This window comes from Corallococcus silvisoli, from assembly GCF_009909145.1.
In the GTDB taxonomy this organism is placed as follows: Bacteria; Myxococcota; Myxococcia; order Myxococcales; family Myxococcaceae; genus Corallococcus; species Corallococcus silvisoli.
In genome coordinates, this window is the sequence record NZ_JAAAPJ010000011.1 from 228,331 (window position 1) to 339,880 (window position 111,550).

Annotated in this window: 112 protein-coding genes, 2 tRNA genes and 1 pseudogene (2 of these 115 running past the window's edge); 63 read left to right on the plus strand and 52 right to left on the minus strand. The window is 70.3% G+C overall.

Annotated features, from left to right (window positions below; translation table 11 throughout):
• From GTY96_RS22855 to GTY96_RS22990, 28 genes are all read left to right on the plus strand, one after another.
• Window positions 1-888: the 3' portion of a DNA cytosine methyltransferase gene (locus GTY96_RS22855; protein ID WP_161665775.1), read on the plus strand. 24 nt of this gene lie to the left of the window's left edge; the window shows 888 of its 912 coding nt (coding positions 25-912); its start codon lies off the left edge, out of view; it ends in the stop codon at window positions 886-888.
• Complete coding sequence (locus GTY96_RS22860) at window positions 885-2,003, plus strand: DNA-methyltransferase (protein WP_161665776.1); 1,119 nt, start codon at window positions 885-887, stop codon at window positions 2,001-2,003. The genes GTY96_RS22855 and GTY96_RS22860 overlap by 4 nt, the downstream gene beginning before the upstream one ends.
• A gap of 5 nt (window positions 2,004-2,008) precedes the next feature.
• Window positions 2,009-2,953 carry a hypothetical protein gene (locus tag GTY96_RS22865; protein WP_161665777.1) on the plus strand — a complete coding sequence of 315 codons (945 nt, stop codon included), beginning with the start codon at window positions 2,009-2,011 and terminating at the stop codon, window positions 2,951-2,953.
• 8 nt (window positions 2,954-2,961) lie between these two features.
• Window positions 2,962-4,296, plus strand: coding sequence for a replicative DNA helicase (locus GTY96_RS22870; RefSeq protein ID WP_161665778.1), 1,335 nt, complete (start codon window positions 2,962-2,964; stop codon window positions 4,294-4,296).
• A complete protein-coding gene (locus tag GTY96_RS22875; RefSeq protein ID WP_161665779.1) occupies window positions 4,293-4,574 on the plus strand; it encodes a hypothetical protein in 282 nt (93 codons plus the stop codon). Before GTY96_RS22870 ends, GTY96_RS22875 begins: the two co-directional genes overlap by 4 nt.
• A complete protein-coding gene (locus GTY96_RS22880) occupies window positions 4,571-5,035 on the plus strand; it encodes a hypothetical protein (RefSeq protein WP_161665780.1) in 465 nt (154 codons plus the stop codon). Before GTY96_RS22875 ends, GTY96_RS22880 begins: the two co-directional genes overlap by 4 nt.
• A complete protein-coding gene (locus GTY96_RS22885) occupies window positions 5,035-5,403 on the plus strand; it encodes a hypothetical protein (protein ID WP_161665781.1) in 369 nt (122 codons plus the stop codon). Before GTY96_RS22880 ends, GTY96_RS22885 begins: the two co-directional genes overlap by 1 nt.
• A gap of 1 nt (window position 5,404) precedes the next feature.
• Window positions 5,405-5,929 carry a VRR-NUC domain-containing protein gene (locus tag GTY96_RS22890; protein WP_161665782.1) on the plus strand — a complete coding sequence of 175 codons (525 nt, stop codon included), beginning with the start codon at window positions 5,405-5,407 and terminating at the stop codon, window positions 5,927-5,929.
• On the plus strand, window positions 5,926-6,327 hold the full coding sequence (locus GTY96_RS22895) for a hypothetical protein (protein WP_161665783.1): 402 nt from the start codon (window positions 5,926-5,928) through the stop codon (window positions 6,325-6,327). The genes GTY96_RS22890 and GTY96_RS22895 overlap by 4 nt, the downstream gene beginning before the upstream one ends.
• Before the next feature lie 79 nt (window positions 6,328-6,406).
• Window positions 6,407-6,991: a hypothetical protein gene (locus tag GTY96_RS22900; RefSeq protein WP_161665784.1), complete on the plus strand. Its 585-nt coding sequence runs from the start codon at window positions 6,407-6,409 to the stop codon at window positions 6,989-6,991.
• 152 nt (window positions 6,992-7,143) lie between these two features.
• On the plus strand, window positions 7,144-7,308 hold the full coding sequence (locus GTY96_RS37260; protein ID WP_201756305.1) for a hypothetical protein: 165 nt from the start codon (window positions 7,144-7,146) through the stop codon (window positions 7,306-7,308).
• Between the two features lie 163 nt (window positions 7,309-7,471).
• On the plus strand, window positions 7,472-7,711 hold the full coding sequence (locus tag GTY96_RS22910) for a hypothetical protein (RefSeq protein WP_201756306.1): 240 nt from the start codon (window positions 7,472-7,474) through the stop codon (window positions 7,709-7,711).
• Window positions 7,708-8,112: a hypothetical protein gene (locus GTY96_RS22915; protein WP_161665787.1), complete on the plus strand. Its 405-nt coding sequence runs from the start codon at window positions 7,708-7,710 to the stop codon at window positions 8,110-8,112. Before GTY96_RS22910 ends, GTY96_RS22915 begins: the two co-directional genes overlap by 4 nt.
• Window positions 8,109-9,563 carry a phage terminase large subunit gene (locus tag GTY96_RS22920; protein WP_161665788.1) on the plus strand — a complete coding sequence of 485 codons (1,455 nt, stop codon included), beginning with the start codon at window positions 8,109-8,111 and terminating at the stop codon, window positions 9,561-9,563. Before GTY96_RS22915 ends, GTY96_RS22920 begins: the two co-directional genes overlap by 4 nt.
• Window positions 9,563-11,548: a hypothetical protein gene (locus GTY96_RS22925; RefSeq protein ID WP_161665789.1), complete on the plus strand. Its 1,986-nt coding sequence runs from the start codon at window positions 9,563-9,565 to the stop codon at window positions 11,546-11,548. Before GTY96_RS22920 ends, GTY96_RS22925 begins: the two co-directional genes overlap by 1 nt.
• On the plus strand, window positions 11,545-11,883 hold the full coding sequence (locus GTY96_RS22930) for a hypothetical protein (protein WP_161665790.1): 339 nt from the start codon (window positions 11,545-11,547) through the stop codon (window positions 11,881-11,883). The genes GTY96_RS22925 and GTY96_RS22930 overlap by 4 nt, the downstream gene beginning before the upstream one ends.
• Window positions 11,880-13,007: a hypothetical protein gene (locus GTY96_RS22935; protein WP_161665791.1), complete on the plus strand. Its 1,128-nt coding sequence runs from the start codon at window positions 11,880-11,882 to the stop codon at window positions 13,005-13,007. Before GTY96_RS22930 ends, GTY96_RS22935 begins: the two co-directional genes overlap by 4 nt.
• A 148-nt stretch (window positions 13,008-13,155) precedes the next feature.
• A complete protein-coding gene (locus GTY96_RS22940) occupies window positions 13,156-14,121 on the plus strand; it encodes a phage major capsid protein (RefSeq protein ID WP_161665792.1) in 966 nt (321 codons plus the stop codon).
• Between the two features lie 67 nt (window positions 14,122-14,188).
• Window positions 14,189-14,671: a hypothetical protein gene (locus GTY96_RS22945; RefSeq protein WP_161665793.1), complete on the plus strand. Its 483-nt coding sequence runs from the start codon at window positions 14,189-14,191 to the stop codon at window positions 14,669-14,671.
• Window positions 14,672-14,750: 79 nt separating this feature from the next.
• On the plus strand, window positions 14,751-15,347 hold the full coding sequence (locus GTY96_RS22950) for a hypothetical protein (protein ID WP_161665794.1): 597 nt from the start codon (window positions 14,751-14,753) through the stop codon (window positions 15,345-15,347).
• Between the two features lie 7 nt (window positions 15,348-15,354).
• Complete coding sequence (locus GTY96_RS22955) at window positions 15,355-15,591, plus strand: hypothetical protein (protein ID WP_161665795.1); 237 nt, start codon at window positions 15,355-15,357, stop codon at window positions 15,589-15,591.
• Window positions 15,592-15,594: 3 nt separating this feature from the next.
• Window positions 15,595-16,323, plus strand: coding sequence for a phage adaptor protein (locus GTY96_RS22960; RefSeq protein WP_161665796.1), 729 nt, complete (start codon window positions 15,595-15,597; stop codon window positions 16,321-16,323).
• A gap of 50 nt (window positions 16,324-16,373) precedes the next feature.
• A complete protein-coding gene (locus tag GTY96_RS22965) occupies window positions 16,374-17,939 on the plus strand; it encodes a hypothetical protein (protein WP_201756307.1) in 1,566 nt (521 codons plus the stop codon).
• On the plus strand, window positions 17,936-18,358 hold the full coding sequence (locus GTY96_RS22970) for a hypothetical protein (protein WP_161665798.1): 423 nt from the start codon (window positions 17,936-17,938) through the stop codon (window positions 18,356-18,358). The genes GTY96_RS22965 and GTY96_RS22970 overlap by 4 nt, the downstream gene beginning before the upstream one ends.
• Window positions 18,358-19,422 carry a tail fiber domain-containing protein gene (locus GTY96_RS22975; protein WP_161665799.1) on the plus strand — a complete coding sequence of 355 codons (1,065 nt, stop codon included), beginning with the start codon at window positions 18,358-18,360 and terminating at the stop codon, window positions 19,420-19,422. The genes GTY96_RS22970 and GTY96_RS22975 overlap by 1 nt, the downstream gene beginning before the upstream one ends.
• The gene (locus GTY96_RS22980; RefSeq protein ID WP_161665800.1) at window positions 19,419-19,796 is read left to right on the plus strand and encodes a hypothetical protein; all 378 of its coding nucleotides are present in this window, start codon (window positions 19,419-19,421) and stop codon (window positions 19,794-19,796) included. Before GTY96_RS22975 ends, GTY96_RS22980 begins: the two co-directional genes overlap by 4 nt.
• Before the next feature lie 7 nt (window positions 19,797-19,803).
• A complete protein-coding gene (locus tag GTY96_RS22985) occupies window positions 19,804-21,231 on the plus strand; it encodes a hypothetical protein (protein WP_161665801.1) in 1,428 nt (475 codons plus the stop codon).
• Window position 21,232: 1 nt separating this feature from the next.
• On the plus strand, window positions 21,233-23,470 hold the full coding sequence (locus GTY96_RS22990; protein ID WP_161665802.1) for a hypothetical protein: 2,238 nt from the start codon (window positions 21,233-21,235) through the stop codon (window positions 23,468-23,470).
• Between the two features lies 1 nt (window position 23,471).
• Here the strand turns inward: GTY96_RS22990 and GTY96_RS22995 are convergent, their stop codons facing one another.
• Window positions 23,472-24,272 carry a DUF3251 domain-containing protein gene (locus GTY96_RS22995; protein ID WP_161665803.1) on the minus strand — a complete coding sequence of 267 codons (801 nt, stop codon included), beginning with the start codon at window positions 24,270-24,272 and terminating at the stop codon, window positions 23,472-23,474.
• A 269-nt stretch (window positions 24,273-24,541) separates the two neighbouring features.
• On the opposite strand from GTY96_RS22995, the gene GTY96_RS23000 reads away from it, so the two are divergent.
• The gene (locus GTY96_RS23000; protein ID WP_161665804.1) at window positions 24,542-25,471 is read left to right on the plus strand and encodes a P63C domain-containing protein; all 930 of its coding nucleotides are present in this window, start codon (window positions 24,542-24,544) and stop codon (window positions 25,469-25,471) included.
• Between the two features lie 130 nt (window positions 25,472-25,601).
• Here GTY96_RS23000 and GTY96_RS23005 read toward each other — a convergent pair whose 3' ends face one another.
• Window positions 25,602-26,510 (minus strand): hypothetical protein, encoded by a 909-nt coding sequence (locus GTY96_RS23005; protein ID WP_161665805.1) that lies wholly within the window; start codon window positions 26,508-26,510, stop codon window positions 25,602-25,604.
• Between the two features lie 26 nt (window positions 26,511-26,536).
• Window positions 26,537-26,803: a hypothetical protein gene (locus GTY96_RS23010; RefSeq protein WP_161665806.1), complete on the minus strand. Its 267-nt coding sequence runs from the start codon at window positions 26,801-26,803 to the stop codon at window positions 26,537-26,539.
• 126 nt (window positions 26,804-26,929) lie between these two features.
• Here GTY96_RS23010 and GTY96_RS23015 point away from each other — a divergent pair, with 126 nt between their 5' ends.
• From GTY96_RS23015 to GTY96_RS23055, 9 genes are all read left to right on the plus strand, one after another.
• Window positions 26,930-27,184, plus strand: a complete 255-nt coding sequence (locus GTY96_RS23015; protein WP_161665807.1) for a hypothetical protein — start codon at window positions 26,930-26,932, stop codon at window positions 27,182-27,184.
• Between the two features lie 85 nt (window positions 27,185-27,269).
• Entirely contained in the window at window positions 27,270-27,674 is a 405-nt protein-coding gene (locus GTY96_RS23020; RefSeq protein ID WP_161665808.1) for a hypothetical protein, read from the plus strand.
• A 118-nt stretch (window positions 27,675-27,792) separates the two neighbouring features.
• Window positions 27,793-28,155 (plus strand): hypothetical protein, encoded by a 363-nt coding sequence (locus GTY96_RS23025; protein ID WP_161665809.1) that lies wholly within the window; start codon window positions 27,793-27,795, stop codon window positions 28,153-28,155.
• Window positions 28,156-28,270: 115 nt separating this feature from the next.
• The gene (locus GTY96_RS23030) at window positions 28,271-29,419 is read left to right on the plus strand and encodes a hypothetical protein (protein WP_161665810.1); all 1,149 of its coding nucleotides are present in this window, start codon (window positions 28,271-28,273) and stop codon (window positions 29,417-29,419) included.
• Between the two features lie 8 nt (window positions 29,420-29,427).
• Window positions 29,428-29,874 (plus strand): hypothetical protein, encoded by a 447-nt coding sequence (locus tag GTY96_RS23035; RefSeq protein WP_161665811.1) that lies wholly within the window; start codon window positions 29,428-29,430, stop codon window positions 29,872-29,874.
• A gap of 22 nt (window positions 29,875-29,896) precedes the next feature.
• Window positions 29,897-30,352, plus strand: a complete 456-nt coding sequence (locus GTY96_RS23040; RefSeq protein WP_201756308.1) for a hypothetical protein — start codon at window positions 29,897-29,899, stop codon at window positions 30,350-30,352.
• Window positions 30,352-30,849, plus strand: coding sequence for a hypothetical protein (locus GTY96_RS23045; protein WP_161665812.1), 498 nt, complete (start codon window positions 30,352-30,354; stop codon window positions 30,847-30,849). Before GTY96_RS23040 ends, GTY96_RS23045 begins: the two co-directional genes overlap by 1 nt.
• Window positions 30,846-31,202 (plus strand): hypothetical protein, encoded by a 357-nt coding sequence (locus GTY96_RS23050; RefSeq protein ID WP_161665813.1) that lies wholly within the window; start codon window positions 30,846-30,848, stop codon window positions 31,200-31,202. The genes GTY96_RS23045 and GTY96_RS23050 overlap by 4 nt, the downstream gene beginning before the upstream one ends.
• Window positions 31,199-31,687: a C40 family peptidase gene (locus GTY96_RS23055; RefSeq protein WP_161665814.1), complete on the plus strand. Its 489-nt coding sequence runs from the start codon at window positions 31,199-31,201 to the stop codon at window positions 31,685-31,687. Before GTY96_RS23050 ends, GTY96_RS23055 begins: the two co-directional genes overlap by 4 nt.
• Here the strand turns inward: GTY96_RS23055 and GTY96_RS23060 are convergent.
• The 7 genes from GTY96_RS23060 to GTY96_RS23090 all read right to left on the minus strand — a co-directional run bounded on the left by GTY96_RS23060 (window position 31,677) and on the right by GTY96_RS23090 (window position 38,399).
• Complete coding sequence (locus GTY96_RS23060; RefSeq protein WP_161665815.1) at window positions 31,677-32,081, minus strand: hypothetical protein; 405 nt, start codon at window positions 32,079-32,081, stop codon at window positions 31,677-31,679. The genes GTY96_RS23055 and GTY96_RS23060 overlap by 11 nt on opposite strands.
• A 39-nt stretch (window positions 32,082-32,120) precedes the next feature.
• Window positions 32,121-32,951 carry a KilA-N domain-containing protein gene (locus GTY96_RS23065; RefSeq protein ID WP_161665816.1) on the minus strand — a complete coding sequence of 277 codons (831 nt, stop codon included), beginning with the start codon at window positions 32,949-32,951 and terminating at the stop codon, window positions 32,121-32,123.
• Window positions 32,952-33,027: 76 nt separating this feature from the next.
• Window positions 33,028-33,747, minus strand: a complete 720-nt coding sequence (locus GTY96_RS23070; protein ID WP_161665817.1) for a hypothetical protein — start codon at window positions 33,745-33,747, stop codon at window positions 33,028-33,030.
• Between the two features lie 90 nt (window positions 33,748-33,837).
• The gene (locus GTY96_RS23075) at window positions 33,838-34,269 is read right to left on the minus strand and encodes a hypothetical protein (protein WP_161665818.1); all 432 of its coding nucleotides are present in this window, start codon (window positions 34,267-34,269) and stop codon (window positions 33,838-33,840) included.
• Between the two features lie 221 nt (window positions 34,270-34,490).
• Window positions 34,491-35,852 carry a hypothetical protein gene (locus GTY96_RS23080; protein WP_161665819.1) on the minus strand — a complete coding sequence of 454 codons (1,362 nt, stop codon included), beginning with the start codon at window positions 35,850-35,852 and terminating at the stop codon, window positions 34,491-34,493.
• Window positions 35,853-35,951: 99 nt separating this feature from the next.
• Window positions 35,952-36,539, minus strand: coding sequence for a hypothetical protein (locus GTY96_RS23085; RefSeq protein WP_161665820.1), 588 nt, complete (start codon window positions 36,537-36,539; stop codon window positions 35,952-35,954).
• A 117-nt stretch (window positions 36,540-36,656) separates the two neighbouring features.
• Window positions 36,657-38,399 carry an amidohydrolase family protein gene (locus GTY96_RS23090; protein ID WP_161665821.1) on the minus strand — a complete coding sequence of 581 codons (1,743 nt, stop codon included), beginning with the start codon at window positions 38,397-38,399 and terminating at the stop codon, window positions 36,657-36,659.
• Window positions 38,400-38,423: 24 nt separating this feature from the next.
• Between GTY96_RS23090 and GTY96_RS23095 the strand changes: the two genes are divergently transcribed.
• Window positions 38,424-38,888: a hypothetical protein gene (locus GTY96_RS23095; RefSeq protein WP_161665822.1), complete on the plus strand. Its 465-nt coding sequence runs from the start codon at window positions 38,424-38,426 to the stop codon at window positions 38,886-38,888.
• Here GTY96_RS23095 and GTY96_RS23100 read toward each other — a convergent pair.
• From GTY96_RS23100 to GTY96_RS23130, 7 genes are all read right to left on the minus strand, one after another.
• Window positions 38,863-39,183 (minus strand): DUF6948 domain-containing protein, encoded by a 321-nt coding sequence (locus GTY96_RS23100; protein ID WP_161665823.1) that lies wholly within the window; start codon window positions 39,181-39,183, stop codon window positions 38,863-38,865. The two genes, GTY96_RS23095 and GTY96_RS23100, sit on opposite strands and share 26 nt — an antisense overlap.
• Window positions 39,184-39,483: 300 nt before the next feature.
• Complete coding sequence (locus GTY96_RS23105) at window positions 39,484-39,888, minus strand: hypothetical protein (RefSeq protein WP_161665824.1); 405 nt, start codon at window positions 39,886-39,888, stop codon at window positions 39,484-39,486.
• Window positions 39,889-39,890: 2 nt separating this feature from the next.
• Entirely contained in the window at window positions 39,891-40,367 is a 477-nt protein-coding gene (locus GTY96_RS23110) for a hypothetical protein (protein WP_161665825.1), read from the minus strand.
• Between the two features lie 67 nt (window positions 40,368-40,434).
• Window positions 40,435-41,349: a hypothetical protein gene (locus GTY96_RS23115; RefSeq protein ID WP_161665826.1), complete on the minus strand. Its 915-nt coding sequence runs from the start codon at window positions 41,347-41,349 to the stop codon at window positions 40,435-40,437.
• A 56-nt stretch (window positions 41,350-41,405) separates the two neighbouring features.
• On the minus strand, window positions 41,406-41,744 hold the full coding sequence (locus GTY96_RS23120; RefSeq protein ID WP_161665827.1) for a hypothetical protein: 339 nt from the start codon (window positions 41,742-41,744) through the stop codon (window positions 41,406-41,408).
• Window positions 41,741-41,938: a hypothetical protein gene (locus tag GTY96_RS23125; protein WP_161665828.1), complete on the minus strand. Its 198-nt coding sequence runs from the start codon at window positions 41,936-41,938 to the stop codon at window positions 41,741-41,743. The genes GTY96_RS23120 and GTY96_RS23125 overlap by 4 nt, the downstream gene beginning before the upstream one ends.
• A gap of 52 nt (window positions 41,939-41,990) precedes the next feature.
• The gene (locus GTY96_RS23130) at window positions 41,991-42,206 is read right to left on the minus strand and encodes a hypothetical protein (protein WP_161665829.1); all 216 of its coding nucleotides are present in this window, start codon (window positions 42,204-42,206) and stop codon (window positions 41,991-41,993) included.
• A gap of 224 nt (window positions 42,207-42,430) precedes the next feature.
• Here GTY96_RS23130 and GTY96_RS23135 point away from each other — a divergent pair, with 224 nt between their 5' ends.
• From GTY96_RS23135 to GTY96_RS23145, 3 genes are all read left to right on the plus strand, one after another.
• On the plus strand, window positions 42,431-42,781 hold the full coding sequence (locus tag GTY96_RS23135; RefSeq protein ID WP_161665830.1) for a hypothetical protein: 351 nt from the start codon (window positions 42,431-42,433) through the stop codon (window positions 42,779-42,781).
• 173 nt (window positions 42,782-42,954) lie between these two features.
• Window positions 42,955-43,527 (plus strand): sce7726 family protein, encoded by a 573-nt coding sequence (locus tag GTY96_RS23140; RefSeq protein WP_161665831.1) that lies wholly within the window; start codon window positions 42,955-42,957, stop codon window positions 43,525-43,527.
• Window positions 43,528-44,366: 839 nt separating this feature from the next.
• Entirely contained in the window at window positions 44,367-44,693 is a 327-nt protein-coding gene (locus GTY96_RS23145) for a MerR family transcriptional regulator (RefSeq protein WP_201756309.1), read from the plus strand.
• Window positions 44,694-45,944: 1,251 nt separating this feature from the next.
• On the opposite strand, the gene GTY96_RS23150 is transcribed toward GTY96_RS23145, so the two are convergent.
• The 4 genes from GTY96_RS23150 to GTY96_RS23160 form a co-directional block, all read right to left on the minus strand.
• Window positions 45,945-46,021, minus strand: a tRNA-Asp gene (locus GTY96_RS23150).
• Between the two features lie 11 nt (window positions 46,022-46,032).
• Window positions 46,033-46,104, minus strand: a tRNA-Val gene (locus GTY96_RS23155).
• A gap of 136 nt (window positions 46,105-46,240) precedes the next feature.
• Window positions 46,241-46,372, minus strand: a complete 132-nt coding sequence (locus tag GTY96_RS38335) for a hypothetical protein (RefSeq protein ID WP_255442781.1) — start codon at window positions 46,370-46,372, stop codon at window positions 46,241-46,243.
• A gap of 114 nt (window positions 46,373-46,486) precedes the next feature.
• Complete coding sequence (locus tag GTY96_RS23160; protein ID WP_161665832.1) at window positions 46,487-47,023, minus strand: Spy/CpxP family protein refolding chaperone; 537 nt, start codon at window positions 47,021-47,023, stop codon at window positions 46,487-46,489.
• Between the two features lie 339 nt (window positions 47,024-47,362).
• Here GTY96_RS23160 and GTY96_RS23165 point away from each other — a divergent pair, with 339 nt between their 5' ends.
• The 3 genes from GTY96_RS23165 (at window position 47,363) to GTY96_RS23175 (ending at window position 50,227) form a co-directional block, all read left to right on the plus strand.
• Window positions 47,363-48,919: an ArnT family glycosyltransferase gene (locus tag GTY96_RS23165; protein ID WP_161665833.1), complete on the plus strand. Its 1,557-nt coding sequence runs from the start codon at window positions 47,363-47,365 to the stop codon at window positions 48,917-48,919.
• A gap of 174 nt (window positions 48,920-49,093) precedes the next feature.
• The gene (locus GTY96_RS23170) at window positions 49,094-49,582 is read left to right on the plus strand and encodes an NUDIX hydrolase (protein ID WP_143906743.1); all 489 of its coding nucleotides are present in this window, start codon (window positions 49,094-49,096) and stop codon (window positions 49,580-49,582) included.
• 111 nt (window positions 49,583-49,693) lie between these two features.
• Window positions 49,694-50,227 carry a DUF2780 domain-containing protein gene (locus GTY96_RS23175; protein ID WP_328700973.1) on the plus strand — a complete coding sequence of 178 codons (534 nt, stop codon included), beginning with the start codon at window positions 49,694-49,696 and terminating at the stop codon, window positions 50,225-50,227.
• 32 nt (window positions 50,228-50,259) lie between these two features.
• On the opposite strand, the gene GTY96_RS23180 is transcribed toward GTY96_RS23175, so the two are convergent.
• Window positions 50,260-51,405, minus strand: a complete 1,146-nt coding sequence (locus GTY96_RS23180; RefSeq protein ID WP_143906738.1) for an acyl-CoA dehydrogenase family protein — start codon at window positions 51,403-51,405, stop codon at window positions 50,260-50,262.
• A 130-nt stretch (window positions 51,406-51,535) separates the two neighbouring features.
• Window positions 51,536-52,366: a hypothetical protein gene (locus GTY96_RS23185; RefSeq protein ID WP_143906735.1), complete on the minus strand. Its 831-nt coding sequence runs from the start codon at window positions 52,364-52,366 to the stop codon at window positions 51,536-51,538.
• Window positions 52,367-52,717: 351 nt separating this feature from the next.
• Here GTY96_RS23185 and GTY96_RS23190 point away from each other — a divergent pair, with 351 nt between their 5' ends.
• Entirely contained in the window at window positions 52,718-54,847 is a 2,130-nt protein-coding gene (locus tag GTY96_RS23190) for an ATP-binding domain-containing protein (protein WP_161665835.1), read from the plus strand.
• On the opposite strand, the gene GTY96_RS23195 is transcribed toward GTY96_RS23190, so the two are convergent.
• Window positions 54,838-55,521, minus strand: a complete 684-nt coding sequence (locus GTY96_RS23195; protein ID WP_161665836.1) for a hypothetical protein — start codon at window positions 55,519-55,521, stop codon at window positions 54,838-54,840. The two genes, GTY96_RS23190 and GTY96_RS23195, sit on opposite strands and share 10 nt — an antisense overlap.
• 279 nt (window positions 55,522-55,800) lie before the next feature.
• Between GTY96_RS23195 and GTY96_RS23200 the strand changes: the two genes are divergently transcribed.
• Window positions 55,801-57,105 carry a pectin acetylesterase-family hydrolase gene (locus tag GTY96_RS23200; protein WP_143906730.1) on the plus strand — a complete coding sequence of 435 codons (1,305 nt, stop codon included), beginning with the start codon at window positions 55,801-55,803 and terminating at the stop codon, window positions 57,103-57,105.
• A 98-nt stretch (window positions 57,106-57,203) separates the two neighbouring features.
• Here GTY96_RS23200 and GTY96_RS23205 read toward each other — a convergent pair whose 3' ends face one another.
• From GTY96_RS23205 to GTY96_RS23225, 5 genes are all read right to left on the minus strand, one after another.
• Entirely contained in the window at window positions 57,204-58,589 is a 1,386-nt protein-coding gene (locus GTY96_RS23205; protein ID WP_143906728.1) for a DUF1552 domain-containing protein, read from the minus strand.
• Between the two features lie 11 nt (window positions 58,590-58,600).
• Window positions 58,601-60,220 carry a DUF1592 domain-containing protein gene (locus GTY96_RS23210; protein WP_143906726.1) on the minus strand — a complete coding sequence of 540 codons (1,620 nt, stop codon included), beginning with the start codon at window positions 60,218-60,220 and terminating at the stop codon, window positions 58,601-58,603.
• Window positions 60,221-60,420: 200 nt separating this feature from the next.
• Window positions 60,421-60,831: an SET domain-containing protein-lysine N-methyltransferase gene (locus tag GTY96_RS23215; protein ID WP_143906724.1), complete on the minus strand. Its 411-nt coding sequence runs from the start codon at window positions 60,829-60,831 to the stop codon at window positions 60,421-60,423.
• Window positions 60,832-60,947: 116 nt separating this feature from the next.
• A complete protein-coding gene (locus GTY96_RS23220; protein ID WP_143906722.1) occupies window positions 60,948-61,985 on the minus strand; it encodes a lysylphosphatidylglycerol synthase transmembrane domain-containing protein in 1,038 nt (345 codons plus the stop codon).
• 139 nt (window positions 61,986-62,124) lie between these two features.
• Window positions 62,125-63,507: a right-handed parallel beta-helix repeat-containing protein gene (locus GTY96_RS23225; protein ID WP_201756310.1), complete on the minus strand. Its 1,383-nt coding sequence runs from the start codon at window positions 63,505-63,507 to the stop codon at window positions 62,125-62,127.
• Window positions 63,508-63,546: 39 nt separating this feature from the next.
• On the opposite strand from GTY96_RS23225, the gene GTY96_RS23230 reads away from it, so the two are divergent.
• Both GTY96_RS23230 and GTY96_RS23235 read left to right on the plus strand, forming a co-directional pair.
• Window positions 63,547-63,915: a Spx/MgsR family RNA polymerase-binding regulatory protein gene (locus GTY96_RS23230; RefSeq protein WP_161665837.1), complete on the plus strand. Its 369-nt coding sequence runs from the start codon at window positions 63,547-63,549 to the stop codon at window positions 63,913-63,915.
• 121 nt (window positions 63,916-64,036) lie between these two features.
• Entirely contained in the window at window positions 64,037-64,900 is an 864-nt protein-coding gene (locus GTY96_RS23235; RefSeq protein WP_143906718.1) for a GspE/PulE/PilB domain-containing protein, read from the plus strand.
• 16 nt (window positions 64,901-64,916) lie between these two features.
• On the opposite strand, the gene GTY96_RS23240 is transcribed toward GTY96_RS23235, so the two are convergent.
• Both GTY96_RS23240 and GTY96_RS23245 read right to left on the minus strand, forming a co-directional pair.
• On the minus strand, window positions 64,917-65,768 hold the full coding sequence (locus GTY96_RS23240) for an SGNH/GDSL hydrolase family protein (protein WP_161665838.1): 852 nt from the start codon (window positions 65,766-65,768) through the stop codon (window positions 64,917-64,919).
• Window positions 65,769-65,866: 98 nt separating this feature from the next.
• A complete protein-coding gene (locus GTY96_RS23245) occupies window positions 65,867-66,655 on the minus strand; it encodes an alpha/beta fold hydrolase (RefSeq protein ID WP_161665839.1) in 789 nt (262 codons plus the stop codon).
• Window positions 66,656-66,895: 240 nt separating this feature from the next.
• Here GTY96_RS23245 and GTY96_RS23250 point away from each other — a divergent pair, with 240 nt between their 5' ends.
• On the plus strand, window positions 66,896-67,261 hold the full coding sequence (locus tag GTY96_RS23250; protein WP_143906712.1) for a hypothetical protein: 366 nt from the start codon (window positions 66,896-66,898) through the stop codon (window positions 67,259-67,261).
• Between the two features lie 33 nt (window positions 67,262-67,294).
• Here the strand turns inward: GTY96_RS23250 and GTY96_RS23255 are convergent, their stop codons facing one another.
• Both GTY96_RS23255 and GTY96_RS23260 read right to left on the minus strand, forming a co-directional pair.
• Window positions 67,295-71,176 (minus strand): AAA family ATPase, encoded by a 3,882-nt coding sequence (locus GTY96_RS23255; RefSeq protein ID WP_201756311.1) that lies wholly within the window; start codon window positions 71,174-71,176, stop codon window positions 67,295-67,297.
• 219 nt (window positions 71,177-71,395) lie between these two features.
• A complete protein-coding gene (locus GTY96_RS23260; protein WP_143906710.1) occupies window positions 71,396-72,538 on the minus strand; it encodes a hypothetical protein in 1,143 nt (380 codons plus the stop codon).
• Window positions 72,539-72,877: 339 nt separating this feature from the next.
• Between GTY96_RS23260 and GTY96_RS23265 the strand changes: the two genes are divergently transcribed.
• The 6 genes from GTY96_RS23265 to GTY96_RS23290 all read left to right on the plus strand — a co-directional run bounded on the left by GTY96_RS23265 (window position 72,878) and on the right by GTY96_RS23290 (window position 84,541).
• Entirely contained in the window at window positions 72,878-74,902 is a 2,025-nt protein-coding gene (locus tag GTY96_RS23265; RefSeq protein WP_143906708.1) for a YgiQ family radical SAM protein, read from the plus strand.
• A gap of 92 nt (window positions 74,903-74,994) precedes the next feature.
• Window positions 74,995-75,492, plus strand: a complete 498-nt coding sequence (locus GTY96_RS23270; RefSeq protein WP_161665840.1) for a hypothetical protein — start codon at window positions 74,995-74,997, stop codon at window positions 75,490-75,492.
• 212 nt (window positions 75,493-75,704) lie between these two features.
• Window positions 75,705-76,694: a ChaN family lipoprotein gene (locus GTY96_RS23275; RefSeq protein WP_161665841.1), complete on the plus strand. Its 990-nt coding sequence runs from the start codon at window positions 75,705-75,707 to the stop codon at window positions 76,692-76,694.
• Window positions 76,695-76,775: 81 nt separating this feature from the next.
• Entirely contained in the window at window positions 76,776-81,890 is a 5,115-nt protein-coding gene (locus GTY96_RS23280) for a hypothetical protein (RefSeq protein WP_235685785.1), read from the plus strand.
• Window positions 81,891-82,156: 266 nt separating this feature from the next.
• Window positions 82,157-83,323: a hypothetical protein gene (locus GTY96_RS23285; protein ID WP_143906701.1), complete on the plus strand. Its 1,167-nt coding sequence runs from the start codon at window positions 82,157-82,159 to the stop codon at window positions 83,321-83,323.
• Between the two features lie 120 nt (window positions 83,324-83,443).
• On the plus strand, window positions 83,444-84,541 hold the full coding sequence (locus GTY96_RS23290) for an ADYC domain-containing protein (RefSeq protein ID WP_161665843.1): 1,098 nt from the start codon (window positions 83,444-83,446) through the stop codon (window positions 84,539-84,541).
• A 2-nt stretch (window positions 84,542-84,543) separates the two neighbouring features.
• Here GTY96_RS23290 and GTY96_RS23295 read toward each other — a convergent pair whose 3' ends face one another.
• Window positions 84,544-85,482 (minus strand): sigma-70 family RNA polymerase sigma factor, encoded by a 939-nt coding sequence (locus tag GTY96_RS23295; protein ID WP_143906697.1) that lies wholly within the window; start codon window positions 85,480-85,482, stop codon window positions 84,544-84,546.
• Window positions 85,483-85,590: 108 nt separating this feature from the next.
• Here GTY96_RS23295 and GTY96_RS23300 point away from each other — a divergent pair, with 108 nt between their 5' ends.
• Window positions 85,591-89,505, plus strand: coding sequence for an nSTAND1 domain-containing NTPase (locus tag GTY96_RS23300; protein WP_161665844.1), 3,915 nt, complete (start codon window positions 85,591-85,593; stop codon window positions 89,503-89,505).
• Window positions 89,506-89,517: 12 nt separating this feature from the next.
• Here GTY96_RS23300 and GTY96_RS23305 read toward each other — a convergent pair whose 3' ends face one another.
• Together GTY96_RS23305 and GTY96_RS23310 are read right to left on the minus strand one after the other, a co-directional pair.
• The gene (locus GTY96_RS23305) at window positions 89,518-90,036 is read right to left on the minus strand and encodes a GNAT family N-acetyltransferase (RefSeq protein ID WP_161665845.1); all 519 of its coding nucleotides are present in this window, start codon (window positions 90,034-90,036) and stop codon (window positions 89,518-89,520) included.
• A gap of 77 nt (window positions 90,037-90,113) precedes the next feature.
• Window positions 90,114-91,163, minus strand: coding sequence for a hypothetical protein (locus GTY96_RS23310; protein ID WP_161665846.1), 1,050 nt, complete (start codon window positions 91,161-91,163; stop codon window positions 90,114-90,116).
• A gap of 154 nt (window positions 91,164-91,317) precedes the next feature.
• Between GTY96_RS23310 and GTY96_RS23315 the strand changes: the two genes are divergently transcribed.
• Window positions 91,318-91,617 carry a hypothetical protein gene (locus tag GTY96_RS23315; protein ID WP_143906689.1) on the plus strand — a complete coding sequence of 100 codons (300 nt, stop codon included), beginning with the start codon at window positions 91,318-91,320 and terminating at the stop codon, window positions 91,615-91,617.
• Between the two features lie 9 nt (window positions 91,618-91,626).
• On the opposite strand, the gene GTY96_RS23320 is transcribed toward GTY96_RS23315, so the two are convergent.
• Window positions 91,627-93,120, minus strand: coding sequence for a putative metal-binding motif-containing protein (locus GTY96_RS23320; RefSeq protein ID WP_161665847.1), 1,494 nt, complete (start codon window positions 93,118-93,120; stop codon window positions 91,627-91,629).
• 459 nt (window positions 93,121-93,579) lie between these two features.
• On the opposite strand from GTY96_RS23320, the gene GTY96_RS23325 reads away from it, so the two are divergent.
• Window positions 93,580-94,347: a helix-turn-helix transcriptional regulator gene (locus GTY96_RS23325; RefSeq protein ID WP_161665848.1), complete on the plus strand. Its 768-nt coding sequence runs from the start codon at window positions 93,580-93,582 to the stop codon at window positions 94,345-94,347.
• 56 nt (window positions 94,348-94,403) lie between these two features.
• On the opposite strand, the gene GTY96_RS23330 is transcribed toward GTY96_RS23325, so the two are convergent.
• Entirely contained in the window at window positions 94,404-95,930 is a 1,527-nt protein-coding gene (locus GTY96_RS23330; protein WP_143906683.1) for a phospholipase D-like domain-containing protein, read from the minus strand.
• Between the two features lie 316 nt (window positions 95,931-96,246).
• Window positions 96,247-96,573 carry a DUF4328 domain-containing protein gene (locus GTY96_RS37785; RefSeq protein WP_161665849.1) on the minus strand — a complete coding sequence of 109 codons (327 nt, stop codon included), beginning with the start codon at window positions 96,571-96,573 and terminating at the stop codon, window positions 96,247-96,249.
• A 524-nt stretch (window positions 96,574-97,097) separates the two neighbouring features.
• Here GTY96_RS37785 and GTY96_RS23340 point away from each other — a divergent pair.
• Window positions 97,098-98,006: a hypothetical protein gene (locus GTY96_RS23340; RefSeq protein WP_161665850.1), complete on the plus strand. Its 909-nt coding sequence runs from the start codon at window positions 97,098-97,100 to the stop codon at window positions 98,004-98,006.
• 162 nt (window positions 98,007-98,168) lie between these two features.
• Here the strand turns inward: GTY96_RS23340 and GTY96_RS23345 are convergent.
• Window positions 98,169-98,597 (minus strand): annotated as a pseudogene (locus GTY96_RS23345) (LysR substrate-binding domain-containing protein); the annotation flags it as partial.
• A 32-nt stretch (window positions 98,598-98,629) separates the two neighbouring features.
• On the opposite strand from GTY96_RS23345, the gene GTY96_RS23350 reads away from it, so the two are divergent.
• Window positions 98,630-98,941 carry a hypothetical protein gene (locus tag GTY96_RS23350; protein WP_161665851.1) on the plus strand — a complete coding sequence of 104 codons (312 nt, stop codon included), beginning with the start codon at window positions 98,630-98,632 and terminating at the stop codon, window positions 98,939-98,941.
• A 459-nt stretch (window positions 98,942-99,400) separates the two neighbouring features.
• On the opposite strand, the gene GTY96_RS23355 is transcribed toward GTY96_RS23350, so the two are convergent.
• Window positions 99,401-99,640 (minus strand): hypothetical protein, encoded by a 240-nt coding sequence (locus tag GTY96_RS23355; RefSeq protein WP_143906674.1) that lies wholly within the window; start codon window positions 99,638-99,640, stop codon window positions 99,401-99,403.
• Window positions 99,641-99,804: 164 nt separating this feature from the next.
• On the minus strand, window positions 99,805-100,725 hold the full coding sequence (locus GTY96_RS23360) for an RluA family pseudouridine synthase (RefSeq protein WP_161665852.1): 921 nt from the start codon (window positions 100,723-100,725) through the stop codon (window positions 99,805-99,807).
• Between the two features lie 115 nt (window positions 100,726-100,840).
• Here GTY96_RS23360 and GTY96_RS23365 point away from each other — a divergent pair, with 115 nt between their 5' ends.
• Entirely contained in the window at window positions 100,841-102,076 is a 1,236-nt protein-coding gene (locus tag GTY96_RS23365; protein ID WP_161665853.1) for an MFS transporter, read from the plus strand.
• Between the two features lie 3 nt (window positions 102,077-102,079).
• On the opposite strand, the gene GTY96_RS23370 is transcribed toward GTY96_RS23365, so the two are convergent.
• From GTY96_RS23370 to GTY96_RS23415, 10 genes are all read right to left on the minus strand, one after another.
• The gene (locus GTY96_RS23370) at window positions 102,080-103,156 is read right to left on the minus strand and encodes a M20/M25/M40 family metallo-hydrolase (protein WP_161665854.1); all 1,077 of its coding nucleotides are present in this window, start codon (window positions 103,154-103,156) and stop codon (window positions 102,080-102,082) included.
• Window positions 103,143-104,009 carry a [LysW]-aminoadipate kinase gene (locus GTY96_RS23375; RefSeq protein WP_143906666.1) on the minus strand — a complete coding sequence of 289 codons (867 nt, stop codon included), beginning with the start codon at window positions 104,007-104,009 and terminating at the stop codon, window positions 103,143-103,145. The genes GTY96_RS23370 and GTY96_RS23375 overlap by 14 nt, the downstream gene beginning before the upstream one ends.
• On the minus strand, window positions 104,006-104,782 hold the full coding sequence (locus GTY96_RS23380) for an SDR family NAD(P)-dependent oxidoreductase (RefSeq protein WP_143906664.1): 777 nt from the start codon (window positions 104,780-104,782) through the stop codon (window positions 104,006-104,008). The genes GTY96_RS23375 and GTY96_RS23380 overlap by 4 nt, the downstream gene beginning before the upstream one ends.
• Window positions 104,783-104,903: 121 nt before the next feature.
• Entirely contained in the window at window positions 104,904-105,899 is a 996-nt protein-coding gene (locus GTY96_RS23385) for a sulfotransferase (protein WP_161665855.1), read from the minus strand.
• Window positions 105,899-106,768: a family 3 encapsulin nanocompartment shell protein gene (locus GTY96_RS23390; protein ID WP_143906660.1), complete on the minus strand. Its 870-nt coding sequence runs from the start codon at window positions 106,766-106,768 to the stop codon at window positions 105,899-105,901. Before GTY96_RS23390 ends, GTY96_RS23385 begins: the two co-directional genes overlap by 1 nt.
• 29 nt (window positions 106,769-106,797) lie before the next feature.
• Window positions 106,798-107,841, minus strand: a complete 1,044-nt coding sequence (argC, locus tag GTY96_RS23395) for an N-acetyl-gamma-glutamyl-phosphate reductase (RefSeq protein WP_161665856.1) — start codon at window positions 107,839-107,841, stop codon at window positions 106,798-106,800.
• Window positions 107,838-108,692 carry a RimK family alpha-L-glutamate ligase gene (locus tag GTY96_RS23400; RefSeq protein WP_161665857.1) on the minus strand — a complete coding sequence of 285 codons (855 nt, stop codon included), beginning with the start codon at window positions 108,690-108,692 and terminating at the stop codon, window positions 107,838-107,840. Before GTY96_RS23400 ends, argC begins: the two co-directional genes overlap by 4 nt.
• 8 nt (window positions 108,693-108,700) lie before the next feature.
• A complete protein-coding gene (gene lysW / locus GTY96_RS23405; protein WP_143906654.1) occupies window positions 108,701-108,898 on the minus strand; it encodes a lysine biosynthesis protein LysW in 198 nt (65 codons plus the stop codon).
• Between the two features lies 1 nt (window position 108,899).
• Entirely contained in the window at window positions 108,900-109,943 is a 1,044-nt protein-coding gene (locus GTY96_RS23410; protein WP_143906652.1) for a transketolase family protein, read from the minus strand.
• Window positions 109,940-110,887, minus strand: a complete 948-nt coding sequence (locus tag GTY96_RS23415; protein ID WP_161665858.1) for a 1-deoxy-D-xylulose-5-phosphate synthase N-terminal domain-containing protein — start codon at window positions 110,885-110,887, stop codon at window positions 109,940-109,942. The genes GTY96_RS23410 and GTY96_RS23415 overlap by 4 nt, the downstream gene beginning before the upstream one ends.
• 199 nt (window positions 110,888-111,086) lie before the next feature.
• Between GTY96_RS23415 and GTY96_RS23420 the strand changes: the two genes are divergently transcribed.
• A protein-coding gene (locus GTY96_RS23420; protein WP_161665859.1) for an AMP-binding protein crosses the window boundary here: on the plus strand, window positions 111,087-111,550 show its 5' end (the start). The gene runs 1,204 nt beyond the window's last position; the window shows 464 of its 1,668 coding nt (coding positions 1-464); it begins with the start codon at window positions 111,087-111,089; its stop codon lies beyond the right edge, outside the window.

The following is a 111,550-nucleotide window of genomic DNA, read 5'->3' on the forward strand; positions in this document are numbered from 1 at the left end:
GGTGCCGGCGGCTGGACAACTGGCGCCACCCAGGCGGGCGTCCAGGTGGTGGCAGCCGTCAACCACTGGCCGCGTGCCGTGGAGACGCACGCCCTCAACCACCCGGCGGTGATGCACCGCTGCCAGGACGTCGCGTTGATGGACCCGCGTGACCTGCCAGCGCACGAACTCCTCATCGCCAGCCCCGCCTGCACCGGTCACACCCGGGCACGTGGGAAGGAGAGGCCTCACCACGACGCTTCCCGTGCCACCGCGTGGGCTGTCGTCGACGTCGCCGAGGTGACGCGCCCGCGCCTCATCCTGGTTGAGAACGTCCCCGAGTTCCTCAGGTGGCGACTCTTCGTCGCCTGGGAGCGGGCGCTCACGCTGCTGGGCTACCACCTCAGCACCCAGGTCCTGGACGCCGCGGACTTCGGTGTCCCTCAGCACCGGCGCCGCCTCTTCATCGTCGGTGCCTTGGGCCGCCGCGCACCACGCCTCACCTCGCCCGGGCTCCAGCACCTACCCGCGCGGGAGATCATCGACTGGAGCGCCGGGGCCTGGTTCCCGGTGGCGTCGCGAGTCGAGGCGACGCGCAACCGCGTGGCGCGCGCCCGCCGCGATGGCCACGGGGAGCGCTTCGTCATGCCGTACTACGGCTCCGGCAGCGGCGAGACGGGACGCAGCCTGGACCGGCCGCTGGGCACCATCCCCGCGGCGGACGTCTGGGCCGTCGTCGACGGCGACCGGATGCGGATGCTCACCACAACGGAGCTCCAGCGCGGCATGGGCTTCCCGGCCAGCTACCGCATCCTCGGCACGCGCGCCGACGTCACGAAGCAGCTCGGCAACGCCGTTCCGCCCCCGCTCGCGTGCGGTGTCGCGCGACAGGCCCTGGAGGCCGCATGAGTTGCCCGCGCCCGATTGACGCTGTTCTCGCCCGCGCCGCGCGCTGGACGGTGGAGCACGGGCTCCTGCAGGACGTGCTTCCGACGCTGCCGGCGGAGTCCGTGGATGCCGTCGTGACGGATCCACCCTACGAGCTCGGTTTCATGGGCAAGGGCTGGGACCGCTCGGGCATCGCGTTCGACCCGGCCACCTGGGCGGCAGTGCTCCGCGTGCTCAAGCCCGGCGGCCATCTGCTCGCCTTCGGCGGCTCGAGGACCTTCCATCGCGTCGCGTGTGCCATTGAGGCCACGGGCCTCGAGGTCCGCGACACGCTCTCGTGGCTGTACGGCACGGGGTTCCCCAAGTCGCTTAACGTGGGCGAGGGGCGCGGCACCGCGCTCAAGCCCGCGTGGGAGCCCATCATCCTCGCGCGCAAGCCGCTGGTCGGCACGGTCGCGGCCAACGTCGAGGCGCACGGCACCGGCGCCCTGAACATCGACGCGTGCCGCATCGCCTACGCCGGAGCGGACGACATGGACAACGCCCGGGTTCCACAGCCGGCGTTCAATTCATCCTCCGGCCTCGTCTACAACATGCAGACCGGGACCGGACGCAACGGCGAGATGTTCGACCCGGGAAAGGGCCGCTGGCCCGCGAACGTCGTGCTCGACGAGGAGGCCGCCGCGGCGCTCGACGCGAGCGACAACCACTCACCCGGCGCCGGGCCCTCCCGCTTTTTCTACACCGCTAAGGCCAGCCGGGCCGAGCGCGATGCCGGGTGCGAGTCGCTACCCGCTCGCACGGGCGCGGAGGCCACCGACAGCGAGGAGGGCCAGGCCCGGCTGAACAGCCCGCGGACCGGGGCTGGACGCACCGGCGGCGCGCGGAACATCCACCCCACCGTCAAGCCTGTGGCCCTCATGCGGTGGCTGGTGCGGCTGGTGACACCTCCAGGCGGCGTGGTGCTGGACCCGTTCGCGGGCAGCGGCAGCACCGGGGTCGCAGCGCTCCGTGAGGGTCGACGCTTCGTGGGCGTCGAGCAGTCCGGCGAGTACGTGGAGATCGCCCGGTGTCGGCTCGCCCACGGCGCCCCGGATGACGCGCAGGGTGATCTCTTCGCCGGGGGCGCGCCATGACGTGCATGCCCTGGTTCAAGGTCCACAGCGGCTGGACGACGCACGAGAAGGTCCTCACCCTCTGCGCCCTCCTGCGCGATGACCGCGCCGACGTCTACGTCGCCCGTCTTTGGGACTACTGCGCGGTGAAGCGCGGGGACGGCAAGTTCACCGGCCCGGCTGCAGCGGGGATGCTTGAGCGGGCTGTGCGTTTCCAGGGCGAGGCAGGAGCGCTGGCCGACGCGATGGTGTCATCGGGCCTGCTGGAGAGGCACGACGACGGCACCCTGGAGGTGCACGACTGGGCAGCCGAGCAGTCCGCCCTGGCTGCGAAGTTTGAGCGGGACCGTGCGCGTCCCCACTCCAGCCGTCGTCCCGCGCGGGGTTTTGAAGATTCCCGCACGGGGTCCGCACGGGGTCCGCACGGGGTCCGCACGGTTCCCGCTCAAACCCCGCCAGGGGAGAGTAGAGAGAAGAGAGTAGAGAAGAAGCAGTCTCCTACGGAGACTGCGGACCGCGCTGGCGCGCAGCCCGCCCTGGCTTCGGTGGAGCCGACTCTCCTCGGCCTTGAGTTGCCTCCCGCGGAACCGAAGCCCCCGCGTCCAGACAGCCCAGCGGCGGCATGGGCGAAGCGCGCGGCCGAGGCGCGGCGGGCCGTCATCCCTGCGACGGCCGTCCAGGAGACTAAGTTCAACCGGAGCCAGTGGGCGCGCCTGGGTGAGGCGCTGAAGACGCACGGCACCCTCACCCTGGACGCCGCCCTCACCCTCTACCTCGCCGCCGACGGGTACCCGCGAGAGCAGGACTACGCGCTCGGACTCTTCATCGCCCAGGTGGACGAGTGGGTGACGAAGGCCCACGGCGCCGCAGCCCGGGCCCGCGCTGGCCCCGGGAGCGACAAGCCCCGCCTGGACCCTCGCCCCGTCACCCACTCCATGCCGGCAGTCGCCGGCGACAAGCCACGCCTGTGAGCCCCGCCATGCTGCGCAACCATGAAGCCGAGAGAGCTGTCATTGGGTGTGTCCTCGTCGGACGCGCCAGCCTTGACGACTGCGGCCACCTGCCCGTCGACGAGTTCGATCATCCAATGCATCGCGATGTCTGGGAGGCAGTACTTCGCGTCCATGCTGCCCGGAAGCCCATCGACGGACTGGCCGTCGCCGAGGAATTGAAGGCTGCTGGGAAACTCGCGGCCATCGGCACCGGCATCATGGACCTGGAGGAGTCCTGCCCCATCCTCGCGCATGCCGCGTCCTACGCGGAGTTGGTGCGCCAGGCGGCAATGCGCCGACGCCTGGACGCACTCCTCACGGAGGCCGCCCGCTCAAACCGCAGTGGCAAGGCGCCGGCGGAGGTGGCGCTGGAGGCATCCGCGAAGCTGGCGCAGCTCAGCTCCGCGGTGCGCGAGCGCCGCCGCACCTTCCGCGATGCGATGGAAGTCTTGCTGGAGCGATTCCACGAAGTGCGCTCTGGCGGCTATGAGCATTACCTGCCAACCGGCATCGACGTCTGGGACGAGCTGCTGGGCGGACTGGAGCGCGGGAAGCTGGAAATCCTCTGTGCCTATCCGTCTGTCGGCAAGGGTGCGGTCGCCGGTCGGATCCTCCTGAACCTCGCTCAGGGCGGCCGGAAGTGCAGCCTCTTCTCGCTGGAGGATCCGGAAATCTGGCTCCCGAAGCGCCACCTGGCCGCGAAGAGCGGAGTCCCTGTCCGCCGCCTCATGGAGGCCCAGCGCCTGCCAGAGCACTACGAGCGGAACATCGAGGACGTTGTCATGCAGTCCCTGGAGTGGGGCGACAACCTCCTCATCGACGACCGGAGCGGGCTCACTGCGGACCAGATTGGCGTGGCCGCGCGACAAGATGTCGTGCAGCACGGCGCCCAGGCAATCGTCGTCGACAACGCGTCGGAGATCGACGTCTCGGGGAGCGACGACAGGCACGACGTCCGGACGGCCCACGCAGTGCGCGTCCTGCGCAATGTGGCGAAGGACCTGAACGTGCCAGTGCTGCTGCTGATGCACCTGAAGAAGTTGGGCAACACCACGAAGGAGCCTCGCTACATCCGGCCCAACACTGAGTTGCTGAAGAACTCCGGCGCCTTCGCCGAGGCAGCCCGGAAAATCGTTGCGCTCTGGCTCGATGAAGACGACCGGGACTCCATCATCGGCACGGTGCTCAAGCAGACGGAGGGCGAGAAGGACATCGACTTCGCGATGCCGTTCCGCGCCTCGGCCGGGCTCGTCGAGTCGGTGGGCGGAAGGAAGCGCGCCGGCGACACGGGCTACTCGCAGGACAACCGAGGTGCCGCATGACGTGCCCGAAGCACAAGCAGTGCCCCAACCTGCCGCGCCTCATGGACGCGTACAAGGCCCGCGGAGAGTTGCGCGCGCAGTTGGAGGCAAGCGAGGCGGAGGTGCGGCGCCTGCGTCTGCGCCTCGCGGGCGTGGGCATCCACGAGGCCGAGTCGCCGTACACGCCGCCGCCCGCGCACGTGCCGTGCGGCGTGCCCACTGCGGAGGGCCCGTGCCCGGAGCCCGCGCCGCTGGGTGGCACCTGCGCTGCCCACCTGGCCGACGAGGTGATGCCGTGACGGTGCTCCTCGCCTGCGGCAGCAGCGGCCTGCACCTGGGCCACCTGCCCGTGCTCCGCGAGTACATGCGGCGCTTCGTCACGCGGCCTGGGACGTTGCTCGTCCACGGCGCGGGAGACGCGCGCAAGACGGACGAGCCCGAGGCCATCGGCGCGGACCGGCTGTGGGAGGTGGCAGCCGCCGTCGAGTGGCCGTGGTTCGACGTGCATGCCGTCGAGCGCTTCCCTGCGGATTGGAAACGCGACGGCCACCGCGCGGGCCCGCTGCGCAACGAGGTGGTGCGCGACGCCGTGCGCGCACTCGCCGCTCAGGGCCACCTCGTCGGCTGGGTGGCGGCGCATACGGACCGGAGCCTGGGCAAGGGCACCCGGCACATGACGGAGCTCTGCCGGGCCGAGGGCTGGCCGGGCCGGGCGTTGATTCTCGCCCCTGACGGGCGACTGCTTGAGGAGGTGCGGTGATGGCGCTGTGCAAGGACGAGAGGACGCTGACGTGCCACTGCGGCAGGGTGTTCCGGACGAGGCACTCACGCGCGCGCTGGTGCAGCGTGGCGTGCACCCATGCTGCGAAGCGCCTGGGCTTGTCGAAGCCGTACGATTTGGATGATCCGGGCGTCCGGTACGACGTGCCGCTGGATGGGCTCGACATCCACGCCCGCGAGGCCCGGCGCGAGGAGCGCATCGCGCGACTCATCTCCGACGGGGTGCCACTCCTGGCCCTCTGCGAGCGCTTCGACTGCGGAGAGAGTTTCGTGCGCGGCATCGCCCAGCGGCAGGGGCTGCCCATCGTCCCCGGCTACACCGGCGCCCCGCCGGTCATGGGGGTGTGACGTGCGCCACGCCTGCCGTCGCGATGCCAACGAGAAGCCCATCGTCCAGGCGCTACGGTTCGCCGGGTGGACGGTGGAGCGCGTCAACGCCACAGGCTTCCCCGACCTGGTCTGCGTCCGCCGCGGGCAGGTGCTGCTGCTCGAGGTGAAGGCCGTGAAGGGCGGCCGCATGAAGCCAGCCCAGGTGGATCTCCACGCCCGGCTCCGCGCGGCTGGCCTGGCAGTCGCCATCGTCACCACGCCCGAGGAGGCCCTCGCGGCGACCCGCGGCGAGGTGGTGCGTACTGCCCTCGATGTCCGCGCGGAGAAGCGCCCTGGCAGTCGCCGCCTCGCCGCCGAGGCCTCTGGCGCTGCCCAGGACGAGCCGGGGACACCGGAGTCCACCCCCGAGTCGTCCCGTGCAATGGCGCCCCCTTCCCGGCCGCCACGCGCGATTCCTGTTGGGGCGCCACGAGCCGCCGCGAAGTCGAAGGACTGGAAGGGCCTCGCGAAGCCCGCCAGCTACCCAGCACAGGAGGAGCCATGACGTGCAGCAAGGAGGGCAAGGTGTGTCATTGCGGCAACCTGGTGCCGGACACCCGTGGAAGACGAGGGGGGCCGCCGAAGTGGTGCAGTCGCCGGTGTGCCGTGGCCGCGTCCAACCTCGGACTCGCGGGGCGGCGCGTGCCGAATGGGCAGGGGCGCATGCCAGACGTGGCCCTGGCGGAGCGCGGGTACTGCCGCCCGGAGGGCATGACTCGCGAGGAGGCCCGGGTGCGCCGCTACCACATCGCCGCGGGCATGCTGCGCGAGGGCCACAACGCCTCCGAGGTGATGGAGCGTTTCGCCGAGTCCGGCATCTCCATCGATGACGTGTGCCGTGTCCACGGCGTGCGCCTCCCGCCCACGGCAGGCCACCTGCCCGCCGGCATCCCTTCCTGGTGACACCATGGCCTGTGCGAAACCACGCCCCCCGCTCACCCCAGCGCAACGGCAGCTGTGCTCGAAGTGGTACCCGCTCGCGGTGAAACTGACGCTGCGGCAGATGGCGCGCACCCGGCGTCTGGAGCACCGTCACGACGAGGCTGAGGGCCTGGCAGCCGAAGCGCTGCTGAAGGCCGCACACGCCTGGCAGCCCTCCCGCTCCCGCTTCCCCTGGTTCCTCCGGTACTACGTGCGAATGGAGGTCCGCACCTTCCGGCACCATGGCGCCCGCGTCGTCCATGTGTCGGAGCGGGAGTACTACCGCAACGGCCGAGTGAAGGACGGCCTGGGCGAGGCAGTCCCTCTCGATGAGGGTCTCGCGGCCGTCATGCCGGGCCCAGCGCAGGATGTGGACGGGCTACTCGACAGCGCACGACTGCTGCGCCGAGTCCGCGGTGAGGTGTCGAGGCGGCTGCTCGCCGCCCGTCCGGCAACGGCCGCGCGCAGACGCATCGTCGCGGAGTCCGTAGGCCTCTGGGTGGAGCGCACCCTGGAGGGCGCCCCCCTGGAGTCATTGGCCTCGCGCATGGGCGTGTCCCGCCAGGCCGTGGACCAGCGCATCGCCCGCGTCCAAGTCGCCTTCGAGTCCTGGGCCGCCGAAGTCCGCGGGGAGGTGGCGCCATGACGTGCCCGGCGCCGGAGACTAGGTGCAGCGTGGAAGACTGCCAGGACCCGGCACAGCGCTCGGGGCTGTGCTGGGGGCACCTCCGTCAGCGGACGCGCGGGAAGGTGTTAGGTGACAAGCGCGCTTGGGGCCAGGGCCCGCGGCGCGTGCTGATGGAGGCCATCTTCGACCTCGTCGACGTCGACGCCATGGACGAGGAGAAGTGGGAGCGCGCCTGGCTGCGCGTCCGTGTCGCGGCCCGGAGGTACATCCTGGCTGACAAGCCCACCGACCCGAGGGGCCGGAAGGGGGAGCGTACAAAGTCCACACCTCGCTGAATCCTGTGGCGGTTGAAACTCACAGGGCAGGGGCAAGGTGTCTGAACCCAGGAAGCACCGCGCCACAGGAAGGAAGCCACCGGGCGGAGCACGCCCCGGTGCCGGCCGTCCGAAGGGCAGTCGCAACGCGCTCCCCTACGGCGCCGTCCAGGCCGTTGAGGCGGTGAGCCTGCGAGTGCCCGAGGGCGCCTCTCCGGCCGCAAAGGCGCTGGCGGACAGGGCCTTCGCACGCGTCGTGGACGTGCTGGAGGAGCGCGTGGGCTTCCAGCAGGCCGGCCACGTGTTGAAGGCGGCCACCATCATCCGTGAGGAGGTGTGCGGCCCCGTCGCGCAGAAGGTGCAGCACTCCGGCCCGGACGGGCAGGCGCTGAGCATCAACATCGACCTGGGGGCGGGGACGTGAGGCCCTGGGAGCGCATCGCCCGCGCGGCGTTGAAGTCCCGGCACTACTACCGGCGGCTGGCGGACAGCCTCATGAACGGCGACTTCGACTGTCCTGGCTGTGGGTGCCTCACGAACAACGGCATCTGCACGGGCTGTCGGTACGACACGAGCCCGATGGCGCTGCTGAAGAAGCGCGTCGCCGAGTTGGAAGTTGCGGCGACGCAACGCCCAGGGTTGCTGCTGCGCGCCGACGCATCTGGTCGAGTGAACGTCCAGGTCCGGTCGAAGAGCCTCGTGGTCCAGTCCGGGGAGCGGATCGCGGTGCGCCTCCGTCTCGCCTTCCGCTTCTTGCTCACTGGCCGAATGGAGCTTGCGAACGCCGTCAGCACGTTCCCCGACGTCACGCCGGAGGCGAAGTGAACTCCGTCGCCTACCGCGCCCCGCCGACGCTCGCGCGCTTCATGCGCAGCAACGCTTTCGTGCGCTGCTGCGTGGGCCCCGTTGGCAGCGGGAAGTCCTCCGCCGCCTGCGTGGAGGTAGTGCGCCGCGCGGCGGAGCAGGCGGCAGGCCCGGACGGCGTGCGTCGTACGCGCTTCGCCGTCATCCGCAACACGTACCGGGAACTCAAGGACACGACACGCAAGACGTTCGAGCAGTGGGTGCTGCCGGCCGTCGGGAAGTGGCACGAGCAGGACTTCACCTTCACCGTCGACATACCCCTGCGCGACGGGACGCGCATGCACTGCGAGGTGCTCTTCCGCGCCCTGGACAGGCCGGAGCACGTCAAGAAGCTCCTCTCCCTGGAGTTGACGGGCGCCTACGTCAACGAGGCCCGGCAGGTGCCGAAGGCCATCCTCGACGTGCTGTGCAGCCGCGTGGGCCGCTACCCAAGCAAGGCCCAGGGCGGTGCCACCTGGTTCGGCGTATGGATGGACACCAACCCGTGGCACACCGCGCACTGGGGCTACAAGCTCTTCAGCAAGGCGCTGCCGGAGGGCTACGAGCTCTTCGAGCAGCCCGGAGGACGCGCGCCCGACGCGGAGAACCTGGAGAACCTGCCGCCCGGCTACTACGAGCGGCAGGTGGCGGGGAAAGACGCCGAGTGGGTGGCGGAGTACATCGACAGCAAGTACCCCAGCCACGACAAGGGCAGCATCTACGGCGATCTCCTGGCCGCGGTGGAGAAGCGCGGCGGCCTCCTCGACTTCCCCGTGGCGACGGACGGCATCTTCACCACGTGGGACTTGGGCCGCGCGGACAGCACCAGCATCTGGTTCTGGCGCCTGCGTGACGGCGGCGGTGTCGACGTCGTCGACCACTACCGCAACAACGGCGAGCCCCTCTCGCACTACTTCGGCGTCCTGGATGGGCGCGCGGCCTCCCGGGGCTACCGCTACCGGAAGCATGTCCTGCCCCACGACGCCCGCGCGAAGACGCTCGTCACGCGCGCCTCTGTGCTGGAGCAGGTGGCCGCGAAGTACGGCCCCGGCGCCGTCACCATCGGCCCGGCGCTGAGTCTGGAGGACGGCATCGCCGCCGCCCGCGCGCTCCTGGAGCGGGACGTGCGCTTCCACGCGCGCTGCGACACCCCTCCCCTGCCGGGCCTGGAGAGCGGCCTGGAGGCGCTGCGCAGCTACCGCTACCAGTACAACGAGTCGCTCCAGACGTACTCGCGGGAGCCGCTGCACGACTGGGCCAGCCATGACGCGGACTCATTCAGGTACCTCGCGGCCTTCGTTCGCGTGGCCGAGGCGCTGACGGCGGCCTCAAGCGAGGCGAAGCGCCCGGCACCGCCCCCGACGGAGCCCGCAACCTTCGTCATGCCGGAGCCTTGGGACATCGCGCCTTCGGGCGGAGGGAGTCGCATCTGATGGCCGAGACGACGCAGCCGGCGGACTACGCCAACACGCCACAGGGCTGGGCGCAGCGCTGGCAGGTGGAGTTGGCAGCCTCGCGCGAGGAGTTGTCGAAGTGGCACGAGCAAGGACGCCGCATCGTCCGCCGCTTCCGTGACGAGCGCGACGCGGACCAGGACGGCGAGACGCGCTGGAACCTTTTCACGGCCAACGTGCAGACGCAGTTGGCGACGCTGTACGGGCAGACACCGAAGGTGAGTGTCAGCCGCCGCTTCGCGGACTCCAACGACGACGTGGCCCGCGTCGCGGCGGAGATGCTGGAGCGCATCCTCAACAGCGACATCGAGCGGGACTCGGACACCTTCGCCCAGGCGCTGGAGTACGCCCTCCTGGACAGACTCCTCCCCGGCTTCGGACTGGCGCGCGTGCGGTACGTGGCGGAGTTCGAGACGGTTCCGGGCACGCCTCCCATGTTGGATCCGGTGACGGGCGCAGTGATGGCGCCCGAGGTGATGCCCATCGACCGCAAGGTGTACGAGTGCGTCGAGACGGACTACTGCCACTGGCAGGACGTCCTCTGGAGCACCTCGCGCGTCTGGCATGAGGTGCGCTGGCTGGCCTTCCGCGCGCAGATGCACCAGCGCGCCTTCGACGGCCGATTCAAGGCGGCGGACGGGAAGAGCCTCTGGGCCGCCATGCCCAAGGTGACCCGCGCGAAGGACGACGACGCGCAGAAGGCCCAGCCGTGGGACCGAGTCGAGGTGTGGGAAATCTGGGACAAGGAATCGCGCCAGGTGTTCTGGTTCGTCGAGGGCTACGCGTCCATCCTCGACATGAAGGAGGACCCATACGGGCTAGAGAGCTTCTTTCCTTGCCCCAGGCCCATGCTGGCCAACATGACGACGGACAAGGTGGTGCCCCGTCCGGACTTCGTCATCGCCAAGGACCTCTACAACCAAATCGACAACCTCACCACGCGCATCAAGTTGCTGGAGGACGCCATCCGCGTGGCAGGCGTCTATGACAAGGGGGCTGGAGGTGACGTCGGGCGGCTCATCAACGGCGCCACGTCCAACACGCTCATCCCTGTCGAGAACTGGGCGGCCTTCGCGGAAAAGGGCGGCATTCGAGGCGTCATCGACTGGCTACCTCTGGAGCAGGTGGTTGGTGCCATCACCACGCTGAGCGGGCGTGTCCGCGACGTGCAGGACCAACTGTTCCAGGTGACGGGCATGGCCGACATCATGCGAGGCGCCAGCGACCCGCGCGAGACGGCGTCCGCCCAAGGCATCAAGGCGCGCTTCGGCAGCGTCCGCCTCCAGCGGCTCCAGGACGAGGTGGCGCGCTTCGCCTCGGACGTCCAGCGCCTCAAGGCTGAAATCATCAGCAAGCTCTACGACGTGGACACCATCCTCACGCAGGCCAACGCCCAGTACACCTTCGACGCGGAGAAGGCGCCCCAGGCCGCGCAACTCCTCCAGGAGCGCCTGGCGGTGTACCGCATCGAAGTCAAGCCGGAGGCCGTGTCCCTCCAGGACTACGCGGCGTTGAAGTCGGAGCGCATGGAAGTGCTGTCCGGCATCGCCAGCTTCATTCAGGCGATGGGGCCGCTGGTGCAGCAGTTGCCCGGGAGCGCCCCCTTCATGCTGCAGATGCTCCAGTGGAGCGTGTCGGGCCTCCGCGGGGCGTCTGCCATCGAGGGTGTGTTGGACAGGGCTGTCACGGCAGCGGAGCAGGCGCAGAAGCAGGCCCAGACGCAGCCGCAGAAGCCACCACCGCCGGATCCGAAGTTGCTGGCGCAGCAACTCAAGGGGCAGCAGGAGTTGGCCAAGGTGCAGGCGGACCTACAGGCCGACCTCATGAGGACGCAGGCCGAGGTGCAGGCCAACGATGCGAAGGAGCGGCAGCAGGCCGAGTGGAACACGAAGGAGGCCGCGAACAAGGCGGCCATCGCCCAGGCAAGCCGCGTCGTCGCGGTGCCGGAAGGAGGGCTGTCGTGAGGCGCCGCTTCGTCTACCGCAGCAACCCGGACACGGGGCAGGTGGAGTCCTTCGAGGTGGGCGCCGACTACCAGTCCGTCGAGGCCCGCACGCCGCTCTTCACGGACCGCTTCATGGAGGGCCACTGCGCGCAGGACGGCACGGACATCAGCAGCCGTGCGAAGCGTCGCGACTACATGCGCGCGCATGACCTCGCGGACACCAGCGACTTCACGGGCGTCTGGGAGCGCGCGGCGCAGGAGCGCGCCCGCTTCTACGGCAGCAACGCGCAGCACGACACCCAGGCACGGCGTGAGGCGATTGTCCGCGCCATGGAAGGCAGGAGAGCACGATGAGCGATGAGAGCATCCGCGACTCACTGAGCAGCGCATTCGACAAGGCGAGCGGGGGCACCAGCGCCACTCCAACTCCGGCGGCACCCGCCGCGCAGCCGACGACGCCCACGCCCCAGGCGAACGCCCAGACCGCCACTGTCACTGCGGCGACGAGCGCCCCGGTCGCCGCCACGGCCACGGTCCCCGTGCCCGCGGGCACGCAGCAGGAGGGTGCGGCTGCGGCCCCTGCGCTGTCGGAGGGCGCCCAGGAGGGCGCGGCCACCGCCGCCAAGCCCGCCAGCCAGGAGTCTGGGGCGAAGCCTGCGGTGCCGCCCGTCAAGGCGCCCCAGTCCTGGCGGCCCGATGCGCGCGAGAAGTGGGCGGCGCTGCCCCCTGAGGTGCAGCAGGAGGTGTCGCGGCGCGAGCGGGAGATGGCGGTCACCATCCAGCAGACGGCCCAGCATCGAAAGGTGGCGGAGGGCTTCCAGCAGGTGGTGCAGCCGTACGCAGGGATGATTCAGGCCGAGGGCGGCGACCCCTTCAAGGCCGTTGGCAGCCTCCTCCAGACGGCGGCGGCGCTGCGCACGGCCCCCCCAGCGCACCGGGCGCAACTCGTCGCCAACATCGTCAAGACGTACGGCGTCCCACTGGAGGACCTGGATGCGGCACTCGCCGGGCAGGCACCGGCCCAGGGACAGCCACAGGCCTCGCAACACCTCGATCCGGAGGCCATCGCCCGGCAGGTCCAGGAGCGCGTGTTGCACAGCGTCCAGCAGCAGCGCCAGTCCGCGATGAGCGCGCGCGCGAAGCAGGAGGCGGATGTCTTCCTGGGCTCTGGCGAGGCAGAGTTCATCGACGACGTGCGCAACGACATCGCCGACATCTTGGAACTCAATGCCAGACGCGGCGTTGAAGTCTCGCTGAAGGACGCGTATAAACGTGCGTGCGAGATGCACCCCGAAGTTTCCAAGGTGCTCAAGCAGCGGGAGCAGGCCCAGCAGGCGAACGCCGCTCAGGCGTCCACGCAGCGAGCCCGTACCGCAGCCTCCTCCGTCGTGACGACTCCGGCCGGCCCCCCAGGCCCCAAGGACGACTCGCTGCGCGGCATGATTGAAACGGCCTGGGCGTCCACGTCCGGCCGGTAGTGGCAGTCGCAGCGCCCGAAGTCAGCGAGAGCCCATGCGGCCCACTCGCTTCATGCAGGCCCCTATTCGCTGCGGGGCGTGAGCGAACGGCGTCGCCGTCCACGCGCAGAAGCCAGCGAGCAAGGACACCACACGAAGCGAGGCCCGCGTGGCCACCCCCAATCTCTCGGAAATCATCACCACGACGCTGACGGCGCGGAGCGGGAAAATCGCCGACAACGTCACGAAGAACAACGCGCTGCTCACCTGGCTGAAGAAGCGTGGCAACCAGCGCACCGTCAGCGGTGGCCGCTCCATCGTTGAGGAGCTCTCCTTCGCCGAGAACGGCAACGGCGGCTGGTACTCCGGCTACGACGTGCTGCCGATGGCGCCGCAGGACGTCCTCTCCGCGGCGGAGTACTCCTTCAAGCAGTACGCCGTGCCCGTCGTCATCAGCGGCCTGGAGCAACTGCAGAATTCTGGCAAGGAGGCCATCATCGACCTGATGGAGGCCCGCCTGAAGGTGGCCGAGTCGACGATGGCCAACGCCATCTCCCAGGGGCTCTACTCGGATGGTACGGGCGCCGGTGGCAAGCAACTCACCGGCCTGGATGCGGCGGTGCCGGTGTCGCCCAACACGGGCGTGTACGGCGGCATCGACCGCGCCGTCTGGGCCTTCTGGCGGCCGCAGGTGCTGGACATGCCCGCGCTGGCGACGAAGGACACCATCCAGCCCGCCATGAACACGCTGTGGGCGAGCCTCGTGCGTGGCGCCGACAAGCCCGACCTCATCACCGCAGGTTCGGGCGCCTGGTCGACGTACATGGCCAGCCTCCAGCCGTTCCAGCGCTTCACGGACTCGTCGGAGGCGTCCCTCGGATTCCCCTCCATCAAGTTCATGACGGTGGACGTCGTCCTGGATGGCGGAATGGGCGGGTTCGCCTCGTCGAACCACATGTACTTCCTGAACACGACGTACCTGCACTACCGGCCGCACAAGGACCGCAACATGGTGCCGCTGGATCCGGGCCGTCGCACGTCCTTCAACCAGGACGCCTCGGCCCAGATTCTGGCGTGGGCCGGCAACCTCACGTGCTCCGGCGCCCAGTTCCAGGGGCGCCTCATCGCCGAGTAGTCGGCGAGCAGTGAAGTAGGCGACGCGCCCCGCGCGTCGCCTTCACGACCGACAGAGGACACCTCTCATGGCCTACCAGAGCACCGAAAACCGCATCATCCCGCAGGGCATCTACGACACGTCCACGGTGCAGAACGCGCCGCTGGGCACCCTCATCACCGCGCAGGACGCGCTCCTCGGCGAGGGCGAGTTCGTCTACCTCAAGGGCGTCGCCAGCACGGCCGCCGGAGACCTCGTCATCTACGACCAGCGTGCCGGAACCACGACGCGCACCGTCGCCGGCAGCCGCGGCCCCTGCGCCGTCGCCATGTCCGCCAACGTGGCCAACCAGTACGGCTGGTACCAGGTGAGTGGCGCCGCCGCGGTGAAGTCGGCGGCCGCCGTTGCTGCCGCGAGCGTCTACGTCACGGCGACGGCTGGCACCGTCGACGACGCCGTGGTGGCGACCGACAAGGTGGACGGCGCCCGCTACAAGACGGCGGACGGCACCCCCGCCGCAGGTCTCGCCATCCTCCAGTTGGCGCGCCCCTCCCTCAACGGCAACGGCTGAGCAGCACCGGGTGGCGGCCGGTTCTCTGGGTGGCCGGCCGCCGCCCGTTTTCACCCAGCACGCCCGGAGGAGATGGCACATGGACTTCAGCACCGAGAGCTTCACGCAGGCGGCAGAGGTGATGCATTCGCAGGGGCGCGGCCCCCAGGGTGCGGAGAAGCTCTTCGTCACGTTCAACATGGAGGCGGAGCCGGACGAGGAGGCCTCGCGTGAGGAAGGCCGGCCCATCTCCTGCGACGTCGAGTACATCCGCATCATCGTCCCCGGGGACAACAAGAACGTGGTGCACCGGCGCGCCAACCCCCAGGACAGGCAGCGCTTCGCCGCGCAGTACGCCGCCTACAAGGCGGGCGAGTCCGAAGCCCTCGTGGGGACGCGGCTGAAGGACTGGCCGGTCATCACCAGGGCCCAGGTGGAAAACCTCGCCTACTTCAAGGTCTACACGGTGGAAGCCCTTGCCGCGCTCAGCGACGAGTCCATCACCCGCATTGGCCCGGTGCGCACCCTCGTTGAGAGGGCTCAGTCCTTCGTCGCCCAGGCCAAGGCCGTCGCGCCGCTGGAGCAGATGCGCGAGGCGCTGAAGGCCAAGGACAACGAGCTCGAGGTCCTCAAGCGCCAGTTGAAGGACCAGGCCGAGGCCATTTCCCGGCTGGAGAAGTCCTCCAGCAAGAAGTGAGGACGCCATGCGCGTGAGCTTCAAACAGCACGAGGAGAAGGACTTCGTCGACGTCCACACCGGACGCGACGGTAAGGACGTCGTCAGCCGCGTGGCGACGGCGGAGGACATGGTGCGCTGGCCGGAGGAGTACGCCGTGTACCTGGGGCAGCCCGCGGCCGACGTGACTGAGGCGGCTTCCACGTACACCGCGCCATCGGTTGAGACGCCGGCGCCCACCACGAAGTCTAAGAAGAAGGGGTAGAGCTTGGCCTGGGACACCGCCGCCAACATCCTCAACGACGCCGCCGTGGAGCTCGGGCTCTACGCCACCGACCAGACGGACCCGTTCGACTCCACCGACGCGGCCGTCGCGCAACTGTGCCGCCTGTTGAAGAGCGTCGGCCAGGACCTGGTGCGCGACTACCAGTGGAGCCACCTGCAGAAGGAGTACACGTTCGCCACCGTGCCCGGGACTGGGGACTACGCCCTGCCGCCGGATTACGCGCGCCTCATCGACCAAACGCCCTGGAATCGCTCCGGCGTCATGCCGCTGGTGGGCCCCCTCAACGCGCAGGGCTGGCAGGTGCTGCGCGCCGTCACCAGCACCGGCGCCGTCGGGCTGTGGTTCCGCGTCGTCGGCAACAGGCTGAGCCTTCTCCCGGTGCCGGGAACCGCGCAGCACCTCGCGTACGAGTACATCTCCGCGCACTGGGTGCAGCCCACCGGGCAGACAGCGCCGACGGCGGAGACGCCGACGGACGGCGACGACGTCCTCTGCTTCGACCGCCGGCTCCTCGTCTGCGCGCTGAAGTTGTCCTGGAAGAAGGCGAAGGGCTTCGACGCGAGTGCGGCGCAGGACGACTTCGAGCGCGCCCTGTCGCGCGCCCAGGGCGGTGACGGTGCCGCGCCGGTGCTGAGCCTCAACGGGTGCCGCCTGGGACCGGAGCGACTCCTCAACGGCGTCAACGTGCCGGACACGGGGTTTGGCACGTGATGCCCCGGCGCCGGAGGCCGCCTGCGCCGCAGACGGTGCAGGCCTTCAACTTGCCCGCGCCCATGGGCGGCCTCAACAGCATCTCCGCCGGAAGCGCCATGCCGCCGACGGACTGCATGCGCCTCTACAACATGGTGCCCGCGGAGCAGGGACTGCGGACGCGCCTGGGAAGCCGCGAGTGGTGCACTGGGCTGACGGGCGCCGGGGACAACCTCGTGCGCAGCGTCCACGCCTTCACGGGTAGCGCGAAGAATGGCGCCACCAACCGCCTCTTCGCGATGACATCCACCGGCATCTGGGACGTGACGTCGTCCAGCGCGGCCCCGGCCCAGGTGTTGGCCTTCGACACGTCAACGGGGGACGCCGGCTATGGCTACTCCACCGTCATGGAGACGGCCGCAGGGCACTTCCTCCTCTACTGCGACGAGGCGAACGGGTACCACGTCTATGCCGAGTCGAGCGGCACGTGGACAGCCGTCACCCAGGGCACTGGCGCGCAGCAGGTGAGCGGCGTCAACCCCGCCAACCTCGTGCACGTGATTCTCTTCAAAAATCGCGTCTGGCTCGTCGAGCGCGACTCCGGCAACGCGTGGTACCTCGCCGCCGGCAGCGTCTACGGCAGCGCCACCAACTTCAGCCTGGGGCGCCAGTTTCGCTCGGGCGGCCCGCTGGTGGGCCTCTACAGTTGGACGTACGACGGCGGCGCCGGCATCGACGACTCGCTCATCGCCGTCAGCAATGGCGGAGACGTCGTCATCTACCAGGGCACCGACCCGGCCACGGACTTCGCGCTCCGCGGCGTCTGGCCGGTGGGCCCGCCTCCTGCGGGCCGCGACCTGGTGGTGAGCGTCGGCGGGGACCCGTGGTTGCTGACGCGCTTCGGGCTGCAACCCATCTCCCAGTTGGTGGTGGGGGCGAACAGCGAGATTGCACGCAGCCAACTGCCGACGGCGAAGGTGTCGAGCCTCTTCAACGTCCTGATGCAGACGCGGGCTTCCAGGAAGGGCTGGGCCCTCCGGGTGCACCCGGAGGACGCGACGCTGCTGGTGATGGTGCCCACCAACGATGGCCAGGCCACCGAGCAACTTGCGATGGCCCTCGCCCCGCGGAGTTGGAGCAGCTACCGCGACCTGCCCATCTACTCGTCGGCCGTCCTCGCCGGAAAGCTCTACTACGGCACCGTCGACGGCAAGGTGGGCGTCAACGACGGCTACGTGGACGGACTCACCCTGGCGGACCCAAGCAGCTACACCCCGGTGCAGTGGGCGCTGCTGACGTCCTTCCAGTCGTTGGGCACACCCCGGCAGAAGCAGGTGCAGTTGGTGCGCCCTACCTTCCTGGCCGACGGCGCGACGCCCGCCTACAACGCCCAGGCGCGCTACCGCTACGACTTCACCGAGCTCGCCCCTGTCACCCAGGGGGCTTCGTCCGGCAGCACCTGGGACTCCGCCACGTGGGACTCCGCAGCATGGGGCGGCGACTACCAGGCCACGCAGGCCGTCAACGGCACCACCGGCGTCGGCGTCGAAGTCGCCATCGCCATGCGCGGCACCGCCATCACCCGCACGGTGCTGGTGGGCGTGGACGTCCTCTACACGGAAGGAGGGCTGCTGTGAGGTACTCCGTCCGCGCCGCGCCGCCTGAGCACTTCGTATGGCTGGAGGGCCGGACGGGATGCGTCCTCACGCGGGGCGCGCGCGCCATCGAGGCGGTGGACGCGGCGGGCAGCATCCGCGGCATGGTGGCCTACGACAACTGGACGGAGTCCGCCGTGTCCGCGCACATGGCCGTGGAGTCCGCCTCGGTGTGGCGCACGCTTCTGCGGCCTGCCTTCGAGTACCCCTTCGTCCAGGCCGGGAAGCAACTGCTGCTCGGCTTCATCATCGCGTCCAACAAGCAGAGCATGGCCTTTGTGCAGCGCGTGGGCTTCCGTGAGGCACACCGGATTCAGGACGGGTGGGCGGCGGGCGTCGACCTCGTCATTTGGCAAATGCGGCGGCAGGACTGCCGCTGGCTGGGGAAGGAGACTGCGTAATGGGCAAGTCGGCACCGAAACCGCGCGACTACGGCGAATCCGCGGCGGCGGAGAGCGAGGCGTCAAAGTGGGCGGCGGCATACCAGAACCGGGCGAACCGTCCGGACATCACGACGCCCTACGCGTCGCAGCACTGGGTGCAGGACCCGAAGACGGGCCAGTCGTACATGACGACCGGCTTCAACGGCAGCATGGGCGACACCTCCAACGCGCTCATGAAGCAAGCGGCGACGAACATGTCGCAGCCCTTCGACTGGGGGCAGTTCGGCGCCGTGCCTCAACTGGGAGCCTTCGGAAACGGAGACGCCGCACGACAGCAGGCCATCGACTCCGCGTACTCGCAGGCCACGTCTCGCCTCGACCCGATGTGGCAGCAGCGTGAGGACGCCACGCGCACGCGGCTCCTCAACCAGGGACTCACCGAAGGCAGCGAGGCCTACAACCAGCAGATGGCGGCGCTGGGACAGGAGCGCAACGACGCGTACTCGGGCGCGATGAACATGGCCATCGGCCAGGGCACCGCCGCGGGCAACTCCGTCTTTCAGAACAACCTCACGGCTGCCCAGGCGCGGTACGGCTCCGACACGATGGCACGGCAGACAGCCATCGCCGATGCCCTCCGCGCGCGCGGCATGCCCATGGAGGAAATGGCCTCCTTGCAGAACTTCCTCAGCATGCCGGGATACAGCAGCGCCGCTGGCTACCAGTCGCCTCAAATGCTCAACGCCGCCATCGCCTACGACAATGCCAAGCTGGGGGGTTGGCAGAGCGGAGCAAAGGCGAGTGCCGACCTATGGAGCACCATCATGCAGGCGGGTGGAACCGCCGCCAGCATCGGCATGATGATGTCGGACGAGCGTGCAAAGACGAACGTCGAGCGCCTCGACGAGGAAGTACTTCCGGGTGTCCCCTTCGCCACCTTCGAGTACGTGGGCGAGCCCGGCATCCGCTACCGCGGCGTCATTGCCCAGGACGTTGCGCGCGAGCGCCCTGACCTCGTCGCGGAGGGCCCCGACGGGCTGCTCCGCGTCCACGCCTCTCTTGCCCCGGAGCGCCTGCCGTGAACAACAGTCCGATGTCGAACGACCCCTACGCCTTCCTCGCCTCGCTCACCCCGGAGGAGCAGCAGCAACTCATGGGCATGGGCACCCTCGACGATCGCGCCGCCATGCTGGAGCAGCAGATGGCCCAGGCGGAGGCCCTGCGGAGCGGCGACAACCGCGAGCACTACTCCGCAGCGGCTGGAGCGCTGAGCGGCCTCAGCAATGCGGCGAACAACGTCTACGGCACGTACATGCAGAAGCAGGCGCTGGAGCAGCAGCGGCAACTCCTCAACCAGAAGGACCAGGGGCGCAACCTGTACGCCGACATTCTGCGGCGCCAGCAGCAGCAGGGCAGCGCCATGGACGTCATCCCGTCCAACCCCTTCGCCCTGTGAGGCACACGTGGATGACCTCTCCGCCCTCTTCGCCAGCCCCTTCCCCAACCGCCAGGAGGAAGCCCTGGCCCTCGCACAGGCGCTCCGCGCCCAGCGCCAGGGCGGCGCCACGCCACCGCCGCTGGTGAGCCTGGAGGACGACGGCCCGGCGCGCACCGCCGCGCTCGCAGCTGCGCTGCGCAGCAGCGGCGCCTCCGTGCCCCCCGGCCCGGGTGCCCCCAGCGACAACCTGGACGGCCAGCGCGCCCTTGCGGCCGCGCTGCGCGGTAGGGGACAGGGGCGGCAGAGCATGGACGCATACCGCCTCTTCGCGCCCGATGCGGAAGCCCCACCACAGGTCGACGCCTACGCATCCTCCGTCAACAACCAGCGCGGCGCTGGCATGCTCGGACTCCTCACCGGAGACAGTGTGCTGTCGCGCGTCGGCGAGGCGCAACTGCGAGGCGCAGGTCAGCACGAGTCCATGTTGGCCGAGGCCGGGCAGCAGAACACCGGCAACGTCCTCAAGAAGGCCCTCGCGGACGCGAAGGCCAAGCAGGATGAGAAGGAAGCAAAGTTCGCTCGGGAGAAGTTCGCGGAGGCGCGTCGGCACAATCTCGCGATGGAGGCGAGGCCCGTGCCCTCGATGCTCGTCGCCGGCCCCGGAGGGCAATACTTCGCCGTGAACACCACGAGCGGAGGGCCTGCGACTCCGATTACAGACGCCACTGGGGCACCCATCATCAAGCCCGAGACGGCGAAGCAACTTTCGGCCGAGGAGAAGAACGCACTCCAGGCCCTGTCCACTGAAGTGCAATCCATCGCCTCGCTGGGGAGCCGATTCAAGGACGAATATGCCGGGGACGGACCGCTGGGTAACGCGCGCACCGCAGCTGCCAGTGTTGCGGGGGCGTGGGCTCCGGAGAAGGAGCAGGAGATTGCATCCTTCTGGGCGGATTACGCGAGCCTGATTGACCTGCCCCAGCGCAACAAGGTCTTCGGAGCCTCGCTGTCTGAGGGAGAGAAGGCGGCGTGGGAGTCGGCGAAGAACATCAAGCGCAGCTCCGACCCGGAGCGCATCCGCAGCAAGTTCGCCGAGCTCACGGACATCGCGAACAAAAAGCTGGCGGCTCGCCGCGAAGCGCTCCTCGCCGAAGGGTACAAGCCAGAAGCCGTCAACGCCCTGACATCGCTGGGCGGCCCATCCAGGACGACGCCCGGTGCGTCGATGACACCGGACGGTGCTGGATCCTTCACGCTGGATTCTGCTAACGGACAGGCCCCAGCGGCGACGACTTCCGGGAGCACCATCCCAATCCTCGCCCCCTCGTCTTTGAAGCCCGGTGAGAAAGCTGTCGATGTCATGAAGGAGGGCGAACGCCGGAGGATCCAGATGCAGCCGGGCGTCTACCGCACGGTCGTGAAGCGCAACGGGAAGCTCAAGGTGGAGGACTGAGATGGCCGAGCGCGAACTGTCTGCTGAGGAGGCTCAGGCCCTTGCCTCAATGGAGGCGAATGCTGGAACAGTCGAACGCGAATTGACGCCCGAAGAACTGGCAGCCATCTATGCGATGACTGTGCCCCAGATTGGCGCCGGCGAGACCTTCATCAACCGCGCCGTGAATGCGCTGCCCGTGGGCAAGCCCACCGTGGATGCCATCGTCGCCGCGGAACTCCAGGCGTCGCGAGGGCTGGGACGGATGCTGCCGAACGCCCTGGCCCGGCGGCTGCCTGGCGTCATCGCTGAGCCTGGGGCCAAGCTCACGGACCAGGCGAAAGCCGAGTTGGAGGCGATGGGCACTCCCGCTGAGGATGATACCGCGCCGGGGCTCCTGGACACGTACCGGGACGTGCGCGACACGCGTGCGGCGCGGACAGAACTCGGCAGCGAGCAGAACCCATGGACGGGGCGCGCGGGGACGGGGGCGGGCCTGCTCCTCTCGGCCGGCCTGCCATTGCCCGCGTTCAAGGCGGGGGGCGAGGCGGCAACTGGGCTCACGGGCGCCGTCGCCGCTGCGGCCCGTCCGACGGTCTTGAAGCGCGCGCTGGCCAGCGCCGCCACCGGCGTGGGCTATGGCGCCCTGGGAGGGCTCACGGATGGTTCGGCGGACCTCACGCGCGGCGATTTCAAGGGGGCCGGGCGGGACGCCCTCATCGGTGGTGCGTTCGGTGGCGTCCTCGGCGGCGCGCTGCCGGCAATCACGACGCCCGGCAACCTCAAACGTGCGATGGCGGCAGGAGCCCTCACCGGTGCTGGCGTCGGAACCGTTGCCGGCCTGGCAGGCTCGGAGAAGCCGAAGGATGCCGGAAGCGTTGTGATGAACGCAGGAAAGGGAATGCTCGCCGGTCTCGCCCTGCCGCTCGCTCTCGGGCTCGGCAAGCGCATCTACCGCGGCGTCGTCCAGCCCACGGACGCGGCGAAGTACCTGCGTGAGAAGGGGGTGAAGCTGACGACGGGGCAGATGAACCCTGAAAGCAAGCTCGCCCAGATGGAGGAGATTTCCTCATCGGCGGGCGGATTCGGTCCGGTGGTGAAGAGCCAGCGCGAGGAGTCTTTGCGGAACTGGCAGGACGCTGTGCTCAACGAGTCCCGGCCGCCAGGTGCGCCACCGCTTGACCCGACGAAGCCCGTCGACGCGCGCCTTGCGACGTCGTATCGGGGCTTCGACGAAGCCTATGCGCCCGCCAAGGGCATCATGATGGATGCGAAGACGCCAGGAGGGCGACTCCTCATCAACCCTCCCGACGCTCCGCCACCTAGTGCTCCGGCGAGTGGGGCATCGCCAGCGGCAGCTCCGCCACCGGCGTCAAAGCTTCCGCTCGCGCGCGATGCAAGGGGGCGTTTTCTGCCACGAGAACAGCAGCCCGGCGCCACAACAAGTCCGCCTGGTCAGCCTGCGGCACCTCAGAAGCCACCACCTCCCCCGACAGCCTTCGAGTCCGCGGTGAATGACCCCTCTGTTCTCGCGACGGATGCGGACCGCATCGGAGTGAAGAGGTTCCTCGACAACCAACTCACCACCCTGCGTAACCGCGTGACTGAAGGCAAGGTCGATAGCTCGGTACTCCTCGAACTACGTCACAACATCCGTGCGAAGGTGGCGTCGGAGGCGAAGGACCAGAACTTCAAGGCCGCAGCGCTTCTGGAGAACGCCGAGAGCGAACTCACGGACATCATCGAGTCCTCGCTACCGCCGGACGCGACGCGGGCTCTTCGCGCAGCCGATGTGCAGTTTTCCAAGTACAAGCCCGTCGAGGCGGCCATCGCCGCGTCCGGAGACTCAGTCAACAAGTTCACGCCGCAACACCTCTCCAGGGCCATTCAGTCGGAGACGGAGAAGGGCGCATACGCCCGTGGTGCCGGTGGCGAGATGCGCAAGATGGCGGCGACCGGCAAGGAGGTGCTAGAGGCGCGAGTCCAGAAGACTGGCGTTCAACGCCTCGGGGAGGTGCCCATCCTCGGAGCGTGGGGCACCGCCCCCTTCTCCGCTCTGGCGAACACCTCGTGGGTACAGCCGTTTCTCCTGGGCGAGAGGCTGCCGCAGCGTGCCGGGCAGACCGTTGAGGAGGCCCTGGCGCGTTTCATTAAGCGCAACCCCACCGAGGCCGAGGTGGGCGCCATCATGTCGTCCGCCGACGAAGAGAAGATGCAGCGGCAGCGGGCGATGGCGGAGGCGCTCCGACGCAGTCAGTGACCTACCGCCCGGCCATTGAAACTACCGATGCATCCATCGTGAATTCGATGAACCCGACATCCTGGCTTGTCGCTGGCGCCACGGTGATGGAAAAAGTCGTCCACGAGCCAGGCCGCAAGTCGACGAGGAGTTGTTCCTCCTTGGTGCTGAGCGAAGCCCTCCAAGTGTAGTGGGCCGCCTCTTCTGCCGCAGCGGCTTGAGCCGCCGCCGTTTCATCGGAGGCAGAGTACTCGCGCCCACCCTGGCCAACCACGCCGAGATACCTGAGTTCGCGCACTTCGCGGACAGACATTTGTTTTGGCCCAAGCGTGCTGGAAAATCGTCTCCCCCATTTGAGCTTGATCTTCGGCCGACTGTAGGTTGCGAATTGAAGATTGCCGACCCGGAGAGTTAGCCGCTGCCCGTCCGCATAGGGTTTGACGTCCTCAAGCATGACGAGAAATCTGCCGCTCGGAGTCGTCACGGGTGCGTACCCCGACTGCCCAGGCGCAAAAGTCGCGCTTGTTGACTGAAGGCTCGTAAGCGCCTGGGCTTCTGCTGCCACGCGAGCAGATTCTCTCTCGGACTCTATCATGCGTTCAGAGAGCACTTTCACCTGGGCCTGGAGTGCGACAATGCGTTGGTCCTCTGCTGGGGCCGCGTCGGCTTTGGCGCCCGGGCCGTACTCCTTCCAGACTTGGCGGCCTCCAAGGACGGTGAGGGTGATGATGCCGCCGACAATCAGGAACGCCACGATGCACCCGATGGCGTCATCGCCAGCGGACGAGCGCGGCGCAGGGTCTGCCTTCACTTGATCTTCCACGCCCCCAGCCTCCCGCGCCCCGCCCGGCCCCGTCAACGGGCGCCCCCTCTCGGGACAGGGCGAAGCGTACGGAGTCCACGCATTTTCTCCTCTGGCGCGGGGTGGTCGTCTGCACCATGTCCACACCCCGGGAGACGGTGGGCCATCGGCACCACGAGAGCCGTTCCCACCATTTCGTCGCCACTGGCCCACCCTCGGGCCGGCAGGCGCCGCCTCCCCGCCGGTGTTCGTGGCACCGGCGGGCGAGGTGTCTTTCCTGGAGGTCGTCGATGGCGAAGTGCAAACCGGTTGCGTCGCAGGTCCTCAAGGCGGAGTACGACGCAGTCCTCAACATCGGGGGCGTCGAGTTGCCGTGCTACGTCCTCAACAACGGAGTCCGTGCCCTCTCTCAGGCCGGAGTTCTCAATGCGCTGGGAATGTCGTTTGGCGGCGGCCCGTCGAGCGGACCGGACCGACTGGCCCGTTTCGTGGCCTCTGAGAGGCTAAAGCCTTATGTTTCCGATGGGTTAACCGACCGGAGCACTTCACCCCTACTGTTCCACCCGAAGGGTGGTGGTCCTGTCGTCCGGGGCTACGAGGCGACGGTGCTGGCCGACCTGTGCGACGCCATCATGCGTGCCGACATCGAGGGCGTGCTCCAAAAGCAGCAAGCCCACATCGCGATGCAGGCCCGCGTGGTGGCGCTCGGCTTCATGAAGGTGGGCATCGTCGCCGTCGTGGACGAAGCCACGGGCTACCAACAGCAGCGCGCGCCCGACGCCCTTCAGGCATTGTTGGGGCGGCTCCTGCGCGAGACGCCAGGCCCCCGCGTGAAGCGCTTCACCACTGCCTTCTACAACGAACTCTACCGACTCACCGGCTTGCCGAAGCGTGGAGGCAACCACCCGCGCTACTTCGCCGCGCTGACACGGGACCTCATCTACCGCCGCATGGGCGCGCCCGGGCTGGTGCCGGCGCTGGAGGAGCGCAACCCCTCCGACGCGAACGGCAACCGCCAGGCGCGCCACCACCAGTTCCTGAGCGACGACTTCGGCGTTGAGGTTCTCATCGGGCACCTCCACGCGCTGCTCGCGCTCATGAAGTTGGCGAAGTCATTGAAGCAACTCCGTCACCTTGCGAACCAGGCGCTGCCGCGTCTGGGTGACACCCTGTCGCTGCCGCTCAGCGACGACCTGCTGGACGAGCGCGACCGAGCATGACCCGCGGTGGTCACAACGGATGTGACCCTTCGGACCACTCCTCAGGAATGAGGAGTGGTCCGACCCTCGGTATTGCCGAGGGTCAAGGGGCAAGACCGAATAGACCCTTCCAAGGGCGGCTGCAGCGCCGTCAGGGCTGGCGGTGGATGCTGGGGCTCGCGGGCGCCATCCCGCGCGGAGGAAGTTCCCAGAGGGACTGCCCCGGGGGCGCGGGCACCGCCATGTAGCAGCCGCCCTTGTACTCCGCCGTCTTCGGCGGGCAGGGCGCGTCGTCCTTCAGTTGGATCCAACAGCCGCCGTTGACCTCGCGCTCCGGCTTCGAGCACGGGGGCACCTTCTGGCCATCCAGCGGCCGGTCCGGGACGGAGAGGCGCCGCTCAACCGTCAGGGGCCGCGAGGAGGACCCACCTGAGAGGGTGTTGGTCATGACGCCGTCGTCTACGGTCGCCGGCACGTACACCACCGTCGGCTCGGACGGAGGAGGCTCCGGGGGCGCGCCGGAGTGGACGGCGAGGACCACGGCGGTGGCCGCCACGGCGCCAGCGGCCACCATGCGCAGCCACGGACGCGGCCGGGCGACGGGCAGTGCGGCAGGGAGGACGGAGGGCGCGGCGATGGGCTCCGGCACCGCTTTGGGCGGCTGCCGCGGGGCGACCGGGACGCGTCCCGTCAGCAGGTGCGCCATCCGCTGGGGTGCCCGCAGCGCCGACTGGAAGATGTCCATCACGTCCTCGCTCGTGTCGGCCAACTCGTCCTCAACGGTGCCTGGGGAGGCGCCCGTCTCAACGGAGAGGAGCTCGCAGGCGATGAACGAGGGACGGACGGAGGTCGTCACGAGGTACTGGAGCGCCACATCCGGCGCCAAGTCGAACCGGGCGCCCGTGGGCGTCACCACGTAGGCCGGGTTGCCCGTCTCCTCGTTGCGAGCCTCGTACACCCGCCCCAGCCCCTCGCCGACGCGCAGCCGCCGCCCGAAGCGGTACGGCCCCACTCCGCCCTCGTGTCGCTCCATCAACGGCTGCTCGCGTCGCGTATTCATCCGGCCCCTCATGGTTGCCTGCCAGCCTAGCGCCCAGCCGCAACGGCCGGGGTGGGGAGCGCGTCCAGGGCGTCCGAGAGGAGCGCCTCGACTTGGAGGAGGGTGGCGGTGTGGTAGGCGCGCGGCAGGAGGGTGACGCGGCCTCGCTCCGGGGCCGAATCGCCCAGGGAGGCGACGGCATTCCGTGCCTCCTGGACGCGCTCCCTCAGCACGCGCAGCGCGCACGCCCGGCAGGTGGTGGTGCCGCAGTCGCCCTTCTCGCAGTCCCGCTTCGCCGTCCGCTTCGTGGCCATGGTGCCCCCTGACTCAATGGACCACGTTGTAGCCACAAAGTGGCGACACGTCAAGGCGATGCGAATCGAAGTTGTCATGGCATGCCATGACGCATAGCCTCGCCTCGACGCCAATCTGGGGGATGTATGCCGCTCTTCGAGGATGATGACGTGGAGGAGGTGTCTGCGGTCTCCATCCGGCTGCCGGTCAGCCTATGGGGCCGGATAGACGCCATTGCAGCACGCGAAACCGCACAGCGGAGGGCGTCCGGGAAGAGGCCCGCTGTCATCTCGCGCAACGCCGTTGTCGCCCGCTTCCTGGAACTCTCCTGCGACGACTACGAGAAGCGCGAGGGGCAGGAGGAGGACGCCGTGGGCGCCCGGGAGAAGAAGAAGCGGTAGGGGCGGCAATGGCTTGTGGCGAGCGATGCCGGGCCGTCGTACGGTCCTCGCGCCTGCCAATGTCAGCGCATGCAAGGGGGTTCCTGTGCCAACCGACATGAGTAAGGAAGCGCTTTCGTTCCTCGAAGAGTTCTCCGAGGAAAACCGCCCGAATTATGCGGCCCGCCGCGAAGCCGCAAAGCAGCTCTTCACGGAGATGTTGGCCCTGAATGGCCAGGGGAGCCACGGCATCAGGTTTGTGGAGTCGGGCGACGGCATCTACACCGCTCACGTCCCATGGCAACGAAGTGCTCGGACCGATGCGAGCATCAGCCTGGCGAATGATGGAAAGGCGTTTCTCCTCGCAATCAACGGCGGCGAGAAGAGAATTGAGTTGCCGTTCTCGGTCAATGCCAAGACGTTCCTTGGACTCGAGGTTGTCAGGCCCGACGGGAAGAAGGAACGTGAATCGGCCCTGACCTCTATCGTCAAGGCACTCGTGGACCGCTGAGCGGTTAGGCCGTGACGAGCAGGGCTCTCGTAAGAGGTCTGCTCGTCCGCCGCACCGTCCATCGCCTCACGTGGAGCACGTGGGGTAGCTATTGAGCCTTGCTGCTGAAAGGAGACCCTTGCAGAAAGAACAGATTGAACAGTTGACTGAAGAGACGGACCGCCGCGATCAACTCTTCATCGCCGTCGAGGAGCGACTCGCAGAAGTCGAAAAAGAAATCCCCAGGCTGCTTGCTGAGGCGCGAAGCATCCGCACGAACAAGGAGATGTGGGAGAACTTTCGTCTCAGTTCTGAAAAATGGGGCGAACTGGAGGGTCTCAGCGTCCGCCTCGACGCGCTCATCAAGGAACACGCCGTTCTTGAAGGCATTAAGGACAGGCGAGACGTCCGGCGCTGGCGGTGGATTCAACTTCTCGTCGGCGGCAGCGCTGCGGGGGCTGTGGCCGCAATCGTCCAAAGGCTCATAGCGTTCTTCTCCTGAACGTCTGCACCATGTCCACGGGGGCCCTGACGCTTCGGGGATGCACACGTCCCCCGTTTCGCCCGGTTCGCAGGGAGAGCGTACGAAGTCCACACCCGGCGGGAATCTGCCGGGCATGCGCGCTCGAATCGCTCCCCTCGTCGCGGTCGCCGTCGGCGCCGCCCTCGGACTCACCCTCTCCCTGACGCCGTCGGCGGACGCGTCCCGGAACTCCTCCGGCACGTACGCGCTGCCCACCGGCAACCCGGTGGTGCCGGGCACCACCATCAGCAGCACGTGGGCCAACAGCACCCTGGGGGACATTTCCTCGGAGTTGACTGACAGCCTCTCGCGCAGCGGCAAGGGCGCGATGCAGGCGCCTCTCAAGCTGGCGACGGGCACCGTCGCGGCCCCGGCGCTGTCGTGGGACGCGGACCCGGACACCGGCCTGTACCGGCCCAGCGCGGGCACCGTGGCCATGTCGGCGGACGCGACGCAGGTGCAGACATGGACGGCGGCGGGCACCAACTTCAAACGCCCGGCCAACTTCGACGTGGGACTCGTGGCGGACGGAGGCGTCACCGCCAGCAGCCTCACCGTCTCCGGTGCCACGCAGCTCGCCACGCTCAATGTCAGCGGGACGGCGACGGTGGCGGGTCAGGGCATGTTCACCGGCGGCGCGGCGGCCGTGACGCTCAAGCCGGGGACGCTCAACCACACGTACATGGAGTTCTACTCCAACAGCGCACTGCCCGCGGTGCGCTCGGGGTACTTCGGCTACCCGGGTGCCTTCAGCAACAGCATGGTGCTGGCTAACGAGGCCGCGCCCAACGGCCAAATCACCCTCGTTCCATCGAGTGGAGAGGTCGTCCTTAGCGGTACGAAGTTCTCCATCACCGGCGCGACTCCGGCATCTGGCACGGGGTTCTACAACGCTGTCACCCCCAAGAACATCGTCAAGGCGTGGGCCACCATCACGACGACGGGAGGCGGCTCGACGGCAACGACGGTGCTGGATGGGTTCAACGTGTTCAGCGCCAGCGTCAGCACCACGCAACTCACCGTCAACATGACGGCGAACATGGCCAACAACAACTACGCCATCCTCGTGACGCCCTTCGCGAGCACCATTTCATGCGGCGCCGTCTTCAACGGCGCAAACTCGTTCTCGGTGTCGTGCCGCGACATCAGCGGCAGCACGCTGCCCTTCCCTTTCTACAACTTCCAGACGAGCGGCTCGATCCGGATGCACATCGCCGTCCTGGGTGCGCAGCCCAACCCGTAGGAGACGCCGTGACGACTCCGTCCGCGCCGCCGCCTGCGCCATCTCCGGAGCGCCCTACCGGCCTTGAGGGCTGGCTGGGCCACGCCCGCACCATCGCGGCCATCGCCGGCATCATCGCCGCCGGGCTGGGCGCGTACTACGGGGCCGTCGGGCGCCTGGAGCGCGTGGCCGACAGGGCCGAGCTCGCCGTGGCCTCCGCGCAGGCTGCAGTGCGCCTGGCCACCGAGTCGCGCGAGGCCGGGGAGACGCAACTCCGCGAGTACCGCACCGCGGCCGACGCCCGCATCGAGGGCGTCAAGGCGTCCATCGCCGCGACGGACAGGCGTGTGGACCTGCTTGAGGAGCGGCTCCGCGCGATGAGCAGCACCATCGACAGGATGGACCGGCGGCAGGAGGTGCTGCTCGACCGGCTCAACGCTCCGCGCACCCGCGCGGTGCGTGACTACCAGCAGTAGCCCAACCCTCTCGGAGCCCCGCATGCTGAAGCCCCTCATCCCCGCCAACCTCGTCTGGCTCGCGCTCGCCCTGGGCGCGGCCCTCTTCGCCGGGAGCGAGTTCGCCCCCGCCCCCTACAACCTGCTGTGCGCCGGCCTGGGCAGTGTCGCGCTGTACCTCGCCGGCAAGGGCTGGCGCATGCCCGCGTGGGCCGTCGGCAAGCCGCTCCTGCCGACGACGCTGGTGCCGCTGGCCCTCGGGCTGGTGCAGGCCCTCAACGCCCTCGGCGGCGCCCTCCCCGCCTCCGTCCAGCCCTTCGTCGCGCCGCTGACGGGCCTGCTGGCGCTGCTGGCTGGTGTCGTCGAGCCAGAGCCTGTGAAGGCCGTGGCCGCGCCACCCGCGGACGCCGCCGGCAACACGCTGGTGCCCGAGGCGGGCCCGGTGGTGCAGGTGGCGGCCACGTGCAGCGTCGCCCAGGCCGCGCGAGGGGAGTGCTGATGCGCCCGGCCCTCGTCGTCCTGGCGCTCCTCCTCGCCACGTCGGCGAGGGCGACGCCCACGGACGCCCCGGTGGCCACCTCGGCCCAGGCGTCCTCTCCCGTCGGCTGCCCCGAGGAAGGCCGTGCGCAGGCCGCTGCGGCCCCTCCGGACTACCACTCCGGCCCTGACGCCCGGTGCGTCGCCGGAGGGCTGGTGACGCTGTACGGGCCCGACGGGCAGCCCTACGGCCAGATGACGCGCGTGGGCCCCGGCTGGTACCTCACAGCGGAGGGCTACCGCCTGGCGGACGCCGCCTTCCGGCGCGCCCAGGAGCAGCGCGACGCGGCCCGGGCCGAGCTCGCCGCACGCGGCCCTCCCCTGCCCGGCGTGCCGGTGCGGGAGGTGCCCACGGCGATGTCCGCGCGCTGGTCCACGCCCGTCCTCGTGGGGCTGGCCGTCGTCACGTTCGCGGCCGGCGGATTCGTGGGCTGCCGGGCTGCCGGGGGCTGCCGATGAAGTTGCGCACGTGGCACTTGGAGGCGGCCGCGGTGTACGCGGTCCTCATCGCCGTCAACCTCTTCACCCGCGCGGACACGTTGGAGTGGTTGGGCGCGCTCGCGGTGGCCCTCGGCTTCCATCATGCCTCCGTCTCGTCTCGCATGGCAGAGGCCGAAGCGGCCCGTCCCATCCCCTCCGTCGACTGCTTCCGGATGGCGGCTCTCTACTTCGTCGGCAAGGAGGTGGCGTGGTTCACCTACTTCGCCGTGAAAGGCTCATACTCCGCCCTCGTCGGCTGCGCCGTCTTCGCCGTGCATCCCCTGTGGCGCCGCTGGTACCGCGCCCGCTACCCGAAAACGGTGACGACATGAGCGCCCCGTCGCAGCGCGCCGCCTTCTTGGCGCTGGTCCTGGAGCAGATGGGCGCCCCCTACCGCTGGGGAGCCAAGGGGCTCAAGCCGAGCGCGTCCGCCCTCCGTCTCTTCGACTGCAGCGGCCTCGTCACCTGGTGTCTCCAGGAAGTGGGCGGCCCGGACTGGCGGGCCACGCACAACACCGACCGCCTCTGGGACGTCTGCACGCCAGTGGCAATCGAGGCGGAGCTGCTCCCGGGCGATCTGGTGCTGTACGGGCGCCCCGGGACGAAGACGGCGGATGGCCGCCCGGTGACGCGCGAGGATCCCAACCACGTCATGGTGTATGTCGGCGCGGGCGTGGTGGTGGGCGCATCCGGGGGCGGCAGCACCACGCTCACCCTGGCGGATGCCGCCGCGGCTGGCGCGCGGGTGAAGACGTTCCCGCGCATCGCCTACCGGGGCGACGTCCTGGGCTTCCGCCGGCTGCCTTTCAGCTCGTGATGAGATCGTCGCCTCGATGCCGCCTGATGAGGGCCTTGAGGTCCTCCAGCGTTTCGGCCTTCCAGAGAATCTGGCGGCCGGCGATGCCCTGGGCGGAGAAGGGCGTCTCGGTCGCGTACGCGCGCCCCTTCTCGGAGAGCGAGTAGCGCCAGTCTCCAGGATCCACCTTGTTCTGCTTCGCGAGCAGCGGGAACCCCGCCGACTCGTCCAGGTGGACGATGGCGATGCCGGTGTTGTTGTAGATGGTCTCCATCGTCTCCCGGTACGCGAGTCGCGCGTTCGCGCCCTTCGACGCTGCCAGGGCTTCGCCGAGGGACAAGAGGGCGTGGAGGATGTTGAGGTCGGTGTGGCGGAGCGGTTCAGTGGGCTGGGCGGTAGCGTTCGTGGCGGTCATCGTCGTGTCTCGAGTGAAGGTTTGGGTTGAGGCGGCGGTCTACGCATCGAGCAGTGCGAGTTGCTCGGGTTGGCGGGTGGAGAGGTGCGCGAAGCGGTGGTGGAAGAAAGCCATCCCAGCGCGCGTCACCATCGTCTGGCCGACGTCGCGCTCGACTCCCTTCGCCCCTTTGGCGAGGCGCGCCCGGTTCACCAGGTAGCCCTTGGTGACGAACTCGGCGTGAGGCAGGAGGCGGTTCTTCTTCTTCTTCTTCCGGTTCAACCCCGGGCGCCGGTAGCAGAACCCCTCGGACTCCAGCGCGGCGTAGAAGGTGTTGGGCGGGATGCACAGGGCCGTCGCAGCGTCGAGTAGGCACCTGTCACGCCCCTCCGAGTCCAGGTACCGCCGGGCGAGGTCGACATCTGGCTTCTGGGCGACGAGCTGCGCCTGCTGGGCTTCCACCTGCTCCGCCAGGTCGGCCGCGAGGCGCAGGGCCTCCGGCAGTGTCTTCGGCACCGCGAAGGCGGGGGCCACCGGCGCGAGCGAGCTACCGCGCTGATGGGTCTTGAAGACCTGGATGACCTTCACCCGGAATTCCGCCGACACCCACATGGCGTAGTCGTAGACAAGGTCCTCGCAGACGTAGGTCCCCTGGTTGGGGCCGCCCCTGATGGACTCGACCGGACCGTTCCTCAGATCTGAGGAACGGGTGAGTGCTGCCACCATCTCCCTCGTGGCGTCGAGACGGAGGAAGTTCGACGGCTGGTGTCGCAGCTCCGCGCCGGCCGCGCGGTGCAAGTCGTTGAGGCTGTACCTGCCGTGGGCGTCCTGCGTGATGACGACACCGGCGACCTGGATGCTGCTGGGCTGACAGGACATGACGATCTCCATCTGGCGCGCGTGAACACCTCTGCCGTGCGCCGCGGTCAGAGGCATTGGAGAAGAAGCGTCGGCGCGGGTCCTCCGACTACAGCGGCAGCAGGTCGGCTTGGAGCGCGACGCCCGCGGTGATGCGGGTGCCCGTGAGTCCCGGCACCGGTGCGCCCCCGGCGGGCACGTGCGTCAGCGTCAGGCCGGCCGTCACCCTCTGCACGGTGACGGAGGCGCCCAGGGACATGCCCAGCCAGGTGCCGCTGACCTCCCCGGTGCGGCGGCGCAGCACCGGGCCCGCCTCCACCGTGCCCAGCACCAACTGCGCGGGCGTGTGCACCTGCCACCAGTGCAGGGCCACGCCCGCGTCCGCGCGCAGCGACGTCCAGGAGGTGCCACTCGCGGAGTCGAGGGACGCGCCCGCGGCGAGGTAGCCGCCCACCGTCAGCGGCAGTGCGCCGCGCGCGCCCAGTCGGTGGAGGCGCGCTGCCGCGCTCAGGCCCAGGCGCCCACCGGGGCGCAGCAGCAGCCCACCGGCCGCGTCGGGGCCGTCCCCGGTGACGCTGGGGGCGACGTGGGCCAGCGCCTGGAGGGAGACGTGCTCGCTCCACCGCGAGTACCCCACGCTCAGTGCCAGGGGGCGCGGGTTGCCCCCGGGCGCGGCCGGGTTGAGGAGCCCCTGCGCGGTGGCCGTGGCGACGATGGAGCTCCACGCCGGGTAGCCCGCGGAGTCGGAGGGCGCCACGTCCTCCTGGGCGCGGGCGGAGTTGGACAGGAGGAGGGACAACAGCAGGACGGCGGAGGGGAGCTTCGACACGGGGGACCTCGGGGGCGGGCGCGCGGGTAGAGCCCTGCCGTCCGGCGCCCAGGCCGGCAGGTGGTGAGAGGGATGGATGGGGTGCGGGGGCTACTTGCCGTCGCGGGCGAGCAGCAGCCAGCGCAGGTGCCGGACGGTGGCGCGCGCGTGGTCGTAGAGGAGCACCAGGTGCTCGACGACGTAGAGCTCGCGGTCGGGGACGAAGGTCGCGGCGCGCCGCTCCTCCAGCGCCTGCCGAAGGTACACGGCGAGGTCCAGTGCCTCCTGGTAGGCATCCACCAGCGCGTCGCGCCCGTTGTGAGGCTGGAGGGGCACTCCGTATCGCGCGCGGCCCTGCGTGTCACGGGCGCGCGCGTCCTTCTGCACCAGCCGCCAGATGGCTGGCATGGACCAAGGCGTGAGCGGGATTCCACGGGCGCCGCCGCGCGCCTCGTCGCGCTCCAGGTCCTGCACCACGAGGTCCCAGACGGCGGGCTTGTCGTTGGCCACCGGGGGCGGCTGGGGCTCGAGGTGGTCAGCCACGGGACACCTCCGGCTTTCGAGCGAGGACGCACGGCGGGATGACCCCGGCCCTGAATCCCTTCCACTTCGATTCGCCAGCAGCACGGAACACGTCCAGCGACCTAGTTGAGCGGTCGCGGGTCCGCTCCATTCCACAGTTCAGGCACTTCCGGATGGGCTGCTTCTGGCCCTCGACGTCACCCTCAACGGCGTACGCTCGGTGCTGCCACATGTGCCCGTTGCTACCCACGGGACTCCTCCTCCCCGGGCAGCGAGAGATCGCGGATGCGCATGGCGAGGGCCCGTGCGAAGTGGGCCACCGGAGAGGGTGCCGTCTCCAGGAGACGCGCTGCCCGCGCGCGCATGTCCTCCGCCCCGAGGCGGGCCCCATCGAGCACACCAGCGGCGAGGACGCGCCGGGCCAGCTCGCCGTCCACCAGGTCCTGCACCTCCGGCACCGGCAGCTCCGGGTACGCGGCCCGAAGGACGGAAACCGCAGCGCCCTGCTCCGGCGTGGTGACGTGCAGCGCAGGCCAGAGGCGCTCCAGGGCACGCTTGACGAGGATGGACACCGCGCACGACTCGCCCACCTCATCCGCCAGCGCGGTGGCGATGGCCTCTATGTCGCCATGCGAGTGCATCACTCCCATCGCGTTGACGCACGCGGAGTTGCCCTCCGCATCCCGCCAGCGCCAGACGGGGTTGCCGTAGGCGCGGGTCCACCCATTGAGCCGCATGCCGGAGTCCAGGAGCGCGCCCGTCATCCGGCTCAACGCGCGCTTCTCCTTCTGCTGCTCCTTGAGCGGCGGTACCGCGGGGCGCACGTCCAGGGCGCTCAGCATCTGGAGCGGCGGCGTGGCGGGCGTGCAGGCGCAGTCCGCCGCCGGGAAGTCGCATCGCGAGCACATGCGGATGGCACCAGCCATCGTCACCGGGGCGGAGCACTTCTCGCAGCGGGGGCGCTCCGGCACGGGCGTCGTCGTGGCGGGCGGGTCGGTGAGGGCGAGCCAGAACGCGAGCGGCCGGGTGATGACAACTTCCTTGTCGTCGTCGTCAGGCTGGAACAGCCAGGTTCGCGCCTCCTGGGCGAGTCCCGCGACCTGCGCGCGGAGCGCGTCGCACTCGGACTCGGCGCGGGTGGTGATGCGCTCCCCATCGGCGCCGCACGGCTCGTCATCGAGGTGGCAGGCCAACTCCTGGAAGGCGTGCTCGGAGATGTCGTGGCGGTCGCCCAGCAACGTGAGCGTGGCGCGGGCGCTGCGCAGGAGGTCCAAGGCGTCGTCGCGCTCTTCCTTCAACTCCGCGACCCGGGCCTGAAGCCCAGGGACGAGCGCTGCCGCGTCCATCGCCGCGCTCGTCGCATGCGTCTGCACGCGCAATTGCTCCTGGAGAGCATCAGCCCTCTCGCCCCCTTCCTGGACATCGCGCTCCAACTCCGTCACGCGGGAGCTTCGCGCGGACAGCTTCGCCTCCAGCTCCGCCACCTGGGAAGCGCCGCGAGCGAGCTCTTCGAGCGCAGTCCATGCCGCCTTGCGACGGCGCTCGCCGGAGCACTGGTTGATGGCCTCGCCCACGGCATTTCTCAAATCGTTCGTGTCGCTCATCACGTCACCTCGTGCTACGAGAGGGCGCGCCGCCGTGACGGCGCGCGGGGAGAGGGCGGGCGGCCTGTGCTGCGCCGCCCGCGGCACGACATCGGTGGCCTACGGGATAGGGAGCGGCTGCAACTCCCCAGCGGCGACGGCGAGCGCGATGGCGACGGCCACTGCCATGTCCTTCGGAGTGACGTTGGGCCAGCGGTACTTCGCGGCGCGTGAGGCGTAGGTCTCCGTCAGCGTCTTTGCCTGGGGAGTCCCCTCGGTCACGCGGATGGTCCAAAGCCGCACCAACTCGGCGCCCTTGTTCGGGCCCCCGGGCGGCGGCCGGCACCAGTACTCCTCGCGCGCGCGGAAGTGCGCGAGAGCGTCTGGAAACGCCTTGAGGTCGTCGGTGGGCACGCCGGGGATGTCACCCAGCATCAGCGTCTGCACGAAGGCCGTGCTCAACTGCGCCATTGCACACTCCACCTCGGCTTCGGTGAGTGGGACGCCAGGCTTCAGGTCGACTCGCTTTCCGAACGCTGCCACGAGGTTGTTGAGCAGGCGTCGCGCATGGTTGTAGGTGATGCCCGAAAACGGCTGACGCAGGCCCGGAATCTCCGTGCCGACGTTGAGCGGTGAGAAGGGGGTGGCGAAGGCGGGGAGCGACCAGCACAGCAGGACGACAAGCAACGACTGCAGCGTCTTCTTCATGGGGTGGAACCTTTGGGGAAGGAGGGGCCGCGCGCCTGGAGCACTCCCAGGCGCGCGAAGAGAGAGGCGGGCCGCCATGACTGCGCGGCCCGCGACAGCCGTTGCTGCGAGGGGGGACTACGGCGCGGTGTAGACGTCCTGCCCGCGGATCACCGTGCGCAGCACCGTGGCGGCACGCACCGTGGCGGCATCAGCGCCGATGACCTTGCGATCCACCTCGACCCACGACGCCGGGTAGCCCGGCACCAGCATGCCGCCCACTTCGCGGCGGGCCTGAGCGGACTCGCGGGTGGCCGCGATGACGCCCTGCTCGGCAGTCAGACGCTCCGACGGATCCCAGTGCTCCATGACCTGGGCAATCCACGCGAAGGGGCTGTCCACGCCCGGCGCAATGGGACCGAAGCCGTCGCGCCCGAAAGCCAGCCGCACCCCACGGGCCATTACCGACGCGTAGGGGGACGCGCGTCCCGCCTCGGTGGCCGTCAGGTACTCGTCGATCACGGGCTTGAGTTGGATGTGTCCCGGGTTCTGCACGAGCGGCCATCCGAGTTGGGCCAACCCGTCCACGGTCTCCGGATCCGCCATGTCCCAGTGCTCCATGGTGCCGCACTGGCCCTGCATGTGCTCCTCTTTCGCGACGTCCAGCGCGAACTGGGCCGCCGCGCTGCCGTAGGCGTGGATGATGCTGCACGCGTTCGGCGTGCTCTTGACCCGCCGGTACGCCGCCGCCATCTCCGCGTGGGAGAGGTTGCTGTGTCCGAGGTACCCAGGCGTGTAGATGGAGGGGCACTGCTCATCCGAGTTGAGGTATCCGCGCTTGGACCAGCCGATGCAGGCCTTGAGGCCGCCATCCGCGAAGCTCTTGATCCAGAGCTTGCCGCTGGCGGCGCGCAGTCCCTCGGGGCAGACATCCGTCGGGGACAGCGGGAGGCACGCCACCGTCAAGTTGACGGGATGGCTGACGAGCGCCTTCACCGCGGCGGCGCGCGTCGGGCTGTACTCGAAGGGGATGTCCAGCGCGGACACGATGCCCACCGAGGCGGCCACGTCGAGCCAATGCGTGTACTGGGCCGCGAAATAAGAGTCAGGGTGCCGAGTTGCCATCGCCGCGAAGACGAGCGCCTGGGCCCCCACTTCGTGCACGAAACCGTCCAGGCTCCCGTCTGCCGCGCGTCCATACAGACCGCTGTAGGGGTCCGCGTCCCAGATGCTGATGCCAGCGGCATTGAGTGCCGCATTGTTCGCGAACTGGCCATGCCCCTCGAAGGCGTCAAACCCGGTGACGGGGTTGTTCGGCGACGCCAGCGACAACTCCACCCGGATGTTGCGGCCGTGGCTACTCAGATAGAACTTGCGCCCGAAGAGGAACACGGACCACGCGCCGGCGGGGCGCTGCTGGGCGCAGATCGAGGCGAACGTCCGCACCTCGTCGAAGGTGGGGTCCATGTTGAGCACCGGGATGCCGTCAGCCCCGATGACCACCTGCCCGTCCTCGTCGAAGGTGGGCACGAAGCACAACTCGGTGGCCGCCTCGAAGGGGAAGAGCATGTGCTCGTGCGCATCCACGAAGCCGGGCAGCACCTGCTTGCCGTGCAGATTCTCAACCTTCGTGCTCGGGCCGCGGAAGTTGAGGACGGAGGCGTTGGTTCCAACCCAGATGATGGAGCCGTTCTTCGCAGCCACCGCCTGAGCGTGCGGCGCCGTGGGGTTGGACGTGTAGACGTCCGCGTTGAGGATGATGCGATCCGCATACGTGCGCGGGATGCCACCCAGAGTGGACTGCTCGGGCTGACTGGCGAACGTCGGGGTTGCCGCGAGGCATGCGAATGCCAGCGCGGCGATACGCGAGAGGAAAGACATACGACTCCAGTGAGTTGTGTGGGTTTGCTGCGTGCTGCTGCGCTGGCGGGCGACCTCGAGTCGCCACTGCCGGGCCCACGCCCACGTCAGCGTCCTCTACCTGCTCGGTACATCACCCCGGCGAGCTCCGGGCACTGCGTTCGCTGCTACTCCCCGTCCCCGTACCCGTACCCGGACCCGGACCCGTCCCCGTCCCCGTCCCCGTCCCCGTACCCGTCCCCGTACCCGTCCCCGTACCCGTACCCGTACCCGGACCCGTCCCCGTACCCGGACCCGTACCCGGACCCGGACCCGGACCCGGACCCGGACCCGGACCCGTACCCGTCCCCGTACCCGGACCCGTCCCCGTACCCGGACCCGTACCCGGACCCGGACCCGTACCCGTCCCCGTACCCGTACCCGTACCCGTACCCGGACCCGGACCCGTCCCCGTACCCGGACCCGTACCCACGCGTGCCGCCGCTCACTTGCGCGACTCCCACGCCGTGATGGCCTCGGCGGTGCAGTCGGCCACCAGCACGACGCCCGGGACCTCGACGCGCCCGGGCAACTTCGGCCCGACCCGGCTGTCGCCCTTCGGCCCCACGGCGGCGAGGCCCACCTCACCGCCGGAGTCCTTGCCGTAGTAGAGCGCCTGGCGGGCTCCCTCCAGCACCGCGTGCCCGTCCTTGCGGTCGTAGTCGATGAGCGTCCCCTGGAGCACGCGCGCCCAGTTGCTGCCCACGGGCTTGGAGATGACCACCACCTGCTTCGCCTTCGCCGCCGTCTTCTTCGTCGTCGCCATGACTGCCTCCTGCTGCTGGGTGAGTACTGCGTAGAGAGCTCGGAGTGGGCTGGAGGGGGTGTGCCCGTCCACTCCGAGCGGGCGCGCGACAACCGCGCCGCGAAAGGCCCGACGGCACCATGCCGTCGGGGTGCAACCTCGTGCGCTGTCGCACCGTGCCCTCAGAGCCGAGAGAGTCGGAACGCACGCTGCTGCGTAAAGGCCCGGTGGCCCAATGCCACCGGGGTGCGTCACCTGCGTGTTGGTGGCCGTGCCAGCGCACGTCCCCGGGTGCTCCCGGCACGCAGGCTCCGCGACAGTTCAGGCCGCCTCAGCGGCGACGACAGCAGCCAGGCTCGCGGCGTGCGGCTGGTAGTCCGTCTCACCGTTGGGTTCGTCATCGCGCGCCGGGCGCACCGCCACACACCGGCTGCTGTGGCCGCCCTCCCACCGGAGCTTCGCCACGCGTCGTCCGTGCGCACTCGCAGGAGTACCGACCCAGTAGAACTCGCCGTAGCCGCTCACGGTGATGCACCACAGGTTGCGCGTGGTGTCCTTGGCCACAGCGGCGTACCGGTCGGCAATGCGCTGCTGCGTCTTCGCCACCTGCGTGCCTGAGTGCTTGCAGGCACGCACCTTCACTCGCGCCTCACGGACCCAGCGCTCCAGCATTTCGCGCCCGTCACGCTCCATCGACTCATAGACGCCCTGCTGCGTCTGCTTCATGGCTACCCCTCCGTGTTCCGCCAGTAGATGCCCTCAGTGACGGGGACCCCCGCCACCTTCGACTGCCGCTCAAGCTCCGCCCGAAACGCCGCCTCCACCTTCGCCATCTCCTCGTCCGACTCGACGCGCAGGTAGCCCTCCCACAACTTCAGCACCTGCCGCGTGGTGAGACCGAGCACCACCGCCGCGCCCCCGAACTCCAACCGCGAAGCGTCCAGCACATCGCGGAACTCCAACACCAGCCGAGCCACGCTCGACTCGGCGAGCACCAGGCGCGGCTTCACAGGAGCGGCACGGACAGGGACCCCGGCCTCCAACTTCGCCAGGAGGTTCGGCCAGTGCTGCGCCATGAAGTCCCGCCGCACCACCAACCGCGTGGGGTACACCGTGCCGTGCGGCGAGTTCTCCGGCTCGTCGCACTCGCTGAAGACAGCCACCGGCAACCACATGTCCCGCTCGTCAGGCGTCCGGAAGAGCATGGCCTTGCCGCTCCGCGCACGACGTTTTCCGAAGGCCCAGAGCGTGATTGTGGCCGGACAGGACACGTCAGCCTCCCGCCCCGGGCTCTGGCGGCGTGGCCAGGCGGCGCTCCACCTCCGCCTGCAACTGCTCCAGGTTCGCCCTCATGACCGGCGCCCACTTCGCCTTCGGCTGCTCCGCGAGTTTCGCGTTGGCGAGGTCGAGGGTGGCGCCCAACTCCGCGTCCGTGAGTCCGTTGGCCGCCTTGCCCTTGTGGGGGCCGAAGGCAACGAGCACTGCGACGGCCTCGGGCTTTGCGAACGTGTGGACCTGGGCCGGGCGCGACTCGCGGGGCGACTCAGCAACAGGTGCTCGAAGTTCGCCCTGAACATCCATCACCGGCAGAGTGGATGCCGGCAACGCCGGCTGTTCATGCTCGACGGGTTGGGACTCGACAACGCGCGGTTCGCGCTTCGACTTCGTGGGGGGCTCCGTAGGCGCCGCGGCTTCCAACTCGTCCGGGTCGTACGTGCCGGCGAGCAAGTCTGGGTAGACGGCGCGGGCGAGCGCTGCGGAGCACCGGGCGCGGAGCATGGCGTCCGGGTACTTCCTCCAGTTGTCCCGTCCCCCGAGGCCCGCCGCCGTGGCTTGCTCCATCGTCCAGGAGAGCGACACCTCCGCCCCGCCAACACGCCTCGTCTTGTACGTGGCTCGCTTAGGGGTGGACTCCGCCAGGGTGAAGTACTCGCACACCTCACGCCGAGCGATACACAGGCCCACCATGAGGTCGGCCGCCATCACCGGCTTGCCGTCCATGACATGGATGCTGCGCAGTGCCTGCATCGGCCCCAGCCCGAACTCGCGGCCGGTGAGCAGCACCACGAGCACGTCTCCCGGCTTTCCGTGGAGCGCGCGCGGGATGAGGGAGCTTCTCGCGAGTTGCTCCGCCGCCCGCATCGCTCCACCCATCACCTCGGGCTCGAACATCGCCAAATCCGACATGGTCACGACTCCAAAGGTTTGACGTTGCATTCCTACGTATCAGGCCGGTCTGACTCTCAGGCCGCAACCAGCGCGCGCTTCCTCGCCCACCACAACTCGCACTCGACGGAGGAGCGTAGGAGCACCTCTTCCAGGTCCAGCGCCGCGAGCCGCGTCCGCGCCGCCGTGTACGCCACCTGCTGCTCGCGCCAACTCCGGTCCGTCTGCGCACTGCCGTCCGGCGCCAACCGCTCAATGGCGTCCTCCGCGGCGCGCATGCTCTCTGACTCCATGGCCTGCGCCCGCTCGATGCGCTCCATCTCATGGCGCAGGTACGGGACGTCGGCCTCGGGGCGGCAGTGGCCCGCGCGCAGGTGCGCCTCCAGCGCGGCGAGCACGACGTGGAGCGGCTTCATTGTGAAGCCTCCAGGAGGTTGGCCTTCGCGCGCTTCACCGCCGCCTCGACGCGCATGATGGCGGCATCCGCCTTGAGGTAGGCCGCTCCACGGCACGTGCACCACGGAGAGGCAGCTTGCTTGAGCTTGAGGGCAGCGCGGCGCTCCAACTCCGTCGCCTCTGACAGCAACTCGCTGGGGTTGATGGTGGACATGGCGGCCTCCAGGAGGCGGGGCCCGTCTTGGCGCCCCGCCGGAGTGGCTCGGTTAGTGGTCGGAGCTCCGCGGCCTGGAGACGAACTCCATCCGGACGATGCCGCCGAACTTGCCCACCGCATCCTTCGCCTGCTGCTCGCTCGGGAAGCGATAGGGATTGGCGGTGTTGAAGCCGAGGAAGAACTCGTCGCTGCGCTCGTCGTACTGCACGACCTGCGCGCTGTTGGGCCCGGCGCCCTCCACGATGAAGCACGTGAAATTCAGCATGGTCATTACCCCCTGTGCTGCGTGTCTGCCCTGCGGTGCTGCCCTGCTGGCGTCTCCGGTGGCGACCACCGAACTCCCGCTCCGCTACCGCCTCGCCCGACCGCCTCAACGAGACCGACAGTACGGCATCTGTTTGCTGTTTGCAAGCTGCAAACAGCAGTTTGCAAACACGAAGTATGCAAACTACATTTGGACCCACCACCAGCTGCCTTGAAGGAGGCGATGTGCGACAGTCCGAAGCCATGACCCTGACCCCCAAGCCCCCCGCCCGGAAGAAGACGGGCACCTACGCGTTCCGGCCTCCGCAGGACCAGGACGCCTGGCTCTCCGCGAAGTTGGAGTCCGGTTGGGGCCAGACGGAACTCCTCACGGAGGTGATGGCCCTGCACCTCCGATTGGAGGCCTCTCTCGACAGCCACGCCGAGGCGATCTCGGCCTTCCGCCAGCGCGAGGGACTGCTCCCGCGCTACGAGGGCGACACGGCTGGCCTCCACGAGGCACTGGCCCGACTGATGGTGCGCGGACTGGAGGCCGAGGGCGTCGCGGCAAAGGCCGCCAAGAAGAGCGGCCGGTAATGAGCGCGCCGCGCTCAACGAGGGCAGCTCGGCACCGCCCGCGCCCGCGGAGCCTCATCCGCGGGGATGCGCCGTGCTGCGTCCAGGCGGAGTCGGTTGCGTGTGACTGCGGCACCGCCTGGGCCTGCGAGCACCACGGAGAGACACACCGGCCCCACCCGGAGGGCTGACACATGGCCTGCACCGCCCGGGACCGCGACATCCGCCCAACGCTGCGCCAGGAGGTGGCACAGCGGTCCCCAGGAGCCCGCGTCCTCGACGAACTCGGGCTCGCCCATGGCATCTGCCGCGTGGACGTGGCGTCCGTCACCGCGGACTGCCTCCATGGCTATGAGCTCAAGGCAGACCGGGACACGCTCACCCGGCTGCCGGCGCAGGTGGTGCGGTACAGCGCCGTCCTGGACCGCTGCACCCTCGTCGTCGGGGACGCGCACTTCCAGGAGGCACTGCAGGTGGTGCCATCCTGGTGGGGCATCCTCCGCGCGAGCGTTGACCTCTTCGGCATCCGCTTCGAGCAGGTCCGCAACGGGCAGGCCAATCCCGCGCCAGACGCACTCGCCACCTCCCGGCTCCTGTGGCGCGGAGAAGCGCTGTCCATGCTCGAAGAGTTGGGCGCGGCGACTGGGGTCCGCTCGCAACCGCGCAACGAGGTCTACCGGCGGCTCATCAGCGTGTTGCCGGAGGAGCAACTTCGCGCACGCGTCCGCCAGGTGCTGCTGACGCGCAGTGCGTGGCGAGGGTCTTGACAGCCGCGCAGAACCGGCGCACCTTGCCTTTCGTTGTTCGCAGTACTCGCTGGGGCTTCGGCCCAGGTAAGCAGCGAGCATCCACCTCAGCCGGCACGCCCGGCACCATTCAGAGCCACAGCCCGCGAGGCATACCCGTGCGACGGGGTGCAGCCCGGGAGGCGGCTCCGGCACCGCGCCCGGCGTCTTACCTCGTCGGGCGAGGGTGCCGTCTTTCCGAGGTGGCGCCATGTCAGCACAGCATCCACAGACGCAACGTGCTGGCATGGCGCCTGTCCTCCGGCACCTCGCTCACGGCCTTGACTACGTGAGCGAGGACGCCGTCTTTCAGGGGCGGCCCACGCCGAGCCGCGAAGCAGCCTCCGCCGGCACCTCGTGCGCGAATGGGGCCATCGATGTTTCACGCTCAGTGACATTGCCAAATGCCGCCACGCACCGCGCAATGGCATGCATTGCCATGACACATACCCGCGGCGAAAGTTGCGGTGGGCAAGCATCTCGGGCGCAGTTGATCAGCGCGCCCGCGCCCTCTGGAAACGGCACTCGCGGCAACTCGCGCAGCTCCAGCCGAGCTTGCTTGGAAAACAGCGAGCGCACGGCCACAGAGTGCGATTGCAAGCGAAAAGTGAGGCCAATCGCTTGCGAGCCAAACAAGCTCTTGGTACATGTATCAGTAGTGTTGTCCGACCGTGGCACGGCTGGTGCCGGGGGCGCGGTGGGTCGGCGACATGCTCCTCAGCAGCGACAGGCAGCAGCGACAGGCAGCAGCACGGACATCGGATTTCGTCGTGGCCTCAATACTGCACGCACGTGCAGAGACACGACACCCGGGGGATACGGTGAGCGACGAGGGCATCGCCGACAACATCGAAGCGATGGTGCGGCGTGAGGTGGAGCGAGTGCTTGGCGTGCGGCGTACCGCGCCGGCGGCCAATGACGGGGGCGACGAGTTGTTGTCCCAGGCAGAGGCTGCTGCGGAGGCGCGCTGCTCCGTCAGCACCATCCGCGCGTGGCAGGCCAAGGGCATCCTTGGCAGGTACGGCCCAGGGCGCGCGGCGCTCGTGAAGCGCAGCGAGTTGTACGCACCGAAGGCCCAGGCTGCGCGCTCGGATGCGAATGCCGACGCGAAGGCTGACGCCATCATCGCCCGGCGGAGGGCGCGCTGATGGGCAACATCTACCGGAGGTCCGACTCGCCGTACTGGTGGGGCTGGTACTACGTCACGCTGACAGCATCGCCCGGTGCCAAGGCGGCGCGGAAGCGAGTCACCGTCTCACTGGAGACGGGAGACGAGGAGCAGGCGCGCCGCACGCTGCGCGCGCTCGAGCGCAAGGTGGAGGCGGCGAAGGCGCAGGGCTTGAGCGCGACCGGCCCAGTGACGGTCTCTGCGTACACCACAAGGTGGCTTGCTGGGCGCGAGGCTCGCGGCATCGCCAGCGTCGACGACGACAAGGGACGTTTGGCGCACGTGCTGCCGTACCTGGGGGAAATGGAACTCTCCAAGGTACGCCACGTCCACGTCCGGGACGCCATGGCCCATGTGAAGGCGAAGATGCATGCCAAGGAGATTGCGCCCCGCACCGTGCGGCACGTGTACTCCGTGCTCCGGACGATCTTCGCGGATGCGGTGGTGGAGGAGTTGATTGAGGCGTCCCCGTGCAAACTCCGCGAGCGGCGGGGGGAAATCCCGCCCGCGGAGGATGCCGACCCGCTCTGGCGCGACTCCGCCGTCTTCGAGCGCGACGAAGTCCTGGGGCTGCTGATGGACCGGCGGCTGCCGCAGGTCCGGCGCGTCACCTATGCCCTCGCGTTCGTCGGATCCACGCGCTTTGGCGAGACGGCCGCGGTCACCTGGGCGGACTGGGACGGCGTGTCAGAGCCGCTGGGCAAGCTGTGGGTTACGAAGTCGTACGACCACAAGAAGCACGTTGTGAAGGGCACGAAGACGGGGGTGACGCGGCAGATGCCGGTCCATCCCGTGCTCTCCGCCATCCTCGCGGAGTGGAAAGGAACCGGTTGGGCTCGCACCTTCGGCCGGACACCCCGCGCGGAGGACCTCATTGTCCCAGCGCCCACCGGCATCCACCAGCGCCCCCAACACACCCTGCGCCGGCTGCACCGGGACTGCGCGACGCTCGGCATCCGCATCCGCCGGATGCACGACGCCCGCCGCACCTTCATCAGCCTGGCCCGCGCCGACGGCGCCCGGGAGGACCTGCTGGCCTGGGTGACGCACGGCCGGAGGCCCGGAATCATGGCCGCCTACACCACGCCACCGTGGGGCGCCCTCTGTGCCGAGGTGGCGAAGCTGAAGCTCCAACCCAGAGAGGACGCGATGACGAGCTGCTACGGTGGTGTTACGGAGGATTCTGGCAAAAAAAATCCCCTGCAAACCCGAGGGCTTGCAGGGGACAAAGTGGCGAGGAGTACGGGACTTGAACCCGTGGCCTCCGGCGTGACAGGCCGGCGTTCTAACCAACTGAACTAACTCCCCACAAAATCTATTGGGCGGAACAGGGATTGAACCTGTGACCATCGCCTTGTAAGGGCGCCGCTCTACCGCTGAGCTATCCGCCCTGCGCGGCCCCGCCGTGATTCAGTGAGGCGGCTTGTACCGTCCCTATCCGGCCCCGTCAAGCATACGTTTTCGAGCCCCCCGCGCATTCCGTTCCACCTCCTTTTCCAGGGGCGGATCCGGTCCCGCGGATCCGCCCTAGCCTGCCCGCACCTTCCACCGCCGCACGCGGCGGCGGGACCGGGGAATCAACAACCCGGCGCCCACCAACAGGGCCACCGGCACGAACACCAACAGCGTCTGCATCATCGCCTCCATGCGCCCGAACATACGGACCCCGTCTGACATCCTGACGGGGAGTTCGTGACTTTCAGGAAACGACAATCCAACCGGCGGGTTTCCGGTCGCCCCGGAGACAGGGCGGCCGGCACCGGGCTCGAGCGGCTACTCGCCCCGCCGAGGACCGCCCCGGCCCCCCGGTCCCGGGCCGTGATGGGACCGCATCTCGGACTGGAGGAGCGCCTGGGCCTGGGTCTTCTGGGCGTCCGTCAGGACCTGCTCGGCCTCCTGGTACGCCGCCATGTCATTGGCGCGCAGCTCGTCGAACAGGCCGTGGGCCTTCTCCCAGTTGGCGCGGCGGGCCGCATCGTCCTGCGTGCCGGTGTCGGGCGGCGGTCCTGGAGGCCTCGAGCCCTGCTCACCGCCCCCCGGCGGCGGGGACGGCCGCAGTGCCTCCAGGGACGCCTTCACCGGCGCGTTCTTCGCGTCCAGCGCGGCCTGGATCCGCTCCAGGCTCGCGGCCTGGGTGTCGGTGAGGGCGAGCTCCTGACGGTGGTCGAGCAACAAGCGGACCCCCGACTTTCGCTCGAAGGGTGGCGGCCGGTGCTCGCCCTGGGCGGTGCCCTGCGTCGTGGGGGTCGTGGATGTTGCGAAGGCGGGAACGGCGAACAGCAGGCCCAGCATGAACAGGTGGCGCTTCATGGTGATGCTCCTCCAGACGTGCGCGTGAAGACCGCACCCGGAAGCCGGGGCCTGGCGGCGCGTGGACACCCTGGGGAACCGACTGGGAGGGGTTTGTCCCCCACGGCGTCCCGTGCCGTGCAGGCCCGGGGCTCCCGGGCTGACCGTGCGCAAGGTGCTCCGCCCATGTGCCGCGAACATGTCCCGCGTGTTACCGATTGTGTTTCGAGCCGCGACGATGCGTGAAGCCGCCCATCCCGAGGGCAGGAGGGAGGGGGAACGGCGGGTCGGTCGTGGGGGGCCTCGCGTGGGGCGGCGCCGGGTGCGTAGCATGCGCGCCCCTTGGACGGATTCGCGCGCATGACGGATGGTGGACGGCCCCGGCGCTGGTGGCCCTGGGCCCTGGCGGCGGTGGCCGTGGGCGCCTGGGTGCTCCGGGCGCTGCCCTTCTTCCACCGCGCAGGGGCGCTCGGCTACGTCGTCAACTACGACGAGGGCGTCTACTACGCGGCGTCCGCGCTCCTGTGGAAGGGGCTCCTGCCCTACCGCGACTTCCTCTTCGTGCACCCGCCGGGCGCGCTGCTCCTGGGGGCTCCGGCCGCGGTGGTGGGCGCGTTCGGGGATCCAGCCGTGGGGTTCGCGCTGGCGCGGTGGCTGGCCACCGGACTGGGCGCGGTGAGCACCGTGCTGGTGGGACGGCTGGCGATGCGCGCCTGGGGTCCCGTGGCGGGCGTGGTGGCCGCGCTGGCCTACGCGGCGCACCCGGAGGTCGTCACCATGGAGCGCGGGCCGTTCCTGGATCCGCTGCTCAACCTGTGCGGGCTGGGGCTCGCGAACGCGTGGCTCCTGCCCTCGGGCCGGGCCCCCCTGCCCCGCCGCGCGGCCATCGCCGGGGTGCTGGCGGGCGTCATGGCGTCGGTGAAGGTGCTGGGCGGCATCTGGGGCGCGGCGGCGCTCGTGGCCCGGGCGCCCGGTCCTCGCTGGAGCCTGGCGCGGCGGTTCGTGCTGGCCGCGTCCTTCACCGTGCTGGCGCTCGTGGGCCCCCTGGCGCTGCGGGCCCCGGGTGCCTTCGTCCGCGACGTGCTGTGGTTCCAGTCCGCCCGCCCCGAGGATGGCGTCACGTCCCGCTGGGAGCGGCTTTTGGAGATGACCCACGAGCGGCGCCGCTACGCCCTGCTGCTCGCGGCGGTGGGCCTGTGCGTGGCGCTGGCGAGGGCCGTACGCCGGAGCACCCGCGAGGAGGCCGCGCCCGAGCGCTTCGTGGCCGCCACCTACCTGCTCACCGTGGCGGCGTACCTCGCCGCGCACAGCTACTGGTCCAACTACAACGCGCTCCTCGCGGGCCCGGAGTCGCTGCTCGCCGGACTGGGCGCGGCGGCGCTCGTGGGCTTCGCCGCCGCGAGGGCCCGGCCCGTGGGAGCGGTGGCGTTCGGACTGGTCCTGCTCGGGCCGCTGTACTCGGTGCGCGAGGCGCTGCGCGGCGCGGAGATCCGCCCCCCAGAGCAGGTCCTCCAGGCCCGCTACGTCCGCGCCCAGGTGCCCCCGGACGCGACCCTGTGTGGCTTCGAGCCAGGATGGGGGCTGCTCGCGGGGCGGCTGCCCCCCGTGCTCCCGGGACAGCCCGTGCCGGTGGATCCGTACGCGCTGATGCTCCAGGACGCACTCGCTTCGGGGGCGCGCTTCGCGGACGCGGCGGCGGCCTTCGCCAGCCCGGACTCGCAGCGGAGGATGCTCGCGCTGCTGGAGCAATGTGACTTCACGCTCCTGGGCGCGCGCGGCCAGTGGCAGTTGTCCGCCGACAGCCACCGGTGGTTCGCCGCGAACCACGCGAGGAGCGTGTCCCCGGAGTCCCCCGCCGTCGAGCTGTGGCGCCGTACCCCACCGCGGCCCGGCGCCGCGACCGGGTCGCCTCCGTAGCGTCCAGGTCCCACCGCCTCTCGGAGCACGCCCCGCACCACGGCCCATGCCCTTCCGTGTAGGCCGTGCCTGGGAACCCACCGTGCGCAGGACCAGCTCCGTCGAAGGACCGTCCGGGCCGTGCACGCTCGCCTTCCTTGACGCCCTGTCCGAATCAGGAGAGGACCCGAGCCCATGCCCTACACCCCCATCGTCGCCACGCTGGGCTACGTGATGTCGCCGGATGGCCAGCAGGTGCTCCTCATCCACCGGAACACGCGCCCGGACGACGCGCACTACGGCAAATACAACGGCCTGGGCGGCAAGATGGACCGCGACGAGGACATCGCCGCGTGCATGCGCCGGGAGATCCGCGAGGAGGCCGGCATCGAATGCACGCGCATGGCCTTGCGCGGCACCCTGTCCTGGCCCGGCTTCGGCAAGCACGGCGAGGACTGGCTGGGCTTCATCTTCCGCATCGACGCCTTCGAGGGCACCCCGCTGGAGAAGAACCCCGAGGGCTCGCTGTCGTGGGTCCCGGTGGCCTCCATCCTGTCGCTGTCGTTGTGGGACGGGGACCGGCACTTCCTGCCGCTCGTGTTCGACGCGGACCCGCGCCCCTTCCACGGCGTCATGCCCTACGAGGGCGGCCACGCGGTGAGCTGGTCCTTCACGCGGTTGTAAGGCCACCGACGGGGCGTCCCGCGCCCCACGCTCGTGCCAGCCCGCCCACTGTTTTGGGGCGCGCTTCACGCTCCGGCCCGCTACAACAGCCGCCTCCCATCTGGGACCCACGTGAAGGAGCGCGGCATGGACCTCATCGGACAGCTCTCGCAGCAGCTTGGAGTGGATGGCACGCAGGCACAGGGGCTCGCGGGCTCGCTCCTGAAGATGGTGCAGGGCACGGTGCAGGAGAAGGTCGGCCCGGACGCGGCCCAGCAGTTGGAGCACGCCATCCCGGAGCTCCAGGGCTGGAAGCAGGCCGCGGCGGAGCAGGCCCCCGCGGGTGATGGGGGCGCCCTGGGCGCCCTGGGCGGCATGCTCGGCGGTGGCGGTGGGGGCGGCCTCATGGGCGCCCTGGGCGGCGCGGCGGCCCACGCGGGCGAGGTGGCCAGCGTGGTGGCCATCCTCCAGCGATTCAACCTGGACGCGGGCAAGGCCACCCTGGTGGCTCCACTGCTGCTCGACTTCCTCAAGTCTCGGTTGGATCCGGGGCTGGTGACCAAGGTCCTCGCCGTGGTGCCCATGCTCACGGGCGGTGCCGGCGGTGGAAGTGGCTCACAGGGCGGCGGGCTGGGCGGGATGCTCGGCGGGCTCCTGGGCGGCTGAGGTGCCCCGCCCCCCCTGTCAATCCGGGGGGCCTACAGCGCCATCGTCCCGGCGATGATCTCCTTCATCACCTCGGACGTCCCTCCTCCGAGGGTGAGCATGCGCACGTCGCGCCACGCCCGCGCGATGTGTGATTCCTCCACGTAGCCCATGCCGCCCAGGAATTGCTGGCAGTCATACGCCACGCGCTGGGCCAGGTCCGTGGTGAGCAGCTTGGCCATGGCGATCTCCTTCACGGGCTTCTGCTTGCGTTTGCGATTGAAGAGCTGCACCGCCTGATACGTGAGCTGCCGCGCCGCCTCCACCCGCGTGGCGTGGTCCACGAAGGTGTGACGCCAGACCTGGAAGTCCACCAGCCGCTGTCCGAACGCCTTGCGCTCGCGGCCGTAGCGGATGGCTTCACGCAGCAGCCCGTCCATCACCGCCACGGTGTGGAGCGCCGTCACCAGCCGCTCCGCGTGGAAGCTGTTCATGATGTGGAAGAACCCATCGTTCTCCCGGCCCAGCACGTAGCGGGCGGGGATGCGGCAGTCCTCGAAGTAGAGGATGGCCATGTCCGACGAACGGTGGCCCACCTTCTGGAGCTTCTTGGACACCGCGAAGCCCTTCACATCCGTGGGCATCGTCACCAGCGAGATGCCCGGCGCCCCCTCCCCTCCCGTGCGCACCGCCAGCACCAGGAAGTCCGCGCGGGCGCCGCTGGAGATCCACGTCTTCGCGCCCTGGATGACGTAGTCGTCGCCGTCCCGCTTGGCCGTGGTGCGCAGCCGGGCCAGGTCCGAGCCCGCGTCCGGTTCGCTCATCGCCAGCGCCGCGATGCGCTCCCCCGCGAGCGCGGGGGCCAGGAACTCGCGCTTCTGCTCGTCGGTGCCCAGCTCGTTGATGACCGGCGTGGCCATCTGTCCCTGCACCATGAGCGACATCGCCACGCCGCCATTCCAGGCGCGCGCCAGCTCCTCCGCGAAGGCGGCGACGTACCAGTAGTCCAGCCCGCTGCCGCCATACGCGGGATCATGGTTGATGCCGAAGAGGCCCAGCTCACCGCAGCGACGGTACACGTCGCGGGGAAACTCGCCGGCCTGGTCCCACGCGAGCGCATGCGGGGCCAGCTCCTGCTCGACGAACTGGCGCACCGTGCGGCGGAACGCCTCATGCTCGGGGGTGAAGCGCTCATCCATGGCGGGGATGCTGTCAGGGCCATCCCCGCGCTTTCAAGTCGCCTGGCCTGCCGCGTGCGCGGATGAACGCGGGGTGTCCCGCGTCAGGGAGCGCCGCGGGCGTCCCGCGTCTTCAAGCACCGCGCCCGGGCTACAGCGGGAGCACGGCCACCCGGATGCCCGCGGTGAACAGCGCGTGGAAGCCGTCATCCACGTGGGTCAGCCCCACGTCGCGGGTGCCCACGCCGGTGATGTCCAGCGTCTGCGTCCCGGTGCGCACGGTGTACTGGCCCACGGACGCGGTGATGATGGGACCCACCGACAGGCCCCGGGTGATGCGGATATCACCGCCCAGCGTGATTCGGGCGAAGGTGGGGCCCCGGTCCGTGACGTGCGTGTCCAGGTTCGCCGGGAGGACCACCCCCGGCGAGACCTGCACCTGCGTGTTGCCCTGCACGTGGCTCTTGAGGAACTCCATGCCCGCGCCCAGGCCGATCCACGGATCGAACCGCATGTCCGGCGCCACGTGGTAGCGAACCTCCAAGCCGACGCGCCACTGCTCGGTGGAGCAGTCGAAGCCCTCCGGGCACGACAGCGCGTTCGTCTTCGTGAAGACCTTCTCCCAGCTGCCCCACGCGCCCACGTAGAAGCGCGGCGTCGCGCGGAAGCCCACCTCCACGATGACCGGGATGGACACCTTCGCGGAGTCGGTGATCTTCAGGTTCTCCAACGTGCCTGCCGGACTCAGGCCGTTCTTGTAGACGTAGCCCACGCCAAAGCCCGCGTTGCCGCTCGCGGCGAACTCCGGCCCCACGCGCCCATGGCCCCGCACCGGCTTCGTCAGCTCCTCCGTCGTCATCTCCGTCTGCGTCGTCGTGGTCTCCGTCCGCGTCTCCGTGTCCTGGGCACGCGCGGACGTGGTGACTCCCAGCGCGACGGCGAGCGACAGCGTCCAGCGGAACGGCGAGTTCATCGAGATCATCCGGTACATCCTCCGTGTTCGGGATGGAGGCGGACGGAAGCAAGCCCCGGGCGCGGTTAGAAGCAACCAACCTGAGGTGCTCGCCGCCATTCGACAGACGGCCCCCTCGAGCGACCATTCGCGGACACGAACCCCACCCCCTGGGGAGGCAACCTGCCAGGGCGGATGGGAAGGGCGCGAGGCCGGGACTCCGCTGGCTCCAGCGCGACCTCCACATTAGCAAGACGGCCCGAAAAACCAACGGGTTGACCCGCGCGGGACCAGACGTCACCTTGCGCGCGCCACGGGTGCCCGCGGCCCGTCCTCCGGCGTGGCGCCGGACACCCCCGCGCGGCGTGAAAGGAAGAGGTCATGGCCGGACAGGAGCTGTCGCCCGAGGCGCTCGCGCTCATCGCCGAGGAAGAGGCCCTGTTGTCCCGCGTCCAGCAGGCGCTCTCCGAGGCGCGCCGCCAGGCCGCGGAGCGGACGCTGGACACCCAGGGGCTGATGGCGCAGCTGCAGGTGCTGCGCGACGACGCGTCCACCGCGCACGCGGCGGACCTCCCGCACGTCTTCACCCAGATGAACGAGGTGCGCTCCATGCTGGAGCGGCAGGAGACCGTGCCGCTGCCGGACGCGAACGCGCCCTACTTCGCGCACCTGCGCCTGTCCGGCCCCACCGGAGCGCGCGACTACCTGCTCGGCCGCACCAGCTTCGCCAACCTCGCCGCCGGCGTGCGCGTCATCGACTGGCGCTTCGCCCCCGTCGCGCGCGTCTTCTACAACTACGAGGAGGGCGACGCGTTCGAGGAGTACTTCGGCGACCGGCTCTCCGAGGGCGAGGTGGAGGCACGCCGGCTGGTCATCATCGAGAAGGGCGTGCTCACCCGCATCAGCACCGGCCCGCATCGCCTCCATCGCGACGCGCAGGGCCTCTGGCACTCCCGCGGGCGCGACTCCGCCTCCGTGCTCGCCGGGGGCAGCGGCACCGCCGCCCGCCCGGGCTTCCTGGGCGTGGGCCGGGGCGCGACGCACGTGGATGACGCCTTCGGCGTGACGGCGCTCCTGGACGCGGAGCAGTACGCGGCCGTCAGCACCGGCCACGAGCAGCCGCTGCTGGTGCTGGGCAGCGCGGGCAGCGGCAAGACGACGGTGGCCCTGCACCGGCTGGCGAAGGTCGCCTTCGACGACGCGAAGACGTACCCGCAGGCGCGCACCAAGGTCGTCGTCCCCGAGGAGGGCCTGGCCCGGCTGACGCGCCGGCTGCTGGCGCCCCTGGGCCTGGGCAAGGTGTCCGTGGAGACGCTGGACGCCTGGTCCCTGGGCACCGCGCGGTCCGCCTTCAGCGTGCCGGGCATCAAGCTGTCCCCGGAGACGCCCGCGCTCGTCTCCCGCTTCAAGCGCCACCCGGCCCTGCGCCGCGCGCTGGCGTCCCGCCTGCCCGTGTTCAAGGGCAAGCCCCTGCCCCCCACGCTGGACCGGCTGCGCCTGAAGCTGGCGGACGCGTTCATGGACCGCGCCTTCCTGGAGGCCGTGGTGGCGGACGCGAAGGGCGAGCTGCCGCGCACCGTGGTGGAGGAGGTGCTGGAGCACACCCGCCAGCAGACCGCCGTGCCGCTGTCGCGCCAGTTCAAGGGCTACGACGAGGACCGGCTCGTCACGGTGGACGGCCGCGCCATCGAGGCGGACACGCCCGACGCGCTCGCGGGCACCCTGGACCCGGACGACCTGCCCATCCTGATGTTCCTCAAGGCCCAACGGGGCGCGCTGGGCGCGGACCGCCTAGCGCACGTGGTGCTGGACGAGGCGGAGGACTTCTCCCTCTTCGAGCTCTTCGTCGTGGGCCAGCTGCTGGGCGACAGCCGCAGCTGCACGCTCGCCGGCGACGAGGTGCAACAGACGACGGCGGGCTTCGCGGGGTGGACGGCCGCCCTGGACGAGCTGGGCATCCGCGACGCCGCCACCTGCCGGCTCCAGGTGTCCTACCGCTGCCCGCGCCCGGTGGTGGAGCTGGCCCGGCACGTGCTGGGCACGCAGGCCCCGGCGGCCTCCGCGAGGGCCGGCCGCGAGGGCGCGCCGGTGGGCTTCCACCACTTCCCCGACGAGGCCCAGGCGTGGCTGTTCCTGGGAGACGCCCTGCGCGACCTGGTGCTGCGTGAGCCGCACGCGTCGGTGGGCGTCATCGCCAGCAACCGCGAAGCCGCCGAGTCCTTCCACCGCGTCATCCGCGAGATGCCCTGGGCCCGGCTCGTCCTGGAGGGAGACTTCTCCTTCGAGCCCGGCGTGGACGTGACGGACGTGGACAACGTGAAGGGCCTGGAGTTCGACTACGTCGTCCTGCCGGACGTGACGGCCCGCGCCTACCCCGCGGACGACGAGGCCCGCCGCAGGCTGCACGTCGCCGTCACCCGCTCCTCCCACCAGCTGTGGGTGGCCTCCTCCGCCGTGCGCTCCCCGCTCATCCGCACCTTCCCCGGCGCGGAGGAGACGGCTCAGGGCTGACGGCCTCCGCCGCTGGCGCGCCACTCCCGCTGCCGCTGGGCGTGGGCCTCACGGCGCACGAGCGCGTCCGACTCCTGGCGGGGGACCTCCGCCAGCCGCGCGCGGTGCAGGGTCACGCTCAGCTCCAGGAGGCCCTTGTCCTGCGACGGCAGCTTGTCGCCGTAGTCCTGCAGCAGCGTGGTCGCGAAGGCGATGGCGTCCTCGGACACCTTGCGGCGGTGGTCGTAGTACTGGTGCACCTCCTCCTCGGAGGCCTCGTTGGACTGCACCCTGCCGAAGAGGGTGTTCCACTTCGCCTCCACCTCGGCCCGGCGGCGCAGCTCCTCCGGGTCCTTGGTGGGCACGCCGGTCTCCCAGTACAGGTTGTCCGGCAGCTTCGCGCGCACCGCCTCCAGGTCCACCGGGTAGGGGCCGGGCTCCTCCTCCGGCGCCGCCTGCACCTGGGCCGCCGCCGCGGACACCAGGTCCAGCCCCCCATCCTTCGCCCGGGGCACCGCCGGGGTGGACGCGAACGCGGGAGCAGGCGCCACCGGAGCCGGGGCCACCGCGGCCGGGGGCACCCCCGGCGCGCCAACGTCTGGCGTCTGGCCACCCAAGACAAGCCACGCCCCCACCGCCAGGACCAGGACTCCCGCGGTGCCCAGGGGCAGCTTCCATCGCGCGCGCGTGCTCATGAGCAAGGCCATACCGCGCGCCCGGCGCCCGCCGCAACCCACGTCAGGCCATCCGCGCAACGCACCGCGCAATTGATACATTTAAAACATGGCCATTCGCGTCAATTCTCATTCAATAACTGACGCGAAGCGGCAATTTGGATCCTCTCCGCTGGAATGCTGCGCCCGGCATGGAATTCACTATTTTCACCGCAAGCGAACCTTCCCTGGTTACGGCTGATAAACAAAAACGTAACATCCGCGTCCGCAACCCATTCACTCCCCCTAGGAGGAAGCCGCATGAGAAGTCTTCTCTGGATGAGCCTTCTGGCCCTCACCGCTCCCGTGGGCGCCGCGCGCGCCGAGGTGCTGGTGGAAGGCATCGTCGACGTGCTGGTCGACGGCGGAAACAACTACAACTGGCAGAAGGTGACGCTGCCCAACACCAAGTGTGGCAACGGCTCCCAGTACAAGTTCTTCGTGAACAAGACGGGCTCCCCCAACGTGCTGTTCATGATGGAGGGCGGCGGCGCGTGCTGGGACTACGACTCGTGTAGCGGCCGCACGGGCATCCTGGGCGCGGCGAACCCCAACGGCATCGCCGACGACTACATGAAGCAGTTCACGGCGAAGTACGTGTCCCCCATCGTCAACGGGGCGGACCCGGGCCTGCCCTTCCGCGACCGCAAGGACATCGTCACCAAGGGCTGGAACATCGTCTACCTGCCGTACTGCACGGGCGACGTGCACATCGGCAACAACACGAAGGTCTACACGGATACCACGGGCGGCCAGGCGCCGCTCACCTGGTACCACTCCGGCTACACCAACACGCTGGCCGCGGCGAACTACGCCAAGCAGCAGTTCCCCAACGTGCAGAAGCTGCTCGTCACGGGCTACAGCGCGGGCGGCACGTCCACCTCCGCCGGCTACTACTTCATCCGCAAGGCCATCAACCCGGCCCGCGGCTACATGATCAACGACTCCGGCCCCATCTTCATGGCGCCGAACGCGAACTCCCTGTCGCGCCCCCTGCACGACAAGATCCGCTCGTCGTGGAACCTGGACTCGGTGTTCAGCCAGCTGCCGGGCAGCTTCAGCATCAGCGACATGGGCTCCATCAACCGCATGGTGGCCACGGAGTTCCCGAACGATCAGCTCGCGTACACGGGCTACACGATGGACTACAACTACTCGCGCTACTCGTATGAGCGCTTCCGCACGCCCAACGACGAGGCGTCCGTCCACGCCTACTGGAAGACGGACCAGGACGCGTTCGTCACGGAGCTGAACAAGTACAACAACTTCAGCTACTTCATCCCGCACCAGCGCGCCATCAACGCCAGCCACTGCAGCACCATCATCACCTTCGTGGGCTCGCACGCCTGCCAGCGCATGGAGAAGAAGTACTGGTACGAGTACATCAGCAGCCCGTGGCAGTCCTATGCCTGCCACAGCGAGTTCGTGCCGATGGACGTCTTCCTGGACCGCTTCATCAACGGCAACCAGCGCGTCCGCATCTACGAGCCCGCCAACAACTACAACAACGAGGACGCGGGCATGAGCATCCTCGCGCCCCTCATCAACGGCGCGCTCGGCGGGTAGTCCCCACCGTCCCTGAAGCCTCCTGAAACGAAAGCGGGAGCGGGCCAGCCAGGCCCGCTCCCGTTGTCGTTTCCAGGCCCTGGAGGCCCGCTGGGGCGCTACGTGAGGCCGGGCAGCGTGCCCGTGTAGTCCGGGTGGCCGAAGCGGTCCACGTTGACGCCAAAGGCCTGGGCGATGGAGGTGAGCAGCTTGTTGTGCTCCACCGCGCCCGGCAGCGGGCTGCCCGGCCCCGGCCAGTTGGCCAGGGGGTCCTTGTTGTTGGGGCGCAGGGACAGCATGCGGCCCATGCGGAACTTCCCGCCCGCGCCGCCCGCCAGCACCGTGGGGATGGACACGTTCATGTGGCCGGCGGCGTCACCCAGCTCGTTCCCCCAGAGGATGAGGGTGTTGTCCAGCACCGTGCCGCTGCCCTCCGGGATGGCCTTCAGGCTGTCCATCAGGCCGGCCACCTGTTCGGCGTACCACTGCTGCACCCGCACCATCCGCAGGCGGATGTTGGTGCGCTCCGGCTGGGACTGGGTGTCGGTGCGGTGGGCGATGTCGTTGTGGATGTCCTCGTTGATGCCAATCCACGGCATGGACGGCCCGGGGATGGTCATGGTCACCACCCGCGTCAGGTCACACGCGAACGCGCGGGCGATGAGGTCCATGTGCAGCGTGGTGAGGCCGGGCATGTTGTCGATGTCGCCCAGGTCGCTCAGCGCGTCGGACGGCGCCTCCGGCCGCTCGCAGTTGAGCGCGCCCGCGTTGGTCAGCCGCCGCTCGATGTCGCGCAGCGCCGCCAGGTGCGTGTCCAGCTTCGTGCCCTCGGTGGCCGCCAGCCGCTTCTTCAGCCGGTTGGCGTCCTTGATGAGGTAGTCCAGCAGGCTCTTGCGCTTGGCCAGGATGGCCTGCGCCTCCGCGGGAGAGCCGCCCAGGCCCCCGAAGAGGCGCTTGTAGACGTTGGCGGGGTTCAGCTCGAACGGCACGCGCGAGCCGTTCTCCGTGAAGGAGATGCTGTTGTAGACGTGCTGGGCGCCGAACTGCTCGAAGGCGTGCAGCTGGAGCGAGCGGAACTGGGTGGTGCCCCCCACCGTGTTGCCAATCACCTGGTCCAGCGAAGGGCCCGAGGGCAGCTCGTCGCCGCTGGACACCTCCACCTGGCTGCCGGTGAGGAAGGTGACGGGGCCGCCCTCGTGGCCGGTGCGGCCGTGCTCGTAGAGGACGCGGTAGTCCAGGCCGTCCAGCACCAGCAGCTTGTCGCGGTGGCGCTGGAGCGGTTGGAGGACGGAGTTCTCGAAGTCGATGTTGTAGTTGGTGTCGCTGCCCTTGGGCGTCCAGTACTCCGGCAGGTAGCCGTGAGGGGTGAACAGCGCGATGAAGCGCAGGGGGGCGGCTTCGGCGGCCTCGGCCACGGAGCTGGTGAGCAGGTGCGCGAAGGGCGCCGCCATGGCCGTGCCGGACAGGAGCTTCAGGATGCTGCGTCGGGAAAAGTCGCGGGACATGGGGTCTGGGCTCAACGGGTGGGCAGACGCCGCTGGGTGAAGGAATCCGAGCGCACCAGGCTGACCAACGCCTCGGTGATTTTCAGGTGGTCCGTGCGGTACGGGCCGGTGCGCATGGCGGCGAGCATCTGCGCGTCGGAGGCGTGGCCGTCACGCCCCATCGCGTAGCGCACGAGCTGCAGCGGCACGCAGTTGGCCAGCTCCTCGCTCGTCGTCAGGTAGCGCGCCAGCTGCGCGCCGCCGGTGAAGCTGCCGAGGTTGGTGGTGCCGTCCGCCGCCATCACCGCGCCGCTGGCGTCCACGCGGCGGCCGTTCTCCTCCGTGCGGTGCTGGCCCAGGCCGTCGAAGTCCTCCATGCCGAAGCCCATCGGGTCGATGGTCTTGTGGCAGCTGGCGCACGCCGGGTTGTTGGTGTGCGCCGCGAAGCGCTCGCGGGTGGTGGCGTCCTCCGACAGGGCCGGGGGAATGGTGGACACGTTCGCGGGCGGCGCGGGCACCGTGCGGCACAGCAGGCGCGTGAGCACGAACTTGCCGCGCTTGATGGGGGACGACGAGTCGAAGTGGGCGTAGGTGGACATCACGCCCGCCTGGGTGAGGATGCCCAGGCGCTCCGGGGGCAGCGTCACGCGGCCCATCCCGGTGTCGTCCACGTTGGTGCGGCTCAGGTCGCCGTAGTAGCTGGCGAGCGTCTCATCCACGTAGGAGTAGTTCGCCCCCAGGAGCTCCTCCACGGAGCCCGCGTGGTCCTTCACGATGGCGTCGAGGAAGGCGTCGCGCTCCCGGACCATGGAGTCGCGGAAGTCCACGCTGTAGTCCGGGTACACGAGGTTGTTCTTGTTGACCTTGGACAGGCCGCCAATGCCCAGCCACTCAATGAAGAACTGGCGCAGCTTCGCGCGCGCCTCATCCGTCTTGAGCAGGCGGCGCGCCTGGGCCTCGCGCTCGTCGGGCGACGACAGCGAGCCGGCCTTGGCGGCGGCGAGCAGCGTCGCGTCCGGGGGACCGCCGGTCACCATGAAGGACAGCTCGGAGGCGACCTCGTAGGGGGTCAGCTCCACGACCTGACCCTTGCGAGCGGAGTCCGGCCCCAGCTCCGTGCGGTACAGGAACGACGCGGAGGAGAACAGCGCCTGGAGCACCAGCTCCGCGCCCGTCTCCATCGTCCCGCCCTGCTTGCCCTGGTTGAAGAGCGCCAGCAGGTCCGCCGCCTCCTCCGCCGTCACCGGCCGGCGGAAGGCGCGCTCTCCCACGGTCTGGATGAAGGAGCGCGCGCAGTCGTCCGCTGCCTTGCCGGAGGGGCACCGGTAGAGGTCGCGCAGCTCCTCCTTGCCCTGCTCCGCCAGCGTCACGGCCGCGCTGTCGATCTGATCCGCCAGCAGCGACGTCACCTGGAGCCGCTCGTGGGTGGAGAAGCCCAGGATGGTGTCCTCCGCCGCGAAGCCCTGTGCGATGTCCACGGGCGTCCCCAGCACCGCGGAGGCGGACTTGTTGAACTCGTCGCGCGTCAGCCGGCGCACGCGCGCGGGTGCCGCCGAGCTCTCCAGCGCCGCGTCCTGCCCACCGATGTTGCCGGTGCAGCCGGAGGCGGTGAGCACGAGAGCGGAGGACAGATAGAAACGACGCAATGGCATGATGTCTGGCATTCCTCGCACCCGCGCGGCGTAAGGCCCGGCGCACAGGCGCCCGGCAGTCTACTGGCTGAGGCCCTCGCTTTCAGCGGGGATTTCATTTCGAGGCGTTTTCATCTCTCGCGGAGAAAGAGAGAGAGGCGCCCATCCCGGAGCACGAAGTGGGCACGCACCGGCCCGCGGCGCACACGGTGCCGCGCGACTCAGGGAGGAACTTCCTCACCTCGGGCCGTCCACCAGTTCTCGCCATAACTGATGCAGATCTGCTCACCGGGGTGGATGTCCCGCAGTGCGTGATAGCGGAACACATCCCGGTCCACCGCGCGGCTGTAGGACGCGTTGGGTTCGGTGGCGTGGTTGTAGATCATCCCGTACCCCATCACGAGCGCGACCCAGTCGCCCTTGCGGGGCTCTTCGTGGCGGTGCCAACGAATCTCGAAGACGTAGTCGTCCAGCGGTTCGCCGCGGCACTGGCGCTGGGGGACCTTGAGGTAGTGGCACTCCTCGATGAGTTCGCCCGCCGCGATGAACACGTCGGTGAAGACGCCCATCCCCCACTCGCACGGCCGGACCTTCACGCCGGGATGGAGGAACAGCGCCGGGCCCAGGTTCATGGGGGCTTCTCTTTCGCTTCCGGTGTCGTCCACGCGGGCGAACCATCGCGCACTCCGGCCGGGCTCGGGAAGCGGCGGCGCCGCGGGCGCGGGACCTTCCAGGACTTCCCGTGCTGTCAGCCTGTCTGCCCTCCTGTCACGGGACGGTGGCGCAGGATGCGGCGCAACAGGTAGAGGCCGGGCAGCAGGGGCAGCCAGAGGGTGAAGCCGCGCAGGAGCATGGTGCCCGCGAGGGCCGCCTCCACCGGGACTCCGAGGAGGTTGAGCATGCCCACGGACACGGCCTCGTAGGTGCCCACGCCGCCGGGGATGATGGACACCGTCTCCGCCATGGAGGCGACCATGAAGGCGACGATGACGGTGCTCATGGGGACCTCCTGGCCCATCGCGCGCAGCATGGCGCCCAGCGTGGCCGCGTCCAGGGCGTAGACGCCCAGTTGGAGGACGACGCCGCGCACGAGCAGGCCGGGGTCGAGGAGCATCCCGGGCGGCACCTCCGCGATGGCCTTGAGCATGGTGCCCAGGGAGGGGATGCGCTTCGTGAAGCGGCCCGGCGTCCACTCGCGGTGCCGCGTCACCCAGAGGATGGCCAGCGGGATGACCACGGCCAGCGCGCCGAAGCCGGTGACGAGCCAGGGGATCCATTCGTTGAGTTCGGACTCGCGCCAGAGGAAGAAGAGGCTCGCGCCCACGCCCAGCGCCTGCGCGATGTAGAAGCACAGCACCGTCAGGAGCACCGCGCCCGCGGCGGTCCCGGGGCTCGCGCCCTCGCGGCGCAGCCCGCGTCCGACGAGCACCGACCCGCCCACGCCGCCGGTGGGGATGACCTGGTCGAACGCCAGCTTCATCAGGGACAGCCGCGCCAGCGCCCAGAGCGAGACGCGCAGCCGCGCCCGGTGCAGGACCACCCACCAGATGGCCGCCACGCACAGGTAGGTGCCCACCTGGAACGCGACGGCCACCAGCAGCCACGCGGGCCGGGCCTGCCGGAGCAGCTCCAGGAACTGCTTCTCCTCCGCGTGCCGGGAGAACACGAAGGCCAGGAGCGCGACGAGGAGCAGGACGCCGGGGATCCACCAGCCACGCCGGCGCTTCGCTGGGACCTCCAGCGGCTCCTCCAGGGGGGAAACCGGTTCCGCGCGCGTGCCCGCCATGCGTCTCCTTCCTGGGAATGGAATGTCCCGAGGGAAGGATGCGCTTCATCGCCCGCCGGGGCAGGGGGCGGGGCACGGCAGCCCGCCCCCCTTGCATCCAGGGAGGCGGGCCCCGCATGCGTCTATCGCCCCCCGGGACTCAGCGGGCGCAGTCGCCCGTCACCTGGGGAGCCGCGACGCCGTTGACGGTGTTGCCGCTGAAGGTGTTGCCCGCGCCCAGCACCAGCTCGGTGGAGTTGCCGCTCCCCCGGTTGCAGACGATGACGCCGCCCATTCCCGCCTGGTTGCCGGTGAACTGGTTGCCCCGGAGGGTGACGCCCGCGTTGGGGACGTCCTCCAGGTAGATGGCCGCGCCCGGCCCCTTCACGGCGGCGTTGTTCTCGAAGACGTTGTTCTCGATGAGGTCATGGTCGGGCTGGAAGTAATGCAGCGCTCCTCCGCCACCCAGGTCGTAATGCTGGGTGCCGTTGGGCCACGCCTCGTAGGCGCGCGGCTGGAGGACGTTGGCCTGGCTGCCCCGGAAGGCGGACAGCGTGTTGTTGCGGAACGTGTTGCCGCGCACGATGGAGTTGCGCCCGTGGGTGATGCACATCGCGCCGCCGCCAGAGGTGGCGCCGTCGCCCGTGGCGAAGCGGTCGATGTCGCGGGTGCGGTTGTTCTCGAAGACGGTGTCGGTGACGACGGAGCCGTCGGTGAACATCAGGTCCAGCGCGCCGCACTTGCCGGAGGACTCGTTGTCGCGGAAGAGCGAGTGCTGGATGGTCACCGGGCCCGGGTAGTACGCCCAGAGCGCGCCCCGCGTGCGGTCCCGGTCGCCGTTGTATTCGTTCTTGCGCACCTTCTCGAAGACCATGTGCTGGAAGACCGGGTCGCCGTCCCCCTTGGACTGGTCGCCGAAGAAGTTCATGCCCCACCAGCCATGGGGGTTGGTGGAAGTGAACGTCACCGGCGCCCCGGCGGTGCCCTGCACCAGGATGCGCCCGTACACGCGCAGCTCCACGCGTCCGTTGTGGTGGTTCATCACGTCCTGCGCGCCATCGCGCACGTCCGCGTTCGTCACCGCTGGGTTGCCCTTGAAGTCGATGACGACGCCCGGCTCCACCGTCGTCGTCTGCCCCTTGGGGATGGTCACGATGAACTGGGCGTTGCCCACGACGTGGTACGGGGAGCCCGCCCGCGTCAGGCGCGCGGGCATCGTGCCCGTCACCTGCGTGCCCGCGTCCTGCGGGATGGGGGCGCCCCCATCGGTGCCCCCCGCATCCGGAGCGCCCGCGTCGGACGGCCCCGCGTCGGAGGCTCCCGCGTCGGATGGGCCCGCGTCGGGGACTCCCGCGTCACGGTTCTCTGAAGGGCCCGCGTCGCGCGGTGGCACGCCCGCGTCGTCGCGGCCTGGAGTGCCGCTGTCGGGGACGATGCCGGAGGGATGCTCCTCCTGTGGTTCGGCGCCTCCCGAGCACGCCACCACGGCCCCCCACAAGCAGAGGACGGACAGGACAACGTGGACACTGGAAGGGCGGTTCATGGTCTCATTCCCCGGAGGCGGTCTGGTACAAGCCCGCGCATGGCCGATGACATCCTCGTGCTGGCGTACTCCGGATGCGACACCTGCAAGAAGGCGTTGAAGTGGCTGGAGGCGCGCGGCGTCTCCTACCAGACGCGCCCCATTGTCGACCAACCGCCCACCGTGGCGGAGCTGCGCCAGTGGATTCCCAAGAGCGGCGTGTCCGTGCGCAAGTGGCTCAACACCAGTGGACAGAGCTATCGCGCGCTCGGGAAGGAGAAGATCGACGCGGCCTCCGATGAGGAGCTGGTGGAGTGGCTCTCGAAGGATGGGAAGTTGGTGAAGCGTCCCGTGCTGATCAGCAAGGAGGCCGTCACCGTGGGCTTCCGCCCCGAGGCCTACGACGCGCGCTTCCCTCCGCGCGGGTAGCGGGGCGGCCGGGCCCTTGGGACTGGGGCCCCCTCCCTTCGCGCGGCTTCAGGACAGGCAGGCGGACGAGCCCTCGGTCGACCGTCGTCGCGTGCGTGCCGGGTTGCCACGTTGAGTGGGCATGGAAATCGGATCCAGACGCCCATTGGGGGAGATCCTCCTGGAGCTGGGAGTGGTCGACAAGGGCCAGCTCCGGCTGGGGCTCGTGCACCATCACGAGCTCCACGTCCCCCTGGGCCGTGCCCTGGTGAACGAGGGCGTGTGCACGGAGGCGGACGTCCTGCGCGGGCTGGCCCTCCAGTTCGACGTGGACGCCGTGGACCTGGACCGCCACCCGCTCGACCGGTCCCTGACCGCGCTGGTGCCCGCGCGCATCGCCCGGCAGTACGGCGTCGTGCCGCTCCAACTGGAGACGCGCGAGGACCGCGAGGTGCTTCACCTCGCCGTGCCCGCGCCGCTGTCCCTGGACGCGGTGGATGACGTGCGGGCGGTGTCCGGCAAGGCGCGCGTGGAGCCGCACCTGGCCTCCGACAGGGCCCTGGCCCGCGCGCTCGGCGCCCTCTACGGAATCCGGGAGACGGACGAGCCGGTGGCGACGCCCGAGCCGCGCCGTCCGCCCGTGCCCGGTCCGCCGCTCCTGCTCTATGGATGGCCGCCCGTGACCGCGGTGCTCATCTCCCGCACGCTGGCGCGCAACGGCATCACCGCCCGCGTCGCCACGCCGCTGGAGGTCCTGCACACGCGCGCGAACGACGTGGTGCTCGCGCCCCTCCAGGCCATGGAGGGGCTGCTCGCGGGCGAGGTCCGCATCGAGGGCGCCCTCATCGTGCACGGGACGTCCGACGACGAGGGCTTCGACCGGGCCCGCAAGCTGGGGGCGCGGGGCTTCCTCGCCAACCCGCGCGACGAGGAGCTGCTGCTGCGCGCCGTGCGCCGGCTGCGCCCCGACGCCGGCACCGAGCCCTCCTGGTCAGGCCACTCCTGAACGAAGAGGCCGCGCCCTACGGGGCGGCCGGGGCCACCGGCGCCAGGGCCTGGAGCGCCTCCTCCGCGGGCGCGGCGGCGGGGCGCGCGGTGTGCTGCTCGCCGGACTCGAGCCCCAGCACGCCCAGCACCTCCGGGTACACCTTGTTCGCGAAGTAGCGCCCACCCGCCACGGTGAAGTGCACGCCGTCCGTCATGCGCAGGCGCATGGGCTTGCGGAAGCCCTCCACGCGGGCCTGCTTCAGCGCCTTGCCGCGCGCGTCGGTGAAGAAGGGCCGCGTCTCCAGGTGCACGGCGTCCTCGCGGGCGGAGATGACCTCGCGCTGGAGGCCGCGGATCAACGTGAGCTTCTGTTCGAAGCGGTGACGGCTCGTCGCGGGCAGCTCCAGCCAGATGATCTTCCGGCCCGGCGCGGAGATGGCCGTCACGAAGTCCTGGATGCGCTGGCGGTACTCGCCCTCCCAGTCCGGCTTTCCCCAGGCGACGGTGGCGCGCCCCTGCCGGGTGTGCAGGGCCTGACCGTCATTGCCGCCCAGGATGACCACCACCACGTCCGGCTGATGCTGCTGCACCTCCTGCTGGCCCACCTCCAGCCAGTCGAAGAAGTCCGGGCGGGCCAGCCCGGTGGAAGACTTCGCGCGGCGCTCACAGCGGATCCGCGGGTGCGCGGCGAGCTGGTTCTGGAGGTACTCCCCGAACCCCGTGGCGATGAGGCTGTCCCCCAGCAGCAGCACCGTGCGCCGGGGAGCGGGAGCGACGGCCGGAGGGGCGGGAGCGGCGGCGGGCCCGGGTTCGGGGACCGAGGCAGCCGAGGCCACCGTGGACAGGAACGCCAGAAGGAGGAACGCGCGAAGAGGACGGGTCGACATCGGCGGAGGCGAAACTACTTCCCACACGTGCATCCGTACACCCCCCAACGGGAGGGAGGATCCGTTCACCCGGCGGCGCGCGTCACGGCCGGACCGCGTCAGGCCGCGGAGCCCACGTCCACGTCCACGTCCGCCAGCGCCGCGAGCCCCGGGGGCGCGAGCGCATGGAGCCACGGCGTGAGCAGCCGCGCGCAGTCGTCCGGATGCGAGAAATAGGGCACGTGTCCCGCGCCGCGCAGCAGGTGCCGGGGCGTGCCTTCGGGCAGCGACGCGGCCAGGCGCTCCAGCGAGGACGGCGGCACCAGCACGTCGCGGTCGCCCTGGATGCACAGGCACGACACCTTCAACGGCTTGAGGTCCGGCGGCGGCGGCTCCGAGTGGATGGCGAACGCGCGCCGCAGCGTCGACAGCCGCTCCACCGTCGTGGTGGGCACCACGTCCGCCACCTCGCCCGAAGGCACCGGCCGCCACGCCGCCAGCGACGCCGCGGCCCACCCCGGGCGCCCCAGCACCGCGATGGGCCCCATCATCGCGATGAGCCGTCCGCGAGGCCCCACGTGCGCGGTGCGCGTGAAGGAGCCCAGGAACGCCACGCCTCGGGTCGCGCCCCCCGCCGCCAGGTGCGCCGCCACCATGCCGCCAAACGAACTGGCCACCACCGCGTCCACCGCGCCCGCCACCCGCAGCACCTGATCCGCCAGCACCTTCGCGCCGCACGCCGCGTGCTCGCCCTCCGGGTACTCCACCAGCACGGGCCGGGCGACGTCCGTGAGCCGCAGGGCGAGCGAGCGGAAGCCCGCCCCCCGGGCGCCCAGCCCCGGCAGGAGCAGCACGCGCGGCCCCGCGTCACAGCCTCCCATGTCGGTCAGTTCCACCGTGCGACGCATGGCGTCTTCCTCCTGGCGCGCGCCTGTGAACACCGCTCACGCCCTGGGTCTGCCCGCCCCCACCAGGAGGCTCGCAGGACCCACGGGCGGTGGGAAGTCCCCCCGCCGTCTCGCTCTCTGAGACATGGAGTGATACAGCGTCAATCACACCACCCTTTTCCACCGACGCGTCGCACCACGTCCGTGAACCAAGGTTTTTCGTCTCCAGCGTTCTGACAGCGAGGGGGCGAAGGATTAAGAATGGTCACCGTGAATCTGCATGCCTTCGGGGAGTTCGTTCGCAAGCATCGTCCGGCCCTGGAGGTACGGGCCGCGAAGCTCTGCGTGGGAAGTTCGGTCGACTCCACGGAGCTGGTGGGCGAGACGCTGGAGCGTGCCCTGTCCGTCTTCGAGCGGCTTCAGGACGAGGACACCACCGCCGTGATGCAGTGGCTGGATGGCGCCATGGGCCGCTGCTTCGCGCGGATGGGTGGGCAGCTGCCGGACGCGAAGCCCGCGGCGCCGGATCTCCAGCAGACGTTCGACCTGCTGCGTGCGCGCTTCCGTGAGGTGTACGGACAGCCCGCGTTCGGCAAGCGCGTGGGCGTCACCGGCTGGCGGATGTAACGCTGTCTCATGGCCCGTCCCGGGTGCCTGGACTCAGGGCGCCGGACGGTGGCCGGACAGCGCCTCCACGTAGGACGCGGCCACCTGGAGGAAGCGGCCTCCGCGCACGCCGGTGAGGTACTGGCGCTTCATCGCGCGGGTGGCCCCCACGTAGAACATCGCGCGGCGGATGCGTTCGTGTTCGCGCTCGGTGCGCTGGCGGGCCCCCGCCATCCACGCCTCGATGGAGTCCAGGGCCTCCAATCCCGCGAAGAAGACGACGGGGCACTCGTGGCCCTTGCATGAGAACACCGTGGTGGCGCGCACGTGATCCACGCCGCTCACGCGGAAGTCGGCCACGTCCCGCCCGCCCTTGCCGCCATAGGCCTCCGCGGGCACGCCCGCCTTCTGGAGCGCGTCGGTGAAGGACGCGGGCATGACGGGCGCCACCACCAGGATGTCGCCGGGGTGGACGCCTTCCTCGCGCACCAGCCGCGCCACCTCCTTCGCGACCCAGCGGGCCTCGCTGGTGCTGGAGGCGAAGGCCTTCACCTGGGGCAGCACGCCACCGCGCTCGGTGGACTGCACGCGGTAGAGGCCTTCCAGCGTCTCCTCCGGAAGCCACAGCAGGCGCTCGCGGGCCAGCTCTCCCGCCTTCATGTATTCGCGCATGCCAGGGTCGGTGACGCGGTGCTGGCGCAGCGGATCCAGCACCACGTTGAAGGCCACGTCGAGGATGTCGCGGGTGGCGCGGAAGGTCTCCTTGAGCACGCGGGTGCGGCCCCGGAAGGACAGCCCTTCGGGGAGCTGCTCCTTCAGGTGGTCGATGGGCACCTGGCCGTAGACGTTCTGCGAGTCGTCCATGAACAGCTGGAAGCAGCGTGACTCGCGGCCGTCCTCGCCCACGCGAGGGCGCACCAGCGCGTGCAGCGACGCCAGCGCCTTCGCGTCCATGTCCTGCGCCTCGTCCACGAAGACGGCGTCGAAGGCGTAGGGCTCCAGGCGCCGGAGCGCCCCCACGTGCTTCACCGTCACCTGGGCCCGGAGCGGACGCACCTGCTCCGCGCCCGCGCGCACGGTGAGCGCCTCCACCAGGAGCTTGTCCACGAGCGGCGCGAGCGAGCGGTTGTAGAAGGAGACGAGCACCCGGGCGCGGGGGTTCTCCAGGAGGTAGCGCGCGGCCCAGTGCGCCAGCACGTACGTCTTGCCGCTGCCAGCCACGCCGCGCACCAGGTGGTGGCCGTCGTCGAAGCGGCGCTCGAAGAGGGACACCTGCTCCTGGGTGAAGAGGGGCCCGGTGTCCTTGCCACCGGCGATCTCCCCGCCCAGGCCCATGGGCACCAGCGGCGGTGGAGGGGGCGGCGGCGGACGCGGCTGGGACGCGAGCAGCTCCAGCCGGGGCGGCGTGCCCGGGTGCACGCGCACGCGAGGCAGCAGCGACAAGAAGCGCGCGGGCACGGGCGACGCGCGGGCCTCCTGGCGCGAAGCCAGCACCAGCAGATACTCCTTCGCGCGGCTGGCGGCCACGTTGAGGATGGGCACCAGGGTGTGCGGTGGGAAGGGCCGACCTCCGGCCACGGTGTCCACCATCACCACATCGTACTGCGTGCCCTGCTGGCGGTGGATGGTGGAGGCGCTGAACATGTCGTGGCGCAGCCCCGCCGCGTTGCCCAGCTTGCGCAGGAGCGCCGCCTGCGCGCGGTAGGGCGTCACGCACAGCACGGTGAGGCCCAGGCGCACGGCCTGGCGGGCCAGGGTCACGGCGAGCTCCGCGGACAGCTCGCGCTGGTAGCCGGAGCCCGTCTCGCCGCGGCCATGCGTGAGGCGGCGGTTGTCGCGGCTCAGCCCATCCAGCACCAGCCACATCGCGCGGGCCGGGAAGGCGGGCACGGGAGGGGGCTTCTGGGCCCGGTCCTTCACGAGGTCGCCGTCCTCCAGCGCGCCGCCGTAGCAGAAGTCGCTCACCACGCGAGCGATGTCCGGGTGCATGCGGTGCTGGGTGCGCAGGAGCAGCACGTCCGGCCGCTCCGCGTCCTTCACCGCGTCCTCCAGGTGGGACAGGGCGCTGGCGCGGAGCCACGTCTGGGTGCCCCGGCCCGCGCCCTCGGCCGCGCGGCTCACGGGGCCGATCTGCTTGGGGTCGCCCGCGAGCGTCACCTGCCGGGCGAGCGGGGCGAGCAGCGCCGTCGCCGCGCGCGTCACCATGCCCGCCTCGTCCACGACGAGCCGCTGGAAGGTCTCCTCCCCTTCCAGCTCCGACACCAGCCGGAGCGCGCGGTGCACGGTGAGCACCATCAGGGGGCTGTCGCCCTTCTCCGCCTCCTTCAGCGTCGGGTCCTTCACGCGGCCGCGCAGCGTGCGCAGCTCCGCCTGCATCCGGGCCAGCTCCGGCGCGGCGCCGCCCCGGGCGCGCTCCAGCGTGAGCTCGCGCTCGCGCTCCTGGATGGAGGTGAGCAGCTTGCTCGTCTTCGCCTCCTCGAGCGCCACGGTGGGCAGCTTGGCGAGGGCGTCGCTCGCGCCGGTGCCGCCGCGGAAGATGCTGCGGGCCAGCGGGCGCAGCGGGATGGGGTCGCGCTCCAGGAGGGAGCTGACGCGCATCACCAGCTCGTCCGCGGCGCGGTTGGTGGGGGCCACCGCGAGGATGCGCTCGTTCGGGTACGCGCGCAGGGCGCGGGCGATGAGGTCCGCGACCGCCGTCGTCTTGCCGGTGCCGGGAGGACCCCAGATGCTGCCCCACGGCTGGCGCCAGAGCCGGTCCACGGGGAGGAGCTCCGCGTCGCGGGCGGACGGTGGGGACGGGATGAGGTCGCCCCTCGCGCGCTCCAGGGAGGTGGTGAGGGTGGGGACGCGCTCCTCGTAGGCGGAGGCCGCCGCGCACAGGGCCTCCGCGAAGTCATAGGGCCGGTAGCACCAGCGCTCGCAGGAGAGGACGCGGCGGTCCAGGTCCTCACCGGAGTCGGAGGAGGCGAAGACGCGGCCGGATTCGAAGTCCAGGTGGACGATGTCCCCGGCGAACACCAGCTCCTCGCCCAGGAAGCCCAGCAGCGAGCCTCCGGACCAGTCCGGATCCGCGGCGGGCACCGGCACGAGGCCCAGCACGCCGGGGCCGGCGAGGCCCACCTCGCGCGCCTCCTGGAGGCGCTGGGCGCGGTATTGGCTGCGCTCGGCCACCAGCGCGTCGCGGAGGTCTTCGGGGAGGTAGGACGGCGCGACCCACTGTTCCCTGCGGCGCCCGGACGACACGGCGGCCTGCATGGCCTGCCGCTCGGCGGGGGTGACATCGCCGGAGGTGGACACGTCGCGGGCCGGGGCTTCCTCTGGGGGCCGGACGTCGGCCGGGTCGTCCACGCGGAGCAGGTTTGGGGCAGGCACCTTCGGCGCGCGGGCCGTGAAGGACGCGAGGGTTGACGGGGACGCCGCGTCAGCGCCCGTCCCGGCGGGCCCCAACAGAGGGGCTTCGCCCGCCCGCGAGTCCTCCATGGATGGGGCCACCCCAGCAGCCAGCGCGTCCGGTGCCCGCGGGCTCACGGGCTCGCGAACCCGCGCGGGCAAACCTTCCGGAGCTGGCGTCGCCGAGGCAGTGCGCGCGTCCGCCGCTTCCGTCGCGGCCACCGCGCGGCTCACGCGATGGGAGGCCGGCATGGACGCCAGCGCGGCGGAGTCCAGCTCCCGGAAGGTCAACGTCTTCGCCTTCGCGGCCCCCCTCCCCTTCGCCCCCGAGGAGTCCGCCCGCTTCGGCGGTTCCGTCAGCACCGGTGGCGGGGCATCGGAATCCGGTGGAGGCCAGGAGGACTGGACGCGGAGGATGGGCGCGGCCTGTCCAGCCTCGACATCCGTGTCGTACTCCACGCGGAGCACGGGCACGAGGCCGTCTGGCGCACGCTCGTCCCGTGGCGCCTCCCCCTGACCCGACTCCTCGTCCGTCCTGCGCATCATACCGGGTGCTCGCGGCGCGGCCCTTCCTCACCCTCGGAAGGTGGCGGCGCCGGGAAGCCGGCCAAGCTAGGGGAGGCATCGATCTGCGTCAACGCACGCGCGGGCTCCCTCGGACGCCTGCACCGCCGGTGAATCCACCCCTCCACGCGCGACAGCCCGGCCCCGCGCACCCACGCGGACCCGGGCCGTCACCTGCCCACCTGGAAACCCCAGAGCGGACTACAGCAGCGAGCAGAGCAACCCGCTGCCCGTGTTCGCCGGGCAGTTCGTGCCCTGGCAGTACGCCGGCCCCAGGCCGATGGAGAGGATGCCCTGGAGGCTGGGCACCTTCACCTTGCACGTGCCCGTGGTCGCGTTGCCGGACGCGTCCTTCACCTCGTACACCATCGTGTAGACGCGACCGTTGCCCAGCAGGCTGGACTCCGCGCGCAGCTCCGCGGACTTGCGGTCCGCGCTCAGCTTGATGTCCTTGCACTTGAACAGGTTGAGGCTGAAGAGCGCGTCCTCCGACTCATCCGACTCAACCCGGATGATGGAGCCAGACGCCTGGAGGTCCAGCGTCCCGCCGCAGTTGTCCACCGGCGCCTGCGCGCAGTCCGCCAGCGTCACCGTCTTGTAGTCCGCGGTCAGCGAGCGCGGGAGCACCAGGTTCTTGCTCGCCCCGGCCACCGGCGCGGTCGCGTCCACCACCGTCACCGTGGCGGCGCACGTGGCCGTGTCCATCCCGTCCGACAGCGTGAGCGTCACCGGCGTCACACCGGGGGCGTACGGGCCCGCCGGGCTCTGCTCGCGGCTCAGCGGCTGCGGGAAGAGGTCCGAGTCATAGGAGCCATTGTCGATGGACGCCGGCGCCGCGCACGACGCGCCCGCCACCACCGTCACGTTCTTGCAGAGCGCCACCGGCGGCTGGTTCACGACACACCCGCCACCCGCGGCCAGCGTCACCGACGCGATGTTGTTCAGCTCGTCGTCCTCCGGGAAGAAGTCGAAGGCATCCGCGACCACGAACAGCCGCTGCGTCCCCTCCGGCACCTGCACCACCTTCTCGAAGGGATAGCGCTCCTTGCCCACCAGCCACGGCACGTCCACCGTCGCCAGCAGCGTGCCGCCCTGCGCCGGGTCCCCCGCGTAGATCCCCGCGACCGACGGGTCGATGCCCGTGGGCGCCTCGTTGCGGATGGCCCCCGTCACCGTCAACACATCGCCGTCACAGGTGACGCCCAGCTCGGAGACAGACAGGTCCAGGTCCGTCAGCGCCGCCTTGGCCTGACGCGGGGCCGTGCCCTCATCGTACGACTCGGCGCCACAGGCGCTCAGCAGCAACAGGGATGCAACGAGGGAAAACGGACGGCGCGAGGACATAGCTGTCTCCAGGGTGTGGCAGTGCCAGGTGGAAACGGGACCGGCGCCAGACAATGACAGCCAGGGCCCGTGAACATTGTTTGCCACGAACATATTTTTCTAGCAATACCGGCAAATCAATTTATCTCCAGGTATATATAGACACCCAGTTGGAGCACAAATGACACCGTGTCTGCCTTTGCGAAAACTTGAGAAACCCCCGCACGCGGTGTCCGGGGTTGACGGACCTGGAGGCAGGGTCGCCGCCCAGGGGGGCGGGCGGGGGGATGGGCGTCACAGTGGACAGCGCCCGCCCTGATGGGGTTGGTTCGGCCCGCCCCGCTGTTGAGGGGAGGACCCATGGCCTCTGTCACTCCGCGCTACGCCCACCCGTTCCTACCCGTGACCCGTGCCGACATGCAGGCTCGGGGGTGGGAGCAGTGCGACATCATCATCGTGAGCGGCGACGCCTACGTGGACCACCCGGCGTTCGGCCCGGTGCTCATCGCCCGCTTCCTGGAGGGACGGGGCTTCAAGGTGGGCATCATCCCCCAGCCGGACTGGCACTCGGCGGAGCCCTTCAAGGCGCTGGGCAAGCCCCGGCTCTTCTTCGGGGTGGCCGCGGGCAACCTGGACTCGATGCTCAACCGGCTGACGGCCCAGAAGAAGAACCGCTCGGAGGACCAGTACAGCCCGGGCGGGCGCACCAACTGCCGGCCGGACCGGGCCTCCATCGTCTACGCGCAGCGCTGCCGCGAGGCCTTCCCGGAGGCGCCGGTCGTGCTGGGAGGCATCGAGGCCAGCCTGCGCCGCATCGCGCACTTCGACTACTGGAGCGAGAAGGTGCGCCGCTCCATCCTCTTCGACGCCAAGGCGGACCTGCTGGTGTTCGGCATGGGCGAGCGGCCCATCTGGGAGATCGCCGACCGGCTGAACCGGGGCGAGCGCATCGAGGACCTGAAGGACATCCGGGGCACCGCGCACCTCATCAACGACGCGGCGATGAAGGCGATTGAAGCGGACCCGGCGAAGCGCGCGGCGGACCGCGACAAGGTGGTGGTGCTGCCCTCCTACGAGGAGGTGGTGGCGGACACGCGCGCCTTCGCGGTGATGAGCCGGGACTTCCAACTGGAGACCAACCCCGGCAACGCGCGCGCCATCGCGCAGCGCCACGGCAACCGGGCCATCTACATGAACCCGCCCGCCCGGCCGCTGGAGGATGGCGCGGGACAGAAGCCCGGCGACACGGCCACGGTGGCGATGGACGAGCTGTACGACCTGAAGCTCAACCGCGTGCCGCACCCGATGTACACCGAGCGCATCCCGGCCTACGAGACGGTGAAGCACTCGGTGGTCTTGATGCGCGGGTGTTTTGGCGGCTGCACCTTCTGCTCCATCACGGAGCACGAGGGGCGCGTCATCCAGAGCCGCTCCGCGCAGAGCGTGCTGCGCGAGGTGCGCGAGGTGCGGCGCATGGGGGACTTCCGGGGGACCATCACGGACCTGGGGGGCCCCACGGCGAACATGTACAAGCTCAAGTGCAAGAGCGAGGACATCGAGAGCCGCTGCCGCAAGCTGTCGTGCGTCCACCCGGGCGTGTGCGAGAACCTCCAGACGGACCACGGCCCGCTCATCTCGCTGATGCGCCAGGTGCGCGAGGAGCCGGGCATCAAGCACGTCTTCATCGCGAGCGGCGTGCGGTATGACCTGGCCGAGCGCTCGCCGGAGTACGTGAAGGAGCTGGCGGCGCACCACGTGGGCGGCCAGCTGTCCGTGGCGCCGGAGCATGTCTCGCCGCGCGTGCTGGAGAAGATGAAGAAGCCCGGCATCGAGAGCTTCGAGCGCTTCCAGAACATGTTCGCGTGCGCCAGCGAGGACGCGGGCAAGGAGCAGTACGACATCGCCTACTTCATCAGCGGCCACCCCGGCTCCACGCTGGAGGACATGGTGATGCTGGCCCAGTGGCTGAAGGAGAAGGGCAAGCGGCCCCGGCAGGTGCAGGACTTCATCCCCACGCCCATGTCGGTGGCGACGGCCATGTATTACACGGGGCTGGATCCGCTGAAGATGGAGCCCGTGTACACGGCGAAGGGCCTGCGCGAGAAGCGGCTGCAGAAGGCGCTGCTGCTCTACTGGAACCCGGAGCACTGGCCGCTGGCGCGTGAAGCGCTGCGGCTCGCCGGGCGCGAGGACCTCATCGGCCGGGGGCCGAACGCGCTGGTGCCGCCGGAGTCCGCCGCGGAGGCCGCGCGCCTGCGCCGGACAGCGGGGGGCGACGCCGAGGAGGGGCTGGCGACCAACGCGTGGCCCCGGCCGGTGCAGCCTCGGCCGTCGGGACCGCGCGGAGGCCGCACGCCGCGTCCGGGCTCGCGCGGACGTGCGTGAGGCGAGGCCCCCGGCTTTCTCTCCGGGGGTGGGCTCGGGTATAGGGTGCGCCGCCTCTATTTGAGCGGCCACACCGCCGGAGCCAGACACCCATGCCCAGGACTTCCCAGGAGCAGTCGCAGGAGCGCCACGCGTTCCTGCTCGACCTCTTCCGCAACCAGCCCGACCTGAGCCGCCAGGACGCCCTGGACAGCTTCAAGGACCGCTTCAACGCGACCATCAACCTGCGCACGTTCAACGAGCTGCGCGAGCAGGCGAAGAAGGAGCTGGCCTCTGGCGCTCACGCGCCGGTCGCCGTCAAGGAGGAGCCGGAGGTGGAGGCCCAGGACGAGCGCTCCGAGGTGATGTCCGAGGACGTGGGGGCCCTGCTCAAGGCGGCGGCGACGCCGGAGCCGCACACGGGCGCGGCGCCCGCGAAGAAGCCGAAGGCCAAGGGCCCGGGCTCGCGCAACGTCTTCGTGGACGCGTCGCAGGAGCAGCTCCAGTTCCTGGAGCGCGTGGTGATGCAGCTCCAGGAGGCGGGTGCGGCCAATGTGCGCATCGACCACGCCACCGACCGGTGGATGGTGCTCGTGGTGGACTCCAAGTAGTCCCCGCCGTCCGACAGTCCGCGCCTGACCGGAAGGTCCGCCTCCCCCACCGGGAGCGCGGACCTTGTCGTTCCGGCACGCCGCCCGCGCGGGTTGGACTCACCCCGTCGGGCGTTCATCGCCAGACGCGGGCCTCGCTCCGTCTGTTCGGGAGCACGAGCCCCGCCGCTTTCGGGCGGGCAATCCGGGCGCGGGCCGGGTGAGATGGGGCCATGACGCGTGCCCCTCCCCTCCTCCTCGCCCTCGCGCTGTCCACGGGTTGTGCCGGCAGACAGGCCCCCGCTCCCTCCGAGGTGAGGACCTGGACCGCGACGCTGTACCAGGACCACCCGCTGGTCGGGCGCATCTGGGACGTGGCGGGAGGCCGCTTCGTGGACGAGAGCGCCCTGCGCGCGGCGGTGATCCCCGCGCGGTTCGTGCTCTTGGGGGAGCGGCATGACCAGCCGGACCACCACCGGCTCCAGGCGGAGTTGGTGCGCGCGAAGACGGACGCGGGACAGCACCCGGCCCTCGCCTTCGAGATGCTGGACGTCACGCAGCAGCCCGCCGTGGACGCGGCGCTGAGGGAACATCCGGAGGACGTGGCGGGTCTGGCGAAGGCGGTGGACTGGGACCACGGAGGCTGGCCCGCGTTCAGCCTCTACCAGCCCGTGTTCAGCGCGGGGCTCCAGGCCCACCTGCCCATCATCGCCGCCAACCTCCCCCGCGCGCAGGTGCGCGAGCTGGTGATGAAGGGACCGGAGGCACTCCCCGCCGACCTGCGCGCCCGCCTGGAGTTGGATGCCCCCGTTCCGGAAGCGGAGGCGAAGGCCGTCCGTGAGGAGTTGGACCGCTCCCACTGTGGCCAGCTCCCTGCACGGATGCTGGAGCCCATGGCGCTAGCGCAGCGAGCGCGCGACGCGATGATGGCCGACCGGCTGCTGGAGACCGTGCCCGCCGACGGCGCGGTGCTCATCACCGGCAATGGGCACGTCCGCGAGGACCGGGCCGTCCCCGCCCACCTGGAGCGCCGCGCGAAGGACGTCACGGTGCTGAGCGTCGCGCTGCTGGAGGTGTCACCTGAAGCCCTGACGCCTCAGGACTACGCGGCCCTCGCCGGTGCCTCTTCCCTGCCCTACGACTACGTGTGGTTCACCCCCGCGTTGCCAGAAGACGACCCGTGCAAGGAGTTGCGGCAGCGCAACGCGAAGCCAAAGGAGTAGGCCCTCCTCGCGTCGGCCGAAGTGACAGTGTCACCAGGGGCGGCATCCCGGAGCGGGCCGCGAGCCCCTATGGTGGCGTCCATGCTCTGTCCCGCCTGTACCGAGTTCCGCGCCGCCGACCCGGGCCCCGTGTGCCCGGTGTGCGGTGCCACCCTCGTGCCCGCCGCTGGCCAGCACCTGGATGACTTCGTGCGGGCCTTGATGCTCCGACAGGTCGAGCGCTGGCACTTCGACGGGCTGCTGGACCCCGCGACCGCGAACCGCCTGGAGGCGTCCCTCCTCGACATCCCGGAGCGCGCCGTCGCCGAGCCTGAACCGCTCGCGCCCCCTGCCGTGCCAGCCGTGGAGGACTCCCCGGTCGACCCGGCGGCGCGCGTGGAGGCCTGGGCGGATGGCGTCGCCACGTCGCTGCGTCGCACGGGCGGGTGGCGGCTGGGGTGGCTTGGCACGCTCGCGCGCTCGCTGGACGAAACCGCGCGGCTGGAGCGTGAGCAGGAGGCGCGGCGGCGAGCGGCGGCGCGGAAGGCCCTCGACGACCGCGACGCCTCCCGTGCTGACCAGGAGGCCCAGCGGACCGCTTCGAGAGCGACCTCGGAGGATGACGAGGACTCCTCCAGCGAGGAGGACCTGGGCTCCGCGCTGGGGTCGGGGCAGGCGATGTTCGCGCGGGGGCACCTGGACTCGCTGGGCGGCAGCGGCCTGGAGGCGGTGATCGCCCTGGATGAAGGCGACAGCGCGCCCCGCGTCAATGAATACATCTGGTGGTTCCTCGGCGCGGTGCTGGTGTTGGGCGGCTCGCTCATGGGGGTCCGCGAGGCGTGGCGGGCGCTCGGAGGCGTGCCCCGGCAGTTGATCGTCTCGGGCGCGCTGCTGGGCTACCACGCGGCCTTCATCGGACTGGGGACGTTCCTGGCGCGGCGCTCGCTGTCGGCCGGGCGCATCCTCGCGAGCATCGGGCTCGCGTTGCTGCCCGTGGTGTTCGTCGCGCTGTCCGCGCTGGTGGGGCTGACGCCTCGGGTGGGCGTCCCCGTCGCGCTCGGGGTCGCCGCGGTCGCGCTGCTTCCGTTGAGGGCCGCGGGGCGGCTGTTGCATGGGACGAGCGCCGTGTCCCTCGCGGTGGCGCTGTTTCCCTCGCTCCTGGCGGGGCTCCTGTTGATGCGCGGCGACGACGCGCCCTGGCTTCGCGTGCTGTGCGCGTTCGCGGGCGTGTTCGCGCTGGCGGCCACGGAGTGGCGAGCGCGGGCGGTGGCGCCTGGCATGGCGACCCTGGTGAACATGGGCGCCGCGCTCTATGGCGCACTCTGGCTCGCGGTCTTCTGCGTGGCGAGCGGGCCTTCGGGGTTCGACGCGCTGGAGCCGGGCAGCCCCCTGTTCGCGGGCCTCACCCTCTGGGCGGTGGCGCTGGGCGCGGTGGTGGCCGGGGCCGCGTCCTCCTCCGCCGTTCGCGCCGCCTTTCCACGCGCGGGTCCCGTGTTCGAGACGCTGGCGCACGCGGTGGTCGCCAGTGGCGCGCTCGCGGGGGCACTCGGCGCGCTCTCAGGTGTCCCGGGCGATGACCGCTCGGTGGACGTCACTTCCGTCTGCGCGCCCGTGATGGCCGCGCTCGTCTTCTTCATCCTGGAGCCCCGTCGCCGGGCCCTCGTGCACCCGGGCGTCCTGGCGTCGCTGCTCTCCGGGGCGCTGCTCGCGCGGACGCTGGCTCCCGATGAGCCGGCGTGGGCGTGCTTCGGCGTCGCGGCGGTGGCGGCCGGGCTGATGCTGCTGGCGCGAGTGACGTCCGCCAGCGGCCCGCGCATGCGGCTGCTCGCGTGGGGCGTCGTGGTCTCGCTCGCGGCGATGCCCGCCTTCACCGCGCTGGACTGGCGCTGGGGCGTGGGCAGCCCCTGGCCCAGGGCGCTCGCGGGAGGGCTCATCGCGATCTCGGCCCACCTCGCGGGGGGATGGCGGTGGAGGGGCCTCCACACCCTGGGCGGCGGCGCCCTGCTCTTCGGCGCGCTCGCGGCCGTCGCGGGGACACCGTCGCTCGCCTCCAGCGCGGCGAGCCTCGCCGTCCTCGCGCTCGCCGCGGCGCTCTATGGCCTCGGTGGCCGCATGCAGTCCGCGTGGCACGGCGGCACCGACTCGTTCCAGCCCTTGAAGGACCTGTCGCTGGTCATCGCCGCGCTCGGGGTGGTGCGGGCCCTGGGCGTCCTGCCCGCGTTGCCAGACATGCTCCTGCCGTTCGCGGGGCCCCATGCCGCGGTGCTCGCCTGCGCGCCCACCGCGCTGATCACGGCGGTGTTGCTGCTCCGCGTGAGGAGCGACGGAAGCCGGCTCGTGAGTTTCCTCGCGGCCTCTGGACTCATGGTCACGGTGGCGCAGGTCACGGGCACGGTCTCCGACTTCACCTCGGCGAGGGCCGCCCTCGTGGCCGCGGCCCTGGGGTTGGCCTTCGCGGTCCTCGTGATGGCGCGTGGCTCCCCCTCCGAGGACGCGCCCAAGGCGCAGGGCCGGCGGTTGCTGGGCATCCTCCCCCTGCCGTTTGGCGCACGGGGCCGGCCTCTCTTCACGGATGGCTTCGCGGGCGCGGCGCTCGTGCAGGCCGTCTTCGCGACCCTCGTGCTGTTCCAGTGGATCCCCACGCCCGTCGCCGCCGAGCGGCCGGCGTTCCTCCTCGCCGGAGGACTGCTCACGGCGGGCGCGCTGGTGGCGTTCGTGTCGCGCGGCTTCGTGGCGTTCCGCCTGCGAGGGTCGGTGGGGACGCTCGCCGTGGGTGGAGGCTTCATCGCGCTCACCGCGATCATCAACCGCGCGGGCCGCCCCCTTCCGCCCGACGTCAGCGCGTGGCGACTGCCCCTCATCGGCGTCGCGCTCTGGGCCGTGGCGCTGGCGACGCGACGCGCGGGGCCGTGGGTCGGCCGGCTCCTGGAGAACCCCCGGCACGGGCCGCTCTACCACGCGGTGCCCCACCTGGGCGTGGCCGCGCTCGCCGGGGTCCTCCTGCGCTCCGCCATCCAGGTCGGCCTTCCGGATCCCTCGCGTGCGCTGGGCGTGGTGCCGCCGCTGCTGGCGCTGGGCCCCGCGCTGCTGGTGCTGCTGCTCGCGGCCTCGTTCCGCTCACGTGCCCTGGCTCACGCGGGCCTCCTGCTGGGGCTTCCCGGTGCCGCGCTCTGGGCCGCGCAGCAGTCGCCCTTCGGCGCTTCGCTGGTGGCGCTGCTGCCGCCCGACGGACAATGGGCCCGCGCCACGGCGGTCCAGCTCCTGGGCCCTTCGCTGGAATGGCTCCATCCAGAGGCGTGGCTCCCACCGGGGAGCACGCGCTTCCTCGTGTGGCAGCGGGCCTTCGCGGGCATCGCCGCCGCAGGGCTCGTCTATGCCGCGAGCGCGGGCGCGGTGGCTCGCATGGGCTCGTGGCGGGCCTTCTTCCGCCGCATCCTCGGACTGGGCACCGACGACCTCCACGCCCCCTTCCTCCGAGCCCTGCACCGGGCGGCCCTCACGGCGGTGACGCTGGTGGTGGCCGCGGCGCTCTTGCAGCCTGGACTCCACGCCGCGGGGCTCGTCCTCGCCACGGGAGCGGCGCTGTTCCTCGGAGGCGCGCGCGGCCCGGGGCGCGGCGTCCTGGGCGTCGGACTGCTGCTGCTCGTCCATGCGCAGGCGCACCTGGTGCCGAGCCTCGCGGCGTGGCCGGGCCCCACACTCGCGCTGATGGGGCTCGCGGTGGTGAGCCTCGCGCCCTGGATCGCCCGGCGGCGAGGAGCCGACCCAGGCAGGACCCGGCTGCGCTCCCAGCTGGCCGCGCTGCCCTGCTTCCTGGCGGCGACCGTGTACACGCTGGCCGTGACCGGGGACACCTCCTCGACGATGGCGGTCCCCGTCCTCGTGTGGCGCATGGCGCAGGGCCTGGATGGGACGTGGATGGTGTCCTTCGCGTTCCCCATGACGCTCGCGCTCGTCGCCGCGACGCTCCTCGTCGCGGCGTTCCAGTGGAAGGGAGCGCTCTCCGGGTTCATCGCCGGAATCGCCACGATGGCGGCGGGAGGCGCGGTCGTCTCCGCGCGCATGGCGTCGCTCGTGACCAGCCCGAGCCCCACGGCGTACCGGGACCTCTTCACCCTGTCCGGCGCCGCGCTGGCCCTGGTCGCGGCAGGGAGCGCGCTGGCCCTCCACATCGCCCGCCGTTCGACGTCGCGGCGACGGAGCGATGTCGCGGGCGGGATGGGCTGGGGGCGCGACGTGTGGCTGGTGGCGACCGGCGTGCTGCTCGCGGCTGTCGCCCTGGGAGGCCGCGCGACGGAGGAGGCGCTGCCCCTGGCACTCGCGGCCATCGGGCTCGCGGTCGGCGTGTCCCTGCACGCCGCGTGGCGCGAGCACACGGGACGACACGTGTACTTCGTGCAGGTCTCGGTGGTGGGCATCTACGCGCTGGTGCGCGGCCTGTACGCCCAGGGCCTGCGCCCCGAGCATGACGCGCTCTTCGCCCTGTCCCTGGGCTTCGCGCTGGTGGGCGTGACGGTGCTGGCGCGCAGGGCGGGCGTGCAGCCCGTGGAGCGCGCGACCCGGCGCTTCGCGGCGCTCCTGCCCATCGCGATGGCGTGGCTCCTCCCAGGCGACGCGACGGGCGAGGCCGCCCTGCTCGCGGGAGGCTCGGGCCTGTTGTACGCGGCGCTCGGCGCGGTGGAGCGCAGCCGGATGTTCGGCGCGTTCGCGGCGGCGGCCTGCAACCTGGCGCTGCTCATCGCCGCGCTCACCTTCGGCCTGGAGGGCCTGGAGGTGTACCTGTCGCCGCTCGGCCTGCTGCTCCTGATGCTGGGACAGTTGTTCACGTCGAGCCTGCCGCACGCGGCCCGCAACACGGTGCGCATCCTCGGCGGCCTGCTGCTGTACGTCCCCGCGGCGGCGAAGCTGGCGACCCGGCTGGGCGCGTCAACGGATGGGACCTACGCGCTCGTCTTCGGCGCCGTGTGTCTGTTGGGGGTCGCGGTGGGAATGGCCCTGCGGATCCGCGCCTATCTGGCGCTGGGGACGCTCTTCCTCATCCTGGATGTCATCGCCAACCTGCTGGACGCAGGCTTGAGGGACCACCGCGTCGGCTTCCTGGTGATGACCCTCACCGGCCTCTCCATCGTGGGCGGCCGCGTGATGGCGACCCTCAAACGTCAGGAGTGGGAGCGCCTGCTGCGGCGGGTGCGCGTCCAACTCCGCGGCTGGGATTGAAAGACATCTGGCCTTGCACAGTATCAACGAGGCCTGACAGTCCGCCAAGGATGCGGCGGGTCGGCAGACCGGGCCCTGCCGACCCAAGACTCACATCCCGAGACTTTTCCATGGCAAACCGTCCCAGAAATGACACCCAATCCCATCCGCGACACAGCGTCGATTTGGATTGAGTTTCATGGAAACTTTCGCGTAATCAATGCCCATCCGGAATTCCGGATTGGCTGTTACCCAAACAGCCCTGTCCTACAACTTGAGAGGATGACATGTCGATCCATGCGTGGCGCTGGAGCGCCGTGGTGCTGATGGCGTTGACGGGCTGTGCCGTGGAGCCGCAAGAGGCGGCGCCCGGGCAGGAGGAGCTGCAGGTCCTGGAGCAGCAGACGCAGAAACTCTCCCCACCCACCGGGTGTACCGAGATCACGATGGGCGCCCTGTCCAATGGCATCCAGCTGACGCCCGTGATGTACGGGGCCCAGCCGACCTATCAGGGTGCCTTTGGCTCGTTCGGGGACCCGGCGGTGGTGGACACGGCGAACATCCGGCTGGACGTGAACACGGCGCCGGGCCTGCACAATCTGGCCACGGGCGGCGGCAACCTCTTCAACTGCGAGCAATGCGTCTTCGGCTATCAGGACGAGGGGGCCTCGAGCGAGAAGCTGTTCGTCGCGGACTCCGGCTCGCTGCTCCTGGCGCTCAAGGTGTCGCCGCAGGAGACGGTGGGCGCGATCTACAACGTGACGCTGCGCGAGGCCGCGTACGCGCCGCCGTACTACGCGCCCTACTGGGGCAGCGCCGTGGTGCCCGGTGGGGAGTGCAAGTGGATCCGCTTCGCCACCTGGAACACGGTGCGGACGGACGGCTGCGATCCCCGCCAGGGCTCGCTGACGGCGAACCTGCCGGGTCACACCTGCGTGGCCGCGAACTACCTGGCGGATGACGGCACGCTGGAGAAGTCGCAGGGCACCAAGGTCCAGGGCGCGGCGTGCACCTCCACGCCGCCGACGACGACCCCGGGGCTGGCGACGACGGACTGCGCGCAGGGCTACGCGTGCTCGGACCTGTTCACGGACGACCGGCAGTGCCTGAAGACGTGCGACCCGATGGCGGCGGTCCCCGGCTGCCCCAGCGGCACCGTCTGCGGCGTCTACGGCCTGTGCATCGAGCAGTCCGTGCTGGAGCCCATCGGCTTCGCCTTCGACCCCGCCCTCATCGGTGAGACGTGCACCCTGGGCTTCGCCGAGTTCTGCGGCGTCGAGGGCGCGCGTGGCGCCTGCGTCGACCTGGGCCGTACGGGCCACGGCACCTGCCTGCGCTATGCGCGCGCCCGCTCCGAGTGCGGCGCGGGCGAGGAGCTGGGCTACATCGGGTACCCGCTCTCCGGCGGCGGCTACGACCGCACCACCGGTTGGTGCTACCCCGACGGTTTGTGAGCCGGGCGCGTACCCTGGGGGAGGTCCAGCCCCCAGGGCACGCGGCGTCGCTGTCCGTTGGGCGCGGGCTGGGATTTCATGCATCGTTTTCCGGCCCGTGGGCTCTCCGGAAGCGTGAACATGTCCCCCAGCGTCCTGCCTGTCTGGTTCCTGCTGCTGCTGCCCGCGACGGTGGGGGCCGCGCCGCCTGTTTCCTCGAAGCCCGCGCCCATCCGGGCCGCGAGCGTGGAGTCAGACGTGGAGCGCTACGCGCGGCGGTGCCAATCCCAGACAGCCCACCGCATCGCGAGGCCCCAGGGCACCATGCTGTGGGGCACCAAGCGCTCCTGGGACCCCGACAAGCCGACCGACGAGCGCACCAGCGTGCTCGTCTCCGTGGCGCTGGCGTCCCCACGACAGGCGGAGGCCGGAGTGAAGGCCCTGCGCTTCGATGGAGGGCGCCTGTGGGCGGTTCCTCCACCCGAGGCCGGGGCGACGGCGAGCGACGTCGTCGGCACCGTGCTCCAGGGCACCGCCAGCGACGGCAAGCCCGTGGAGGTGGCCATCTGCGGCGCCGAGCCCGCTCCCGAAGAGCCGGGGCGGGTCTTCTACCGCATCGAGGCGTGGAACGCGGTGGCGCGGGAGTGGGAGAACCCCTGCGTCGCGCTGGACCGGGTGCCCGCGCCCCGGGCCCTCGCGGTCGGCGGCGTCTGGGATTCCAGCGGCGCGCACGTCGACGCGGCGGACCAGATCACCTTCGCCTGTGAGAACGGCGCCATCACCAAGTGCATCGTCTGGGGTTACGCGCCCTGGGCCTCGCGCAACGGGCAGTCGCTGGCCGGGCTCCACCAGGCGTGCACCCGGCTGGCGCGCGCGGACTATTGCGGCAACGGCCGCAGCCACACGCACCAGGACACCACCATCGACATCTATGACCGGCTCGGCGTGCTCGAGCAGGCGACGGAGGCGACCCGGGAATGGGACCCGTCGAAGGCCTCCTTCGAGGCGGCGTGGGCCCCGGACGGGGCGACCTGTCTGGCCCGCACGCGCGACGGCCGCGCTTTGGAGACGCTGCTCCAGGAGTGCCCCGACCGCTTCCGGGCCGACCCCGGCGACGCTCCGGAAGCGGTGGAGCGCTGCACCGTGCGCCGCGTGGGCGTGAAGTCCGGGGCCGAGCTGCTGCGCAACCTGTCCTACGGGCCGCCGAAGCCCGCCGCGCCGCCAGCCCGGGAGCCGTAGCGTCAGCCCTCCGGCGGAGGCGGCTCGCGCTTCTCCCCCAAGAGCTGGCTGAGGGTCAGGTCCAGCTGGCTGTCCACGAAGGCGAGGAAGCTCTGGAAGCCTTCGGTGGTGAGGCCCAGCTGCTCCTGCAGGCGCCGGCGCGTCTCGTCGTGGACCTGCTGCTGCGCCCGCTTCAACCAGCGGGAGATGGTGGACTGGTTGACGCGGAAGAGCGGGGCCATCTCATACGTCGAGAGCCTGTCCGCGAAGTGGAGGCGGAGCAGATGGCGGTCCTCGTCCGAGAGCGTGGCGGCGGCCTCGCGCACGGCCTGGAGGAAGGCCGCGTGGTGGCGGCGCTTCATCACGTCCAGCTCCGGGTCCAGGCCCTGCCCCGGCAAGACCTTGAAGAGCTCCTCCGCGTCGTCATCCGGCGCGGGCTTCTCCTGGGCGCGCAGCTTGTTCGCGATGCGCCCCGCGATGACGACCACCCAGCTCATCAGCCCGCCGCGCCCCGTGTAGTCGCCGATGCTGGGCGTGGTGCCCGCGGCGGCGACGAGGAGCTTCACGCGCACGCGCTGGCGGACCTCGTCAATCACCGCGTCGGATTGCTTGAGGCTGCGCAGCCGCTCCGGCAGCCGGGACAGGTAGTGCCGCTCGAACGCCTCGTGCGCGGAGGCAAGGCCCAGGAGGCACGCGCACGCCAGGTACAGCTCCTGGAGCGACAGGCCCTCGACGAGCGGCGCGACGGGGCTCGTGGGGCTCGCCGCGGGCAGGTGCTCGGCCAGGTGGCTCACGAATCGGGTGGCGGGGAGTTCGACGCCCGGCCAGCGCGCGCGCGCGTCCTCCCAGGCGCGCAGGAGCAGGGCATCGAGCGCCGCGAGGTCCTCCGGCGAGGGAGGCACGAAGCGCGTCTTCGTGTGCGCGAGGAGGTTCGCGGCCAGTCCGGCGGGCACCTGAGCCATGCGAAGGGCCATACCACGCACCCGGGCTGGCCCCCAACGCGCGCCCGGCCCGTGGACCGTGCCATTGAAGCATGGCCGCCGCATGGCTAGCGTGAAGGCCCCGACTCCGTGAGCGCGCCCCCTTCCAGTTGCCTGACCGACGAGGTCCTGGTCGAGCTTCTTGAAAACCTGCTGCCGGATGACGCGCTGGCGCGGGTGCACCGACATGCCGCCGGGTGCACCGCGTGCCGCACCCTCATCGCCACGCTGACGCCCGGCATCCAGCGCTCGGAGGTGGAGGACTCGGGGCCCGGGCCCGCTGACAGCGCCCCCGAGGCGGCGGGGAGCTGGACGCCGCCGGAGTCCTTCGACGCGTTCCGGCTCGAGCGGCTGATTGGCCGGGGCGGGATGGGCATCGTCTACCTCGCGCACGACACCTCGCTGGACCGGCGCGTGGCGGTGAAGTTCATGGCCCCGGGCCAGCCTGATGCCCGGTTCCGCGAGCTCTTCACGACCGAGGCCCGGGCGCTCGCGCGGACGCAGCACGCCAACATCGTCAGCGTGTTCAGCGTCGGAGAGGTGGACGGCCATCCGTACATCGTCTCCGAGTACGTCGTCGGGGAGACGCTCGCGGAGCTGCCGCTGCCCGTGCCCTGGCGCCGGGTCCTGTCGCTGGGCGTGGGACTGGCGCGGGGGCTCGCGGCGGCGCACCGCCAGGGCGTCCTCCACCGGGACCTCAAACCCTCCAACGCGCTCGTCACCCCCGAGGGGGAGGTGAAGCTGCTCGACTTCGGTCTGGCCGAGCGCTTCGACGTGAGCGGGGAGCAGGCGTCGGGCTCACCGCAGCTCGTGGGCACCCTGCCCTATCTGGCGCCGGAGGTCCTGGCGGGAGGTCCAGCGACCGCGCGCAGCGACCTGTACGCCCTGGGCCTCGTCCTCCACGAGCTGTGCACGGGGCAGGTGCCGCTGCGCGCCTCTCGCCTTCCCGGGGAGACGCCGCCCCGCGCCGCGCCGGGCCCGGACGTGGATCCGGACTTCGCCGCGCTCATCCTGCGCTGCCTCGCGGTGGATCCGCTCGAGCGCTTCGGGTCGGTGGAGGCGCTGGGCGAGGCGCTGGAGCAGCTGGAGCGGGCCCTCGCGCCCGTGCCCATGGCGGCCGGCAATCCCTACCGGGGCCTCGCGCCCTTCGCGGCGGAGCACCGGGCGCTCTTCTTCGGACGCGAGGGCGACATCCGCGCCGTGCTGGAGCGCCTTCGCACGCGCACGCTCGTCCTCGTCGCCGGGGAGTCGGGGACGGGCAAGTCCTCGCTGTGCCGCGCGGGCGTGCTGCCCCGGGTGGCGGCGGGAGCGTTGGACGACGGACAGGGGTCGCGCATCGTCACGCTGTGGCCCGGACACCGTCCGCTCGAGGCGCTGGCCGCCGCGCTCGCGCCGGTGCTGGGCCGAGGGGAGGCCGAGGTCGCCACCGTCCTCACGCAGACTCCGGCCTCGCTCGGGCGCGCGCTGCGGGAGACGCATGCCCGGGGGCGGGGCCTGCTGCTCTTCGTGGATCAGCTCGAGGAGTTGCTGACGCTCTCCGACCCCGGACAGGCGGCGCACTTCGCGCGGCTGATGGCGGAGCTGGCGCTGCCGTCGGCCGGGGTGCACGTGCTGCTGGCGGTGCGGGGGGACTTCCTCACGCGCCTGTGCGCGCTTCCAGGCCTGGGCGACGAGGCCGAACGGGCGCTCTACGTGCTCAGGCCGCTGTCGTCCGAAGGGGTGCGCGAAGCCATCGTCGGGCCGGCCCGCGCCCGGGGCGTGGCCTTCGAGTCCCCGGAGCTGGTCCAGGCGCTCGTCGCGTCCACCGCGCAAGGCGTGGGCAGCCTCCCGCTGCTCCAGTTCGCGCTCGCCGAGCTGTGGGAGCGCAGGGACCCGGCCCGGGGCCGCATCACGCGCGCCGCGCTCGATGCCATGGGAGGGGTGGCGGGAGCGCTGTCCCGGCACGCCGATGGGGTGCTCGCGCGCATGAGGCCCGCGGAGCACGCGGCGGCCCGGCGCTTGTTGCTCCAGCTGGTGACGGCGGAAGGCACGCGCATCGAGCGCGGAATCGAGGACCTGACCGACGCGGGTGACGAGTCCTCACGCGCGGCCCTGCGCATGCTTGTCGAGGGCCGGCTCTTGCACACGCGCACCGCGAACGGGCTGCCGCGGTGGGAGATCGCCCACGAGTCGCTGATCGAGAGCTGGGGCACGCTGCGCGACTGGCTGGATGACGACATCGGGCACCGCGTGCTGCGCAAGCGCGTGGAAGCGGCCAGCACCGAGTGGGAGCGCCTGCACCGCACCCACGAGGCCCTGTGGGGGCAGCGGCAGCTGGATGAGGTGCGGCTGCTCGACGCCTCCACGCTGGGGGGCCGGGACCAGGCGTTCCTGCGCGCGTCCCACCGCGCCGTGAGGAGAGCCCGCTGGCGGCGGGGCCTCACCGTGTTCTTCCTCGCGCTCGCCGTCCTCGCGACCCATGGGGGCCTCCGGCTCCAGGCGTACCTGGAGGACGCGGGCTTCATCGCCGCGGAGCTCGACACGGCGCGAGAGGCGCTTGCTTCGGGACGCGGCCTCGCGAGCCGGGCCCTCGCGAGCCGCGAGGAGTCCCTGGCGATGTTCGACGGCAAGGCGCCCTCCTCCCTGGGCCCCGAGACCGCCACGGGGCCCGCGGGCCTCAGAAGCGCCGCGGAGAAGCGCTGGACCGAGACGCTGGCCCTGAGGGATCAGGCGGAGGCGGCCCTCACGCGTGCCAGCCGGAGCCTGGAGCGGGGGCTCGATCGCGACCGCCACCACCTCGCCACGCGGCAGCTCATCGCGGAGGTCCTGGCCGAGCGGGTCCAGCTCGCGGAGGCCTTCCACCAGCGCCGCGAACGCGACGAGTGGTTGCGCCGGTTGGAGCAGGAGGTGGACGCCTCCAAGCAAGGCGGGGAGTTGCTGGAGCGGCTGCGGGCACCGGCGGAGGTGGAGTTCACGAGCACGCCTCCGGGCGCGCAGGTGGCCGTCGAGCGGTACATCCCAGGCGAAGGGCCGCTGCACCGCGAGCCCGTCACGGCGCGAGGCCCTCGGCTGGTCCTCCCGGAGGGCTCCTACCTGCTCCATGTCACGCAGCCGGGGCGCGTGCCGGTGACGCTGCCTGTGTCCCTGATGCATGGAGCCCGCGAAGCCCTGCGCCTCACGCTGCCCACGCAGGTGCCCGAGGGCGCGGTCTACATCCCACCGGGGTGCTTCCTGTTGGGCAGCGCCGAACCGGAGGCGGTGCGCAGGTTCTCCTTCAGCCCGCCCATGCACCGCTATTGCCTCGCGGAGGGGTATCTGATTGGCCGGACCGAGGTGACCTTCGGTGACTGGCTGACCTACCTGGAGGACCTGCCGCCCAGCGCGCCCGCGCGGCGGATCCTCGAGCAGCCGCACTTTGGCGACGGTGGGGCCATCACCTTGCGGTGGCACCCGGGCACGGGCTGGGTCTTCACCTTCTACCGGACCCGGGAGGAGTTCCGCGCGGCGAAGGAAGAGGAGCCGCTGGTCTACGCGGAGCGGACACGGCGAGGCAGCGTCGACTGGAAGCGGCTGCCCCTGTCCGGCGTCTCCGCCCAGGACCTGGAGGGCTATCTCTACTGGCTCCACCGGACGAAGCGGCTGCCGGGGGCGCGGCTCTGCGGCCAGCATGAATGGGAGTACGCGGCCCGGGGCGCGGATGGGCGGCGCTACCCGCATGGTGACTCACTCCAGTCCGACGACGCCAACATCGACGCGACGTATGACCGGCGACCCCGGGCCTTCGGCCCCGACGCGGTGGGAGAGCACCCCGCGTCGGTGAGCCCCTTCGGGCTGGAGGACATGGCAGGCAATGCCTATGAGCTCACGCGCTCGGTGACGCCGGAGTTCGGCAGCGTCGTCCTGAGGGGAGGCTCCTGGTATTACGACTCCTTCGTCGCGGCCAGCGCCGACCTCTCCCCCGGTGACGCGACCGCGAGGGATGTCAGGATTGGCGTGCGCGTCTGTGCTTCATTCGAACCGCATTGAGGGGACGGGGGCTCAGCCCGTCACGAACAAGCGGCTCGGGCAGCCGTCGTAGTCGATGGTGCGGTCGAGCCGCATCCCAAGCCGCTCCACCACGCGCAGGGACGCCGTGTTGTCCGGGTGGATGATGGCCACCAGGGGGACGTCCGGGAGGTGCTTCGCGGCCAGCGCCAGGGCGAAGCGGGAGACCTCGGTTGCATAGCCGGCGCCCCAGGTCTGGGGAGCGAAGCGGTAGGCGAGGTTCAGCACCCGCTGCCCCTCGAGCTCCTTGTGGCGCACACCGCCGAGTCCGACGACGACGCCGGGCGCATCCAGCCGCTCCACCAGCCAGTAGCCGACGCCCTCGCGCGCCCAGTCCTCCAGCCACAGCCCCAAGGTCTTCCGCGCGTCGTCCAGCGTGCGCATGTATCCGGCGCGGCTGAACCGGTTCGTCGCCGGGTCCGAGTGGAGCGCGAACACCGCCTCCAGGTCATTTGCGCTCACCGCGCGGAGCAGCAGCCGTTCGGTCGTCGCGCGCTCGAAGTCCTGAATCATGGCCGGCAGCTTGCGCGAAGCCGTCGTCCCAGGCGAGCACACACGCCACGTACGGCAGGTGAAGCCCCCGATTCATCTCACCGAGGAGATGCGAACCAGTCCCAGTCCTCCGCGGCGAGGGGCAGCTCCTGGCTCCAGCGGCGCCACGCCAGCACCTCCGCGCGCCATGCATCCACTCCACCCCGGAGCGGCCAGGCGCGTGAGACAGCTCCCTGGGCGGACCGCGTGAAGTTGAGCAGCAGCATGCGGTTGACGCGCTCGACGACCGCCGGCGTCGCTCCGGCGCGCAGTTGGAAGTCCGCGCTGAACAGGGCGCCCTCCTCCCGGACGGAGCTCTCCGGGCGCGCTGCGGGGATGAACGGCCACAACCCCAGCAGAGGGGGCTCCACGCCCTCCAGCAGCGCCGCGTGCACCCGGTCGTGTCCGTCCAGCACCAGCCACTTCGCCAGGATGTCCACGTAGAGCAGGAGCGTGGGCGGCAACGTCCCGTCCTTCGCGCGCTTGCGCCAGCTCTTCACCCGGCCGTCATCGCTGGCCGACGGCGCACGGAGCGCGAGCACGGCCCCCGGTCGCTGCGCCGGCAGCGTCTCCCACCAGTCCTCGTTCCAGGCCCCGCTGAAGCGCGGCACGGCGTCCAGGGAGTGCGGCGGCTGTAGCGGCTGACCGAACCTCCACTCCATGGGCGAGACGGGGTGGCGCTCCGCCTTGTCGGCGGAGATGGCGCGCACGGGGCTCAGACACCAGCGTCCCGCGTGGAGCACCGGCGAAGGCGCCTCCACGAGCGTGCGCGCCAGCCGCCATCCCCAGGCTTCCCACCAACCCTCGGAACCCGGGGCCTGCGTCACGGCGCGGACGTCGGGCGCGGTCAGCGGAGGAAGGCTCCAAGGCGCGTGCGTCTTCCCACGAAGGAAGACGGCTCGGTCCCACCACGTGTCGATGCGGGCCCAGAGCAGCGGCTGTCCCCCGCTCATCAAGCGGAGCCGGTAGTCCGAAGCCGCTTCCAGGTGCAGGGCAGGCCGCGCTCGCCAGGGCCCCGTCGCGGGCACTTCCAACAACAGCCCAGGGCCAGGAGTCTCCAGCCCCCAGCTCCGGAAGTCATCGACCCCGATGGAGACACCTGGATGCACGCGCCACCCTCCTCGCTGCCGCCTGGACTGCACAAGGCATCCAGAGCGTAGTGCTTTCGACCGCACGCCGGGCGAGCGTCCATGCACGTCCGCCCGCCCCCCTCTGCCACCCAGCGGGACCCAGCCCCACCTTTGGTCAGGAGGTGAACCCGTCATGGCGGACAGGCTTGTCGACAAGCAGCACCAGCACGAGCGGCAGCAGGAGCGCGACCGGCTGAGGGAGGAGGAGCAGAAGGACCTGGCCGTGGAATCCCACCGTGGGTCACGCCCCCTGGAGGGCTACGCGGGGGGCCACACCACCTGGACGGCCGACCAGGACGACAAGGCCGCGGCCCGCGTGCATGCGGGAGACGCCGAGGCCTCCCAGGAGGCCACGGAGCGGCAGGCCCGGCTGGAACCCGAGCCCCCATCCTTCGACGAGGGCGACGAGGAGCCCGGGCCCCGACGCGAATAGTCGGCGGTCTCAGGGCGCGCAGTAACGCAGCGCCCGGAGAGTGTAGGGCTCCGGAGGATTGCCGGTCGCGGTCATGAGCAGCGCGCCCATCCACTGACCCGGCAGTTCCTGCATCATCACCCAGTCCGATTGTCGGTGCATCGGCATCGAGACGCCGCCTGGAGTCCAGTCCGTCACGACACCCGACGGACTCAGCCCCCAGAGCCGGCCCTCACAGTTGAAGTACGAGTCCAGACCCGCCACGGGCAGAAAGCGCATGGAGATCCAGGCCACCTGGAGTCCCCGCGATGTCATCGTGGCCCAAACCGCTGGCGAGTCACCAGGAGTCGTGGTGGTCACGGTCTCGGGGACACCCCCATCGAAGAGGTCTTGGATCTGCTGGATCCGGAAGTTGGGGCCCGGAATCTCTCGCAGGAGCACCATCGGTTCACCCGAGTCCGCCCCGCCCGCCGCGGGCGCCATCACCAGTTGGGCGGCAATGTAATGCCCCACCGTCAGCATGCGCTCCTCCCCCACGGGCAACAGGTTCCGGTCGTAGCGCCGCAGCCGGATGCGCGATTCGGAGCCCCCAAGCCCGAACTCCACCGCCATCGCAAGAAAGCCTCCATCTTTCAGACCCAGGGCGCGCGGCGAGAACGACAACAAGGTGCCGTACGCCTCATCCTTCCGAAAGAGGACCTGCGGTTCGGTCAGGGCCTGACCGTCCGCGTCCACGAGGCGGGTCAGGAGATCTATAGAATTGAGGCCAAAGTTGGCATTCGAGCTCCAGATCACCATTCCCCGGTCCCGATCCACCGACGCGGCCACCTGGGCATTGATGTAGGACGCGGGTTGATCGAAGACAGTCACCCCCGGAGGCTGAGTGGTGGGCTCCCCCTGCTCATTGAGTGGAAGCAGGCGCCCCTGAGAGGACCATAGGGTCGAGTCCATCACGACGTAGAACAGAGCCGGCCCGCGCGACGTACGCACCAACCGGGCCACACTGGCAGTCGTGCTGCTGCCCGTCTCGAACTGGATAATCGTCGTCCGTGCCACTGCCAGGGCTGTGTCGAGCCGCAGCACCTGGAGCTGTCCCGGACGGTCGGACACGACCACCAGGAAGCCCCCCTCCACGGGAAGGCTGTCCACCATGTTCTCGTCGGAACTCCACGCCATCGGCGTGACCTCCGTCCAAGTCGCCGGGTCCGTCACCCCGTCACAGTCGTTGTCCAATCCGTCGCAGCGCGTCTCCGTCGCCTCGTAGTCCGCGCCATACGAGCGCGCCGTGCACACCGGCGCATACTCGCCAGCCACCATCGCCCGCCGTGCCCCGGCGCATACGCCCAGGGTCCGCTCACACGGTGCGGCCTCCGCCACGCCGCTGTCCGCTGTCCCCGCGTCCTCCACCACGCCGCTATCCGGTGGCCCTCCATCCTGCGTCACGCCCGCATCCGCCCCTGCATCCGCTACGGGCTCCACCGGCTTCGTCGAGGAACCACACCCCACCAACAGCAGGGCCAACACCCAGGATCTCATCCGCGATCGCATGTTCCCCTCTCCGCCACGCGGCACCCGCTGTTCGCCATCGCCTGCAATACCAAACGACTCATCATGATTCTCGAGCGGTTCAGAGGAAAGGCAAGCACGGGCGGTGGAAGGAAGGGGCAGGAGCTCGCGTGAGACCCTTCGAGAATTGCGATTGGTCATTCAGGCGCACGCGCACCCGGGTTTGGGCGTTGGAGCAAAACCCTGGGCTGGATTCAGCGGACCGAGCCCCTCTGTGAGGCGACATCTTCCCGGACACAGGGGGCTCTTCGCACTCCGACCTGCCCGGTGGCTGCCAGGGCTTGCGGCGGGTCCTGGCCACTCCGGCCGGGTTCGGGCGAGGCGTGCTCCTGCGACCGTTTCTCCGGAGCCCTGGCGCTTGTTATCGTACGGCTGAATATGCGCAAGTCGCGACCCTCCATTGGAGACTACCGTGCGGTGTCGCAGTTCGTTGGCGCGCTCGGCGAGATCTCCAGCGCCGACCACCGACCCGACGCTTCCCTCCGTCACCTGACGGAGTCCACGGGCGCGCTCATCGGTGCGGGAGCGCTGTGGTGGAGTATCGTGGGCGAGCCGCCGCCTCCGTCGAGTAATAACGCCGCCATCATCACCCACTCGTACGTCCACGGAGTCGACGAGATCACGCTCCTCCGCTGGCAAAAGGCCTACCTCGTCGAATCCGGGTATCGCCAGCACCCGATGTGGGGCCCCTTCGCCCGGGGCGCCGGTCGATTGCGGAGCGCGTGCCGCGAGGAGCTGGTCTCCGACCAGGAGTGGTACTCTCACCCGCACGTCGCGGAATGGGGGCGTGGGCTGGGCTACGACGACACCCTCGTGAGCGCCGTACCGCTCGGCGCCGGAGCCGCGGCCTACCTCGTGGCGGTGCGACATTGGGGCGAGAGGCGCTTCGGCCAGCGCGAGCGCGAGCTGCTCGAGTTGCTCTTCCGGAGCGCGTCGTGGTGCTACCGGAGCTGGCTGGAGCCGGAGCACGATGCACAGGGGTGCCTGCTCCTGGGCGGTGTCCGAAGCCGCTTGCCGCCGCGCCACCGCGCCATCCTCGAACAGCTCCTCACCGGGCGCGGCGAGAAGCAGATCGCCGCGTCCACCGGCTTGAGCCTGCGCACGACGCACAAGTACATCGAGCACGTCTATCGCGCCTTCGCGGTGTCGAGCCGCGCCGAGCTGATGGCACTCTGGATCAGGTAGGTTCAGCGCCACCCGATTCCACCTGAGCGGGGCAGGTTTCCGCCCGGTCAGCTCTTCTACCAGGTCAAATCAGCGAGCTTCGCGTCCGTACGGACGCCGTGTCGGCTCGCGTGGTTGTAGTAACCCTCCATCACCATGTCTCTGACTGAAGGGGGGAACTCGCCGATCACACCGAATTCTTGAAGTGCGGCCTGTCCGATACGCTGCACGTAGGGATAGCAATTGTCCGAACCGACGTGACATATCTTGTCGTCCAGGATCCAGAACTTGGCGTGATTGTCTTTTTTTGCCCCGTCGCGCCACGCTTCCCGGCCGCCGCTGAAGGCGATGGTCTTGAGGAAGACGCGCTCGTTCAGAATCTTCAGGGCGTGGTTCTTGGACGTTTGGAACTGGGCGTTCATCCGCTGCGACAGCAGGTTCAAGATCGTCTGCAGCTTGACGCCGTGACCATAGCTGTGGGCGCCATCAGTCGGCGCCGACAAGATGATCTCCAAAGTAGCGCTGGCATTTTTATGCAGGAATTCCGCGAAATTGTCGATGAGGGGCAGGATGAACCAGGAGCCGCCACATCCAATCAGATCGAAAGGATAATCCCTCGGCCTCCAGGTCTTGAAATCGACGGCGCTCATGTGAGGCGAGCCGAGGTCCTGCAGCGACATCTTGCAGCTTTGCTTCGCCTGCTTCAGGCCCTCGACGAGGGCGATCATCATGGCGCCTTCGAGGACCCGGGGAGCGGTGTAAACCCCCCATCCGGGGCTCGCCACCCAGAGTGCCGGGAAACGGTTGGAGGCATCGGCCGCGGGCGAGGCATCCGCCGCGACGGCATCAAATGACTCGCTGCGAGGTGGCGGCGCGCTTTCATCGATCTTCAAGTCCGGGTTGAGGTAGTTGGAGTAGGTCGCGCCGCCCGGGGGGCGCCGATTGTTGGCGCGGACGAAGTTCCACAGGGCGTCAGCAAACCGGTGGCCACCCCTCGCGATGCTCCCGTCAAAGCGCATGGAGATGTCGAAGACGGGATTCTTTGCGAGATAGTGGCCGTCCCACATGTTGTGGCCGCCGGTGATAAGCACGCTGCCGTCGATGGCGATGAGCTTGGCGTGGTTCCAGGACGCCGACTCCCAGCGGAATTGCGCCAGGTATACGTTCAGCCGCGAAGCTCGTGGCTTCGCCTGACGGATTCGGTCCGCCAGTTGCTTGAGCATCATCCACGTGTGCAGATTAGGGCCGCCGGCCTGGCGCCCGATGAGGAACCGAATGGTCACGGGACGCCCTGACACGGCGAGGGCGATCAAACCGTCCTCGACGTCCTTCCGGAAGTCCCCTGTCGGTTCGTCCATCGTGACGATGTCGACGGAGTGCGTCGCCTTCTCGATGCAGGCCTTCATGGCCCGGGCCGGCTGAGACGAGTGTCCTCGGTCGGGAAACTCGTGATTGGACGTGGTCCACCAACCGTGTGGCGTGTCGAAAAGGTATTCTTCCCAACCGCCGACAAAGGTGTCACCGGCTTGGCCGAATAAACGATCACTGAATTGCGGCAGGCGAGACGTCAAGGTCGCATGAAGGTGGGCGACGGTAAGCGACATGGCTCCACTCCTTTATTTCTGGCCAGGGTGCTGAGTTGCGGCGCTCGATTCAGAGCAGCGCGAGGATCCCTCTCCGGTGGAGCATCGGACAGGTAGCGGATCGGCTACTTGCGCACGACCTTGCGCAGAGAGAGGATCAAGCGGACAGCCAGGCAGCGTGCGGCGAGACGCACGGCACCCCGTGCTGGTGCGCCACCGCGTCCTGCGTCTTCTGGTGTTACCGCGCACGCCTGCTGTATTCCGCGAAGCCTTCGGACTTGTCTGATTCAGATGAGGGGATGCCTCAGTCCTCATCGGGCGCGAAGAACCTCCTCCTTCATCTGGACGAGCCGCCGCTGGATGCGCCACACGACGCCAACGCACAGCGCGGTGGCGAGCAGAAACATTCCCGTGAGGGTTTGAAGAGGTTCACGCCTGGAATGAACCAGGACAGGATGGCCCTACGGGGCGAGGTCCGGCTGACCTCGAGCTGTTTCGCGATACGAACCGCCCGGTACTGCCACATCAGGAAGCCGACCACGCTGCGCACCACCGCCACGGTCTTGGCCGCGCTCATGACGAAGAGGAGAAATCCATAGATGCCGATGGCATCGGTCTGCGTGTAGCCCATCGTGAGGAGAGGATTGAAGACCCAGAGCCTCACGGCGACGTGGCCGAAGTCAGCGACCGACTGGAGGATGAAGGCACAGGTCGCTACGACCGCCCAGGGGCGAGCGGAGGACAGCGGCCGTTGCAGCAGCCTCGCGTGGCAGGGGGCGCACGCCCGGGCGTCACGCCCCTTGCACTGCTCGCAGCAGAAGCTCCCGCAACGGGTGCATGTTCCCGTGAAGGGTTGGTCCGGATGATGATTGGAGCTTGCTGTGCCAATGCGGCCCCCGACACAGAGCCCTCGGGACACGCATCGAGCAATCCCGCAGGGCGGAATCACCCCCCAGACGGAGCGAATGCCCGCCGGCCTCATGGAGAGCGGCAGACTCCACTTCGCCTTCTCGATGTCTCCGAGGGCAAGGTGAGCCACGAGTTCGAGATGGAGTACAACGAGGGTGGCTCGCGAGTCGACTTCTCGCCCGATGGGCGGTGGCTGGCCATCGCCGGCTCCGGCTTTTCATCGCTCCAGCGTACCGTTCGACCCTGGTGCGCTCCCTGAACCCCGAGGACCCCATCCCCATGCCTGGCACATTCACCCAGAAACACTCATTCCGTCGCGGCTGCCTCGGCAAGGATGGCCGGCTGCTGCTCCTCCTGGTCAACGACGAGTTGGCGCGGGGCAACGCCGCCCACACCAGCATCGTCCTCTGGGACAACGGTCGCTTTCGCTCGCTCACGACCACGGCGTGGACCGCCGCCGCGGTGGTCCTCGTCGATTGGCCGGATGCCGAGTTCGCCGTCGTCGGTGAGCAGGGGCAACTGCTCAAGGTGCGCAGCGACGGTGGCATGACCGAGGAGCATGTCTTCGCGACCCCTCCGAAGGAGCCCGGCGGCTTCAAGGGCGCGGCGTGCGTGGACGGCCGGCTCATCGCAGCCGGTACCGGATTCTGGTGCGCGGTCGTCGCCCCCGATGGGACCCGGCGGGACACCTCGCCACGACAGCTTGGAACGGCGACCGAAGGCCATGGAGCGGGCTTCGAATCGGTGGGCGGAGCATCCCTGGGCGACCTGGTGGCGGTCGGCTGGGACGGCGCGATCTGGCATTTCGACGGGGATCGGTGGGAACCCCAGAGCAGCCCTGTCAACCGGATCCTGTCCCATGTGATCTGTCGGGCCGACGGCGAGTTCTGGGCGTGCGGTCAATCGGGCACCCTGGTCCGTGGGCGACGCGGACAGTGGCGCGCGCTTCAGACGCGTCTGCGGGAGAACCTGTGGTCGCTGGCCGCCTTCTGCGGTGGCATCGTGGCCGCGTCGACAGGGGGACTGTTCCGCTTCGAGCTCGACAACGACTCGCCCCAGGCGATCGGCCTCGACAGCGACCCCTCGTCGTTCTACTGGCTCGATGCCAAGCGCGACGAGGTCCTGCTGTCGACGGGGAACAAGAACGTCGTGCTCGTCTTGCCCGATCGCGAGATCGTCATCGACTGACGTGCGGGGGGGCCATCGCCTCCCGAGCGCGAACAGAAGAGCTCCTACCCAAAATTCGGTCGCTGCGTCGTTGTGCCGTCAGGACACCGGCCCGGTGGCGCCACACGGCGCGGCAGTAGGTCTGTCAACCCTCCTCCACCAACGGCATCGGTCCGACAAGTCTTAGCGCCCGGACGCCTCGCGAAGCAGCCAGCCGCGAAACGCCACCAGCTTCGGAAGCGTGGCGCACTCGGGCCGGTAGACGACGTAGCAGGCAAGTGCCGAGGGAAACTCGACCTCCGGGAACAGGCGCGCCAGTCGTCCAGCGGCGAGGTCATCGCGAGCCATGATGCTGCGAGCCAATGCAACTCCCTGCCCATCAATGGCCGCCTGTAACACCGCGGCGGAGTTGTTGATGCGCAGGCCTCGCTTCGTGTCGACGCCGTCCGCGCCTGCCTTCTCGAGCCAGGCGTCCCACGTGGGGAAGCCCGAGCGCGCGTCCACGGAGCGGTCGTGGATGGGCCGCAGGCCTCCCAGGTCCGACGGGCGACGGGGACGGGGGCCCTGCCTCAAGAGCGAAGGCGAGCAGACCGGGTAGACCTCCTCGTCGAAGAGCTTCTCGGCGGTCGACCAAGCTTGCCGTCATGGTCAGCGACACTTTGCACTTCAAGGCCGCCCTCATGACCGCCGAAGAGATGCAGGTGCCACGCAACGCCTACCAATTCGAGATTGTCGCGGCCGGGGCGCTAGCGAAGTCGCTCGCCGAGGACAGCTCCTTGGCGGACGACATCAACAAGAGCGAGAGGCTGGGAGTCAGAATCGTGGTGTGCGAGAACGCTCTGGCCTCCTTCCACGTCCCCAAGGACAAGCTGGATCGACGTTTGCGGACGGAAAGGAAGGCCTGGATCTACATGTGGGATTTCCAGGATGAGTGCTTCAGCATCCTGACCGGTTGATGGGTTGCTCGCGGTGCGGGTCCCATGTCCGCGCGACATGTCTCAGCGGCGGACAGGGCAAGCCCCATGTTTGGCCCGGCCCCTCGGCGGTCTCAGAGCGCGCAGTAACGCAGCGCCCGGAGAGTGTAGGACTCCGTCGGCTTGCCGGTCGCGCTCATCATCAGCGCGCCCATCCACTGGCCCGGCAGTTCCTACATCATGATCCAGTCCGCTTGCCGGTGCATCGGTAGCGGGACGCCGCCTGGAGTCCAGTCCGTCACGACGCCCGACGGACTCAGCCCCCGTGGAAGGAAGGGGCAGGAGCTCGCGTGAGACCCTTCGAGAATCGCGATTGGTCGTTCAGGCGCACGCGCACCCGGGTCTGGGCGTTGGAGCAAGCTCCTGGGCTGGATTCAGCGACCTGAGGGCGGAACCAAAGGGAGCGGCGTGCAGCGACGAACTGGGCCGTTCCGTGCGTTATCAGGCAAGCACCACATCTCCCGGATCGACCATCAGGATATGGCGATGTCCGCCGAAGAGAGGCACGGCGACCGGGGACACATTCAATACCAGCACACCATCGCGCTCGATCTCTTCGATTGGAAAGACATCCCCAAGGCACGCCCTGAACACCTCCTTCGACTCCTCCGGCAACTGACCAAACCAGCTGGGGAGAGAGGCAATGCGGACTCGCTGCCCAACGTCAAAGAGCGTTTTCATTGGGTCATTGCCACAGCGACACGAGAAGTGCCGAGTCCGGCTGCCTCGTTGGGGAGAACCGCGGGTGGCGGCTTCAGCAGCAGCCCAGACTTGAGCTCGATTCTTTCCGGTCGCTGTCGCCGTCGTCCCATCCGGATATGAGATGCCAAAGTCATCCTTCGCCGCTACCCGCGCAGCAACGCCACCCCTCGGAGGAAGTCCTCCGGCGGCGGGCATTCCACCTGGACCACCTTCCCCGTCGCGGACGACGGCACCTCCAGGCGCCACGCGTGCAAGGCCTGCCGTCCCACCGCGAGCGAGGCCGCGTGCTTGCGCGCCGCCTCCGTGCCGTAGAGCGAATCCCCCAGCACCGGGAAGCCCGCCTCGGAGAGCTGCACGCGAATCTGATGCGTGCGCCCCGTGTCCAGGTCGATGTCCAGCAGCGCGCCCTCCCGGAACCGCTCCCGCACCGTGAAGGTCAGGGCCGCCCTGCGCGCGGAAGGGACTCGGGTGGTGAAGCGGCGCGGGTCCTTCGGGTCCCTCGCGTATGGCCCCTCCAGCCGGCCTGTGTCCGGGGGCTGTCCCAGCACCAGCGTCTGGTAGCGCTTGTCCACCCGCTTCTCCTGGAACGCCTTCAGGAGCGCGGCCACCGCGTCATCCGTCCGCGCCAATGCCAGACACCCGCTCGTCTCCCGATCCAACCGGTGCACCACGCCCGGCTGCGCCACGCCCTCCACGTCGAATGGCGGGCACCGCGCCGCGACGAGGCCCACCACCGACGCCGCGCGCCCCTCCGGCTCCACCACCAGCCCCGGCGGCTTCGCCACGATGACGAGCGCCGCGTCGTCGTACAGCACCGGCAGCTCCGGCCCCTCCGTGGAAGCATGCGGCGACGGCCGGGCCTCTGGGGTCTCCAGCGTCAGCTCCTCGCCCCCCCACAGCTTGCGCGTCGCCTGCGCCTTCTTCCCCCGGATGCGCACGCCTCCAGCCTCCAAGAGCGCCCGGGCCCGCTCCGGAGTAAGGCCCGGGACATGCTTGGTGAGGAAACGATCCAGCCGCTCGCCCGCGACCTCTCGGGGGACCACGAAAACCTTGTGCCGCGTCATGCCTCCCCCGTCTCTCATGGCAGGCAGGGAGTCAACGCCTCTCCCGCCGTCCCGCCCGTGTAGGCGTGCGCCCACCGAGCACACGTCCGTCCCGCGCTGTACAACCGTGCCCTCCGTGCCCTCATCCCTGCTCTCGCGTTCTCCCTCGCTCCGGGCGCTGTCCCACCGCGACTTCGCCTTCCTCTGGATGGGCACGCTCGTGTCCAACATCGGAACGTGGATGGAGTCCGTCGCGCTGGGGGTCTACGTCACGGAGGTGACGGGCCAGGCCGGCTGGACGGGGGGCGTGGCCGCGCTCGCCCACGTGCCGTCGCTCATCCTCGCCCCGCTGGGCGGCGCGCTCGCGGACCGCTTCGACCGGCGCGCCTTCATGTCCGTGTGCGTGTGCCTGCAAGGGCTGCTCGCGGCGCTGCTCACGGTGCTCGCCGCCACGGATCAGCTCACGGTGCCGTGGGTGGCGGTCATCTCCCTGCTCAACGGCGCGCTCAACACGCTCGTCATCCCCTGCGCCACCGCGCTCACCGTGGCCGTGGTGCCTTCGGAGGACCTGCACAACGCGCTCAGCCTGGACTCGGCGCAGTTCAACCTGGGCCGCATCATCGGCCCCGTCCTCGCCGCGCTCGTGCTGACGAAGGCCGGCATCGAGGGCGCGCTCTTCGTCAACGCCCTCTCCTTCCTCGCGGTGCTCCTGGCCCTGTCGCGAATGCGCGGCACGGTGCACGCCGTGGCGCCGAAGGTGGAGGCGCTGTGGGCCGGCATCCTCCGGGGCATGCGGCTGGCGTGGGCGGACCCGGGCATCGCGCTGGCGCTGGGGTCCGCGGGGCTCGTGGGGCTGCTCATCTCTCCCTTCGTGGGCCTGGTGCCGGTGTTCGCCCTCCAGGTGCTGGGCGGCGACGCCACCACCACGTCGCTGCTGCTCACCGCGCAAGGCACGGGCGCGGTCATCGCGGCGCTCGGCTCCGGCGCCATCGTCGCGCGGGTGGGCCGGCGGGCCTTCCTGGAGACGGGCCTGCTGCTCGTGGGGCTGTCCTCCGCCGCCTACTGGCTGTCCCCCACGCTGCCCGTGGCCCTGGGCGCGCTGTTCATCCTGGGCGCCGTGTACCTCGTCGTCTTCACCGGGCTGAAGACGGTGTGCCAGGCCCGCACGCCTCCGGAGCTCCAGGCGCGCGTGAGCAGTCTGTTCCTGCTGCTGGTGAACGCGGGCTACATGCTGGGCGTCTGGGGACAGGGCGTGCTGTCGGACCACGTGGGCGTGCGGCCCATCACCGCCGGGGCCGCGCTGCTCTTCTTCGGCATCGTGGTGCTGACGCGCGCCCTGCGTCCCCGGGGCCTGGCCGCGCTGGGCACCTGAGCGTCAGGCGTCCCCGGAGGGCTTCGCCGGCAGCAGCGCCAGCACGCGCGCCAGCACCGCGACGCCTTCCTCGTACTCCGGCAGGTCGATGTGTTCGTCCGGCGTGTGGTCCAGCGCCGCGTCGCCGGGGCCGTACGCCACCGTGGGCACGCTCCACGCGGAGGCCACGGTGTTCCAGTCGGACGTGCCCGTCTTCAGGCGCAGCGTGGGCTTCACGCCCCGCTCGCGGATGGCCTGCTTGAAGACGCGGGAGAGCGCGTCGTTGCCATTGGTGGAGACGGCGTGCTTCCGGGCCACCACGCGCACCGTCACCGTGCTCACCGTGGCCAGCGCCGCGAGCAGCGCCTCCGTGTCCGTGGACGGGCCGGTGCGGATGCTCACCGCGGCGGTGGCCCACTCCTCCGTCTCCGTGGCGCCGGTGTGGAAGGCGTTGAGGGACGGCAGGTTCTGCTCGAAGAGGGACGGACGCTCGCGGTTCCAGTCGTCGCATGCGCGCTTGAGCGCGTTCCATGCGTCGATGACGTGCTCGGCCGCGGCGCGGTAGTCGCGGCTCGCGGTGTGGCGGCGGCTGGCGCGGTGCTCCAGGTCCAGGCGCAGCAGCCCCTTGTAGCCCAGCGTCACCGCGTGCGCGCCGCTGGGCTCGCCGTTGATGACGAAGTCCGGCGTGTACTGCTCGCGCACGTGCAGGGCACCGCGCGTGACGGCCACCTCCTCCTCCACGCAGCCCAGCAGCAGGAACTGCTTGCCGGCGCGCTCGGCGTCGTCCAGCAGCTCCACCGCCTCGATGAACGCGCACAGCGGGCCCTTCGCGTCCACAGCGCCACGGCCGTAGAGCTTCTGCCCATCCAGCCGCACCGGCACCTGTCCGGGCACGGTGTCGATGTGGCCCAGGAACGCGATGACGGTCTCCCCTTCCCCGTAGCGGGCGACGGCGTTGCCCACCTCATCGGTGTGCGCGCGCCAGCCGCGCGTGCCCAGCCGCTCCACCAGCGCGCTGGCGAAGGACGCCTCCTGGTGGCTGGGGCTGTACTGCTCCACCATCCACCGCAACAAGTCGACGCCCGGCTCACGCGCCCGCATCCGCCCCACCTCTCGCCCGAAGGGTGAACTTCGTGCCGCCCGCCTCCTCCAGCGCGGAGAACACCGGCCGCGCCACGCGCGACGCGCTCACGTACGCCGTCGGCACCCCGCCCTCCAGCGCCCGGCGCACGGCCTCCAGCTTGTAGCGCATGCGGCCGCCCGCCAGCGGCATGCAGCCGTGCACGTCATCGCTCGCGCGCACCAGCGTCGCGGGGTCCTCCGGGTTGGAGAGCAGCCCCGGCACGTTGGAGAGGATGACCAGCGCCTTCGCGCCCAGCGCCGCCGCGATGGAGGACGCCACATGGTCCGCGTCCACGTTCACCAGGACGCCGTCCTCCGTCACCGCCGGGGGGCACACGACGGGCACGTAGCCTCCCTCCAGGAGCGTGCCCAGGAGCGCCGCGTTCACCGACGCGACCTCGCCGGCCAGGTGCTCCCGGTCGATGCGCATCCGTCCATCCGCCTCCTGGAGCTTGAGCGGCGGTCGCCGACGCGCGGTGAGCACGCGTCCGTCCGCGCCGCACAACCCCAGCGCGGTGACACCCCGCGCCAGCAACGCCAGCACCACGGCCTTGTTGACCTCGCCCACCCACGCCATGGTGAGCGCGCGCAGCGTGGGTGCGTAGGTGAGGCGCACCACGTTGCCATTCGCGGTCATCGCCTCCGGACGCGCCAGCCCCAGCGAGCCCAGAAGCCGCTCCCCCGCCTCCGAACCTCCGTTGACGACGACGACGCGCTCGCCCTGGCGGACGAGCCGCACCACGTCCGCGCAGACGTTCTCCAGGTCCACGCCCGCCGCGCCGCCAATCTTCACGACGAGGGGGCGCGCGGATGGAGCGGCGGCGGCGCTCATCCGATGACGCTCGCGCCACCGTCCACGAGCTGCACCGTGCCGGTGATGAACGACGCCCGCTCACTGGCGAGGAACACCGCCGCGGCGGCGAACTCCTCCGGCAGCCCCACGCGCTTGAGCGGGATGTGCGCGCCCATGGCGCGAAGCCCGGCCTCCACATCACCCGCGCCGCCCGCGCTGCGCTCCACGGGGGGCGTGCGCATGTAGCCCGGCGCCAGCACATTGACGGTGATGCCGGCGTCGCCCAGCTCCTGCACCAGCGCGGCGGAGAAGCCGAGGATGCCCATGCGCGAGAAGCCGGACAGCGCGAAGCGGGCCACCGGCCGGTGCACGGTCTCCGAGGTGATGAACAACAGCCGCCCCCACCCGGCCTTCTTCAAGTGCGGCAGCGCCGCGAGCGCCAGGGAGATGGGGGGCAGCAACACCGCGTCCGCCGCGCTCCGGTACGCCTCCAGGCCGAAGGTGGAGGCAGGGCCAGGAGGTGGCCCTCCGCTGTTGGTGACGACGACGTGCAGCGCGCCCAGCTTCGCCACCACGTCCTCCACCCAGCGGCGCACGTCCGCGTCGTCCTTCACGTCCACGCGGGTCGCCAGCACACGGCCGCCCCGGGCCACGGCCTTCAGCCGCGCCTCCGCCTGAGCGAGCCGGTCCGAATCCCGGGCGCCGATGGCCACGTGCGCGCCCTCCTTCGCCAGCTCCTCCGCGACAGCGAGCCCCAGCCCGCTGGAGCCTCCCGCGACGAGCGCGACCTTGTTGGCGAGTCCCAGTTCCATCGGCATCCCTCCTGAAGTCCGCGCGGAGCGCGGCGCATGCCCGTGAAGTCCCCATGGGAGAGTCCCGTCCCCCCACGCCCTGCCTGAAGTCCGAGTCAGATACTCCGCGCCGCCAGGGTTGCTACCGCCGGGCCCCCGAGCCGGAAGCCGCTCCCCCCTCCGAGGAGCGCCGCGCGCCGCTGAAGTAGCCGTACTTCGCCATCAAGGGCCACGCGAGCGCCACGGTGAGCGCCTTCGCGCCCGACGCCAGCTCCCCCTTCCACGCGTCGTCCTCGCCGCGCAGGAGCGTGGGCCCGCTGCGGAAGCGGTCCGGGTTGCCGGTCACGGTGTGGTTCTTCCCCAGCACCACCGTGCGGCCCTTCACCGGGTTCTGTTCACGCGGCACGCCCACCCGGTCCAGCACCGCGTCCACGGCGCGGTCCGGCGCGGCGATGAAGTCCTCGTAGCGCAGGAAGAGCGACTGGCCGGGGAACCTGCGCGTCACCTCCTCCGACGCGGCGTTGAAGCCCAGCCAGTAGGCGGTGCTGCGCGCGGCGGACATGGGGACGACGTACTGCTTCGTCTTCGTCCACGAGTGCGTCACCGCGCGAGGGTCGCGCACCAGGTGAAGGTACAGCGGCCGGATGCCCTCCACGCGCGGCAGCAGCGCCGCCTCCGAGGGGAACTTCCCACTGTCCACCAGCACCGTGCTCGCCGTGGCCCGGGCGATGGCGCGGTAGGTGCGCGCGAGGAAGTCCGCGTGCGCCTGGAGCGCCTGTGAATCCCCCGACGCGTCCAGCACGCGCAGCGTGTGGCGCGTGCGCACCGCCGCCTGCTGCCGGCGCACCACCGCGTCCGCGTGCGTCCGCGGCGTCAGCCCCGCTGGCACATCGGACGTCAGCACCGTGCTCCAGATGCCGCACTCCAGCAGCGCCTTGCCGCAGCCACACAGCGTGTTGGAGCCGTTCCCATAGGCGTTCTTCCACAGGAAGCTCAGCTCCCCCACGTGGAAGAAGCCCGGCACCTCGTTGAGCACGTTGCCCAGGATGGTGCTCCCGCTGCGGCACCAGCCGGTGATGTAGAGGACCGTGAGCGGCGCGCCCCCGCCCTTCGCCCCTTCCGAACCCGGGGCGCCCATCAGGTCAGCGACGCCACGAAGAAGTGGGTGGGCAGGTGCACCGCGAGCGTCGTGTAGACCTCGCCGTACGCCGCCAGGCCCTCGCGCGGGAAGATGCCCGGCGGCGGCTCCGCGAAGCGGATGACGGACCGCTGGCTGTCATAGAGCGTGGCCGCGGCCGTGAAGTCCCCCACGATGACGGTGCCCGGGTTCACCATGCGCGTACGGCACAGCCGGATGCCCATGGAGGTGAGGTCCGTCAGGAGCGTGCCCTGCCCCACCAGGTGCTCGTAGAAGTCCAACGAGTTGATGACGATGCCGTCCGCGGAACCGCCCATCTGCTCCACCTGCGCGCAGGCGTTGAGCAGCGAGGCGACCGCGTTCTTCTTCGCCGGCAGCCGCACGATGCCCGGCGTGTGCAACAGGCCTCGCACGCCGTCCCCACCCTGGCCCATGCACAGAGCCTGGTTCTCCGCCGTGTTCAGGCGCACCAGCAGCCGGAAGTCGATGAACTGCGCCAGCGCCTGCGCGTCCTCCAGCAGGTTGCGCGGCACCTGGATCCACGCGCGCGTGGGCTTCAGCGCCTGCGCGTCCTGATGGAACTCGAAGCCCGCCTCCGGACGCAGCTCCACGTCCTGCACCGGCCCGGTGGCCTTCGTCTGGGGGTGCGTCTCGTACCAGAAGGGCACCAGGTCGCGCTCCGCCTTCGCGGTCTTGAACATGCCGCGCACCGCGATGCGCGGGCGGCGCTTGAAGCCGGGGAACGCGTCGACGATGGACGTGTCGTAGTTCACGTGGGCCTGCGGGCCCTGCTTCTGGACCGCGGCCGCGAAGGCCGCCCCGGGAGACAGGGACGCGTCCGCCTTCGATTTCGTGCTCAGGATGCTCATGGCGTGAAGCTCCTCGGGTTCACTGCTGTCTAGAGCGGATGCAGTCCGCGGAAGCCCAGGCCTTCCGCCTCCGGGCGGCCCAGCATCAGGTTCAGCACATGCACCGCCGTGCCGGCGGCGCCCTTCACCAGGTTGTCGATGGCGGCGTTCACCACGATGCGGCCCCGCTCCGCGTCCACGTCCACCGCCAGGTCGCAGTGGTTCGTTCCCAGGAGCGGCCCCGGCTCCGGGAACGGAGACAGGGACGCGCTCGGGCGCAAGAGCCGCACGAAGGGCTTCTCTCGGTAGCGCGTCGCGATGGCGCGCACCACCTCCGCCTCATCCACCGGCCGCGCCGCGAACGCGTGCACCGTCGCCAGGATGCCGCGCACGCCCGCCACCGCCGTGGCGCTGAAGTGGATGGTGGGCCGCTGGCCGGTGACGCGCTCGGCGATGCCTTCCAGCTCCCCCGTGTGCCGGTGGCCCACCGGCTTGTAGCAGCGCAGCGCGTTCGCGCGCTCCGGGTGGTGCGAGGCCCGGTCCAGCGCCGAGCCGCCTCCGGAGGACCCCGTCTTCGCGTCCACCACCAGCAGGTCCGGGCGCGCGAGCCCCGCGTGCAAGAGCGGCAGCAGCGCCAGCAGGCCCGCGTGCGCCATGCAGCCGGGGATGGCGACATGGCGAGCCCCCGGCAGGGCCTCGCCCATCCACTCCGGCAGCCCGTAGACGAACGCGGGCACGTCCTCCGGGCGCGGGTGCTTGCCGTACCAGCGCGCGTGCCCCTCCGCGTCCAGGCGGAAGTCCGCGCTCAGGTCCACCACCCGCTCCGCCAGCCGGCACACCTTCGGCCAGCGCTGAAGCAGCTCCCCCTGCGGCAGGCAGCTCACCAGCACGTCACAGGTCGCCAGCGCGTCGTGCGGCGTGTAGCGCAGCGTCCCCATCCCGCGCAGGTGCGGGTGCGAGAAGTCCAGCCGCTTGCCGGCGAACTGACCGGAGGTGGCCTGCACCACCTCCAGGGCCGGGTGCGGGAGCAACAAGCGCAGGACCTCGCCGCCCGTGTAGCCCGCCGCGCCCAGCACCGCCACGCGCACGCTCATCCGCGGCCTCCCCCCGCTCCGGTGACGACGTAGTCCGCGATGAGGTCCGGCAGGGGCACGCCCGTCGCCTCGATGCTGCGCGCGAACTCCACGCAGTGGTTGATTTCGTTGACGTAGAGGTCGCCGCCGCGCGTCTCCAGCAGGTCCACCGCCACCATGTCCCCGCCCACCGCCTCCGCCGCGGCCTCCGCCAGCTTCGCGTGCACCACGGGCACCTCGTAGCGCTCCGGGACGGCGCCGCGCGCGGTGTTGGTGACCCAGTGCTCGGAGCGCCGGCGCAGCCCTCCCACCGCGCGGCCAATGACGTACACGCGCAGGTCGTAGCCCGGCTTGTCCACGTACTCCTGCACCAGGGCCACGTGGTCCTGGGCTCCGCCCGTGCCGAAGCGCATGGCCAGCACCCCCTCGGCCGCGCTGCGCGAGTCCAGCCGGGCCACCATCCGCCCCCAGCTCCCCAGCACGGGCTTCGTCACCACCGGGTAGCCCTTCGTCTCAATCGCGTCCAGGCACGCGTCCTCGTCGAAGGCCACGAACGCCCACGGCATGGGCACGCCCTTCGCGGCCAGCGCGGCGCACGTGAGGGCCTTGTCCCCGCACAGGGAGATGGTCCGCGCGCTGTTGAGCACGCGCGCGCCCTTCAGCTCCAGGAACGTGGCCAGGTAGCGCGCGCGCGTGAAGGACATGCTGCGCATCAGCACGGTGTCGGCGTCGGAGACGCGCTGTCGGTCCACCGACAGCACCTGCCCCGAATCCGCCACCATGTTGACGGCGCAGTCGCGCCTGCGCAGCGCCTCCAGGAGCAGCTTCTCCTCGGTGCGCACGCGCGTATAGACGAGGTCGACCTTGCGCATGGCCGGGGCTACTCCCCCCAGTCTTCCTCGACCTCTGGCGCTTCCTCCAGCCGCAGGGGGTTGAGCCCCACGACCTCCAGTTCCGCGGAACAGCCGTCACAGGAGAGCACCTCACCCACCATGCGGTTTGCGCCCGGCACCTGCTGCGCGCACAGCGGGCACTGGTTCGGGGTCACGGACTCCGTCGTCGGGTTCTGGACCTGCATGTCAGTCCCTCCTCGTTTCGGATCCCACGGCGAACACCGGGGTTCTTGGGAGCACTCCCAGGATGCGCTCGGCCACCTGCCCGCCCTCCAGCCCATGGCCCTTGAGCAACGCTTCATGCGACCCGGCTCGCGAGTCGTACCGGTCCTGCAACCCCACGCGCAGCACGCGCCGCGGGAGTTCCAGCGCGCAGACCGACTCGCACACCGCGCTGCCCAGCCCGCCCAGCACGTTGTGCTCTTCCACCGTCACGAGCAGCCGCGTGCGCGACGCCGTCTCGCGCACCGCCTCCTCGTCCAGCGGCTTGAGGGTGTGCACGTTGAGCACGCGCGCGGACACCTCTCGCGCCTCCAGCAGCCGCGCGGCCTCCAGCGCCACGGACACGCCCACCTCGCCATGCGCGAGCAGGCCCACGTCATGGCCCTCGCGCAGCAGCGCGGCGCGGCCCAGCTCGAAGGGCGGGCGCGGCAGGTCCAGGCGGGTGACGCGGTTGCGGCCCAGGCGCAGGTACACCGGCCCGTCGTGCGCGAGCATCGCGCGGGTGGCGTGCACCGTCTCCAGCCCGTCCGCGGGCGACACCACCGTGAGGTTGGGCATCGCGCGCAGCACCGCCAGGTCCTCGATGGCGTGGTGCGTGGGGCCGAAGAACGCCCCCGCCACGCCACCGTAGTCGCACACCAGCTTCACGTTGGCGCGCGCGTAGGCCATGTTCAGCCGCACCTGTTCGCACGCGCGCAGCACGCCGAACGCCGCGAAGCTGTGCGCGATGACGGTGTGCCCTCCGTGCGCGAGGCCACACGCCATGTCCAGCATGGTGGCCTCGCAGATGCCCAGGTTGAAGTAGCGCTGGGGGTGACGCGCCTCGAAGGGGTCGCCCCCGCCGCCCAGGTCCGCCTCCAGGAAGACGATGCGCGCGTCCTCCTGCGCGAACCGCGCCGCCGCGTGCCGGAAGACGAGCCGCGAGGACAGCTCCGGGTGGGCCTCCAGCCACGCCTCCGGCATCCGGTCCAGGTCCAGCTCCAACGGGGGGGCGAGCGACGCGCTCACTGGCCCTCCTCCCCCATCGACGCGAGCGCGCGGCGCAGGTGCTCCGGAGAGAACACCGCGTAGTGCGGCCCCTTGCCCTTGAGCATCGGCACGCCCGCGCCCTTGCGCGTCCGGGCCACGAGGGCGCGCGGACGTCCGCCCACCACGGGCGCCTCCAGCGCCGCGCAGAGGGCCGGCAGGTCGTGCCCGTCCACCTCCAGCGCCTGGAAACCGAACGCGTCCAGCCGCCGCACCAGCGCCTCCTGCGACAGGATGGCTTCGGTGGGCCCGTCGTTCTGCCCCCCGTTGCGGTCGACAATCAGCGTCAGCGCGGTGAGCCCGCGGTGCGACGCCACCTGGAGCGCTTCCCAGTTGGAGCCCTCGCCCATCTCCCCGTCGCCGCAGACCACGAAGGTGCGGTTGGGCTCGCCGCGGAGCGCATGGGCCAGCGTCAGCCCCACGCCCAGCCCCAGCCCGTGGCCCAGGCTGCCGGTGGCGAACTCCACGCCCGGCACCGCCGCGTTCACGTGGCCGGTGAAGATGCTGCCGTCCGCGTTGTAGTCGCGCACCAGCGTCTCCGCGTCCACGAAGCCGAACTCCGCCAGCGCCGCGTAGAGGCCCGCCGCCGCGTGGCCCTTGGACAGGATGAGGTGGTCGCGCTCGGGCGCCCGGGGCGCCCGGGGATCCACGCGCATCACCCGCCCCAGCAGCGCCACCAGGATCTCCACCATGGACAGCGAACCGCCCAGGTGACAGCCGGACGGCGTCGCCGCCAGCCGCACGATGGTCTGACGGACCCGCCGCGCCCGCCGGGGCAGCAGCGCCAGACCCGCGTCCGACGCGCCCCCCGTGGGGCCGTCCCCCGCGCGGGCAGGCGCCACCGGACCGCTGGCGGCCGTGGGTTCATCAGGCGTCCGCGCGTCGCGCGACGGCCCGGGGATGGTGGGATTCGCCGAGAAAGTCATGCCCGTTGCTTTGCTGGCGCCAGCCCAGGATTCCGGCTGTTGTTAGGAACCCTAGGAAATCGCATCATGCGACGTCAACGCGGATTTTCTCAACATCTAGATGTACGAGAAAAAACCGCCTTGCCCGGCAATCTCGCGGTGTTACACGCGCATCACGCTCGGCAGTCCCCGCTTTCACGACAGCGGGAGGAGACCTTCCATGGGGCAGCGCTTCCATAACGCAGCGGCGTTGGAGAAGGGTCTGGAGTACCGGCGGAAGGGTTGGTGGCGTGACACCACGGTGGTGGACGACCTGCGCCGCTGTGTCCAGACGCACCCGGACAAGACCGCGATCATCGCCGCACGGTACTTTTCCAAGGACATCACGCGGCTGACGTACGCGGAGCTGGCGCGGCGGATGGACCGGTTCGCGCTGGCGCTGCGCGCGCTGGGCGTGGGGCGCGAGGACATCGTCGCGGTGCAGTTGCCCAACGGGTGGCACTTCACGGTATTGGCGTTGGCGTGCGCGCGGCTGGGGGCGGTCATCGCGCCCATCCCGCCGGACTACCGGCGGCGGGAGGTGGAGTTCATCCTGGGTCGCACGGAGGCCTCCGTGTACGTGGGGCCCACGTCATGGACAGGGCATTCGCACCGGGACATGGCGCGCGACATCGCGGCGGTGTT

Bases quoted from the DNA above. Each gene is read 5' to 3' on its own strand.
- GTY96_RS23085 (WP_161665820.1), bottom strand. From the start codon at position 36,539: ATGAAGAAGACGCTGCAGTCGTTGCTTGTCGTCCTGCTGTGCTGGTCG.
- GTY96_RS23105 (WP_161665824.1), bottom strand. From the start codon at position 39,888: ATGAAGCAGACGCAGCAGGGCGTCTATGAGTCGATGGAGCGTGACGGG.
- GTY96_RS23040 (WP_201756308.1), top strand. From the start codon at position 29,897: ATGCTGAAGCCCCTCATCCCCGCCAACCTCGTCTGGCTCGCGCTCGCC.
- GTY96_RS23115 (WP_161665826.1), bottom strand. From the start codon at position 41,349: ATGTCGGATTTGGCGATGTTCGAGCCCGAGGTGATGGGTGGAGCGATG.
- GTY96_RS23330 (WP_143906683.1), bottom strand. From the start codon at position 95,930: ATGTCGCTTACCGTCGCCCACCTTCATGCGACCTTGACGTCTCGCCTG.
- GTY96_RS22955 (WP_161665795.1), top strand. From the start codon at position 15,355: ATGCGCGTGAGCTTCAAACAGCACGAGGAGAAGGACTTCGTCGACGTC.
- GTY96_RS23260 (WP_143906710.1), bottom strand. From the start codon at position 72,538: ATGTCCTCGCGCCGTCCGTTTTCCCTCGTTGCATCCCTGTTGCTGCTG.
- GTY96_RS22860 (WP_161665776.1), top strand. From the start codon at position 885: ATGAGTTGCCCGCGCCCGATTGACGCTGTTCTCGCCCGCGCCGCGCGC.
- GTY96_RS23370 (WP_161665854.1), bottom strand. From the start codon at position 103,156: ATGCGGGCGCGTGAGCCGGGCGTCGACTTGTTGCGGTGGATGGTGGAG.
- GTY96_RS23280 (WP_235685785.1), top strand. From the start codon at position 76,776: ATGCTCTGTCCCGCCTGTACCGAGTTCCGCGCCGCCGACCCGGGCCCC.
- GTY96_RS23340 (WP_161665850.1), top strand. From the start codon at position 97,098: ATGCCTGGCACATTCACCCAGAAACACTCATTCCGTCGCGGCTGCCTC.
- GTY96_RS23015 (WP_161665807.1), top strand. From the start codon at position 26,930: ATGCCGCTCTTCGAGGATGATGACGTGGAGGAGGTGTCTGCGGTCTCC.
- GTY96_RS23120 (WP_161665827.1), bottom strand. From the start codon at position 41,744: ATGAAGCCGCTCCACGTCGTGCTCGCCGCGCTGGAGGCGCACCTGCGC.
- GTY96_RS22990 (WP_161665802.1), top strand. From the start codon at position 21,233: ATGGCCGAGCGCGAACTGTCTGCTGAGGAGGCTCAGGCCCTTGCCTCA.
- GTY96_RS23140 (WP_161665831.1), top strand. From the start codon at position 42,955: ATGGCCTGCACCGCCCGGGACCGCGACATCCGCCCAACGCTGCGCCAG.
- GTY96_RS38335 (WP_255442781.1), bottom strand. From the start codon at position 46,372: ATGTTCGGGCGCATGGAGGCGATGATGCAGACGCTGTTGGTGTTCGTG.
- GTY96_RS23315 (WP_143906689.1), top strand. From the start codon at position 91,318: ATGGCGGACAGGCTTGTCGACAAGCAGCACCAGCACGAGCGGCAGCAG.
- GTY96_RS37260 (WP_201756305.1), top strand. From the start codon at position 7,144: ATGGAGGCCATCTTCGACCTCGTCGACGTCGACGCCATGGACGAGGAG.
- GTY96_RS23375 (WP_143906666.1), bottom strand. From the start codon at position 104,009: ATGAGCGCCGCCGCCGCTCCATCCGCGCGCCCCCTCGTCGTGAAGATT.
- GTY96_RS22870 (WP_161665778.1), top strand. From the start codon at position 2,962: ATGCTGCGCAACCATGAAGCCGAGAGAGCTGTCATTGGGTGTGTCCTC.
- GTY96_RS22865 (WP_161665777.1), top strand. From the start codon at position 2,009: ATGCCCTGGTTCAAGGTCCACAGCGGCTGGACGACGCACGAGAAGGTC.
- GTY96_RS23165 (WP_161665833.1), top strand. From the start codon at position 47,363: ATGACGGATGGTGGACGGCCCCGGCGCTGGTGGCCCTGGGCCCTGGCG.
- GTY96_RS23225 (WP_201756310.1), bottom strand. From the start codon at position 63,507: ATGAACCGCCCTTCCAGTGTCCACGTTGTCCTGTCCGTCCTCTGCTTG.
- GTY96_RS23090 (WP_161665821.1), bottom strand. From the start codon at position 38,399: ATGTCTTTCCTCTCGCGTATCGCCGCGCTGGCATTCGCATGCCTCGCG.
- GTY96_RS23010 (WP_161665806.1), bottom strand. From the start codon at position 26,803: ATGGCCACGAAGCGGACGGCGAAGCGGGACTGCGAGAAGGGCGACTGC.
- GTY96_RS23220 (WP_143906722.1), bottom strand. From the start codon at position 61,985: ATGGCGGGCACGCGCGCGGAACCGGTTTCCCCCCTGGAGGAGCCGCTG.
- GTY96_RS23100 (WP_161665823.1), bottom strand. From the start codon at position 39,183: ATGGCGACGACGAAGAAGACGGCGGCGAAGGCGAAGCAGGTGGTGGTC.
- GTY96_RS23400 (WP_161665857.1), bottom strand. From the start codon at position 108,692: ATGCGCAAGGTCGACCTCGTCTATACGCGCGTGCGCACCGAGGAGAAG.
- GTY96_RS23170 (WP_143906743.1), top strand. From the start codon at position 49,094: ATGCCCTACACCCCCATCGTCGCCACGCTGGGCTACGTGATGTCGCCG.
- GTY96_RS23285 (WP_143906701.1), top strand. From the start codon at position 82,157: ATGTCGATCCATGCGTGGCGCTGGAGCGCCGTGGTGCTGATGGCGTTG.
- GTY96_RS23005 (WP_161665805.1), bottom strand. From the start codon at position 26,510: ATGAATACGCGACGCGAGCAGCCGTTGATGGAGCGACACGAGGGCGGA.
- GTY96_RS22975 (WP_161665799.1), top strand. From the start codon at position 18,358: ATGGGCAAGTCGGCACCGAAACCGCGCGACTACGGCGAATCCGCGGCG.
- GTY96_RS23415 (WP_161665858.1), bottom strand. From the start codon at position 110,887: ATGACTTTCTCGGCGAATCCCACCATCCCCGGGCCGTCGCGCGACGCG.
- GTY96_RS23160 (WP_161665832.1), bottom strand. From the start codon at position 47,023: ATGAAGCGCCACCTGTTCATGCTGGGCCTGCTGTTCGCCGTTCCCGCC.
- GTY96_RS22945 (WP_161665793.1), top strand. From the start codon at position 14,189: ATGGCCTACCAGAGCACCGAAAACCGCATCATCCCGCAGGGCATCTAC.
- GTY96_RS23200 (WP_143906730.1), top strand. From the start codon at position 55,801: ATGAGAAGTCTTCTCTGGATGAGCCTTCTGGCCCTCACCGCTCCCGTG.
- GTY96_RS23275 (WP_161665841.1), top strand. From the start codon at position 75,705: ATGACGCGTGCCCCTCCCCTCCTCCTCGCCCTCGCGCTGTCCACGGGT.
- argC (WP_161665856.1), bottom strand. From the start codon at position 107,841: ATGAGCGTGCGCGTGGCGGTGCTGGGCGCGGCGGGCTACACGGGCGGC.
- GTY96_RS23110 (WP_161665825.1), bottom strand. From the start codon at position 40,367: ATGCTCTTCCGGACGCCTGACGAGCGGGACATGTGGTTGCCGGTGGCT.
- lysW (WP_143906654.1), bottom strand. From the start codon at position 108,898: ATGCAGGTCCAGAACCCGACGACGGAGTCCGTGACCCCGAACCAGTGC.
- GTY96_RS23380 (WP_143906664.1), bottom strand. From the start codon at position 104,782: ATGGAACTGGGACTCGCCAACAAGGTCGCGCTCGTCGCGGGAGGCTCC.
- GTY96_RS22925 (WP_161665789.1), top strand. From the start codon at position 9,563: ATGGCCGAGACGACGCAGCCGGCGGACTACGCCAACACGCCACAGGGC.
- GTY96_RS23250 (WP_143906712.1), top strand. From the start codon at position 66,896: ATGGTCACCGTGAATCTGCATGCCTTCGGGGAGTTCGTTCGCAAGCAT.
- GTY96_RS23180 (WP_143906738.1), bottom strand. From the start codon at position 51,405: ATGGATGAGCGCTTCACCCCCGAGCATGAGGCGTTCCGCCGCACGGTG.
- GTY96_RS23130 (WP_161665829.1), bottom strand. From the start codon at position 42,206: ATGCTGAATTTCACGTGCTTCATCGTGGAGGGCGCCGGGCCCAACAGC.
- GTY96_RS23205 (WP_143906728.1), bottom strand. From the start codon at position 58,589: ATGTCCCGCGACTTTTCCCGACGCAGCATCCTGAAGCTCCTGTCCGGC.
- GTY96_RS22885 (WP_161665781.1), top strand. From the start codon at position 5,035: ATGGCGCTGTGCAAGGACGAGAGGACGCTGACGTGCCACTGCGGCAGG.
- GTY96_RS23255 (WP_201756311.1), bottom strand. From the start codon at position 71,176: ATGATGCGCAGGACGGACGAGGAGTCGGGTCAGGGGGAGGCGCCACGG.
- GTY96_RS23295 (WP_143906697.1), bottom strand. From the start codon at position 85,482: ATGGCTCAGGTGCCCGCCGGACTGGCCGCGAACCTCCTCGCGCACACG.
- GTY96_RS23215 (WP_143906724.1), bottom strand. From the start codon at position 60,831: ATGAACCTGGGCCCGGCGCTGTTCCTCCATCCCGGCGTGAAGGTCCGG.
- GTY96_RS23195 (WP_161665836.1), bottom strand. From the start codon at position 55,521: ATGAGCACGCGCGCGCGATGGAAGCTGCCCCTGGGCACCGCGGGAGTC.
- GTY96_RS22895 (WP_161665783.1), top strand. From the start codon at position 5,926: ATGACGTGCAGCAAGGAGGGCAAGGTGTGTCATTGCGGCAACCTGGTG.
- GTY96_RS23000 (WP_161665804.1), top strand. From the start codon at position 24,542: ATGGCGAAGTGCAAACCGGTTGCGTCGCAGGTCCTCAAGGCGGAGTAC.
- GTY96_RS23210 (WP_143906726.1), bottom strand. From the start codon at position 60,220: ATGCCATTGCGTCGTTTCTATCTGTCCTCCGCTCTCGTGCTCACCGCC.
- GTY96_RS23350 (WP_161665851.1), top strand. From the start codon at position 98,630: ATGGTCAGCGACACTTTGCACTTCAAGGCCGCCCTCATGACCGCCGAA.
- GTY96_RS23190 (WP_161665835.1), top strand. From the start codon at position 52,718: ATGGCCGGACAGGAGCTGTCGCCCGAGGCGCTCGCGCTCATCGCCGAG.
- GTY96_RS23030 (WP_161665810.1), top strand. From the start codon at position 28,271: ATGCGCGCTCGAATCGCTCCCCTCGTCGCGGTCGCCGTCGGCGCCGCC.
- GTY96_RS23270 (WP_161665840.1), top strand. From the start codon at position 74,995: ATGCCCAGGACTTCCCAGGAGCAGTCGCAGGAGCGCCACGCGTTCCTG.
- GTY96_RS23055 (WP_161665814.1), top strand. From the start codon at position 31,199: ATGAGCGCCCCGTCGCAGCGCGCCGCCTTCTTGGCGCTGGTCCTGGAG.
- GTY96_RS23265 (WP_143906708.1), top strand. From the start codon at position 72,878: ATGGCCTCTGTCACTCCGCGCTACGCCCACCCGTTCCTACCCGTGACC.
- GTY96_RS23080 (WP_161665819.1), bottom strand. From the start codon at position 35,852: ATGAGCGACACGAACGATTTGAGAAATGCCGTGGGCGAGGCCATCAAC.
- GTY96_RS23185 (WP_143906735.1), bottom strand. From the start codon at position 52,366: ATGATCTCGATGAACTCGCCGTTCCGCTGGACGCTGTCGCTCGCCGTC.
- GTY96_RS23235 (WP_143906718.1), top strand. From the start codon at position 64,037: ATGGAAATCGGATCCAGACGCCCATTGGGGGAGATCCTCCTGGAGCTG.
- GTY96_RS23390 (WP_143906660.1), bottom strand. From the start codon at position 106,768: ATGAGCATCCTGAGCACGAAATCGAAGGCGGACGCGTCCCTGTCTCCC.
- GTY96_RS23360 (WP_161665852.1), bottom strand. From the start codon at position 100,725: ATGACGCGGCACAAGGTTTTCGTGGTCCCCCGAGAGGTCGCGGGCGAG.
- GTY96_RS23060 (WP_161665815.1), bottom strand. From the start codon at position 32,081: ATGACCGCCACGAACGCTACCGCCCAGCCCACTGAACCGCTCCGCCAC.
- GTY96_RS23355 (WP_143906674.1), bottom strand. From the start codon at position 99,640: ATGAAAACGCTCTTTGACGTTGGGCAGCGAGTCCGCATTGCCTCTCTC.
- GTY96_RS22875 (WP_161665779.1), top strand. From the start codon at position 4,293: ATGACGTGCCCGAAGCACAAGCAGTGCCCCAACCTGCCGCGCCTCATG.
- GTY96_RS23290 (WP_161665843.1), top strand. From the start codon at position 83,444: ATGTCCCCCAGCGTCCTGCCTGTCTGGTTCCTGCTGCTGCTGCCCGCG.
- GTY96_RS22950 (WP_161665794.1), top strand. From the start codon at position 14,751: ATGGACTTCAGCACCGAGAGCTTCACGCAGGCGGCAGAGGTGATGCAT.
- GTY96_RS23385 (WP_161665855.1), bottom strand. From the start codon at position 105,899: ATGGGCGCCCCGGGTTCGGAAGGGGCGAAGGGCGGGGGCGCGCCGCTC.
- GTY96_RS23240 (WP_161665838.1), bottom strand. From the start codon at position 65,768: ATGTCGACCCGTCCTCTTCGCGCGTTCCTCCTTCTGGCGTTCCTGTCC.
- GTY96_RS23245 (WP_161665839.1), bottom strand. From the start codon at position 66,655: ATGCGTCGCACGGTGGAACTGACCGACATGGGAGGCTGTGACGCGGGG.
- GTY96_RS23305 (WP_161665845.1), bottom strand. From the start codon at position 90,036: ATGATTCAGGACTTCGAGCGCGCGACGACCGAACGGCTGCTGCTCCGC.
- GTY96_RS23045 (WP_161665812.1), top strand. From the start codon at position 30,352: ATGCGCCCGGCCCTCGTCGTCCTGGCGCTCCTCCTCGCCACGTCGGCG.
- GTY96_RS23230 (WP_161665837.1), top strand. From the start codon at position 63,547: ATGGCCGATGACATCCTCGTGCTGGCGTACTCCGGATGCGACACCTGC.
- GTY96_RS23050 (WP_161665813.1), top strand. From the start codon at position 30,846: ATGAAGTTGCGCACGTGGCACTTGGAGGCGGCCGCGGTGTACGCGGTC.
- GTY96_RS23065 (WP_161665816.1), bottom strand. From the start codon at position 32,951: ATGGAGATCGTCATGTCCTGTCAGCCCAGCAGCATCCAGGTCGCCGGT.
- GTY96_RS23125 (WP_161665828.1), bottom strand. From the start codon at position 41,938: ATGTCCACCATCAACCCCAGCGAGTTGCTGTCAGAGGCGACGGAGTTG.
- GTY96_RS22935 (WP_161665791.1), top strand. From the start codon at position 11,880: ATGAGCGATGAGAGCATCCGCGACTCACTGAGCAGCGCATTCGACAAG.